95 protein-coding genes and 1 tRNA gene (2 of these 96 only partly in view) are annotated in these 114,218 nt (G+C 65.1%); 47 read left to right on the top strand and 49 right to left on the bottom strand.

Translation table 11 applies throughout. The features are described from left to right. The 3 genes from ACQR1F_RS14090 to ACQR1F_RS14080 form a co-directional block, all read left to right on the top strand. A protein-coding gene (locus ACQR1F_RS14090; RefSeq protein ID WP_434913309.1) for a YifB family Mg chelatase-like AAA ATPase crosses the window boundary here: on the top strand, window positions 1–916 show its 3' portion. 623 nt of this gene lie to the left of the window's left edge; the window shows 916 of its 1,539 coding nt (coding positions 624–1,539); its start codon lies off the left edge, out of view; it ends in the stop codon at window positions 914–916. Between the two features lie 99 nt (window positions 917–1,015). Further along, window positions 1,016–1,492, top strand: a complete 477-nt coding sequence (locus ACQR1F_RS14085) for a hypothetical protein (protein ID WP_434913308.1) — start codon at window positions 1,016–1,018, stop codon at window positions 1,490–1,492. A 135-nt stretch (window positions 1,493–1,627) separates the two neighbouring features. Further along, window positions 1,628–3,862, top strand: coding sequence for an ATP-binding protein (locus ACQR1F_RS14080; protein ID WP_434913307.1), 2,235 nt, complete (start codon window positions 1,628–1,630; stop codon window positions 3,860–3,862). 48 nt (window positions 3,863–3,910) lie between these two features. On the opposite strand, the gene coaA is transcribed toward ACQR1F_RS14080, so the two are convergent. From coaA to hisB, 7 genes are all read right to left on the bottom strand, one after another. Beyond that, on the bottom strand, window positions 3,911–4,867 hold the full coding sequence (gene coaA / locus ACQR1F_RS14075; protein ID WP_315800864.1) for a type I pantothenate kinase: 957 nt from the start codon (window positions 4,865–4,867) through the stop codon (window positions 3,911–3,913). 32 nt (window positions 4,868–4,899) lie between these two features. Beyond that, complete coding sequence (locus tag ACQR1F_RS14070; protein ID WP_316183042.1) at window positions 4,900–5,223, bottom strand: phosphoribosyl-ATP diphosphatase; 324 nt, start codon at window positions 5,221–5,223, stop codon at window positions 4,900–4,902. 77 nt (window positions 5,224–5,300) lie between these two features. Next, window positions 5,301–6,077, bottom strand: a complete 777-nt coding sequence (hisF, locus tag ACQR1F_RS14065) for an imidazole glycerol phosphate synthase subunit HisF (protein WP_316183041.1) — start codon at window positions 6,075–6,077, stop codon at window positions 5,301–5,303. 11 nt (window positions 6,078–6,088) lie between these two features. Further along, a complete protein-coding gene (hisA, locus tag ACQR1F_RS14060) occupies window positions 6,089–6,823 on the bottom strand; it encodes a 1-(5-phosphoribosyl)-5-[(5-phosphoribosylamino)methylideneamino]imidazole-4-carboxamide isomerase (protein WP_434913306.1) in 735 nt (244 codons plus the stop codon). 59 nt (window positions 6,824–6,882) lie between these two features. Further along, entirely contained in the window at window positions 6,883–7,533 is a 651-nt protein-coding gene (gene hisH, locus ACQR1F_RS14055) for an imidazole glycerol phosphate synthase subunit HisH (protein WP_316215433.1), read from the bottom strand. Further along, window positions 7,530–8,054, bottom strand: coding sequence for a DUF2628 domain-containing protein (locus ACQR1F_RS14050; protein WP_315800869.1), 525 nt, complete (start codon window positions 8,052–8,054; stop codon window positions 7,530–7,532). Before ACQR1F_RS14050 ends, hisH begins: the two co-directional genes overlap by 4 nt. A gap of 27 nt (window positions 8,055–8,081) precedes the next feature. After that, a complete protein-coding gene (gene hisB / locus ACQR1F_RS14045; RefSeq protein ID WP_434913305.1) occupies window positions 8,082–8,675 on the bottom strand; it encodes an imidazoleglycerol-phosphate dehydratase HisB in 594 nt (197 codons plus the stop codon). Window positions 8,676–8,870: 195 nt separating this feature from the next. Here hisB and hslV point away from each other — a divergent pair, with 195 nt between their 5' ends. The 4 genes from hslV to ACQR1F_RS14025 all read left to right on the top strand — a co-directional run bounded on the left by hslV (window position 8,871) and on the right by ACQR1F_RS14025 (window position 12,745). Next, window positions 8,871–9,431 (top strand): ATP-dependent protease subunit HslV, encoded by a 561-nt coding sequence (gene hslV / locus ACQR1F_RS14040; RefSeq protein ID WP_315750519.1) that lies wholly within the window; start codon window positions 8,871–8,873, stop codon window positions 9,429–9,431. Between the two features lie 3 nt (window positions 9,432–9,434). Continuing rightward, entirely contained in the window at window positions 9,435–10,034 is a 600-nt protein-coding gene (locus ACQR1F_RS14035) for a DUF2585 domain-containing protein (RefSeq protein ID WP_434874698.1), read from the top strand. Between the two features lie 50 nt (window positions 10,035–10,084). Then, window positions 10,085–11,389: an ATP-dependent protease ATPase subunit HslU gene (hslU, locus tag ACQR1F_RS14030; RefSeq protein ID WP_315800872.1), complete on the top strand. Its 1,305-nt coding sequence runs from the start codon at window positions 10,085–10,087 to the stop codon at window positions 11,387–11,389. Window positions 11,390–11,623: 234 nt separating this feature from the next. Beyond that, on the top strand, window positions 11,624–12,745 hold the full coding sequence (locus tag ACQR1F_RS14025) for a hypothetical protein (RefSeq protein WP_434913304.1): 1,122 nt from the start codon (window positions 11,624–11,626) through the stop codon (window positions 12,743–12,745). A gap of 3 nt (window positions 12,746–12,748) precedes the next feature. On the opposite strand, the gene ACQR1F_RS14020 is transcribed toward ACQR1F_RS14025, so the two are convergent. From ACQR1F_RS14020 to ACQR1F_RS14010, 3 genes are all read right to left on the bottom strand, one after another. Next, complete coding sequence (locus ACQR1F_RS14020; RefSeq protein WP_316183034.1) at window positions 12,749–13,324, bottom strand: Smr/MutS family protein; 576 nt, start codon at window positions 13,322–13,324, stop codon at window positions 12,749–12,751. A 12-nt stretch (window positions 13,325–13,336) separates the two neighbouring features. After that, window positions 13,337–14,959, bottom strand: coding sequence for a murein transglycosylase A (gene mltA, locus ACQR1F_RS14015; RefSeq protein ID WP_434874700.1), 1,623 nt, complete (start codon window positions 14,957–14,959; stop codon window positions 13,337–13,339). A 167-nt stretch (window positions 14,960–15,126) separates the two neighbouring features. Then, window positions 15,127–15,828: a Tim44/TimA family putative adaptor protein gene (locus ACQR1F_RS14010; protein ID WP_315716796.1), complete on the bottom strand. Its 702-nt coding sequence runs from the start codon at window positions 15,826–15,828 to the stop codon at window positions 15,127–15,129. A gap of 385 nt (window positions 15,829–16,213) precedes the next feature. Here ACQR1F_RS14010 and secB point away from each other — a divergent pair, with 385 nt between their 5' ends. Continuing rightward, on the top strand, window positions 16,214–16,702 hold the full coding sequence (secB, locus tag ACQR1F_RS14005; RefSeq protein WP_315800877.1) for a protein-export chaperone SecB: 489 nt from the start codon (window positions 16,214–16,216) through the stop codon (window positions 16,700–16,702). Window positions 16,703–16,762: 60 nt separating this feature from the next. On the opposite strand, the gene dnaQ is transcribed toward secB, so the two are convergent. The 4 genes from dnaQ to ACQR1F_RS13985 are packed head-to-tail and all read right to left on the bottom strand — an operon-like array spanning window position 16,763 to window position 19,614. After that, window positions 16,763–17,461: a DNA polymerase III subunit epsilon gene (dnaQ, locus tag ACQR1F_RS14000; RefSeq protein ID WP_315800878.1), complete on the bottom strand. Its 699-nt coding sequence runs from the start codon at window positions 17,459–17,461 to the stop codon at window positions 16,763–16,765. 56 nt (window positions 17,462–17,517) lie between these two features. Further along, a complete protein-coding gene (gene coaE, locus ACQR1F_RS13995; protein ID WP_434913303.1) occupies window positions 17,518–18,117 on the bottom strand; it encodes a dephospho-CoA kinase in 600 nt (199 codons plus the stop codon). A 37-nt stretch (window positions 18,118–18,154) separates the two neighbouring features. After that, window positions 18,155–18,763: a Maf family protein gene (locus ACQR1F_RS13990; RefSeq protein ID WP_315800880.1), complete on the bottom strand. Its 609-nt coding sequence runs from the start codon at window positions 18,761–18,763 to the stop codon at window positions 18,155–18,157. Between the two features lie 11 nt (window positions 18,764–18,774). Then, entirely contained in the window at window positions 18,775–19,614 is an 840-nt protein-coding gene (locus ACQR1F_RS13985) for a pyruvate, water dikinase regulatory protein (RefSeq protein WP_315740416.1), read from the bottom strand. A gap of 415 nt (window positions 19,615–20,029) precedes the next feature. Here ACQR1F_RS13985 and hemJ point away from each other — a divergent pair, with 415 nt between their 5' ends. The 7 genes from hemJ (at window position 20,030) to ACQR1F_RS13950 (ending at window position 28,181) form a co-directional block, all read left to right on the top strand. Further along, on the top strand, window positions 20,030–20,452 hold the full coding sequence (hemJ, locus tag ACQR1F_RS13980) for a protoporphyrinogen oxidase HemJ (RefSeq protein ID WP_315800882.1): 423 nt from the start codon (window positions 20,030–20,032) through the stop codon (window positions 20,450–20,452). Between the two features lie 240 nt (window positions 20,453–20,692). After that, window positions 20,693–21,958, top strand: a complete 1,266-nt coding sequence (rho, locus tag ACQR1F_RS13975; protein WP_315740414.1) for a transcription termination factor Rho — start codon at window positions 20,693–20,695, stop codon at window positions 21,956–21,958. 162 nt (window positions 21,959–22,120) lie between these two features. Continuing rightward, window positions 22,121–23,458, top strand: a complete 1,338-nt coding sequence (gene mnmE / locus ACQR1F_RS13970; RefSeq protein WP_434913347.1) for a tRNA uridine-5-carboxymethylaminomethyl(34) synthesis GTPase MnmE — start codon at window positions 22,121–22,123, stop codon at window positions 23,456–23,458. A gap of 242 nt (window positions 23,459–23,700) precedes the next feature. Continuing rightward, window positions 23,701–25,578 (top strand): tRNA uridine-5-carboxymethylaminomethyl(34) synthesis enzyme MnmG, encoded by a 1,878-nt coding sequence (gene mnmG / locus ACQR1F_RS13965; RefSeq protein ID WP_434913302.1) that lies wholly within the window; start codon window positions 23,701–23,703, stop codon window positions 25,576–25,578. 12 nt (window positions 25,579–25,590) lie between these two features. Next, entirely contained in the window at window positions 25,591–26,250 is a 660-nt protein-coding gene (gene rsmG, locus ACQR1F_RS13960; protein WP_316215423.1) for a 16S rRNA (guanine(527)-N(7))-methyltransferase RsmG, read from the top strand. Window positions 26,251–26,284: 34 nt separating this feature from the next. Next, a complete protein-coding gene (locus ACQR1F_RS13955; protein WP_315800885.1) occupies window positions 26,285–27,136 on the top strand; it encodes a ParA family protein in 852 nt (283 codons plus the stop codon). Window positions 27,137–27,287: 151 nt separating this feature from the next. Next, on the top strand, window positions 27,288–28,181 hold the full coding sequence (locus tag ACQR1F_RS13950) for a ParB/RepB/Spo0J family partition protein (RefSeq protein WP_315716956.1): 894 nt from the start codon (window positions 27,288–27,290) through the stop codon (window positions 28,179–28,181). A gap of 365 nt (window positions 28,182–28,546) precedes the next feature. Here ACQR1F_RS13950 and holA read toward each other — a convergent pair whose 3' ends face one another. Genes holA through leuS form a run of 3 tightly spaced genes read right to left on the bottom strand, consistent with a single transcriptional unit; the run spans window position 28,547 to window position 32,756 of the window. Next, complete coding sequence (gene holA / locus ACQR1F_RS13945; RefSeq protein WP_315800887.1) at window positions 28,547–29,575, bottom strand: DNA polymerase III subunit delta; 1,029 nt, start codon at window positions 29,573–29,575, stop codon at window positions 28,547–28,549. Window positions 29,576–29,593: 18 nt separating this feature from the next. Further along, entirely contained in the window at window positions 29,594–30,145 is a 552-nt protein-coding gene (gene lptE / locus ACQR1F_RS13940) for an LPS assembly lipoprotein LptE (protein ID WP_434891504.1), read from the bottom strand. Continuing rightward, window positions 30,132–32,756 carry a leucine--tRNA ligase gene (gene leuS / locus ACQR1F_RS13935; RefSeq protein ID WP_434891505.1) on the bottom strand — a complete coding sequence of 875 codons (2,625 nt, stop codon included), beginning with the start codon at window positions 32,754–32,756 and terminating at the stop codon, window positions 30,132–30,134. The genes lptE and leuS overlap by 14 nt, the downstream gene beginning before the upstream one ends. Before the next feature lie 324 nt (window positions 32,757–33,080). On the opposite strand from leuS, the gene ACQR1F_RS13930 reads away from it, so the two are divergent. Further along, complete coding sequence (locus ACQR1F_RS13930) at window positions 33,081–34,067, top strand: GGDEF domain-containing protein (RefSeq protein WP_315800933.1); 987 nt, start codon at window positions 33,081–33,083, stop codon at window positions 34,065–34,067. Between the two features lie 20 nt (window positions 34,068–34,087). Here the strand turns inward: ACQR1F_RS13930 and ACQR1F_RS13925 are convergent, their stop codons facing one another. Continuing rightward, a complete protein-coding gene (locus ACQR1F_RS13925; RefSeq protein WP_315800890.1) occupies window positions 34,088–35,785 on the bottom strand; it encodes a sensor domain-containing diguanylate cyclase in 1,698 nt (565 codons plus the stop codon). 109 nt (window positions 35,786–35,894) lie between these two features. On the opposite strand from ACQR1F_RS13925, the gene ACQR1F_RS13920 reads away from it, so the two are divergent. Next, on the top strand, window positions 35,895–36,581 hold the full coding sequence (locus tag ACQR1F_RS13920) for a YggS family pyridoxal phosphate-dependent enzyme (RefSeq protein WP_315800891.1): 687 nt from the start codon (window positions 35,895–35,897) through the stop codon (window positions 36,579–36,581). Window positions 36,582–36,605: 24 nt separating this feature from the next. On the opposite strand, the gene ACQR1F_RS13915 is transcribed toward ACQR1F_RS13920, so the two are convergent. Then, complete coding sequence (locus ACQR1F_RS13915; RefSeq protein ID WP_316183025.1) at window positions 36,606–37,391, bottom strand: 2-keto-4-pentenoate hydratase; 786 nt, start codon at window positions 37,389–37,391, stop codon at window positions 36,606–36,608. 19 nt (window positions 37,392–37,410) lie between these two features. After that, on the bottom strand, window positions 37,411–37,932 hold the full coding sequence (locus ACQR1F_RS13910; protein ID WP_316238613.1) for a L,D-transpeptidase family protein: 522 nt from the start codon (window positions 37,930–37,932) through the stop codon (window positions 37,411–37,413). Between the two features lie 274 nt (window positions 37,933–38,206). Here ACQR1F_RS13910 and ACQR1F_RS13905 point away from each other — a divergent pair, with 274 nt between their 5' ends. Both ACQR1F_RS13905 and ACQR1F_RS13900 read left to right on the top strand, forming a co-directional pair. Further along, a complete protein-coding gene (locus ACQR1F_RS13905; RefSeq protein ID WP_315716813.1) occupies window positions 38,207–38,893 on the top strand; it encodes a response regulator transcription factor in 687 nt (228 codons plus the stop codon). 66 nt (window positions 38,894–38,959) lie between these two features. Further along, window positions 38,960–39,403 (top strand): cyclic nucleotide-binding domain-containing protein, encoded by a 444-nt coding sequence (locus tag ACQR1F_RS13900; RefSeq protein ID WP_315716814.1) that lies wholly within the window; start codon window positions 38,960–38,962, stop codon window positions 39,401–39,403. A 226-nt stretch (window positions 39,404–39,629) separates the two neighbouring features. Here ACQR1F_RS13900 and ACQR1F_RS13895 read toward each other — a convergent pair whose 3' ends face one another. The 4 genes from ACQR1F_RS13895 to rsmI form a co-directional block, all read right to left on the bottom strand. After that, the gene (locus ACQR1F_RS13895; protein ID WP_434913301.1) at window positions 39,630–40,445 is read right to left on the bottom strand and encodes an exodeoxyribonuclease III; all 816 of its coding nucleotides are present in this window, start codon (window positions 40,443–40,445) and stop codon (window positions 39,630–39,632) included. A 115-nt stretch (window positions 40,446–40,560) separates the two neighbouring features. After that, a complete protein-coding gene (gshB, locus tag ACQR1F_RS13890) occupies window positions 40,561–41,502 on the bottom strand; it encodes a glutathione synthase (protein WP_434913300.1) in 942 nt (313 codons plus the stop codon). Window positions 41,503–41,535: 33 nt separating this feature from the next. Next, window positions 41,536–41,946, bottom strand: coding sequence for a YraN family protein (locus ACQR1F_RS13885; RefSeq protein WP_315805602.1), 411 nt, complete (start codon window positions 41,944–41,946; stop codon window positions 41,536–41,538). Continuing rightward, window positions 41,933–42,892, bottom strand: a complete 960-nt coding sequence (gene rsmI / locus ACQR1F_RS13880) for a 16S rRNA (cytidine(1402)-2'-O)-methyltransferase (protein WP_434891508.1) — start codon at window positions 42,890–42,892, stop codon at window positions 41,933–41,935. Before rsmI ends, ACQR1F_RS13885 begins: the two co-directional genes overlap by 14 nt. A 304-nt stretch (window positions 42,893–43,196) precedes the next feature. Between rsmI and ACQR1F_RS13875 the strand changes: the two genes are divergently transcribed. Then, window positions 43,197–44,405, top strand: coding sequence for a penicillin-binding protein activator (locus tag ACQR1F_RS13875; RefSeq protein WP_316183022.1), 1,209 nt, complete (start codon window positions 43,197–43,199; stop codon window positions 44,403–44,405). Window positions 44,406–44,626: 221 nt separating this feature from the next. Here the strand turns inward: ACQR1F_RS13875 and hemW are convergent, their stop codons facing one another. From hemW to rph, 3 genes are read right to left on the bottom strand one after another with little or no spacing between them, the layout of a single operon-like run. Further along, window positions 44,627–45,784, bottom strand: a complete 1,158-nt coding sequence (gene hemW / locus ACQR1F_RS13870) for a radical SAM family heme chaperone HemW (RefSeq protein WP_434913299.1) — start codon at window positions 45,782–45,784, stop codon at window positions 44,627–44,629. Next, on the bottom strand, window positions 45,771–46,415 hold the full coding sequence (rdgB, locus tag ACQR1F_RS13865) for an RdgB/HAM1 family non-canonical purine NTP pyrophosphatase (protein ID WP_315805606.1): 645 nt from the start codon (window positions 46,413–46,415) through the stop codon (window positions 45,771–45,773). The genes hemW and rdgB overlap by 14 nt, the downstream gene beginning before the upstream one ends. Continuing rightward, window positions 46,412–47,125 carry a ribonuclease PH gene (gene rph / locus ACQR1F_RS13860; RefSeq protein ID WP_315716822.1) on the bottom strand — a complete coding sequence of 238 codons (714 nt, stop codon included), beginning with the start codon at window positions 47,123–47,125 and terminating at the stop codon, window positions 46,412–46,414. The genes rdgB and rph overlap by 4 nt, the downstream gene beginning before the upstream one ends. A 174-nt stretch (window positions 47,126–47,299) precedes the next feature. Here rph and hrcA point away from each other — a divergent pair, with 174 nt between their 5' ends. Both hrcA and grpE read left to right on the top strand, forming a co-directional pair. Beyond that, entirely contained in the window at window positions 47,300–48,388 is a 1,089-nt protein-coding gene (gene hrcA / locus ACQR1F_RS13855; RefSeq protein WP_315805607.1) for a heat-inducible transcriptional repressor HrcA, read from the top strand. A 130-nt stretch (window positions 48,389–48,518) separates the two neighbouring features. Continuing rightward, on the top strand, window positions 48,519–49,139 hold the full coding sequence (grpE, locus tag ACQR1F_RS13850; protein WP_434884048.1) for a nucleotide exchange factor GrpE: 621 nt from the start codon (window positions 48,519–48,521) through the stop codon (window positions 49,137–49,139). 141 nt (window positions 49,140–49,280) lie between these two features. On the opposite strand, the gene ACQR1F_RS13845 is transcribed toward grpE, so the two are convergent. Further along, window positions 49,281–50,216 carry a hypothetical protein gene (locus tag ACQR1F_RS13845; protein WP_434838737.1) on the bottom strand — a complete coding sequence of 312 codons (936 nt, stop codon included), beginning with the start codon at window positions 50,214–50,216 and terminating at the stop codon, window positions 49,281–49,283. A 198-nt stretch (window positions 50,217–50,414) separates the two neighbouring features. Then, on the bottom strand, window positions 50,415–51,923 hold the full coding sequence (locus ACQR1F_RS13840; protein WP_434913298.1) for a hypothetical protein: 1,509 nt from the start codon (window positions 51,921–51,923) through the stop codon (window positions 50,415–50,417). 353 nt (window positions 51,924–52,276) lie between these two features. On the opposite strand from ACQR1F_RS13840, the gene dnaK reads away from it, so the two are divergent. From dnaK to ACQR1F_RS13800, 8 genes are all read left to right on the top strand, one after another. Then, window positions 52,277–54,172: a molecular chaperone DnaK gene (gene dnaK, locus ACQR1F_RS13835; protein ID WP_315805611.1), complete on the top strand. Its 1,896-nt coding sequence runs from the start codon at window positions 52,277–52,279 to the stop codon at window positions 54,170–54,172. 145 nt (window positions 54,173–54,317) lie between these two features. Continuing rightward, complete coding sequence (gene dnaJ, locus ACQR1F_RS13830) at window positions 54,318–55,448, top strand: molecular chaperone DnaJ (RefSeq protein ID WP_315805612.1); 1,131 nt, start codon at window positions 54,318–54,320, stop codon at window positions 55,446–55,448. Window positions 55,449–55,690: 242 nt separating this feature from the next. Next, the gene (locus ACQR1F_RS13825) at window positions 55,691–56,293 is read left to right on the top strand and encodes a class I SAM-dependent methyltransferase (RefSeq protein WP_315805613.1); all 603 of its coding nucleotides are present in this window, start codon (window positions 55,691–55,693) and stop codon (window positions 56,291–56,293) included. Between the two features lie 45 nt (window positions 56,294–56,338). Next, a complete protein-coding gene (locus ACQR1F_RS13820) occupies window positions 56,339–56,917 on the top strand; it encodes an NADPH-dependent FMN reductase (protein ID WP_434913297.1) in 579 nt (192 codons plus the stop codon). Window positions 56,918–56,923: 6 nt separating this feature from the next. Continuing rightward, window positions 56,924–57,655: an orotidine-5'-phosphate decarboxylase gene (pyrF, locus tag ACQR1F_RS13815; RefSeq protein WP_434913296.1), complete on the top strand. Its 732-nt coding sequence runs from the start codon at window positions 56,924–56,926 to the stop codon at window positions 57,653–57,655. Between the two features lie 33 nt (window positions 57,656–57,688). After that, window positions 57,689–57,991, top strand: coding sequence for a DUF1330 domain-containing protein (locus tag ACQR1F_RS13810; RefSeq protein ID WP_316166393.1), 303 nt, complete (start codon window positions 57,689–57,691; stop codon window positions 57,989–57,991). Window positions 57,992–58,086: 95 nt separating this feature from the next. Then, entirely contained in the window at window positions 58,087–58,905 is an 819-nt protein-coding gene (dapB, locus tag ACQR1F_RS13805) for a 4-hydroxy-tetrahydrodipicolinate reductase (protein ID WP_316215412.1), read from the top strand. Window positions 58,906–58,929: 24 nt separating this feature from the next. After that, window positions 58,930–59,553 (top strand): 2,3-bisphosphoglycerate-dependent phosphoglycerate mutase, encoded by a 624-nt coding sequence (locus ACQR1F_RS13800; RefSeq protein WP_316215411.1) that lies wholly within the window; start codon window positions 58,930–58,932, stop codon window positions 59,551–59,553. Between the two features lie 1,016 nt (window positions 59,554–60,569). Here the strand turns inward: ACQR1F_RS13800 and ACQR1F_RS13795 are convergent. Together ACQR1F_RS13795 and ACQR1F_RS13790 are read right to left on the bottom strand one after the other, a co-directional pair. After that, window positions 60,570–61,469: a methylated-DNA--[protein]-cysteine S-methyltransferase gene (locus ACQR1F_RS13795; protein ID WP_434913346.1), complete on the bottom strand. Its 900-nt coding sequence runs from the start codon at window positions 61,467–61,469 to the stop codon at window positions 60,570–60,572. Between the two features lie 316 nt (window positions 61,470–61,785). Continuing rightward, window positions 61,786–62,319, bottom strand: a complete 534-nt coding sequence (locus ACQR1F_RS13790; RefSeq protein WP_434913295.1) for a DUF2244 domain-containing protein — start codon at window positions 62,317–62,319, stop codon at window positions 61,786–61,788. Between the two features lie 22 nt (window positions 62,320–62,341). Between ACQR1F_RS13790 and nth the strand changes: the two genes are divergently transcribed. From nth to ACQR1F_RS13770, 4 genes are all read left to right on the top strand, one after another. After that, entirely contained in the window at window positions 62,342–63,184 is an 843-nt protein-coding gene (nth, locus tag ACQR1F_RS13785; RefSeq protein WP_434913294.1) for an endonuclease III, read from the top strand. A gap of 206 nt (window positions 63,185–63,390) precedes the next feature. Continuing rightward, window positions 63,391–64,443 (top strand): type III polyketide synthase, encoded by a 1,053-nt coding sequence (locus tag ACQR1F_RS13780; protein ID WP_434913293.1) that lies wholly within the window; start codon window positions 63,391–63,393, stop codon window positions 64,441–64,443. Then, window positions 64,440–64,946 (top strand): isoprenylcysteine carboxyl methyltransferase family protein, encoded by a 507-nt coding sequence (locus tag ACQR1F_RS13775; RefSeq protein WP_434846125.1) that lies wholly within the window; start codon window positions 64,440–64,442, stop codon window positions 64,944–64,946. Before ACQR1F_RS13780 ends, ACQR1F_RS13775 begins: the two co-directional genes overlap by 4 nt. Beyond that, the gene (locus tag ACQR1F_RS13770; protein ID WP_434913292.1) at window positions 64,943–66,562 is read left to right on the top strand and encodes a DHA2 family efflux MFS transporter permease subunit; all 1,620 of its coding nucleotides are present in this window, start codon (window positions 64,943–64,945) and stop codon (window positions 66,560–66,562) included. The genes ACQR1F_RS13775 and ACQR1F_RS13770 overlap by 4 nt, the downstream gene beginning before the upstream one ends. Here ACQR1F_RS13770 and ACQR1F_RS13765 read toward each other — a convergent pair. Together ACQR1F_RS13765 and ACQR1F_RS13760 are read right to left on the bottom strand one after the other, a co-directional pair. Continuing rightward, entirely contained in the window at window positions 66,500–67,252 is a 753-nt protein-coding gene (locus ACQR1F_RS13765; RefSeq protein WP_434874513.1) for a sulfate transporter family protein, read from the bottom strand. The two genes, ACQR1F_RS13770 and ACQR1F_RS13765, sit on opposite strands and share 63 nt — an antisense overlap. 76 nt (window positions 67,253–67,328) lie before the next feature. Then, entirely contained in the window at window positions 67,329–70,025 is a 2,697-nt protein-coding gene (locus ACQR1F_RS13760; protein ID WP_434913291.1) for a heavy metal translocating P-type ATPase, read from the bottom strand. 51 nt (window positions 70,026–70,076) lie between these two features. On the opposite strand from ACQR1F_RS13760, the gene ACQR1F_RS13755 reads away from it, so the two are divergent. Next, a complete protein-coding gene (locus ACQR1F_RS13755; protein ID WP_315805626.1) occupies window positions 70,077–70,352 on the top strand; it encodes a metal-sensitive transcriptional regulator in 276 nt (91 codons plus the stop codon). 12 nt (window positions 70,353–70,364) lie between these two features. On the opposite strand, the gene ACQR1F_RS13750 is transcribed toward ACQR1F_RS13755, so the two are convergent. Then, window positions 70,365–71,342, bottom strand: a complete 978-nt coding sequence (locus ACQR1F_RS13750) for a YiiX/YebB-like N1pC/P60 family cysteine hydrolase (RefSeq protein WP_316183007.1) — start codon at window positions 71,340–71,342, stop codon at window positions 70,365–70,367. A gap of 194 nt (window positions 71,343–71,536) precedes the next feature. Between ACQR1F_RS13750 and ACQR1F_RS13745 the strand changes: the two genes are divergently transcribed. Continuing rightward, complete coding sequence (locus ACQR1F_RS13745; RefSeq protein WP_434913290.1) at window positions 71,537–72,949, top strand: flavin monoamine oxidase family protein; 1,413 nt, start codon at window positions 71,537–71,539, stop codon at window positions 72,947–72,949. 139 nt (window positions 72,950–73,088) lie between these two features. Here the strand turns inward: ACQR1F_RS13745 and ACQR1F_RS13740 are convergent, their stop codons facing one another. From ACQR1F_RS13740 to rpmI, 7 genes are all read right to left on the bottom strand, one after another. Further along, entirely contained in the window at window positions 73,089–74,033 is a 945-nt protein-coding gene (locus ACQR1F_RS13740; protein ID WP_434913289.1) for an MBL fold metallo-hydrolase, read from the bottom strand. Between the two features lie 33 nt (window positions 74,034–74,066). After that, window positions 74,067–74,843, bottom strand: a complete 777-nt coding sequence (locus ACQR1F_RS13735; RefSeq protein WP_315805630.1) for a sulfite exporter TauE/SafE family protein — start codon at window positions 74,841–74,843, stop codon at window positions 74,067–74,069. Beyond that, window positions 74,840–77,248, bottom strand: coding sequence for a phenylalanine--tRNA ligase subunit beta (gene pheT, locus ACQR1F_RS13730; RefSeq protein ID WP_434887935.1), 2,409 nt, complete (start codon window positions 77,246–77,248; stop codon window positions 74,840–74,842). The genes ACQR1F_RS13735 and pheT overlap by 4 nt, the downstream gene beginning before the upstream one ends. Then, entirely contained in the window at window positions 77,245–77,742 is a 498-nt protein-coding gene (locus ACQR1F_RS13725) for an endonuclease domain-containing protein (protein ID WP_434891522.1), read from the bottom strand. Before ACQR1F_RS13725 ends, pheT begins: the two co-directional genes overlap by 4 nt. A 155-nt stretch (window positions 77,743–77,897) precedes the next feature. After that, window positions 77,898–78,980: a phenylalanine--tRNA ligase subunit alpha gene (gene pheS / locus ACQR1F_RS13720; protein ID WP_257167549.1), complete on the bottom strand. Its 1,083-nt coding sequence runs from the start codon at window positions 78,978–78,980 to the stop codon at window positions 77,898–77,900. 156 nt (window positions 78,981–79,136) lie between these two features. Continuing rightward, window positions 79,137–79,496 (bottom strand): 50S ribosomal protein L20, encoded by a 360-nt coding sequence (gene rplT, locus ACQR1F_RS13715; RefSeq protein ID WP_172113603.1) that lies wholly within the window; start codon window positions 79,494–79,496, stop codon window positions 79,137–79,139. 77 nt (window positions 79,497–79,573) lie between these two features. Next, window positions 79,574–79,774, bottom strand: a complete 201-nt coding sequence (gene rpmI, locus ACQR1F_RS13710) for a 50S ribosomal protein L35 (protein ID WP_008539890.1) — start codon at window positions 79,772–79,774, stop codon at window positions 79,574–79,576. A gap of 261 nt (window positions 79,775–80,035) precedes the next feature. On the opposite strand from rpmI, the gene ACQR1F_RS13705 reads away from it, so the two are divergent. Then, entirely contained in the window at window positions 80,036–80,416 is a 381-nt protein-coding gene (locus ACQR1F_RS13705; protein WP_315805634.1) for a hypothetical protein, read from the top strand. A gap of 95 nt (window positions 80,417–80,511) precedes the next feature. Here ACQR1F_RS13705 and infC read toward each other — a convergent pair whose 3' ends face one another. Next, on the bottom strand, window positions 80,512–81,051 hold the full coding sequence (infC, locus tag ACQR1F_RS13700; RefSeq protein WP_315805664.1) for a translation initiation factor IF-3: 540 nt from the start codon (window positions 81,049–81,051) through the stop codon (window positions 80,512–80,514). Window positions 81,052–81,378: 327 nt separating this feature from the next. Between infC and ACQR1F_RS13695 the strand changes: the two genes are divergently transcribed. Beyond that, window positions 81,379–82,164: an alpha/beta hydrolase gene (locus tag ACQR1F_RS13695; protein WP_315805635.1), complete on the top strand. Its 786-nt coding sequence runs from the start codon at window positions 81,379–81,381 to the stop codon at window positions 82,162–82,164. 11 nt (window positions 82,165–82,175) lie between these two features. Here ACQR1F_RS13695 and queG read toward each other — a convergent pair whose 3' ends face one another. Further along, window positions 82,176–83,360: a tRNA epoxyqueuosine(34) reductase QueG gene (queG, locus tag ACQR1F_RS13690; protein WP_434913345.1), complete on the bottom strand. Its 1,185-nt coding sequence runs from the start codon at window positions 83,358–83,360 to the stop codon at window positions 82,176–82,178. Continuing rightward, window positions 83,309–84,001 carry a glutathione S-transferase family protein gene (locus ACQR1F_RS13685; protein WP_316182999.1) on the bottom strand — a complete coding sequence of 231 codons (693 nt, stop codon included), beginning with the start codon at window positions 83,999–84,001 and terminating at the stop codon, window positions 83,309–83,311. Before ACQR1F_RS13685 ends, queG begins: the two co-directional genes overlap by 52 nt. Before the next feature lie 357 nt (window positions 84,002–84,358). Between ACQR1F_RS13685 and ACQR1F_RS13680 the strand changes: the two genes are divergently transcribed. Next, window positions 84,359–85,165, top strand: a complete 807-nt coding sequence (locus ACQR1F_RS13680) for an undecaprenyl-diphosphate phosphatase (protein WP_434908108.1) — start codon at window positions 84,359–84,361, stop codon at window positions 85,163–85,165. A gap of 126 nt (window positions 85,166–85,291) precedes the next feature. On the opposite strand, the gene ACQR1F_RS13675 is transcribed toward ACQR1F_RS13680, so the two are convergent. Beyond that, the gene (locus tag ACQR1F_RS13675; RefSeq protein WP_434913288.1) at window positions 85,292–86,260 is read right to left on the bottom strand and encodes a complex I NDUFA9 subunit family protein; all 969 of its coding nucleotides are present in this window, start codon (window positions 86,258–86,260) and stop codon (window positions 85,292–85,294) included. A gap of 224 nt (window positions 86,261–86,484) precedes the next feature. On the opposite strand from ACQR1F_RS13675, the gene ACQR1F_RS13670 reads away from it, so the two are divergent. The 8 genes from ACQR1F_RS13670 to ACQR1F_RS13635 all read left to right on the top strand — a co-directional run bounded on the left by ACQR1F_RS13670 (window position 86,485) and on the right by ACQR1F_RS13635 (window position 106,258). Next, window positions 86,485–86,571 (top strand) — tRNA-Leu (locus tag ACQR1F_RS13670). Window positions 86,572–86,656: 85 nt separating this feature from the next. Then, the gene (locus tag ACQR1F_RS13665) at window positions 86,657–88,258 is read left to right on the top strand and encodes a DUF6538 domain-containing protein (protein ID WP_434913287.1); all 1,602 of its coding nucleotides are present in this window, start codon (window positions 86,657–86,659) and stop codon (window positions 88,256–88,258) included. 192 nt (window positions 88,259–88,450) lie between these two features. After that, entirely contained in the window at window positions 88,451–92,608 is a 4,158-nt protein-coding gene (gene pglW / locus ACQR1F_RS13660; RefSeq protein WP_434913286.1) for a BREX system serine/threonine kinase PglW, read from the top strand. A gap of 115 nt (window positions 92,609–92,723) precedes the next feature. Beyond that, window positions 92,724–96,455 (top strand): BREX-2 system adenine-specific DNA-methyltransferase PglX, encoded by a 3,732-nt coding sequence (gene pglX / locus ACQR1F_RS13655; RefSeq protein WP_434913285.1) that lies wholly within the window; start codon window positions 92,724–92,726, stop codon window positions 96,453–96,455. Beyond that, a complete protein-coding gene (locus ACQR1F_RS13650) occupies window positions 96,452–100,171 on the top strand; it encodes a hypothetical protein (protein WP_434913284.1) in 3,720 nt (1,239 codons plus the stop codon). Before pglX ends, ACQR1F_RS13650 begins: the two co-directional genes overlap by 4 nt. Next, window positions 100,168–102,861: a BREX-2 system phosphatase PglZ gene (gene pglZ, locus ACQR1F_RS13645; RefSeq protein WP_434913283.1), complete on the top strand. Its 2,694-nt coding sequence runs from the start codon at window positions 100,168–100,170 to the stop codon at window positions 102,859–102,861. The genes ACQR1F_RS13650 and pglZ overlap by 4 nt, the downstream gene beginning before the upstream one ends. Continuing rightward, entirely contained in the window at window positions 102,858–104,168 is a 1,311-nt protein-coding gene (brxD, locus tag ACQR1F_RS13640; RefSeq protein WP_434913282.1) for a BREX system ATP-binding protein BrxD, read from the top strand. The genes pglZ and brxD overlap by 4 nt, the downstream gene beginning before the upstream one ends. Window positions 104,169–104,170: 2 nt before the next feature. After that, a complete protein-coding gene (locus ACQR1F_RS13635; RefSeq protein WP_434913281.1) occupies window positions 104,171–106,258 on the top strand; it encodes a DEAD/DEAH box helicase in 2,088 nt (695 codons plus the stop codon). A gap of 204 nt (window positions 106,259–106,462) precedes the next feature. Here the strand turns inward: ACQR1F_RS13635 and ACQR1F_RS13630 are convergent, their stop codons facing one another. The 4 genes in view from ACQR1F_RS13630 to ACQR1F_RS13615 are tightly spaced (at most 30 nt apart) and all read right to left on the bottom strand, a layout consistent with a single transcriptional unit that may run on beyond the window. Then, the gene (locus tag ACQR1F_RS13630) at window positions 106,463–109,603 is read right to left on the bottom strand and encodes a helicase-related protein (RefSeq protein ID WP_434913280.1); all 3,141 of its coding nucleotides are present in this window, start codon (window positions 109,601–109,603) and stop codon (window positions 106,463–106,465) included. Window positions 109,604–109,633: 30 nt separating this feature from the next. Continuing rightward, on the bottom strand, window positions 109,634–111,772 hold the full coding sequence (locus ACQR1F_RS13625) for a hypothetical protein (protein ID WP_434913279.1): 2,139 nt from the start codon (window positions 111,770–111,772) through the stop codon (window positions 109,634–109,636). Next, window positions 111,759–113,342, bottom strand: coding sequence for a hypothetical protein (locus ACQR1F_RS13620; RefSeq protein WP_434913278.1), 1,584 nt, complete (start codon window positions 113,340–113,342; stop codon window positions 111,759–111,761). Before ACQR1F_RS13620 ends, ACQR1F_RS13625 begins: the two co-directional genes overlap by 14 nt. 6 nt (window positions 113,343–113,348) lie before the next feature. Then, a protein-coding gene (locus ACQR1F_RS13615; protein ID WP_434913277.1) for a UvrD-helicase domain-containing protein crosses the window boundary here: on the bottom strand, window positions 113,349–114,218 show its end. The gene runs 2,481 nt beyond the window's last position; the window shows 870 of its 3,351 coding nt (coding positions 2,482–3,351); the start codon falls outside the window, past its right edge; it ends in the stop codon at window positions 113,349–113,351.

Here is a 114,218-nt window from a genome sequence, read left to right as displayed (position 1 = left end):
CGGCGGGCATCATCTCTTGATGATCGGCTCGCCCGGCGCCGGCAAGTCGATGCTGGCGGCGCGGCTGCCCTCGATCCTGCCGCCGCTGTCGCCGGCCGAGCTCTTGGAAGTGTCGATGATCGCCTCGGTCGCCGGCGAGATCGAGGGCGGCGCGCTGACCAACCGGCGGCCGTTCCGCAGCCCGCATCATTCCGCCAGCATGGCGGCGCTGACCGGCGGCGGCCTGCGCGCCCGCCCCGGCGAGATCTCGCTGGCGCATCAGGGCGTGCTGTTCCTCGACGAGTTGCCGGAGTTCGATCCGCGCGTGCTGGATTCGCTGCGCCAGCCGCTGGAGAACGGCGAGGTCTCGATCTCGCGCGCTAACCACCGCGTCACCTACCCTGCCCGCTTCATGCTGGTCGCGGCGATGAATCCATGCCGCTGCGGCAACGCCTTCGAGCCCGGCTATGCCTGCAAGCGCGGCCGCATCGACCGCTGCACGGCCGACTACCAGACGCGCATCTCCGGCCCGCTGATGGACCGCATCGATCTGCGCATCGAGGTCCCCGCCGTCACCGCCGCCGACCTGATCCTGCCGCCGTCCAAGGAAGGCTCGGCCGAGGTCGCTGCCCGCGTCGCCGCCGCGCGCGACCTGCAGCGCGAACGCTATGCCAAAGCGGGCCTGCCGCAGGTCAGGACCAATGCCGAAGCGCCCGCCGCCGTGCTCGACGAGATCGCCAAGCTCGACGCCCCCGGCCAGAAGCTGCTGCGCGAGGCCGCCGAGACGATGCGGCTGTCGGCGCGCGGCTATCACCGCGTGCTGCGCGTGGCGCGGACACTCGCCGATCTCGATCACGCCGAGGCGATCGGCCGGCTGCATCTGGCCGAAGCGCTGTCGTATCGCGCGCTGGCGGAGGACAATCGTCACGCGGCGTGACTGCCCGCCCCTTCAACACTCTGGTAACGACTTCTCTTTACGCTCCGACAACCATAAGGCCCGCGTTTCGTCCTCAGGCCTGCCGCGTCGGTGCGTATCATGTTGCGTTTCAAGGTCATCGTTTCGGCCGTGCCGCTGATCGCGGCCGTGGTCATTGCCAAGGTCGAATTGGCACCCTCCCCGCAGCCCTGCATTGCCGTCGGCGCCGACAGCGCCTCGCTTGGATCGGCGCCGTTCCACGCCGATCTGCATGTCGACTTCACCGACGATCCCGCGCTCGCCACGGTGCGCGTGGCCCTGGCGGACAGTCCGGAGGCGGCCGATGTCGTCGTGGTCGACGATGCGCCCGTGGAAGAGGATCGGGGTTGCGGCATCACGGCCGCCACCCAGGTCGTCGCGATCGCGGCTGATCGCCTTGCGGGTTCGCAGCGGATCTATCTCGCCCGCGATGATGCCGATGGCCGCGCCGACTATCGCATCTACGTCCGCTCCAGCCACACGACGGCCAGGGACGCCGCCGCACTGATCGTCGCGGCCCGCAATCATTCCTCATCGCCGGCCAATCCGGTTCTGTGACTCGGGCTAACCCCCGGTTCACCATCTCTGCACCGCCGGCTGGCGTGGGCATGACCTTTCAAAGTCTCAGCAATACCGACGCCGCATGGTGCGGGTCGGCGAGGACATTGGGATCGGAAGCTGGGGATGATCGAGATGGGACCGATTTTTCACGTCAGGCTGCGCCTGCGCCGGTTCATGCGCCGTCACCGCACCATCTTCGCGATCCTGCGCTCGCTGATGATCTTCTCCGCCGGCTTCGGCGGCGCCTACGGCTTCATCAAGGCCAGCGTCTCCCCGAACTCCGGCTACAATCCGCACGCCTTCGCGATCGGCGCCAGCTTCCTGTTCGCGCTCGCCTGCGTCGGCCTGGCCACGCTCAGCATGCGGCTGCGCTTCGTCGCCAGGAAGCTGCACAAGATCGCACTTCACAACGAGGTGCTGGCCGACCGGAACTGGGAGCTCCAGGAAGCCGAGCAGCGCGCCCGCAATCTGTTCGAGCAGCAGGGCGATCTCATCGTCATGCGCGCCCGCGACGGCACCATCGTCTTCGTCAACGACGCCTATTGCCGGATGGCGGGTCTCGACCGCGACAAGCTGCTCGGCAGCGCGTTCACCTTCCAGCTGATCGAGCAGGGCGACAGCGCGCTGGAGCCGAACGGCACGCGCGTCCACGACCAGCGCATCGAGAGCGCGATCGGACCGCGCTGGATCGCGTGGCGCGAGGCGCTCGTGCGTTCCGACGCCGGCCAGCCCGCCCTGCTGCAATGTGTCGGCCGCGACGTCACCGACCGCACCGAAACCGAGCGCGCGCTGGCGGAGGCGCGCGACCAGGCCAACGCCGCGAACCGCGCCAAGTCACGCTTCCTGGCGATGGCGAGCCACGAGATCCGCACGCCGCTGAACGGCATCCTCGGCATGAGCGGCCTGTTGCTCGACACGCAGCTCACGCCGGAGCAGACGACCTACGCCAAGGCGGTCCGCACCTCGGGTGAGGCCTTGATGTCGCTGATCAACGAGCTGCTCGACTATTCCAAGATCGAGGCCGGCAAGCTGGCGCTCGAGGCGCAGCCGTTCTCGCTGGCGGCGCTGATCGAGGAGATCACCGAATTGCTGGCGCCGCGCGCGCAGGCCAAGCAGTTGGAGATCGCGGCCTATCTCGACGAGCGGCTGCCGACCTGGGTGACGGGCGACGCGGCGCGGCTGCGGCAGGTGCTGCTCAACCTCGCCGGCAACGCCATCAAGTTCACCGCGACGGGCGGCGTTGCCCTGATCGCCGAGCCCGGCATCTGGCCGAACGAGATCAGCTTCCAGGTGCGCGACACCGGCATCGGCATCGCAGCCGACGCGCAGGAGCGCATCTTCCGCGAATTCGAGCAGGCCGACGACAGCGTGGCGCGCAGCTTCGGCGGCACCGGGCTCGGGCTCGCGATCTCCGACCGGATCGTCAAGCGCATGGGCGGGCGCATTTCGCTGCAAAGCCAGCTCGGCGCCGGCTCGACCTTCGAGGTGGCGGTGCCGCTGCCGCCGGCGCTGGAGCGCGGCGAGCAGAACAGCTTCCGCGGCCCCGACCTCGCCGGACAGTCGATCATGCTGGTCGCGCCGGCCGGGCTGCAGGCCGAGCTGATCGAACGGCGCCTGCAGAACTGGGGCGCGCAGACCTGCCTGGTCGCGGAGGCCGAGGTGGCGGAGGCCCTGCTGCCCGAACGCGCCTGGCATGCCGTGCTGGTCGACGACGCCATCGGCAGCGATGAATCGCTGCGTCTGGGCCGGGTCGCGCACCACCATACGACACGGCTGATCGTGCTGGTGACGCCGGCGAGCCGCCACGAGCTGGCACCGGCGGCGCCGTTTCACGGCTATCTGGTCAAGCCGCTGCGGGCCGCCTCGCTCGCCGCGCGCGTGAGCTTCGATACCGACGGCACGGTCCTCGCCGACGATCCGGTCCCGACGATCGCGCCGCCGATCGCGGCTCAGGCCGGCGCGGGCCTGTCGATCCTCGTCGCCGAGGACAACGACATCAACGCGCTCCTGATGCGCTCGCTGCTGACCAAGCTCGGCCATCACGCCGACATCGCCGTGCATGGCGAAGCGGCGCTCGACTCCTGGCTCGCGGCGCGCTCGGCCGGCGCACCGTACGATCTGATCCTGATGGATGTGCAGATGCCGAAGCTCGACGGCATTGCTGCCGCCAGGCGCATCCGCGCCATCGAGGCCAGCGAGCCCGGCGGGCGCACCCCGATCCTGGCGCTGACGGCCAACGCGCTGGTCGAGGACCGCTACGCCTGCTTCGAGGCGGGCATGGATGGGTTCCTGGTCAAGCCGATCGATCGCGACAAGCTCGACGAGGCACTGGCGAATCTGGCGGCGGCGCGACAGGTGCCAGCGTAAGGAATTAGTTGGGGCGGATCAGCCCGGCGCCGCGCCCGCCGGCCCCGTTTACAGCCGCCTCAGCGCCACCGTCTCGATCTCGTGATCCGCGCCCTTCTTCAGGATCAGGGTCGCGCGCGGCCGTGTCGGGAGGATATTGTCCTCGAGATTGGCCAGGTTGGTGCGCTCCCAGATCGCGATCGCGGTGGCGATGGCCTCCTCGTCCGACAGCAGCGCGTAGCGGTTGAAGTAGGACCTGGGATCATGGAACGCCGTGTCGCGCAGCGACAGGAAGCGCTTGACGTACCATTTGCGCAGGATCGCCTCGTCGGCATCGATATAGACCGAGAAGTCGAAGAAGTCGGAGACGACCGGCACGGCCTTGCCGTCGCGCGGCAGCGGACCGGTCTGCAGCACGTTGACGCCTTCGACGATGAGGATGTCCGGCTGGTCGATCTCGGTCCACTGATTGGGGACGATGTCGTAGCTCAGATGGGAATACACCGGCGCGCGCACCGGATGGCGGCCGGCCTTGATGTCGGACAGAAAGCCGAGCAGCCGCGGCAGGTCATAGCTTTCCGGAAAGCCCTTCTTCTGCATCAGGCCCTGCCGCTCCAGCACCGCGTTCGGATACAGGAAGCCGTCGGTGGTGATGAGATCGACCTTGGGCCGCGGCGACCAGCGGGTCAGCAACGCCTGCAGCACGCGCGCAGTGGTCGACTTGCCGACCGCCACCGAGCCGGCGACGCCGATGATGTAGGGCATCTTGCGGTCGCGGATGCCGAGGAACTGACGCTGCGCGTAGTACAGCCGCTGCGCCGCGTCGACATACATCGACAGCAGTCGCGACAGCGGGAGGTAGATGTCCTCGACCTCCTGAAGGTCGAGACGATCGTGCATCGACCGCAGCTTGGAGAACTCGCCGGGCTCCAAGGTCATCGGCGTGTCGTTGCGCAACTCGGCCCATTGTTCGCGGGTGAAGACGCGGTACGGATTATATTGTTGTTCGGTGGTGCGCATATCCATGACGCTGCCCTTCGTTTCCCCGCCGCCGCGCCCTACTCCGTCTTGCGCGACGCCTTTTCTTCCAGCCCCGATTGACCGGTGCGCTTGCCGAGCGCCGCCTCGACCTCCTCGAGCCGGACGTCGCGCGACTTCAACAACACCAACAGATGAAACAGCAGATCGGCGCTTTCGGAGATCAGATGCTCGCGGTCGGTGCCAACAGCGGCGATGACGGTCTCGACCGCCTCCTCGCCCATCTTCTTGGCGCATTGCGGCGGCCCCTTGTCGAGCAGCTTGCGCGTATAGGACGCCTCGCCGCCCGCCGCGGCGCGCGCGTCGATGATGGCAGCGAGATCGTGAAGCGTGAAGCGGGACATCAGCCGGTACTCGGAACGCCTGCCCGACCACGGCGGCCGGACCAGCGTTCATCTAACATTTTTGCGACGCAATGTCGTCAGGGATCGAGCCGCATCGGCAGGCCCTGGCGCACCATGTGCTCCTTGGCCTGCCGAATGGTAAATTCCCCGAAATGGAAGATCGACGCCGCCAGCACCGCGGTCGCGCGGCCCTCGCGGATGCCGTCGACCAGATGATCGAGGTTGCCGACACCGCCGGAGGCGATCACCGGCACCGGGACGCTGTCGGCGACCGCCCGGGTCAGCGGCAGGTCGAAGCCCTGGCGGGTGCCGTCGCGGTCCATCGAGGTCAGCAGGATCTCCCCTGCCCCCAGCGATACCACCTCCTGGGCATATTCCAGCGCATCGATGCCGGTCGATTTGCGGCCGCCATGGGTGAAGATCTCCCAGCGGCTTCCGCCGCCAGGCCGCGACACGGACTTGGCGTCGATCGCGACCACGATGCACTGCTCGCCGAACTTCTCGGCCGCCTCCTTGACGAATTCGCGCCTGCTCACCGCGGCCGAATTGATCGAGACCTTGTCGGCGCCGGAACGCAGCAGGGTCTTGATGTCGTCGATGGTGCGCACGCCGCCGCCGACCGTGACCGGCATGAAGCAGGCCTCCGCCGTGCGGCGGACGACATCCAGCATGATGCCGCGGTTCTCATGGGTGGCGGTGATGTCGAGGAAGCAGAGCTCGTCGGCACCGGCGGCGTCATAGGCGATCGCCGCTTCCACCGGGTCGCCGGCGTCGCGCAGATTGACGAAGTTGACGCCCTTGACGACCCGTCCGTCCTTGACGTCGAGGCAGGGAATGACGCGGACCTTGAACATCCTGTTTTCTCCTACGCACGCGCCGCGCGGATCAGCGCCAGTGCTTCCGCGGGATCGAGGCGGCCGTCATAGAGCGCGCGGCCAGCGATGGCGCCTTCGAGCTTTTTCGCCCGTGGTGCCAGCATCGCCTTGACGTCCTCGATCGAGGCCAGGCCGCCGGAGGCGATCACGGGGATCGAGATGGCATCACCGAGCGCGATCGTGGCCTCGAGGTTGAGGCCCTTGAGCAGGCCGTCGCGCGCGATGTCGGTGAAGATGATCGCGGCGACGCCGGCGTCCTCGAAACGCCTGGCGATGTCGAGCGCCGTGACCTCGGAGGTCTCGGCCCAGCCTTCGACCGCAACCTTGCCGTCGCGGGCATCGAGGCCGACGGCGACGCGGCCGGGGAAGGCTTTCGCCGCGGTCTTCACCAGCTCGGGATCGCGCACCGCCGCGGTGCCGATGATGACACGGGTGATGCCCTTGGTCAGCCAGGCCTCGACCGTCGCGAGATCGCGGATGCCGCCGCCGAGCTGCACCGGCATGTTGACGACTTTCAACATCGCCTCGACCGCATGCGCATTCATCGGCTTGCCGGCGAAGGCGCCGTCGAGATCGACGACGTGGAGATAGTCGAAGCCCTGGTCGGCGAAGCTCTTGGCTTGCGCAGCGGGATCGAGATTGAACACGGTGGCGCGGGCCATGTCGCCCTGCTCCAGGCGCACGCATTGGCCGTTCTTCAGATCGATGGCAGGAAACAAAATCATCTGAGCTGTCTTTCAGGCAAGCGCCCTGCCCGCCTCCTGGACGGACAGGCGCGCTGCGCTCACGGCTTCCACTTCAGGAAGTTGGAAATGAGGGCGAGACCGAAACGCTGGCTCTTCTCGGGATGGAATTGCGTGCCGATCGCGGTGTCCTTGCCGACGATCGCGGTGACCGGACCGCCGTAGTCGGCGCGCGCCAGCACGTCGTTCTCGTTGACGGCATTCAAGTGATAGGAGTGCACGAAGTAGGCGTGCAGGCCCTTCGGCCCGAGCGGCAGCCGCTCCAGCACCGGATGCTCTTGCAGCACATCGAGCGTGTTCCATCCCATGTGCGGGATCTTCAGGCTCTCGTCGCGCGGCGTGATCTTCTCGACGTCGCCGGAGACCCAGTCGAAGCCGTCGGTGGTGACGTGCTCCTTGCCGCGCGTCGCCATCAGCTGCATGCCGACGCAGATGCCGAAGAACGGCCGCGCCTTGTGGCGCACGGCCTCGGTCATCGCCTCCAGCATGCCATCGACGGAGTCGAGTCCGCGGCGGCAGTCGGCGAAGGCGCCGACGCCGGGCAGCACGATGCGGTCAGCGCGATACACCGTGTCCGGATCGCGCGTCACCACGACCTTCTGCGGATCCGCCATGCCGCGCGCGGCGCGCTCGAACGCCTTGGCGGCGGAATGCAGATTGCCGGAGCCGTAATCGATGATCGCGACACTCATCGTCCACCTCCGGGTTCTGGGAACAAGCCAATGATGCTGGCATGCGGCAGCGGCGGCGGGTGCTGCCCATTGCCATTGTCACGCGAGGGCGGCGGTGCGCCGCGATCGACGGTGTAGTTGCTGTAGCCGAGATCGCTGCGCCGGGCGGCCCAGCGCTCGAAGAAGCGGCGCTCGGCGGCATCGAGATCGTCGGCCACGACGACGTCGAGCTGGCGCCAATTGCCGCGCGAATAGCTCCAGCGCTTCAGGCTCGAGGCTTCGAGCCCGAGCAGGATCGCAAGCAACAGATCGATTCCGGCAATCGCGGCGCCGCTGACGCCGACGCGTACCAGGACGACGTCGAGCGCGATCATCAGCAGGGCCCAGACCAGCATCGCAAGCCAGAGGCGATGCCAGGCCAGCCAGACGGCGCCGAGCACGGCGGCCCAGAAATGGAAGCCGTCACGGATGAAGACGAAGCGATCGGTCGAGCGCAGATCGGCTCCGGCGGCGAGGGGAGCGTGAACCGTATAAACGGGCATGTCGAAATTCCCTTGGGAGGAGGGAGGTCAGCCGCCGAGCTGACCCTTGGTGGATGGCACTTCGCCCTTGTTGCGCGGGTCGATCGCGAGCGCGGTTCGCAGCGCCCGGGCCAGACCCTTGAAGCAGGATTCGGCAATATGATGGGCGTTCTCGCCGTACAGCGTCTCGACATGCAAGGTGATGCCGGCGTTCATGGCAAAGGCATTGAACCATTCGCGCACCAGCTCGGTGTCGAACTCGCCGATCTTGTCGCGCGCGAAGGTCGTGCGGAACACCAGCATCGGCCGGCCGGACACGTCGATCACGACGCGCGTCAGCGTCTCGTCCATCGGCATGTGGATCGAGGCGTAGCGGGTGATGCCGGCCATGTCGCCGAGCGACTGACGCACGGCCTGGCCGAGGGCGATGCCGACATCCTCAGTGGTGTGGTGGAAATCGATATGCAGGTCGCCGACCGCCTTGACGGTCATGTCGATGCGGGAATGCCGGGCAAGCAGATCCAGCATGTGATCGAAGAAGCCGATCCCGGTCGCGATATCAACCACGCCGGTGCCGTCGAGGTTCACGGACACCTCGATCTCGGTCTCTTTGGTCTTGCGCTTGATGGTCGCGCTACGCATGGGGTCAGCTTTCCCTTGAAAACGCGGCCCTTTTATCAGGCGGATGACACCTTAGCTACTGCGGGATGACGCCCCGGACGCCTGATCTCGGGCCATGGTGAGCGGATTTCAAGGCCTGGCAGGGCAGGGCAGGGACCCGGTAATTGTATCCCGACGCCTCAGCCCCTAAATCAGGGCATCAACCAGGGATCCCCCATGCACGCATCTTCGAACGAGCCCACCGTCTGGCACGGCACCACGATCCTGACCGTCCGCAAGGGGGGCAGGGTGGTGATCGGCGGCGACGGCCAGGTCTCGATCGGCCAGACCGTGATCAAGTCCAACGCCCGCAAGGTGCGCAAGCTCGGCAAGGGCGACGTCATCGGCGGCTTCGCCGGCGCCACGGCCGACGCGTTCACCCTGTTCGAGCGGCTGGAGAGCAAGCTGGAGCAGTATCCGGGGCAGCTGACCCGGGCCGCCGTCGAGCTCGCCAAGGACTGGCGGACCGACCGCTATCTGCGCCGGCTGGAGGCCATGATGATCGTGGCCGACAAGGAGGTCTCGCTGGTGCTGACCGGGACGGGCGACGTCCTGGAACCGGAGGCCGGCGTGATGGCGATCGGCTCCGGCGGCAACTATGCGCTGGCGGCCGCGCGGGCGCTGATCGACACCGACAAGGACGCCGAGAGCATCGTGCGCCGCTCGCTCGACATCGCCGCCGACATCTGCGTCTACACCAACCGCAACATCACCATCGAAGCGCTGTCGGCCGAGTAGACGATGACCGCGGACGAGATCGGCGCCCCGTCCCGGCCTTGGTCCGGACCCTGGCTCATCCTGGCGCTCGGTCTGCTGGCGCTGCAGGCCGCACTGTTGTTCGCGATGGGCCGGCTGCCGATCTGCGCCTGCGGCACCGTCAAGCTGTGGCACGGCGTGGTGCAGAGCTCGGAGAACTCCCAGCATCTCACCGACTGGTACACGTTCTCCCATGTCATTCACGGCTTCCTGTTCTATGCGCTGACCGCGCTGGTTCTGCCGTTTCTGCCGTGGCAGGGGCGACTGATCATCGCGATGCTGATCGAGGGCGCCTGGGAGCTGGTCGAGAACTCCAGCTTCATCATCGAGCGCTATCGCGCCGCCACGATCTCGCTGGACTATTTCGGCGACAGCATCGTGAACTCCGTCGGCGACACCTTGGCGATGATGACCGGCTTCCTGCTGGCGCGGGTGCTGCCGGTCTGGCTGACCGTCGTGATCGCAATCGCGTTCGAGATCGGGGTCGGCCTGCACATCCGTGACAACCTGACCCTGAACATCCTGATGCTGATCTATCCAACCGAGGCGATCCGGCAGTGGCAGGCCGGGCCGCCGCTCCTGTGACGGCGGAAATCCGGCTTGCCCTCATCCCCGTCCGACCCTAGCTAGAGCCCATGACCGACTTTTCCCCCCGCGAAATCGTCTCCGAACTCGACCGCTACATCGTCGGCCAGGCCGACGCCAAGCGCGCCGTCTCCATCGCCCTGCGCAACCGCTGGCGCCGGCTGCAGCTCGATGCCGGCCTGCGCGAGGAGGTGCTGCCGAAGAACATCCTGATGATCGGCCCGACCGGCGTCGGCAAGACCGAGATCGCGCGGCGGCTGGCCAAGCTCGCGGGCGCGCCGTTCCTCAAGGTCGAGGCGACCAAGTTCACCGAGGTCGGCTATGTCGGCCGCGACGTCGAGCAGATCATCCGCGACCTCGTCGAGGTCGCGATCGTCCAGGTGCGCGAGCGCAAGCGCAAGGACGTCGCCGCCCGCGCCCAGCTCGCCGCCGAGGAGCGCGTGCTGGATGCGCTGGTTGGCGCCAATGCGAGTGCTGCGACGCGCGACTCGTTCCGCCGCAAGCTGCGCGCCGGCGAACTGAACGACAAGGAAATCGAAATCGAGACGCAGTCCTCGGGCGGCGGCATGCCGATGTTCGAAATCCCAGGCATGCCGGGCGCGCAGATGGGTGCGATCTCGATCGGCGACATCTTCGGCAAGCTCGGCGGCCGCACCAAGACGCGGCGCGTGACGGTCGAGGCCTCGCACGACATCCTGATCGCGGAGGAATCCGACAAGCTGCTCGACAGCGACCAGCTGGTGCAGGAGGCGATCGGCGTGGTCGAGAACAACGGCATCGTGTTCCTCGACGAAATCGACAAGATCTGCGTGCGCGAGAACCGCGCCGGCGGCGACGTCTCTCGCGAGGGCGTGCAGCGCGACCTGCTGCCGCTGATCGAGGGCACGACGGTCTCGACCAAGCATGGCGCGGTCAAGACCGATCACGTCCTGTTCATTGCCTCGGGCGCGTTCCACATCGCCAAGCCCTCGGACCTCTTGCCGGAGCTGCAGGGACGATTGCCGATCCGGGTCGAGCTGCAGGCGCTGACGCGCGACGACATGCGCCGCATCCTGACCGAGCCGGAGGCATCGCTGATCAAGCAATATGTCGCGCTGATGCAGACCGAGGGCGTGACGCTCGACATCACCGACGATGCGATCGACGCGCTCGCCGACATCGCGGTTGCGGTGAATTCCACGGTCGAGAACATCGGCGCGCGCCGGCTGCAGACGGTGATGGAACGCGTGCTGGACGAGATCTCCTTCAACGCCTCCGACCGCGGCGGCGAGACGATGCGTGTCGACGCCGCCTATGTGCAGCAGCACATCGGCGACCTCGCCAAGAACACGGATCTCAGCCGGTTCATTTTGTAAGAGGCGTCGCCCTTCAGCCTCTGCGCTCTTTCGCACAGGCGTAGCGTCACCCTCCGCTGTCGTCCCCGCGAAGGCGGGGACCCATAACCACCGAAGCTGATTGTCACTCAAGATGGCGGCTCCAGCCCTGCCTCATCACGTACAGCGGTGGTTACGGGTCCCGGCTCAAGGCCGGGACGACAGCGGTGGGTGTGGCGGCGAGCTTGCCTCCATCTCTCACCGCTCGGACATCGCATGACGGCCGCCTACAGCCGGCACTGGCGCACGATGCTCGCCGCCAACGCCGCGGTCATGCTCGGCGTGTTCCTGCACAAGCTCACGCTGCCGCCCTACATTCCCTACATCCACCTGCTTGTCGACTATCACCACGGCTTCATCAAGCGCGCGCTGATCGGGGCCATCGTCGGGTTGTTCACGACGAAGGTGCCGGTGTGGCTGGTGTTCGCGTTGGCAGGCCTCGTCTGGCTGATCACGTTCGGATTGTTCGTCCAGCTATTCCGCCGAACATTCGGATTGAACAGCGCACAGCTCCCGCTGTTCGTCTTCACCGCTGGCTCGCCGTTCGTGTTCAAGAACTTCCTGTTCACGCTCGGGCACTTCGACGTCTATGGCTGTCTTGGTGCCATCATCCTGATGGTGGTGCCGGCGGGCTCGCTCGGCTACGTCCTGCTCGCTGCGCTGACCTCGGCGGTGCTGGTGCTGATCCATCACATCCATCTGCTGATGTACGTGCCCACCATCGCCGCCATCGTCGTGCTGCGCTACTACTTGCCGCGCAGGACGACGCGCCTCGACATGGCCGTCGGCGGAGCCGCACTGATCGGACTCGGCGCGCTGTTCCTAACGGCGCAGTTCCTCGGCACGATGCCGCTGCCGGAAGCGGACTTCACAGCATATCTGCGGACCCGCATGGCCGATCCGACACGCACCGAGCTCTTGCAGTTCGCTTACGTGTGGTACCAGCCACTGACGAAGGAGGTGCAGGACACCTGGGCAAGACTGCCGTCGAACCTGCTCGGCTTGCCCGTCTATGCGCTGCTGCTCTGGCTTCACGCGCCGCTCTGGCGCACTTTCAGGGACCTGATTGGCGCGCTGGAAGAGCAGCGCCATCGCCAGATCGTCATCGCCGCGCTGGTTGTCATCACTCTCGCTTACCTCGTGATGTTCGCGATGGTGTTCGACTATTCGCGCTGGATCTCGAGCTGGGTGGTCTGCATGGTGCTGATGCTGCACGCGGTGAAGACGCTGCCCACCACAAAGCCTGTGGCCCTCATCGACGCCGGCGACCGCACGACCACGATCCTGGGCTGGATCGTCACCGCCATCCCGCGCGTCGGCATCATCCGGCCGTTCTGACGCTCAGCCCCGGGCGCGCCTGATCCGGACATAGAGCGCGCCGGCACCGCCATGTCCCACATGAGCCTCCTCGAAGCCGACAATCAGCGAGCGGAATTCCGGCAGGCTCAGCCAATGCGGCACCTGGCGCCGGAGCACGCCGCGTTCGGGATCCGCACCGATCGTACCCTTGCCGGTGATGACGAGCACGAAGGTGAGCCCGTCATGCTGGGCGCGATGCAGGAAATGATGCAGCGCCTGGTGCGCCCGGCTCTGGGTCATGCCGTGTAGATCGAGCCGCGCATCGATCTCGCTGCGGCCGCGCGACAGTTTCGAGCGCTCCTTGCGGCCGAGCGAGACCAGAGGCGGGATGGCCGGCCGGGCCGGCTTCGGCACGACCACCGGAGCGACCGGCCGCGGCGTCATCATCGGCTTGTCCGGCTGCGGCTCGGCCGTCACCATCGGCGGATGCGGCCGCACCGGACGCGGTGTCTTGCGCAGCGGCTTGACCTGGCGCGCGACCGTCTCCCACAGCGTACGCTCGTCCTCGGAGAGGCCACGCTTGCGACGGCCGCGGGGCGGCTCGGGATCTTCAGACATGGAGACGGCTTGTCATCGGCGGTTGCGGTGGCGCCTGCCATAACGCAATCGGCGGATATTGCGATCACTTTCGATACGGGGGCGGGCCTCGGGCAGGGGCACGGGCTGTGGTGCCACGACGTTCTGCGCCACCGTGGTCGCCGGGCTTGCGCTCGCGGCGGGAGCAGAGGCTTTCGCATCGTTGACCGGAGAGGCGGCGGCTTTGTTGGCCTGGTTGGCCTGCCCCTGATCCTTGACCTGATCCTTGGCTGCCTCCTTCGGCAGCACCTGCGGAAACAGTTTTGCGATCTTCTCCGACGGCCGTGCATCCGGCAGCGGCATCTTGCGGCCACGCGCAACCGGATCGAGGCTCTTCGGCACCAGCATCACGAACTGGATGCTGTGCTTGAGACGGCCGGAAACCTTGCCGGCGTCCTGGCCGGCGCCGAAATAGAGATCGGCCCGCGCAGGTCCGACGATCGCCGAGCCCGTATCCTGCGCGATCATCAGCCGGTGGAACGCCGTCTTCGACTTCTCGGATTCGATCGGCAGCTCGCCGGTGATGAAGAACGGCGTGCCATAGACGTGCAGCGACTTGTCGACCGCGATCGAGCGGCCCGGGGTCAGCGGAATGCCCTGCGCGCCGACCGCCTCGTCCTTCTCCGACAGCTGCACCTCGCGGAAGAAGATGTAGGAGCGGTTCATCCGCCGCAGCTCGTTGGCACCTTCCGGATTCTGCTCCATCCAGTCGCGGATGCGCTGCATCGACATCTGCTCGCGTGGAATGATGCCGCGCTCGATCAGGATGCGGCCGACCGGTGTGTAGGGAAGGCCATTATAGGCATCGTAGTTGATGCGAATGGTCGAGCCGTCGTCGAGACTGATGCGCGCCGATCCCTGGATCTGGGCAAACAGCAGGTCGGTCTGGTTCCTGAGCCATGCGATCTCCAGGCCGCGCCCCTCGATGGCACCGTCCTCGATCTCGGCGCGGTCGTAGTAGGGGACCAGCTTGCGCCGTCCGATCTTGCGATAGACGGGGCCCTTGTTGGGCAGACTCGTCGCATCCTGCTTGAAACCACGGACAAACAAATTGGAGGGCCGGCGATAGACTGGAACGTTGTAGACCTCATTCTGGGTCCGCGAGCCCTCGATGACGGGTTCGTAGTAGCCGGTGACGAAACCGTCGGCATCGCCGAGCTTGGAGATCCTCAGCGGCTCGAAGTGCCGTTCGAAAAAAGCCCTTGCCGCAGCATTGTCGGCGAGATCGGTGGCCCGAGCATCGCGACAGGGGTCGCGCAGGGAATCACCCAGCGCCTTACCATCCACCCTGCCATCCGGCGCTGCATCCGTCTTCGCGGCGATCGGCTTGCAGCTGGCGCGGAACGTCCGATAGGCCGCGAGCTGATCGTCGTCGTTCCAGCCGGGCACGTCGGTCCAATCCATCGGCAGGTACTGGCTGTTACTGATCTCGAGCGGCCAGTCGAGCTGCGGGTAGGGCAGGTGGCGCATCGGCGGCGTCGCCGCCCGATGGCGCGCGCGAACCGCCTCGGCTGCATAGGGGGCGAGCGCCACGGCAGCGACGCTCAGGGCGAGCGCCGGCGTCCAGTAGGTCAGGCGGCGGGCGGTAAAACCCCGCTTCCAAATTTCGCGAACCATGCTTGCACCATCAAAGTACCACTCAACGCGAAATTCAGAGAAAACGGGATGCTGAAAAGATCCGTGTCAAAAATCGAGGATGCGCCTCTTCACGCGCCTCACGCAGCCGGTCGACAACGGGAGCAGGCGATCTCCCAATGTAACGCTAGCGGCGGCAGCCTATTCCATCAATGGCTGCCGGTTCCGACCAGCTTCCAGTTCGGATCGCGCGAGCCGGTGTCGCGGGCGAAAGTCCAGATGTCGGTGATGTCGGCGACCTTGTCCGGATTGCCGTCGACGATGTTGCCGCCCTTGTCGCGTGTCACCGAGATCATCTGCGAGACGAAGCGCACCGTGACCTGCGCGGTGCGGTCGCGCAGCTCGGCGCCGACCAGTTCGGCGGTATCGATGGAGACGAAGCGGGTTTCGGTCTTCTGCTCCTGCTTCTCACGCTCCTTGATGACGGCGTCGAAACTCTCATAGACCTCGGACGACAACAGGTCGCGCAACGCGCGGCGATCGCCATTGGCAAACGCCAGCACGATCATCTCGTAGGCGCTGCGCGCGCCGGTCAGGAAATGGCGCGGATCGAACGAGGAGTCGTCGGCGACGATCGCATCGAGGCCACGGGCGAGCGGCGTGCCCGGCTCGGCCAGACCACGCCAGCGATCACCCGGCGCCGGCATCTCGCCGCCGGGGACCGCAGCCGAGGGGTCGATGGGCTTGTTGGGAACCGGCATGACGTGGTTGTCCGGCGCGCCCTGGACCGCGTTTCGGGCGGCATGATCGAACGGCGTCCGCTCGCTCCCGGTGCGCTGCCCGAGCACGGCGCGCAGGCGGATGAAGATGAAGACCGCCAGCGCCAGGAAGATGATGGTATAAATGTCCACGTCGTGTTCGCTTTCTGACTTGTCGAGCCGAACGCGAAGCCCGGCCACCGGGCACCCGTTCTACAGGATCCAGGTAAAGACCCGTGAATCCCTGGTCGACCCGGATGTAGTCATCGAATTGGGCCCGGCCAATGGCGCATTGTGGCGCGCCGATCCTAACCCTTTTCCCCCTCAAGGGGAAATCCCGATCGGCCCCGGATTGGAACAGGGGAGGCCCGTCTCTGGTTCCCTCCGACGGCCGATGCGACAAATAGAGGCATGCCGGCCGGATCGAGCGGTTGCCTCGGCCCTTGACGGCGTCAGTGGCTCGTCCTTGTGGAACAAGCCGGCCCTATGGTAGCCACGCGCCGCAACGACCCGCCCTTTTTGCCTGGAGAACACTGCGATGACCAACGGTAACGGCGCCACTCCCGACGCGGCTCCTCCTCCTCAACTGAACGTGCTGGCGCAATACATCAAGGATCTCTCGTTCGAGAATCCGAACGCTCCGCAGTCCCTGGCGCCGCAGGGCCAGCCGCCGCAGATCAACATCCAGATCAATGTCGGTGCCAATGCGCTGAATGACACCGAATACGAGGTGACGCTGACGATCGAGGGCAAGGCCGAGAGCGGCAGCCAGGTGATGTTCAGCTTCGAGCTGGTCTATGGCGGCGTGTTCCGGCTGGTCAACATCCCGCGCGAGAACCTGTCGCCGATGCTGCTGATCGAATGCCCGCGCCTGCTGTTCCCGTTCGCCCGCGAGATCGTCGCCAACTCGGTGCGCGACGGCGGCTTCCCGCCCCTGATGCTGGACCCGGTCGATTTCGTCGGCCTGTACCGCCAGAACATGGAACGCCAAGCCGCGGCCCAGGGCGGCCAGGTGCTGTCGAGCTGATCGTTTCGCTCTTTAAAAGTTTGATGTTTGCAGGGCGTGATCCGCTGCCGATCAGGCGGATCACGTGCCGGCGAGAAACTCCATCCAGATCGGCTTGTCGCCGAGGGTAGCGATGAAGGCGCGATGTGCCTCTCGCTCCGCCTCCGTGACCCGCGGCGACAGCGGCTGCTCTCGCTGACGGCGCGGCGTCTCGCCGGCGGACCCGATGCGGATCTCCTGGCTGTCCTGGGTCAGGATCAGCTGCGACTGCCGCGCCCCGACCAGATCGACATAAACCTCCGCCAGCAGCTCGGCGTCGAGCAACGCGCCGTGCTTGGTCCGGCGTGAGTTGTCGATCGCATAGCGCGAGCAGAGGTCGTCGAGGCGGTTCGACACGCCAGGATGCTTGCGACGTGCGAGCAGCAGCGTATCGACCAGACGATCCCTGGGAATGGCCGCGCGCTTGACCCGGTCGAGCTCGGCATTGATGAAGCCGATATCGAACGAGGCGTTGTGGATCACCAGCGGGGCATCGCCGATGAACTCCAGGAACTCCTCGACGACCTCGTGAAACAGCGGCTTGTCGGCCAGGAACTCGCTCGACAGGCCGTGAACCGCGAACGCTTCCGCCGGCATGTCGCGTTCGGGATTGATGTAGCGATGGTAGACTTGACCGGTGGGCATGCGGTTGATGATTTCGACACAGCCGATCTCGACGAGGCGGTCGCCGCGCAGGGCGTCGAGGCCGGTGGTTTCGGTGTCGAGAACGATCTCACGCATCTGATTTGATCCGTCTGACTTGATCCGTCGAAATTCCGCGCGGCCGGATTTGCGAATCAGCCCCGGCGCTGCGGCATTCTAACGACCTCCGCCAGGATGTCGCGGATGCGTGCCCGCACCGGATCGAGCCCGTGCGAGGTATCCACGACGAAATCGGCGCGCTTGCGCTTCTCGGCATCCGGCATCTGCCGTGCGAGCAGCGCATCGAGCGCTTCGTCCGTCATCGTGCCGCGCGCCAGGATGCGCTGACGCTGGATCTCGGGCGAGGTCGACACCACCACCACGGCATCGACGCGCTTGTCGCCGCCGGTCTCGAACAGCAAGGGAATATCGACGACGGCAACCGGCACGCCGGACCGCTCGGCGTCGTCGAGAAATTTCTGGTGGTAGGAGCGCAGCATCGGATGCACGATCGCCTCGAGCCGGCGGATCGCAGCGGGATCGCCGACGACCTTCGCCGACAGCTTGGATCGATCCACCTTGCCGTCCACCGTGGTACCAGGGAATTCGGCTTCGATCGCCGGCGCGGCTTCGGCTTCATAGACCTTATGAACGGTCGCGTCGGCGTCGTAGACCGGGACGCCGGCTTCGGCGAACAGCTTCGCGGTCGTCGACTTGCCCATGCCCATCGAGCCGGTCAGACCCAGCACTCTCATCCGCGGTCACTCCCCTTACGCGTGGCTGCGGTCGGCATCAGATCCTGAGCAGCTTCGCTTCGCGAAAATAGGCGAGCAGCGGCAGCAACGGCAGGCCGAGGATGGTGAAGTGATCGCCGTCGATCCGGTCGAACAGGTGCACCCCGAGCCCCTCCAATTGATAGGCGCCGACGCTGGATGTGACGGCGTCACCGGCGGCATCGAGATAGGCCGCGATCTCGGCCTCAGAGAGGGCTCGCATCGTCATCCAGGCGACGGCGACGTGCGAGAACAGCACCTCGCCGTTGCGGACCACCGCGATGGCCGAGTGCAGCGCATGGGTGCGCCCGCCCAGCGCCAACAATTGCTGCATGGCATGCTGGCGGCCGGCCGGCTTGTTGAACATGCGCTCACCCAACGCGAGCGTCTGATCCGCGCCGACCACATAGGAATTGGGCCTGCTTGCCGAGACCGCAGCGGCCTTCGCATTGGCGAGGTGTAACGCAATCTCGTAGGGCGCGACCAGGCCGGCTTCGGCCTGGACCGCGCGCTCGTCGATATCGGCCGGAAGCGCCTCGCACGCGAGTCCTGCGTTCGCGAGCAGCATCCGCCGCGCGCGGCTCTGCGATGCCAGAATGAGAGGCTCGTCACTGCACCAGATGGACATTGATCCGCTCACTAGTCCGGAAGCCGCTGCCGCTGCCGGTCGGTATAGAGTTTCAGGATCGCGGCGGCCGTCTCCTCAATCGAGCGCCGCGTCACGTCGAGCATGACCCAGTTGAACTTCGCACTGAGCTTGCGCGCATAGGCGACCTCGTCCGTCACCGACTGCTTGTCGACATAGTTCTCATTGCCGGATTCCGCACCCATGCTGAGCAGGCGATTCTGCCGCACCTGGATCAGCCGCTCCGGGGTCGCATGCAGGCTGACGACCAGCGGTTTCTTCAATGTCTCGAGCTGGTGCGGGATCGGAATGCCCGGGACCAGCGGCACGTTGGCTGTGCGCACGCCGCGGTTGGCGAGATAGATCGAGGTCGGAGTCTTCGAGGTCCGGCTGACGCCCACCAGCACCACCTCGGCGTCTTCGAGGCCGTCGACCATTTGCCCGTCATCGTGGAGCATCGTGTAGTTCAGCGCATCGATGCGGGCGAAATATTCGGCATTGAGCACGTGCTGCGCACCGACGCGGCCGGCGGTCGACGCGCCGAGATAGGCCTCGAACAGCTGCATCACCGGACCGATGATCGACAGGCTCGGAATGTTGATCTGCTGGCACTTGCCTTCGAGCCGGCTGACCAGGTCCTTCTCGAGCAGGGTGAACAGCACGATGCCCGGCGCTTCCTCGATCTCGTCGAGCACGCGGTCGAGCTGCTTCTGGCTCCGCACCAGCGGGTAGACGTGCTCGACCGGGGTCACGTTGGTGTATTGCGCGGCGACTGCTCGCGCGACCGTGATCAGGGTTTCGCCCGTCGAGTCGGAAACCAGATGCAGGTGAAAGTAGTTGCCGGTGGTGGGCATCAAATCCTTAACGATCTGTGAATCCCTGTGAAGGATGGGACCAAAAAGCAGCCGCCGACCGCGCCCTTTGGATAACCCCGATTCTTCTGCACATGGTCGCCGTCCCGGGACAACGCCAAGCCGCAGGCTGATGATATCGGGACGACGCTCGTTTGTCTCTGGATAAGCTGTCGAAGGATTTCGGCAAGCGTTTGAATCGCATTGAACTCTGGGGCGATCCGGTGGGCGCAGCGCGCATGTTGAGGGATGTGAACAAGCTGCGGGCAGACTGCGGATGACATTGCATGAGTCCAATCCACCGCTACCTAGACTCAAACCTTAAGATTCTAAAATTATTTGGTTTGGAGGAGACTGAGCGAGCGGATATGTCTCAGCACGCAAGCTTATCGCTGCCTGAGAGGACCGCGCGTTTCCGATGTATGAGTGGATCAAGGCCCTTCACGTCATCGCTGTCATCGCGTGGATGGCCGGCATGCTGTATCTGCCGCGGCTGTTCGTCTATCATTGCGAGGCCGAGATCGGCTCGAAGCAGTCCGAGACGTTCAAGGTTATGGAGCGGCGCCTGCTGAAGGCGATCATCAATCCGGCGATCACCGTGACTTGGCTTGCCGGACTCTATCTGGTCTGGGCCGGCCACTGGTATACCAGCGGTTGGTTTCATGCAAAATTTCTCCTGGTGCTGATCATGTCGGGAGTCCACGGACTGTTCACCCGCTGGGTCAGGGAATTCGGCGCCGACAAGAACACCCGGAGCCAGAAATTCTACCGCTATGTCAATGAGGTACCGACGGTGCTGATGATCGGCATCGTGATTCTCGTGATCGTCAAGCCGTTCTGACCGTTTCCCAGGGAATACCGCTCCGCTGCAGATGCCTTGCAGACGACGGCGCGATTTTCTATATTATGGATATCCCACCCCACGCAGGCGGATGTGGTTGCGTTCCGGCTTGACCGGCCGCCGCATCAGGTCTGGTGCCTCATCGGCGCCAACCTTGCTCAGACCTGCGGACCTCATTTTCGTCCGCCTTCCCACAGCCACCTCGCATCCCTCCCAAGTCGCTTCCACAGGACCACCCCAATGCGGGAAATCAAACTACAGGACCTTAAGTCAAAGACGCCGGCCGAGCTCGTCTCCTTCGCGGAGGAAAACGGGGTCGAGAACGCCAGCACGATGCGCAAGCAGGAGCTGATGTTCGCCATCCTCAAGCAGCTCGCCATCCAGGAGATCGACATCATCGGCGAGGGCGTCGTCGAGGTTCTGTCCGACGGCTTCGGCTTCCTCCGCTCGCCCGACGCCAACTACCTGCCCGGCCCCGATGACATCTATGTCTCGCCGTCGCAGATCCGCCGCTTCGGCCTGCGGACCGGTGATACGATCGAGGGCCACATCCGCAGCCCGAAGGAGGGCGAGCGCTATTTCGCGCTCCTCAAGGTCAACACGCTGAACTTCGAGGATCCCGAGAAGTCCAAGCACAAGGTCAATTTCGACAACCTGACGCCGCTGTTTCCGGACGAGCGCTTCCGGCTCGAGCTCGAGGATCCGACCCGCAAGGATCTGTCGCCGCGCGTCATCGACATCGTCGCGCCGATCGGCAAGGGCCAACGCGCGCTGATCGTCGCGCCGCCGCGCACCGGCAAGACCGTGCTGATGCAGAACATCGCGCACTCGATCACGGCCAATCATCCCGAGTGCTACCTGATCGTGCTGCTGATCGACGAGCGCCCCGAGGAAGTCACGGACATGCAGCGCTCGGTGAAGGGCGAGGTCGTGTCCTCGACCTTCGACGAGCCGGCGGCCCGTCACGTCCAGGTCGCGGAAATGGTGATCGAGAAGGCCAAGCGCCTGGTCGAGCACGGCCGTGACGTCGTCATTCTCCTGGACTCGATCACCCGCCTCGGCCGCGCCTATAACACTGTCGTGCCGTCATCCGGCAAGGTGCTGACCGGCGGTGTCGACGCCAACGCGCTGCAGCGGCCGAAGCGCTTCTTCGGTGCCGCCCGCAACATCGAGGAAGGCGGCTCGCTGACGATCATCGCCACCGCGCTGGTCGACACCGGCAGCCGCATGGACGAGGTCATCTTCGAAGAGTTCAAGGGCACCGGCAACTCCGAACTCATCCTCGACCGCAAGGTCGCGGACAAGCGGACCTTCCCGGCGATCGACATCGCCCGGTCCGGTACCCGCAAGGAAGAGCTCATCACCGAGCCGCAGAACCTCAAGAAGATGTACGTCCTCCGCCGCATTCTCAATCCGATGGGTACCATGGACGCGATCGACTTCCTGCTCGACAAGCTCCGCAGCACCAAGAGCAATGCCGAGTTCTTCGAATCCATGAACACCTGATTGGACCACGGTCTCGATCTGGAAAGGGCGCTCTTCGGAGCGCCCTTTTTGTTTGCGAGACTGGATCAGGCGCGGGCACCACCGCTCGTCGGCGGCATCCGGCGTAAAGCATGCCGCTGCAAACCGATTGTGTTTCGCTGCCGGCAAGCCCAACTGAGGATCATGCATCCTCACGATCAGACCATCTTTGCAATGTCCTCGGGACGGCTGCCGAGCGCGATTGCGATTGTCAGACTCTCTGGCTCACATGCGGGATCTGCCCTTCGGCTGCTGGCGGGAAGATTGCCGGTGCCGAGGACTGCAACCCGCGCCTTGTTGCGCGATGGCGGTGGCGAAGCGATCGACGATGCCGTGGTGCTGTGGTTTCCCGGACCCGCAAGCGCCACCGGCGAGGATGTCGCCGAGCTGCACGTCCATGGCAGCCGGGCCGTCATCGCGGCGGTGTTCTCGCTCCTCTCGACGATGCCGCAGATGCGCCCTGCGGAGCCGGGCGAGTTCACGCGGCGCGCGTTCGAGAATGGCAAGATCGATCTGACCGAAGCCGAGGGGCTCGACGATCTCATTCACGCCGACACCGATCGCCAGCGGCGCCAGGCGTTGCAGCAGTTGAAGGGCCTGCTGGGCGACAAGGCGCGGAGCTGGCGTGAGCAGATCATCGAAGCTGCGGCGCTGATCGAAGCCGGGATCGACTTTGCCGATGAAGGCGATGTGCCGGCCGAACTGATGGCGCCGGCGCTGTCCCGGATCGAACGGCTCCTGGCGGAGATCGAGACCGTTCTGACGGCGCAGGGCCGGGCGGAGCGGCTGCGTGACGGCCTGACGGTCGTGATCGCCGGACCTCCGAACGCCGGCAAGTCGACATTGATGAACCAACTGGCCCGGCGTGAAGTGGCGATCGTCTCGCCCCATGCCGGCACGACGCGCGACGTCATCGAGGTTCAGCTCGATCTCCAGGGCTATCCCGTCACGGTGATCGATACTGCGGGGATCCGGGAGACGGACGATCCCGTGGAGCAGGAGGGCGTGCGGCGGGCCCGCGATCGGGCGGCGCAGGCCGATCTCGTGCTGTGGCTGTCCGAGGATGATCAGGCGGAGGCAGAGCGTCGAACCGGGGTGCCTGTCTGGCTGGTCCGCAACAAGATCGACCTGCCGACCCCCCAGGAGAGAGCTGCGGCGTCGGTGCAAAGCGCGGAGCGAGTTTTTGCGATCTCGGCGAGAACCGGAGCAGGCTTGTCCGAACTGATGGAGGCCTTGATCGGCTTCGCTGGTGACTTCTTTGGATCGGCCGAGAGTGGCCTGATCACGCGAGAACGGCAACGAACCCTGCTCGAGGAGACAGCGGCCGCACTTCGCCAGAGCATTGCGGCCGTAGATCTCGGGGAGGAGCTCGCCGCGGAGGAGCTGCGGATCGCCGCCCTCGCGCTCGGGCGCCTCTTGGGGCGGGTTGACATCGAGGATGTGCTGGACGTGATCTTTCGCGAGTTCTGTATCGGCAAGTAGCGACGGCAACGGTCTCGGCGCGACAGATATACTTAATGAAGCGTTGCTTGGTTAACGGACCATCAACTGTTTCACGTGAAACAGGGACGGAACTCTTGCGACGTTTCACGTGAAACAAGTTCCGATCTCAGGGTGCTGTTTCACGTGAAACGTCCTCGCCTCGCCTCGCCTCGCCTTGTCGTGGCGAATGTTTCACGTGAAACGTCTTCCGAGCGTTGTCTGCAAGCGTTAGATAAGCCCCCATGTTCCAGCATCTGACATCCTACGACGTCATCGTCATCGGTGGCGGCCACGCCGGCTGCGAAGCTGCGGCGGGTGCGGCGCGCATGGGCGCCCGGACCGCGCTGATCACCCATCAGTTCGCGACGATCGGGGCCATGTCCTGCAATCCGGCCATCGGAGGTTTAGGGAAAGGACATCTGGTTCGCGAAGTCGATGCTCTCGACGGCTTGATGGGCCGCATCGCCGATGCTGGCGGCATCCAGTTTCGGGTTCTGAACCGCCGGAAGGGACCCGCCGTTCGAGGTCCGCGCGCCCAGGCCGATCGCAAGCTTTATGCCGCAGCAATGCAGTCGGCGATCCGGGAGACCGCGAACCTTTCTGTGATCGAAGGCGAGGCGGACGAACTGATCGTCACGGACGGCCGGGTCACGGGCGTGCGGTTGGCCGACGGCCGGACCTTTGTCTGTGCTGCTGTGGTCATCACGACCGGCACGTTCCTCCGTGGTCTGATTCACCTCGGTGAGCGGACCTGGCCGGCGGGCCGGGTCGGCGAAGCCCCGGCGCTGGGACTCTCCCAGTCCCTCGAAGCCATCGGATTTCAGCTCGGCCGGCTCAAGACTGGGACCCCGCCGCGTCTGGATGGATCGACGATCGACTGGACAGCAGTCGAGATGCAGCCCGGCGACGATCCGCCGGAGCCGTTCTCCGTCCTGACCGGTAAGATCACCACCCCACAGATCCAATGCGGCATCACCCGGACGACGACCGCGACACATGAGGTGATCCGCGCCAATGTCCATCGCTCGCCGATGTACTCCGGGCAGATCAAGTCGACCGGGCCGCGCTATTGTCCCTCGGTCGAGGACAAGATCGTTCGCTTCGGTGATCGCGACGGCCACCAGATCTTCCTGGAGCCGGAAGGACTCGACGACACGACGGTCTACCCGAACGGCATCTCGACCTCGCTGCCGGAGGAGGTTCAGCTCGCGCTACTGCCGACCATCCCGGGTCTCGAGCGGGTCCGGATGATCCGGCCCGGCTATGCGATCGAGTATGACCACGTCGATCCGCGTGAGCTCGAGCCGACACTGCAGACCAGGCGGATGAAGGGTCTATTCCTGGCCGGTCAGATCAACGGCACGACCGGGTATGAGGAGGCCGCGGCTCAAGGTCTGGTCGCCGGCCTCAATGCGGCGCTGGCCGCAGGCGGCGGCGGGCCGGTCGTGTTTGATCGCGCTGACGGTTATCTCGGGGTGATGATCGATGACCTGGTCACGCGAGGGATCACCGAGCCGTATCGGATGTTCACCTCGCGCGCCGAGTATCGGCTGACGTTGCGGGCGGACAATGCGGACCAGCGGCTGACCGACAAGGGCATCGCACTCGGCTGTGTCGGCAATGAGCGTGCGTGTTTCCATCGAAGCAAGATGGATGCGTTGGAGGCTGCCCGTTCGCTGGCGAGGTCGCTGACGATCACGCCCAACGAGGCGGCTAAGCATGGCCTCACGCTCAACAAGGATGGCCAGCGCCGCTCGGCCTTCGAGCTGATGGCCTATCCGGAGATCGGCTTCTCCGAGGTGAGGGTGATCTGGCCGGAGCTCGGCGCGATCGATGCCGCCATCGCCGCCCATCTCGAGATCGATGCCAAATATGATGTCTATGTCCGCCGCCAAAGCGACGACGTCGATGCCTTCCGGCGCGACGAGGGATTGGTGCTCGGCGACATCGACTATGCGCTCGTTCCGGGTCTTTCCAATGAGGCGCGGGCGAAGCTGGCGGCTGCCAGGCCGTGGACGATCGGGCAGGCGGGCCGGATCGACGGCATGACGCCGGCGGCGCTCGGAATTCTCGCGGCCTATCTTCGCCGCGAAGCGCGTCGCAGCAAGGCCGCGGGCTGAAGGGCGTTTCACGTGAAACAAGCAGTGGCGTCCAAGGTGATCGAATCCGACAAGGCGGCTGCGCTCGCCTTGACGCCCGTTTCGCGTGAAACGGAGCAGCGCCTCGATCGCTATGTCTCCCTGCTGCTGGAGTGGCAGGCCAAGACGAATCTCGTCGCGCCCTCGACCTTGCCGCATCTCTGGACCCGGCACATTTCGGATTCGCTGCAGCTTCTCGATCTCGCGCCCGACGCCCGGATCTGGGTCGATCTCGGCAGCGGCGGCGGGTTCCCGGGCGTCGTCCTCGCCTGCGCGCTGGCCGAGCGGCCCGGCGCCCAGGTCCATCTGGTTGAGCGCATCGCCAAGAAGGCGGCGTTCCTGCGCGAAGCAATTCGCGTCACCGGTGCTCCGGGGATCGTGCATTTGTCAGAGATCGGGGATATCGTGGAGAAGTGGAGCGGGCGAGTCGATTGCGTGACCGCACGTGCGCTGGCTCCGCTACACCAACTCATCGGCTTTGCGGAGCCCCTGGTGAAAAAAGGCGCGAAAGCGCTGTTTCTCAAGGGTCAAGATGTAGAAGCGGAATTGACCGAATCTACTAAGTATTGGAAAATTGAGCCGAAACTTCATTCCAGCCGGACGGGCGGGCAGGGCTGGATCGTCGCAATCGATTGCATCGAGCGACAGAGCTGAATTCCGTCAAGACGACAACCAATGGCGATCGCGCATGGCCGTAATTGATCAGATTTATCAAGAAGATAGGGCTCCTCACCCGGAGGGGCATCCGCGCATCCTGGCGCTCGCCAACCAGAAGGGCGGGGTTGGCAAGACCACGACCGCGATCAATCTCGGCACGGCGCTGGCCGCGATCGGCGAGCGCGTGCTGATCGTCGACCTCGATCCGCAGGGCAATGCCTCGACCGGGCTCGGCATCGACCGTGGCAGCCGCAACTGCTCGACCTATGACGTGCTGATCGGCGAGGCCTCGCTGCGCGACGCCGTCGTTGCGACGGCCGTGCCACGGCTGCACATCGCCTCCTCGACGATGGACCTGTCGGGTCTGGAGCTTGAGCTCGGCTCCAGCGCCAACCGCGCCTTCCGTCTGCGCGACGCGATCGCCGGTCTCAACAACAACGTCTCGCCGGAGAACGACTACACCTACGTGCTGGTCGATTGCCCGCCGTCGCTGAACCTGCTGACGGTCAATGCGATGGCGGCGTCGGATGCGATCCTGGTGCCGCTGCAGTGCGAGTTCTTCGCGCTCGAAGGTCTGTCGCAATTGCTGCAGACCGTGGAGCAGGTGCGCTCGACCCTGAACCCGAACCTGTCGATCCACGGCATCGTGCTGACGATGTTCGACTCGCGCAACAACCTGTCGAACCAGGTGGTGGCCGACGTCCGTCAGTTCATGGGATCGAAGGTCTACAACACGATGATCCCGCGCAACGTGCGCATCTCGGAAGCACCGTCCTACGGCAAGCCGGTGCTGGTCTACGATTTGAAGTGCGTCGGCAGCGAGGCCTATCTGAAGCTCGCCACCGAGGTCATTCAGCGCGAGCGTGACCTGCGCACGAACTGACCTTGCCTCTGCTCCGGGCACCTCGTCGCCCGGATCTCATTTGAGGACGGCAGCGGATCCGGTCAGGATCCGCTCCCTCGTTCATTGTGCCGGCGGGACTGATCGGCAGCAGACGCAAGCGGAGCGTGACGTGAATCCAAAGGAGAAGGCGATGGCCGACGAGTCGCGATCGCGATTGGGCCGGGGTCTTGCAAGTCTGATCGGTGACGTCGGCCGCGAGGCCGGCGCGCCGCCGGAGCGGCCGCGCAATCAGCGCAAGGTGCCGATCGAGTTTCTCAAGCCCAATCCGCGCAACCCGCGCAAGACGTTTTCCGACGGCGAGCTCGCCGAGCTCTCGGCCTCGATCAAGCAGCACGGCGTGATCCAGCCGATCGTGGTGCGTCCGGTGAAGGGCCAGCACGACCGCTACGAGATCATCGCCGGCGAGCGGCGCTGGCGCGCCTCGCAGGCCGCCGGCCTGCACGAGGTGCCGATCGTTCCGGTCGATGTCAGCGACAGCGATGCGCTGGAGCTCGCGATCATCGAGAACGTGCAGCGCGAGGATCTCAATCCGATGGAGGAGGCGCAGGGCTATCACGCGCTCGCCAACGAGTTCAAACGCAACCAGGAAGACATCGCCAAGATCGTCGGCAAGAGCCGCAGCCACGTCGCCAACATGATGCGGCTGACCAAGCTGCCGGCCGAGGTGCAGGGCTTCATCGCGACCGGGCAGATCTCGGCCGGCCATGCGCGCGCGCTGATCAACCTGCCGGACCCGATGTCGGCGGCGAAGAAGATCATCGCGGAAGGATTGAACGTCCGGCAGACCGAGGCCCTGGCGCATGAGGAAGGCGTGCCGGAGCGCAAGCCGCAGAAGCCGCGCAGCAGCGGCAGCGCACCGGCGGAGAAGAAGGACGCCGACACCATCGCGCTGGAGAAGCGCGTCGGCGATGCGCTCGGCCTTTCCGTGTCGATCAGCCACCGCGATCCCGGCGGCACGGTGCAGATCACCTATCGCAGCCTGGAGCAGCTCGACGAGGTGATGCGTCGGTTGGAGCAGGGTTAGATGTGAGTTGGCGGCGCTTACTGCGCCGCGGTCTCTCATGAGATCGTTGCCCCGAACTCACATTCGTCATGGCCGGGTCAAGCACGGGCATGACGAGCTACTAATGAGCGACGAGAGTGGCCTGCATGTGTCCTCGTCGCGTCTGCCTCTGCTGATCTCGGCTCTCTCCTCCGTCATTCCGGGGCGCGCGAAGCGCGAACCCGGAATCCATTTTACGGCAGATGACGCAGCCCGATGGATTCCGGGTTCGCCGCGCTGCCGCGCGTCGCCCCGGAATGACGCCGGAAATTGGAGCGCGGTCGCTGGCCAATTTGGGGTGTGCGCTTCGTCACCGCCGCTGCCTCAGCCGACGTTACGTAGACGCGTCACCCCTTCCGCCGTGCCGCGACCGCGATCGACAACAATGTCCGCTGCGCGATCGCCGCTGCGAGCCCCGGCTGCTTGCGCATGTCGAGCGCGGCCGTCGCCAGCTGGTCGATGATCGGCAGCAGCCGGGCAGGGGAGAAATTGCGCAGCGCGACTTCCGCGCTCGGCTTGCGCGAGAAGTGCAGCCGGGGGAAGCCGCCTTCGAGGATGGACGAGACCGGCGTGCCGGAAGCGACGGCGAGCGCCGATTTGTGCAGCCATGCCGCATGTCGCTGCGCAGCGGAGATGATGACGCCGGGATAGGTGCCGGCGATCATCGCCTTGCCGAACTCGGTCTCGACAATTTCGGGCTTGCCGCCGAAGGCGCCGTCAACGATCGGGTCGAGCTTCATCTCCGAGGCGTCCGCGACCACGGCCATCACATGGTCGAGCGTCACCTCGCCTTCGCCATGGGCGAACAGGGTCAGCTTGCGCAGCTCGTTGCGCGAGGCCTGGCGGTCGCCCCCGAGCAGCGCCATCAGATAGGCGCGAGCGTCGGGCGCGATGCGCAGGGCCGCGATGCGCAATTCGTCGTCGATCAGCTTGGCGAGATCGCGCTCGGTGTCCGGGTAGCAGCCGATCGCGACCGCCGTTCTGGCCTTCTCGCAGATCTTGCGCAGTGGCGAATCGGGGCGGATGTCGCCGGCCTCGATCACGATGCGGCAATCCCGCACGTTCATCTCGCTGAGCGTCTCGACGCCGCTGGCGAAATTGCGCGACCCGGCGCGGACTCGGATGGCTCGCCGGCCGCCGAACAGCGGCACGGTCATGGCTTCGTCGACGAGGCGCGACGGCTCCGCGGCGAGTTCGTCACCATCGAGCCTGACCACGGAGAACGGATCATCGGGGTTGTCGACGGCCGACGCGATAAGCGCCTCGGCGCGTTCGCGAACCAGGCCCGTATCCGGTCCGTACAACAGGATCAGCGGACGCGCGGCGTCCGGTTTGGCCAGGAAGGCATCGATGTCTCGTCCGCGCAGCGCGACCACGGCGATGTCAGCCGTGCGTCAGGTGCCCGCGGTGAAATAGGCCGCGAGCCGGGTCTTGATCTTCTCGGCGACCTCCTCGGAGGCGCGATCCTCGGCGTCACGGAAGGCGCGTTGCCGGGCGAAACGCTGGTACGAGCCGGGGATGTCGTAGGAGGTGCGCGCGAAGGTCGTTCCGGTCATGACCGACTTGTTGGTCGCCAGCTCGACCAGATTATACTGCACGTCGAGGCCGACATTCTCGGTGGTCGGCAGGCCTGTGGTCTGCGAGACGATCAGCGAGGATCGGCTGGTCTGCAATCGCAGCACCAGCTTGTGGGTCGGCGCCGTGCCGGTCGCGGTGCCGTACAGCTTGAAGGCGAGCGCGTTGCGGATGCCGACGCCGATGCGCGCCTCGGGCGAGGCGTTCGGCTTGTCGACCGGCGGCAGCTCGACGCCGGCAAGCTTTTCACGCAGGCCGGGCGTGCCGTCGGTATGTTCCGCATACATCGGCTGGAAGCAGCCTGCCGTCAGCGCGGCCAAAGCGGCCACGGCAACAAGCCGAGCAGCGATCCGAAACCTAGCCGACGACATTCACGATCCTCTTGGGAACAATGATCACCTTGCGGACGGGTTTGCCATCCAGCGCCAGTTTTACTGCATCGAGGGCCAAAACGGCAGCCTCAATTTCCGGATTCTGCGCGTTGCTGGCGACTGTGACTTCTCCGCGCTTCTTGCCGTTGACCTGGACGACCAGGCTCATGCTGTCCTCAACCAGCAAATCTCGTTCGATTTGCGGCCAGGACGCCTCCGAGATCAGCCCAGTGTGGCCCAGCAACTGCCAGCATTCCTCGGCCAGATGCGGCATCATCGGCGAGAAAAGCTGCACCAGGATCCCCGCAGCCTCGCGAATCGCCCAGGCCAGGTCGGGGGCCGGCTTGGCCGGCCGCGCCAGGACGTCGGCCAGCGCGTTGGCGAATTCGCGGATATGCGCCAGGCAGACGTTGAAGTGCAGCCGCTCGATGCCGCCGGTCACCTTGTCGAGGGCGCCGTGGGCCGCCTTGCGTAGCGCCAGCGCGTCGGCGCCGAAGGCGGCAGGACGGGGGGAGGGGGTTTCGGCGGACGCCGCGACCGATTCGTTGACCAGCCGCCAGAGACGCTGGACGAAGCGCGCCGCGCCCTGAACCCGCTCGTCGCTCCAGATCACGTCGCGGTCCGGCGGCGAGTCCGACAGCATGAACCAGCGCGCGACGTCGGCGCCGTAGCTCTCGATGATGTCGTCGGGGTCGACCGTGTTCTTCTTCGACTTCGACATCTTCTCGATCGGGCCGATCGTGATGTCCTCGCCGGTCGCGCTCAGCACCGCGCGGCGGCCATTGCCGCCGACCTCGATCTTGACCTCGGCCGGATTGACGTAGGTGCCGTCGGCCTTCTGGTAGGTCTCGTGCACCACCATGCCCTGGGTGAACATGCCGGCGAACGGCTCGTCCATGGCGACGTGCCCGGTGGCCTTCATCGCGCGGGTGAAGAAGCGGCTGTAGAGCAGATGCAGGATCGCGTGCTCGACGCCGCCGATATACTGGTCGACCGGCATCATCCGGTTGGCCACCGCCGGCGTGGTCGGCGAGGTCTCGTTCCACGGATCGGTGAAGCGCGCGAAGTACCAGGACGAGTCCACGAAGGTGTCCATGGTATCGGTTTCGCGCGTTGCCTTGCCCCCGCATGTCGGGCAGGTGACGTGCTTCCAGGTCGGATGGTGATCGAGCGCATTGCCCGGCTTGTCGAAGCTGACGTCGTCCGGCAGCACCACCGGCAGGTCCTTCGCCGGTACCGGCACGACGTCGCACTTGGCGCAGTGGATCACCGGGATCGGACAGCCCCAGTAGCGCTGCCGGGAGATGCCCCAGTCGCGCAGGCGGAAATTGACCTGGCGCTCGCCGACGGCAGCGCCGCCACGCTGCTCGGTCTCCAGCCGCTTGGCGACCTCGTCCTTGGCCTGCGCGATCGTCATGCCGTCGAGGAAGCGCGAATTGATCAGCCGGCCGTCGCCGTCGAAGGCGGTGTCGGTGATGACGAAGCTCGCCGGGTCCTGGCCCTCGGGGCAGACCACCGGGACATTGCCGAGGCCGTATTTGTTGACGAAGTCGAGGTCGCGCTGGTCGTGCGCCGGACAGCCGAAGATGGCGCCGGTGCCGTATTCCATCAGCACGAAGTTCGCGACATAGACCGGCAAGGTCCAGCTGGGGTCGAAAGGGTGCACGGCGCGGATGCCGGTGTCGAAGCCCTGCTTCTCCGCGGTGTCGATCGCTTCCTGCGCGGTTCCGATCCGCTTGATCTCGGCGATGAACGCGGCGAGCTCCGGGTTCTTGGCGGCCGCGGCTTGCGCCAGCGGATGGTCCGCCGAGATCGCCATGAACTTGGCGCCGAACAGCGTGTCGGGCCGCGTCGTGAAGATCTTCAATTCGGTCTCGCCCGCCGGCGTCGTCTTGGGATCCAGCGCAAAGCGGATCAGCAGGCCTTCGGAGCGGCCGATCCAGTTCCGCTGCATCAGCCGGACCTTGTCGGGCCAGCGGTCGAGACCATCGAGCGCGTCCAGCAGCTCCTGCGAGTACTTCGTGATCTTGAACACCCACTGGTTCATCTCACGCTGTTCGACCACCGCACCGGACCGCCAGCCGCGACCGTCGATGACCTGCTCGTTGGCGAGCACGGTCATGTCGACCGGATCCCAGTTCACCTTGCGCTGCTCGCGCTCCACCAGCCCGGCTTGCATGAAATCGAGGAACATCTTCTGCTGGTGCTTGTAGTAGGACGGATCGCAGGTCGCGAATTCGCGCGCCCAGTCGAGCGACAGGCCGATCGAGCGCAGCTGCTTCTTCATCGCGGCGATGTTGTCGTAGGTCCATGCCTTCGGCGCGACCTTGCGCTCGATCGCGGCGTTCTCCGCCGGCAGGCCGAACGCGTCCCAGCCCATCGGATGCAGCACGTTGAAGCCCTTGGCGCGCATGAAGCGCGCCAGCACGTCGCCGAGCGTATAATTACGGACATGGCCGATATGGATGCGTCCCGACGGATAGGGAAACATCTCGAGTACGTAGTATTTCGGACGCGGATCGTCGTTCCTGGTGGCGAAGATCGCCTTCTCGTCCCACTGGCGCTGCCAGCGCGGCTCGGCTTCACGGGCGTTGTAGCGTTCGGATGTCATGGAATCGCTTATAATTTTCGAGGATTCGCGTCGTTTGAAGACGGCGGACTAGGCCACAAAAGCGGCAGCCCGGTCAATGGGGCGACAGATGATGATACCATTTTGGGCATCCGCTAAGCGACGGTAATCGCGAGTTTTTTTGCAGCCTCCGCCGGCTGTGTCGAAGGTCCGATTGAGGCACGGTTAAGACTTGAATGGGAGACTGAGTGCATACATCCAGGCATCAGCCCGCATCTGGGATCACTCCACATCGTGTCCGGCGCTACGTTCGACGAGCTTGACTTCGAGTACGCGACGACGGTCGCGGAAAAGGCCATGAAATCCATGGCTCAACAGCGCGTGCCACCGACGCCTAACAACTTCCATCTGTGGTTCAAGTACTCACTGGGCTCGGCGTCGGATCTCAAGCGCGCCGTCGACATCCTGGTCAGCAACAAGCGCAAGTTCGACAAGACCACCAACCAGGCGCTGTTCGACACCTATATCGGCCAGCAGGGTACGGAAGCGGCTGTCGTCCACAAAGTCTCGCAGCAGTTGCATGGCGTGATGGACTCCGCCAAGCAGTATCTGACGGCCGCGATCGCCGACAACCGCACGCACATGGCGGCGATCGATGGCGTCGCCGAACGCAGCGAGCAGGGTGTCGATCCGAAGATCCTGATCGAGAACCTGGTCAGTGAGCTCGCCCAGGCGACCGCGCGTGCGGCGAAACTCGAAGCGAGCTTTGCCGAGAAGTCACGCGAGCTCGACACCATCCGGGACTCGCTCAACAAGTCGGAGCAGCGCGCCCGCACCGACACGCTGACCGGATTGCCGAACCGGCGCGCGCTCGAAGAGTTCTTCCGCCATGCACAGGTCGAGGCGATGGAGCGCGACGAACCGCTCAGCATTCTCCTGATCGACGTCGACCACTTCAAGAAGTTCAACGACAATTACGGCCATGGCGTCGGCGATCAGGTGCTGCGCCTCGTCGCCAAGGCATTGCGCGAGCGCGTCCGCGACAAGGATCTTCCGGCGCGCTACGGCGGCGAGGAACTGATCGCGGTGCTGCCGCAGACCGACCTCGAAGGTTGCACCGTCATCGCTGAGCGCATCCGGCGCACCATCGCCGACTGTCAGTTCACGCGGCGCTCGACCGGCGAGGTGCTGCCGCAGATCACGGTGTCGATCGGCGTCGGCCAGTTCCAGTTCGGCGAATCGATGGCTGATCTGATCGACCGTTGCGACCGCTCGCTGTATCTCGCCAAGAAGCTCGGCCGAAACCGCGTGGTCACCGAGCTCGAGCTCGACCGGAAGCTCGCGGTCGGCTGATCGCTGGCCGCGGCGCAGCCCTATCCGGCGCGTGCCACGCCGCTCCTGTCATCCGCGACATCCGCGAAGCCATGCGCGATGACCGTGTTGCGGCCGCGATGCTTGGCCGCATAGAGCGCGGCATCGGCGGCTTCGATCAGGTCGGAGGGCATCAGCGACTCGTTCGGCCGGGTCGAAGCGACACCGACGCTCACGGTGACGCATCGATGCGCCGACGTCGCGTGCGGCAGCTCGAGCTCCAGCACCGTGGCGCGCACCTGCTCGCCGACCGCGAGCGCCTCTCTCGCACCCATGCCCGGCAGCAACAGGCAGAACTCCTCACCACCATAGCGGCCGGCGAAAGCCGTCATTGCACCGGCGATCTGCGACAGCGTCTCGCCGAGACGTGACAGGCAGGCGTCGCCCTCAGGGTGCCCATAGGTGTCGTTGTAGAGCTTGAAGTGGTCGACGTCGATCATCAGCAGCGACAGCTCGGTGCCGGCCTGCTGCGCGCGGCTCCATTCGACGTCGATGCGGTTCTGGAAGCCGCGGCGGTTGGCGAGGCCCGAGAGCATGTCGATCGACGCCATCACCGTCAGCCGGTCATTGGCGGCGACCAGCTCGCGCTCGCGCTGGCCGAGTTTGGCGGCCATCGCATTGAAGGACTTTGCCAGCGGAACGAACTCCGACGGCAGATGCTTGGTGGTGACGCGCGCCGACCAGTGGCCGTGGCCGAAGCGCTTGGCGGTCGCGGCGAGCATGCTGACGGGCTTCACGATCAGCTTCTCGGCGGCGATCAGCGCGCCGAGCAGCACGATCAGGCAGACGAGGCCAGCCTGCAGATAGGCATTGCGGATCTCGCGGTCGATGGCGGCGGTGACGCGCGTCTCATCGATGCTGACGATCAGCCGCGAGCCGGTGTCGGCGATCCGGGTGAAGGTGATCGCGCGCTTGGAGCCATCCGCCGCCGTGAAACTCATCGTCTCGGACGGCTTGCCCGAGCTCAGCGCGGTCTCGGCAACGGCCGACAACAACGGCACGCTGTCGAGCGGCCGGCCGATCAGCTCGGTGCGGTCGGCGGGCGCCGCCAGCACGGTTCCCTCGCTGTCGATCAGCACCGCCGTGATGCCGGGACGGCCGCCAAGATTGCTCATGATCTTGGACATCCATTCCAGGTTCACGCTCGCCAGCATCACCGCGTCCGGCTCGCCGGTGATGGCGCCGACCGGATAGGCGGCCATGACGATCGGCACGTGCGACGGTTTCGACAGCAGGTAGTCGCTGAACACGAAATCACGTGATTCCTGGGCGCCACGGAAATATGGCCGGTCGCTGAAATCGAGCCCGACATATTGGTTGTTGGTCGAACACTGGATGCGGCCGTCGCGGCCGGCGATCATCAGGGTGCGGATCCACGGCAGGGTCGCCGGCAGGCTGGCGCGCATCATGTCGCAGCTGCGGCTCACGCCGGTGCTCGACGCCCGGACATAGGCCGTCGATTTCAGCACCGTCTCCACCGACATGATGACCTCGCGCTGCATGTCGGCGCTCTGCCGGGCGAGGCTGGAGAATTCCTCCGATGCGAGCGCGATCTGCCTTGTCCTGGCGCCTTCCAGCGAGCGCGCACGTTCCAGCATCAGCGGCGCCACCAGGATCAGGGCGAGCAACGCCAGCCGGGCGCGGATCCCCATCAGCCGGTTCAGCTTCACTCTATTGCGATTGAACCGGATGCTTGGCATTTCTTCCCCCTACCCCCGGCCGTGGAGGGTAAGGAGAAGGGCTCAAGAACCTTTTCTCGAACTGCGTAAAATTGCAGCCAAACCCCTAAATCTACCGACGGACGCCATCGTGCCTGATGAATCGAACGCCTCAACCTCGTCCTCGCCGTCCGCGCTCGCCGCCGTCGAGCAGGAGATTCTGCGGGCCTGCCGCGACGCCAAACGTGATCGCGGCTCGGTCACGCTGATCGCTGTGTCGAAGACCTTCGATGCCGACGCGATCGAGCCGGTGATCGCGGCCGGACAGCGCGTGTTCGGTGAAAATCGCGTTCAGGAAGCCAAAGCCAAGTGGCCGCCGCTGATGGCCGCGCATCCGGGACTCGCGCTGCACCTGATCGGGCCGCTGCAATCCAACAAGGCCAAGGAGGCGGTGGCGCTGTTCGACGCCATCCATTCGGTGGACCGGCCGAGCCTGTGCGTGGCGCTTGCCAAGGAGATTTCCGCCCAGGGCCGGCATCCGCAACTGTTCATCCAGATCAACACCGGCGAGGAGCCGCAGAAGGCGGGCATCGCGCCCGGCGACGCCGACGCCTTCATCGCCGCCTGCCGCACGGATTACGGGCTCACGATTTCAGGGCTGATGTGCATTCCGCCGGTCGACGAAGCACCCGGGCCGCATTTCGCGCTGACCGCCAAGATCGCCGCCCGCAACGGCCTCGCGCATCTGTCGATGGGCATGAGCGCCGATTTCGCCATCGCCATCCAGTTTGGCGCCACGCATGTCCGTGTCGGCTCGGCGATCTTCGGGCATCGCTGAAGAGGGCGCGGTCGCGGCAGGTCCCTACTCGAACCGCACCGATACCTGCCCCAGATCGCCGAAATCGGCCTCCATGTGGTCGTCGCTGTCGATCGGCAGCGGCGGATGACAGGTGCCGGTCGTGATCACCTGCCCTGCTCGCGCGGGCACGCCGAGCGCGCTGAGCTCGTTGACCAGCCAGGCCAGCGCGATCAGGGGATCACCGAGCACGTTGCGGCCGTGGCCGATGAAGGTCTCGCCACGCAGCGTGATCCGCGGCCGCTCCGCGATCAGGTCGCGGCTGCGCCAGTCGGCGGTGCTGGCCTCGCCCAGCACGAACAGATGCGCGCAGGCATTGTCGGCGATCAGTTGCGCCTCGCCGGCACTGACGAAGTCGGCGAACCGCGAATCGGGAATTTCGATCGCGGGGTGCAGCGTGTCGACCGCGGCCAGCACCTCCGCGACATTATAGGGTGTCGGCCGGGGCGGCAGATCGCGTCCGAGGCGGAAGGCGAATTCCGGCTCGGCGACCCGCATCGCGTTGCCGGCCATCGACGCGGTGCCGCCGACCGGCAGCACCGTTTCGGCCAGGATTCGCCCGGCCATTGGACCGGCGACATTGATATGGCGCTGGCCGGCCTCGCTGGTCGCCGCAATCTTCCAGCCAAATAGCGGCTTGGGCGAGTGGCGCTCGAGCTCGGCCTGGACCGCATAGCCCTCTGCGCGGTCGCGTGGACGCAGCTCCGGCGGCAGCGCCGCCAGCTTCCGGCCTTCGCTCCAATGCTGGCGCAGGATGCCCGAGGCGCTGGCTGGCTGATCCGGTGCGCGCATGACGTCGTCCTCCCTTACATTATTGGATGACGATCCTGGTGCGCGGGCCGATCCTTTGCAACAGACGCAGCATCGCCGGTCGGGTCATGGCCACGCAGCCTGCGGTCGGGCCGAAATTCGGCCGCGCCAGATGCAGGAACACGGCGCTGCCGCGGCCCGCGATTCGCGGCCGCGTGTTGTGGTCGATTTCGATGATGAAGTCGTAGAGATGGTCCTGGCGCGCCAGCCGGTCCCCGGGCCGGTCGCCGCGCAGCCGGATCGCCCGATTGTAGTGCCGGTCGGCCGGGTCCTCGCACCAGGCGTCCTCCGGACCGATCCCTCGGATCGGAAGAAAGGTCCGCGGACGCGGATGACGATCGGCCCGCCACCACAGCTGCCGGGGCCGGAAGGTCCCCCGGGGGGTGCCACCATCGCCCTCGCGCTTGTTGGCCAGGACGCCGCCGCGGCCGAGCGCCACCGGGATGACATGGCCCCAGACATGGAGCCAGCCGCGCTGCCGCGACCCGGCTTTGGTGCGAATCGAGATTCGCGATGCTGGCATGCCAGGCTTCACCTTCGATAACGACATGAAACAACGTGCCTTTTCATTGCCACGGATTGCCCGGTAATTGCCTTAATGTCGGCAAATGGTCCGCCGCGAGGGTCGAACAGGACAATCATCTCAATCCCTGCTCAATTCTGGAGTAGAGTCCCGGGCGCTTGTGAATCGGTAACAGCCCCCTACTTCAAGACGGAACAGGGCTGATGAGCCTGTTTGCCCACCGTTGACGGCGCCACCCATCCGATCCCGCCGGCGCCACCTAGAGGATTGTACAATGGCCAATGCCCGCAAGATCCTGATCGTGGATGACGACACCGATCTGCGCGATGCCCTGATGGAGCAGCTCTCGCTGCATGACGAGTTCGAAGCCCAGGCCGTCGATACCGGCGCCAAAGGCGCCACCGCCGCAAAGGCCAATTCACCCGACCTGGTTCTGATGGACGTCGGCCTGCCCGACACCGATGGCCGCGAAGTGGTGCGGTCCCTGCGCAAGGGCGGCTTCAAGGCGCCCATCATCATGCTGACCGGGCACGATACCGATTCCGATACGATTCTCGGGCTCGAATCCGGCGCCAACGACTATGTCGCCAAGCCCTTCCGCTTCGCCGTGCTGCTGGCCCGCATCCGGGCCCAGCTTCGCCAGCACGAGGCCAGCGAGGACGCGGTGTTCTCGGTCGGCCCCTACAGCTTCCGGCCGGGCTCGAAGATGCTGACCGGCGCCAACGCCCGCAAGGTCCGCCTGACGGAGAAGGAAACGGCGATCCTGCGCTTCCTGTATCGCGCCGGCCAGCAGCCGGTGTCGCGCGAGACCCTGCTCCAGGAGGTGTGGGGCTACAATTCCGGCGTCACCACCCACACCTTGGAAACGCACATTTACCGTCTGCGGCAGAAGATCGAGAAAGATGCCGCGAATCCGGAGATTCTGGTGACGGAGGCCGGTGGCTACAAGTTGGTACCGTGATAGGTTCGGGGATGGCGGTTTCGCCATTTATGATATTGGTTCCATTCAGCCTTCCCCGGGCCCTTGATGTCGATCGAAGACGATATTGCGCTATTGGAGCGCGTCCCAACATTGCGCCTGCTGGGAAGCGACTCACTTCGCATGATCGCCATCGGCTCCGAGCAGCGTAACATCCAGAGCGGCGAGACCCTGTTCCGCGAGGGCGACACGGCCGATTGCGGCTATGTCGTCCAGCGCGGGTCATTGCGCATCAGCGACGAGGTCGGTGCCGAGATCGTCGCGACGCCGACCATGCTGATCGGCGAGCTGGCGCTGCTGGTCGAGATGCGGCGTCCGGCGACCGCGACGGCCCTGGAATATTCGACCGTGGTGCGGATCTCGCGCAGCCTGTTTCAGCGTGTGCTGGAGAGCGACGCCAAGGCTGCGCGCCGGCTGCGCGACGAGTTCGCCCACCGCGCCAGCCGAATCGCCAACGACATCATGGCGGCCGGGGCCAAGCTGACGTCGTGACGGGGCTGGCGGCCGCCCGAGGTCTACGCGGACCTCTTGCCGATGCAGCACGATCGTCTCGCTTGAGTTTGGCTCCTTCCCCGCCGTCATGGCCGGGCTCGTCCCGGCCATCCACGTCGTCCGGCGTGCTAAGAACGGCGTGGATGCCCGGGACAAGCCCGGGCATGACGATGTGGGGACAGGCGAATGACAAACTCGGCACTGACGGGTCTGTCTGGTCGCGCCGTCAAACGTCCAGCGTCACCGTGACCGGCACGTGATCCGACGGCCGCTCCCAGCTGCGGGCGTCGCGCAGGATCCTGAAGTCGCTGACCCGGTCCTTCAAGGCGCGTGACACCCAGATGTGGTCGAGCCTTCGGCCGCGATCACCCACGGTCCAGTCGGCGGCGCGGTAGCTCCACCACGTGTAGACCTTCTCCGACATCGGGATGCGTTCGCGGGCGACGTCGACCCATTCGCCATGGGTCTGCGCCGCCAGCAGCTTCTCGCATTCGATCGGCGTGTGCGACACCACCTTCTGGAGCTGCTTGTGCGACCAGACGTCGTGCTCATGCGGCGCGACGTTGAGGTCGCCGACCAGGATATGCCGGTCGTCGCCGCGCGGATGCAGCGGCTCGCACGCCTTCAGTTCGTCGAGGAATTGCAGCTTGTGCTCGAATTTGGGATTGAGCGCGGGATCGGGAATGTCGCCGCCGGCCGGCACATAGAAATTATGCAGCACCAGCGGCTGCGCGAGCTGCGCCTTTTCGCCGAATGCCACGGTGATGTGGCGCGAATCCACCTTGTCGCAGAAGGTGCGGACGTTGGTCTCCTCGAACGGCCATTTCGAGATCACGGCGACCCCGTGATAGCCCTTCTGCCCGTTCAGTGCGACGTGCTCATAGCCGAGCCGCTTGAAGCGCTTCAGCGGGAAAGCGTCGTCGATGCACTTGGTCTCCTGCAGGCACAGGACATCGGGCCTGACCTGCTTGATGAGCTTGGCGACGAGGTCGATGCGCAGGCGCACCGAGTTGATGTTCCAGGTGGTCAGGACGAGACGCATGAGAATGGCGTCATAGCATGAATTGCGCCGATGTCAGCGATTCCGCCTCGCCTCTGACGCATCGGACTGATCGCGTTGGTTGGCCTTATCCCCAGCGAAGTGGGACGGCGCTTGATCAGCGCCGTTTGCTCTCGATGACGTCCCATACGCGGGCCGCGATGTCGGGTCCGCCGAGCCGCGAGATCGCCCGGATGCCGGTCGGCGAGGTCACGTTGATCTCGGTGAGGTTGCCGTCGATGACGTCGATGCCGACCAGCAATAGCCCGCGCGCGCGCAACTCCGGACCCAGCGTGTCGCAGATCTCGCGCTCGCGGGCGCTGAGATCGGTGGCCTGCGCGGCGCCGCCGCGCACCATGTTGGAGCGCAGATCGTCCGCCGCCGGCACGCGGTTGACGGCGCCGGCGAACTCGCCGTCGACCAGGATGATGCGCTTGTCGCCATGCTTCACCTCGGGGAGGAAGCGCTGGATCACCCAGGGCTCCTTGAACGTCACCGAGAACATGTCGAACAGCGAGCCGAAATTCATGTCCTGCGGCATGACGCGGAACACCGCCGCGCCGCCATGGCCATGCAGCGGCTTCATCACCACGGCGCCGTGCTGATCGCGGAAGGCGTTGATCTCGTCGAGGTCGCGCGAAATCAAAGTCGGCGGCATCAGTTGCGGGAAGTTCATCACGAACAGCTTTTCCGGCGCGTTGCGCACGCTCCCGGGATCATTGACCACCAGCGTCTTCGGATGGATGCGCTCGAGGAAATGCGTCGAGGTGATGTAGGCGAGATCGAACGGCGGATCCTGGCGCAGGAGCACGACGTCGAACGAGGTCAGCGCGGTCGGCTTCGGTTCGCCGAGCGTGAAGTGGTCGCCGACCTGGTCGCGCACCGTCAGCGCCTGCACCGGCGCATACAGCTCCTCGCCGCGCAGCGACAGCTTGTCCGGCGTGTAATAGCACAGGCCATGGCCGCGCCTCTGCGCTTCGAGGAGCATCGCGAAGGTGGAGTCGCCGCGGATGTTGATGCGCGCGATGGGGTCCATCTGGACGGCGACGTTCAGTTTCATGGGCAGGTCCCTGCTCTCTGCAATCAGTTCATGTCAGGTGCTGGCGTCGAACGCCGCTACCAGATGGCGCGGCAGGCTGCGCGGCGCAACCAGAATCGCGTCGAAGCGCAGCTCCAATTCGGCATGGTCGGGATGCGCCATCAGCCACGCCTGCGTGGCATTGATGATGCGCTGCTGCTGGCGCGGCGTCACCGCATAGGCGGCATCGTCGAGCGAGGCGCGCGCCTTGACCTCGACGAACGCCACGAGGCCGCGCTTGCGCGCGATGATGTCGATCTCGCCATGCGGCGTGCGGAAGCGCTTGGCGAGGATGCGATAGCCCTTGGCGATCAGCAGCGCTGCCGCGCGGGCCTCCGCCGATAGTCCGGTGCGAAAGGCGGCGACGCGCTCCGGCGCAGCCGTCTTGGCCGGCTTGTCGGCGGACGCGCGCTCAGTCTTCGCCATCGGCCGACCCTGACCGCGCGTCCTTCGCCAGCTCGAGCGCGCGCGCATAGACTTCGCGGCGCGGCCGGCCGGAGAGCTCGACCGCATGCATGACGGCATCCTTGACGCTCGATCGCTGCAGCAGATCCTTCAGCACGGCGTCGAGCGCATCCGGCGTCAGCACCCCGGCGCCGCGCGGCGGCGGACCGATCACCAGCACGAATTCGCCGCGGGTTTCGAGATCGCCAGCCGCTGCAGCGAGATCGCCGATGGCGCCGCGCAGCACCTCCTCGTGCAGCTTGGTGAGCTCGCGGCAGATCGCGGCCTGGCGTCCCGCCATGGCCTCGGCGAGATCGGCCAGCGTCTCCTGAACCCGGCTGCCGGCCTCGAACAGCACCAGCGTCGCGTCGATGCGCGCGAGCTCGGCCAGCCGCGCGCGCCGCGCCTGCTGCCTGGCCGGCAGGAAACCCTCGAAGAAGAAGCGGTCGGTCGGCAGCGCCGCGACGCTGAGCGCCGCGAGCACGGCGGACGGGCCCGGCAGCGCTGTGACGTCATGCCCGGCCTCGCACGCCTCGCGCACCAGCTTGTAGCCGGGATCGGAGATCAGCGGCGTGCCGGCGTCGGACACCAGCGCGATGGCCGTGCCTTCGGCGAGGCGCTGCAGAATCCTGGGCCTGACGGCTTCGGCATTGTGCTCATGATAGGCTGCGAGTTCCGCGCTGAGGCCGTAGCGCTCGGTCAGGCGCCGCGTGATTCGCGTGTCCTCGCACAAGATGAGATCGGCGCCGGCCAGGGTTTCCAGCGCGCGCAGTGTGATGTCGCCGAGATTGCCGATCGGCGTCGCCACCAAGTGCAATCCAGGCCGCGCCTTGGGCGCGGCAACGATCTGCCCCGCCACCAGATAGGTCGGCGTGGTGGAAGATTTGCCGTCGTCCGGCGACGTCTTGGGGATTGCCTTCGCGCCCATCGAGGTAATTTAAAGGGCCTGCCGCGGGATTGCCACAGGGGAACAGCCGCGCGGCGATTTGAAGTTCCGGGATCGGCATCGCCGCGTCGCCATTCATCGCCGATTCAAGTCCGAAACGGCACATCGATGGGGGTGTGGACGAGCAGGGGATAGGCCGTGCAAAACGTCGAATTGATCGGCGGTGTGGCGCTGACAGCCTTTTGTTTTGCTTAACTATTCGTCGACAATATGAGTGAATCGGCACGGCCTTGCGGACGTGCGTTTGGGGAACTTCTGGCCGGTCTCGGCCGAACGAAGAGATGCCATGGTGGGCCCGCGTCATCCCAACTCTCTCGGTCCGGGACCCCATGGGGTCGCCCGGCGAACGGCGCTGGGCCTGATCGTCGGCGCGCCGCTGCTGTCGGCGTGCTCCAACGTGCAGCAGGGCTTCAATCCGTTCGAGCAGCCGACGGCGCCGGCCGGACCGCCGCAGCAGCCGGCGGTGGCCGGCAACGGCCAGGTCAAGGTCGGGCTGATTCTGCCGCTGTCGGCGTCGGGCAATGCCGGCGTCGCCGCGCAATCGATGAAGAACGCGGCCGAGATGGCGCTGGCCGAGTTTCAGAACCCCAACATCCAGCTCCTGATCAAGGATGACGCCGGCAGCCCGCAAGGCGCGCAGCAGGGCGCGCAACAGGCCTGCGACGAAGGCGCCGAGATCATCCTCGGCCCGCTGTTCGCCGGCTCGGTGCCGGCGACGGCCCAGGTGGCGCGCACGCGCAACATCTCGGTCATCGCCTTCTCGACGGATTCGAGCGTGGCGGGGCGCGGCGTCTATCTGCTCAGCTTCCTGCCGGAGTCCGATGCGAGCCGCATCGTCGAATATTCCGCCAGCGTCGGCAAACGCTCGTTCGCGGCGCTGCTGCCCGACAATGCCTATGGCACCGTCGTCGAGGGGGCGTTCAAGACTGCGGTCAGCCGCCGCGGCGGACGCATCGTGGCATTCGAGAAATATTCCGGCGACCGCACCGGGCCGGCGCGCACGGTGGCGCAGGCGCTCGGCGGCGCCGATGCGCTGCTGCTGGCCGACGACGGCGAATCGGTCGCGGCGACGGCCGATGCGCTGACCGCTGCCGGCGCCAATCTGCGCAACATCCAGCTGCTCGGCACCGGGCTGTGGGACAATCCGCGCGTCTATGCCAGCGCCAGCCTGCAGGGCGGCCTCTATGCCGCGCCGGATCCGTCCGGCTTCCGCGCTTTCGCCGGACGCTACCGGACGCGATTCGGCGGCGATCCCGTACGCACCGCGACCCTCGCCTATGATGCGGTGGCGCTCGTGGCCGCGCTGGCGCGCACCCAGGGCAACCAGCGTTTCGCGCCCGATGTCCTGACCAATGCCTCCGGCTTCGCCGGCATCGACGGCCTGTTCCGGTTCCGCAGCGACGGCACCAATGAGCGCGGGCTTGCCGTGATGCGTGTCGGTTCGGGGGGCGGACAGGCTGTCGCCGGCGCACCGAAGAGTTTCAGCGCGACTTAGATCGTCCAGCGCGGCTTGTTCGGCGGGTCAGAGCGGTCGCCGCGATGTCGCGCCTTATAGAAGGCTGCTTCCCCTCACCCTGAGGAGCCCGCCGAAGGCGCGCGTCTCGAAGGGCGAGGCCCCGGCACGGGCCTCATGGTTCGAGCGCCTGCGGCGCTCCTCACCACGAGGGTTAGCGCCGAAACCGCCGCTGCATCACGCGCAGCATCCTCATGCAAAGCTCAGGCGGCGAGGTCGGCGACGACCGCGTCGAGCACCGGAAAGCCGTCCTGGGTCACGCGCAGCCGCCCGTCCGGATCGACCGCGATGGCGCCCTCCTCGCGCAGCAGCGCGATGCGGCGCGGATCGAGCGCGCGGCCGGAGATCCTCGCGTAGCGCTGCGGGTCGATGCCCTCGGCCAGTCGCAGCCCCATCAGCAGGAATTCGTCGGCGCGCTCCTCGCGATTGAGCTCGTCGTCGGTCATCACACCGTGACCGTTGGACTCGACCCGCATCAGCCAAGCCTCGGGCCGCTTGTCGGTTGCGGTCGCGTGTCTGATGCCGGCGATGTCGAGACGGCCATGGGCGCCGGGACCGATGCCGGCATATTCCTGGCCACGCCAATAGAGCAGGTTGTGCCGGCACTCCGCGCCCGGGCGGGCATGATTGGAGATCTCGTAGGCCGGCAGTCCGTGACGGCCACAGATCTCCTGCGTGACGTCGTACAAGGTGCGCGCCAAGCCTTCATCCGGCGTCTTCAGCTTGCCCGCGGCATGCAGGCCGAAGAATGGCGTGCCTTCCTCGATGGTCAGTTGATACAGCGACAAATGCTCGGCTGCCTCGCCGATCGCGCGCGTCAGCTCCTCGGTCCACATCGCCGGCGTCTGGTCGGGCCGGGCGTAGATCAGATCGAATGAATAACGGTCGAACGCATGGCGCGCGATCGCGACTGCCTTCATCGCCTCTTCGGCGGTGTGCAGGCGTCCCAGCATTTTCAGCGAGGCATCGTCCATCGCCTGGACGCCGAGCGAGACGCGGTTGACGCCGGCAGTGCGGTAGCCGGCAAAGCGCGTCGCCTCGACGCTGGTCGGATTGGCTTCCAGCGACACCTCGACGTCAGCGGCGACATGCCAGTGCCGGCCGATCGCGTCGAGAATCGCGCCGACTGTCTGCGGCTGCATCAGCGACGGCGTGCCGCCGCCGAGAAAGATCGAGCTGACGGTGCGCGGCCCAATGCGGGCGGCGGTGGTCGCGATCTCCTGGGCGAAGGCGCGGGCGTAGCGCTCCTGGTCGATGGCCGCATGCCGGACATGGCTGTTGAAGTCGCAATACGGACATTTCGACAGGCAGAACGGCCAGTGCACATAGACGCCGAACGCTTCGCTGTCAGCGCTGGTCAAGGCAGATCTCCGCGAGCTTCACGAAGGCGCGCGCCCGGTGCGACAGGCCGAGGCCGAGCGGCGGCAGGCCGTGCTTCTCGATGCTGGTCATCTCGCCGAACGTGCGATCGTGCCCTTCTGGCAGGAACATCGGGTCGTAGCCGAAGCCGGCCGTGCCGCGCGGCGGCCAGACCAGCGTGCCGTCGACCCGCGCCTCGACCTCCTCGACATGGCCGTCCGGCCATGCCACGCACAGCGCCGAAACGAAATGAGCGCCGCGCTGGTCGGCACCCGCGGCGCCGCGCTCCTGCAGCAGGCGCTCGATCCGCGTCATCGCGCCGGTGAAATCCTTGTCCGGTCCGGCCCAGCGCGCCGAATAGATCCCCGGCGCACCGTCGAGGGCGTGAACCACGATGCCGGAATCGTCGGCAAAGGCCGGAAGCTGCGCGGCCTTGGCCGCGGCGACCGCCTTGATGCGGGCGTTGGCCTGGAAGGTCTCGCCGGTCTCGTCCGGCTCGCCCAGGCCGAGATCGCCGGCCGACACCGCCTCGACGCCATGGGGGGCGAGCAGCTCGCGCATCTCGGCAAGCTTGCCGGGATTGTGGGTCGCGATGACGATGCGACCGGTGAGCCTGCGGTGCGGACCGTTCACGCGACCGCCATCTTCTGCAGGTCGACCAGCCGCGCGACGCCCTTGCGGGCGAGCGCCATCAGCGCCAGGAACTCGGCCTCGGTGAACGGCGTCTTCTCCGCCGTGCCCTGCACCTCGATGATGCGGCCGTCGCCGGTCATGACGAAATTGGCATCGGTCTCCGCCTCGGAATCCTCAGCGTAGTCGAGATCGAGCACCGGCGTGCCGTTGTAGATACCGCAGGAGATCGCGGCGACGTTGGCGCGCAGCACCTCGGTCTTGATCATGTTGCGCGACTTCATCCACTTGATGCAGTCGGCCAGCGCGACCCAGGCGCCGGTGATCGACGCCGTGCGCGTGCCGCCATCGGCCTGCAGCACGTCGCAGTCCACCGTGATCTGGCGCTCGCCGAGCGCTTCCAGGTCGATCGCGGTGCGCAGCGAGCGGCCGATCAGGCGCTGGATCTCGACCGTGCGGCCGGTCTGCTTGCCGGCGGAGGCCTCGCGCCGGGTTCGCTCCAACGTGGCGCGTGGCAGCATGCCGTATTCGGCGGTGATCCAGCCGCGTCCCTGGCCCTTGAGCCAGGGCGGCAGCCGGTCCTCGAGCGTGGCGGTGACCAGCACATGGGTGTCGCCGAACTTCACCAGGCAGGAGCCCTCGGCGTATTTGACGACGCCGCGTTCCAGGCTCACGGCCCGCAGTTCATCCGGTGCACGGCGGCTCGGCCGCATGATTCTCTCCGTGAAAGAGGCGAAAGAGGGTGTTTGACGGCCTTGTAGGAGCCGCGACCGGCAGCGGCAAGGGTTTATCAAGGGCCCGTCGCTCCCGGAGCCCCCTCCTCATGACCGGCTTGCCACCGAGCCGCCGCATGGACACATTATAGGCAGCTGGGAGGAGTGCATCTGGTGGCCCACCACGATCCGATCAACCTGATGACACCGCCGGCCGGTCTGGCGCAGCTGAACGAGCGCTCGCGCGAGATCTTCCGGCAGATCGTCGAAAGCTATCTGGCGACCGGCGAGCCGGTCGGCTCGCGCAACATTTCGCGGCTGATCGCGGTTCCGCTGTCGCCGGCCTCTGTACGCAACGTCATGGCCGATCTCGAGCAGCTCGGCCTGATCTACGCGCCGCACACCTCGGCCGGCCGGCTGCCCACCGAAGCCGGCCTGCGCTTCTTCGTCGACGCCCTGATGCAGGTTGGCGACATGACGGAGGCCGAGCGGCAGTCGATCCAGAGCCAGCTCGCGGCCGTCGGCCGGGCGCAATCGGTCGAGGCGGCGCTGGATGAAGCGCTGACCCGGCTGTCGGGTCTGACCCGTGCCGCCGCCGTGGTTCTGACCGCCAAATCCAACACCCGGCTGAAGCACATCGAGTTCGTCAGGCTCGAGCCCGAGCGCGCGCTCGTCGTTCTGGTCGGCGAGGAAGGACAGGTCGAGAACCGGGTCCTGACCCTGCCGCCGGGCGTGCCGTCCTCGGCATTGACCGAGGCGTCCAATTTCCTCAACGCCCGGATCAGAGGGCGGACGCTGGCGGAAGCGCGGCTCGAACTCGAGACCGCGCTGGCGCACGACCGTGCCGAGCTCGACCAGCTGACGCAGAAGGTGATCGCCGCCGGCGTCGCGAGCTGGTCCGGCGGCGACAGCGACGAGCGGCAGCTCATCGTGCGCGGCCACGCCAACCTGCTCGAGGACCTGCATGCGCTCGAAGATCTCGAGCGTGTCCGGCGGCTGTTCGACGATCTCGAAACCAAGCGCGGCGTCGTCGATCTGCTCGGGCGCGCGGAGAGCGCGGAAGGTGTCCGCATCTTCATCGGCTCGGAGAACAAGCTGTTCTCGCTGTCGGGCTCGTCGACGATCGTGTCGCCCTATTCCGACGCCACGGGTCGCATCGTCGGCGTGCTCGGCGTCATCGGTCCGACCCGGCTCAACTATGCCCGGGTGATTCCGACGGTCGATTATGCCGCGCGCCTGGTCAGCCGGCTGCTGGGTGGCTGATGCGTGAGATGGTTAATCCGCGGACGGCGTCTCCGGCGGGCCGGTCAGGCTGCGCTTGATTTTCGACGCCCAAAGCACGATATCCCGCCCCATATCCCCAAACCCGTCAGCCGAACTTGCGAGTCTGTCCATGACCGATCCCGACCTGCATAAGAATGATCCGGAAAACCCGGCGCAGGCCAGCGAACCCGTCGTCTCCAAGCCCTACATCATGCCCGATGATCCCGAGGCCGGCTCGGCAGAGGCCCTTGCCAAGGAGGCGGCCGACGCGCGCGACAAGATGCTGCGCACGCTGGCGGAGATGGAGAATCTGCGCAAGCGGACCGCCCGCGAGGTCGCCGATGCGCGGATGTACGGCATCACCGGCTTCGCACGCGACGTGCTCGACATCGCCGACAATCTGCAGCGCGCGCTCGATGCAGTGCCGGCCGAGACGCGCGACAATGCCGATGCGGGCCTGAAGTCGCTGATCGAGGGCGTCGAGCTCACCGAGCGCTCGCTGCTCAACACGCTGGAGAAGAACGGCGTCAAGAAGTTCGATCCGACGGGACAGAAGTTCGACCCCAACTTCCAGCAGGCGATGTACGAAGTCCCGGATCCGTCGGTGCCGTCCGGCACGGTGGTGCAGGTCGTGCAGGCCGGCTACATGATCGGCGAGCGCGTGCTGCGCCCCGCCCTGGTCGGCGTGTCCAAGGGCGGCGCGAAGGCGGCGCCCGCGGCGAGCAACGATCAGTCGAACAGCGCCGCCTGACGGCGAGCACCGGCACGCGTTCTGCGGCCTGTTGTCGAACGAAGAAGAAGCCACGGGCCGCAAGCCCGTGGCTTCTTGTTTCCCGCAGCGAATTTGCAGCTCGTATTGCGGCAAGCAGTCGGCGTCCGGATGCCGAGCTGCTCAGCCTCTTGGCTGGATGCCGTCGCGCACGGCGCGGAAGCGCGGGAAGGCTGCCGACCACTGGTCGCGCGGCGCGCTGCCGATGATCCGCAACGTGTTCGGCCCGCCGAAGCGCAGCCACTGCACCACCGTCACCGGCGTATTGTCCTTGCCGCTGGTGGCGTCGATCCGGGTCTCATAGGCCGGCTGGCCGTCGATGCGGATCGGCTCGGACATCGTGATGCGCGCTTCGCGGACGCCCGGAATGGTGGTGGCCGCCTGTTGCGCCACACGCGCGCGGTCGCCCGCCTCCGGGGCCACGCCGGCCACCAGCCCGATCACCACGAAGGGCGCGGCCTCGAAGCCCTTGTCCTCCTCGCCATCCGCCAGGATCAGGGCGCCCGGCCCGAGCGTGCGGATGGTCTTGAACCCGGAGAGGTCGGTGACCTTGAACGGCATCATCGCGAGCTGCTCGTCGACCGGAACGTCCTTGCGGACGACGGCGGAGGCGAACATCTGGCGCACGGCATCGTCGGTGTAGATCCGGCTCGCGGTCTCCGGGATCTGCACGGCCACGTAGCCGGAGAAGCCGTTGCCGGGCAGGATCATCGAGTAGCGCCGCACCGGCGTGTTGCCATCGCGGCCGTTCTCGACGGTATAGTAGGCGGTGCCGGCGGCGGTCTCGATGCTCTCCGGCTTGACGCTGCCGGTCCCGGCGGGATTGGCGGTAAACGCGTTCTTCACCTCGCCATAGGCGGCGGCGGGCAGTTCGGTCAGCAGCACCTTCACGCTCTGGTCCTCGGTTTCGAAGCCGGAGAACGTCTTGGCCTTGGCGAGCCCGACCAGCGGCGCGAGCCCGATGCGGACGCCGGGCGGAAATACGGCGTCAGTGGCCAATGCGGGGTGCAGCAGCGAGATCAGCAGGGTGGCCGCGGTGAAGAGTCGAACGATCATCATCAAACATTGCCTCGTTGACCGGGGCCGCGCGCCGAGGCGGTCGGGGGTCCTCGCCAGCGTGGTCTTCGGCGGGCACGCTTTTAGCGGCTTTGCGCCCCCCGCAACAGGCCGGGCGCGCGGTTTTGATCGCCTGCGGCGGTCGGCGCGCTCCGGCGGGGCACATTTTGCCTCAAAAGGCGGATTCAGGATGGTGCAGCGCTAGCCGCGCTTCAGGATTTCGACGCCGTCGACGGTCTGTACCAGCACATAGGGCGCGAGCAGGGCCCTGAGCTCGGGGTCGGAACGCGCCCAATCGCCCCAGTCGCTGTTCTGATTGTCGATCAGGACGACGTCGGGCGGCTGCTTCCGGAAGTCGGCGATGATCCCGGCGCGTTCGCGTTCCACATAGGGCGCGAGCCGCTGCGCCGTCTGTGAATCGATGGTTCCGTCCTGTTGCGATCGGCGGACGATTTCCCGGACCCAGAACGCCTCCTGGCGCGAGATCCAGGTGCCACCGAGGGTCCGCACCATCGGGTGGCCGATGACCGCGGCCGCGCTGAGCACCAGCATGCTCGGTCGCGGCCCGAGTCGCGCCACCTGGGCTTCAATCTGCCGGACGTCGACGCTGCCATTGAACCAGAAGCAGGTCTGCACGAACAGCACGGCGCCGGCGAGAGCGGTGGCGACCTGCGGCCAGCGCCGCATGTCGCGGCGGGTGTCGATCGCCGACGCGGCGAGGCCGGCGGCGAGCAACGCCAGCGCGACCATGGGATAGGCGTGATAGCCCCAGCCCTTCTGCTGCACGACGAACGACACCAGGAATCCGAGCGATCCGGCCAGCGTGGTGAAAGACGCCGCGTCGCGCGCGTGCTGCCGGCGTTGGAGGAGGAGAATGGTGATCGCTGCGGCAAGCCACAGGCCCATCGGCAGGGTCACGAGGATGGTCGGCACCGGCGCCTTCAGGAGCAGATAGACGTCGCGGACCAGCGGGTAGATGAGCGTGAAATATTCGGGAAAGAACAGGTAGATACAGGCCGCGTTGAGCAGCACCAGCGCCGCGGCGATCCAGTTCTCCAGCGCGAACAGCACGCGCCAGTCGCGCGCCTGAGCGGCGGCGGCGAGAATGCAGAAGCCGGCGCTGAAGGCGAAATAGGGCTTGAAGCTCATCGTGAGGCCGGCGCTGAGCCCGGCGATGAGCACGGCGGCCGGGCCCACCCGCTCGCCCCTGGCGCGCAGGATGTACACCGCGATCGCCGGCAGGATCGTGATCAGGGCCAGGTGTTCCCGCTGGCCGAAATCATACATCGGCGCGATCAGGAGCAGGGCGGCCGTCCACGCCGCCAGCCAACCGTCGGCGAGGCGATGGCGCAGCGCCGATGTCCGCAGCACCAGCCACACCAGCATCAGGGATGCCGCGGCCAGCGCGAAGATCAGGATGTTCGTCGCCAATTCGGGCCTGAGATGGATCGCACGCGCCAGCGCGACGGCCAGCAGATAGACCGATCCGGCCATCGGCGGATTGGTCTCGAGGATGTCGACGTAGAGCCGCTGGCCATCGAGCATGCGCTCGCTGACGAGGAGCCACCAGCTGACATCGACATTGAGGGGAAGGGTGTATCGCAGCCACGCCGCTGCAACCACGATGGCGCAGATCAGCAGTCCGGGGAACGTGGCCTGGCCGGCTTCGCGCGCACGCTGCGGAAAGCCCCAATCGGTGTCGATGACCATGCCTCATTCCCGTCCCAGGAGTGCGGCAGGCTAGGGCCCGTGGGTTAACAACGCATTTCGGTCATCGGGGCAGATCCGGGGTACCGGATTCGTTGCACCTGCCCGCGATCGCACCCTCCCGTTTAGGGCGCTGCCAAGGTCGATTGGCCCTTCTTGATGACTCCGCGAGGTCGTTCGGCGAGGGCCGTGATTTTCGTGGGGTCGAACCCCTGGTCCGGTCCTTGCGGGCCACTCCCCCCCTCCTATATGACGCTCATCGTCGCAATATCGCGAGCATTTGATCTGAGGGGGTTTTGGATGGGGGCGCCGTCAGGGCCCCACCCAACCTGCCGCAAAAAGAAGGATATGAGACCATGGGAAAGGTCATCGGGATCGATCTCGGCACCACGAATTCGTGCGTGGCCGTTATGGACGGCAAAACGTCGAAGGTCATCGAGAACGCCGAGGGCATGCGCACCACGCCGTCGATCGTCGCCTTCAGTGACGACGGCGAACGTCTGGTCGGCCAGCCGGCCAAGCGCCAGGCCGTGACCAACCCCGAGCGCACCTTCTTTGCGGTCAAGCGCCTCATCGGCCGCCGCTATGATGACCCGATGGTCGAGAAGGACAAGAAGCTCGTCCCCTACAAGATCGTCAAGGCCGGCAACGGCGACGCCTGGGTCGAGGCCGACGGCAAGACCTATTCGCCCTCGCAGGTCTCCGCCTTCATCCTGCAGAAGATGAAGGAGACCGCGGAAGCCCATCTCGGCCAGAAGGTCGACCAGGCCGTCATCACCGTCCCCGCTTATTTCAACGACGCCCAGCGTCAGGCCACCAAGGACGCCGGCAAGATCGCGGGCCTCGAGGTTCTGCGCATCATCAACGAGCCGACCGCTGCCGCGCTCGCCTACGGCCTCGACAAGACCAAGGCCGGCACGATCGCCGTGTACGACCTCGGCGGCGGCACCTTCGACGTCTCCATTCTTGAAATCGGCGACGGCGTGTTCGAGGTGAAGTCGACCAATGGCGACACCTTCCTCGGCGGTGAAGACTTCGACATGCGTCTGGTCAGCTACCTCGCCGACGAATTCCAGAAGGAGCAGGGCATCAACCTGCGCAACGACAAGCTCGCTCTGCAGCGCCTGAAGGAAGCTGCCGAGAAGGCCAAGATCGAGCTGTCGTCGACCACGCAGACCGAGATCAACCTGCCCTTCATCACCGCGGACCAGTCCGGTCCGAAGCATCTGACGATGAAGCTGACCCGCGCCAAGTTCGAGGCGCTGGTGGCCGACCTCGTCGAGAAGACCATCGAGCCGTGCCGCAAGGCGCTGAAGGATGCCGGCCTCACCGCCGGCGAGATCGGCGAAGTGGTGCTGGTCGGCGGCATGACCCGCATGCCGAAGATCCAGGAGATGGTGAAGCAGTTCTTCGGCAAGGAGCCGCACAAGGGCGTCAACCCCGACGAGGTGGTGGCGATCGGTGCCGCGATTCAGGCCGGCGTGCTGCAGGGCGACGTCAAGGACGTCCTGCTGCTCGACGTGACCCCGCTGTCCCTCGGCATCGAGACGCTGGGCGGCGTGTTCACCCGCATCATCGACCGCAACACCACGATCCCGACCAAGAAGAGCCAGGTGTTCTCGACCGCCGAGGACAATCAGAACGCGGTCACCATCCGGGTCTTCCAGGGTGAGCGCGAGATGGCGGCCGACAACAAGATGCTCGGTCAGTTCGACCTGATGGGCATTCCGCCGGCCCCGCGCGGCATGCCGCAGATCGAGGTGACGTTCGACATCGACGCCAACGGCATCGTCAACGTGTCGGCCAAGGACAAGGCCACCGGCAAGGAGCAGCAGATCCGCATCCAGGCCTCGGGTGGTCTGTCGGAAGCCGACATCGACAAGATGGTCAAGGACGCCGAGGCGAATGCCGCGGCGGACAAGAAGCGCCGCGAGGCGGTCGACGCCAAGAACCATGCCGACGCGCTGGTGCATTCCACCGAGAAGGCGCTGGCTGAGCATGGCTCGAAGGTCGCCGACACCGAGCGTCGCGCCATCGAGGATGCCGTCAGCGACCTCAAGGAAGCGCTGAAGGGCGACGATGCCGAGGCGATCAAGGCCAAGACCAACACCCTGGCCCAGGCGTCGATGAAGCTCGGCGAGGCCATGTACAAGCAGCAGGCCGAGAGCGACGCGGCCCGCGACGCCGCCAAGGATGACGTGGTCGACGCGGAGTTCACCGAGGTCGACGACGACAAGAAGAAATCTGCTTAGCTGAGGCAGAGGTAGTGACCATGACCCCCATGCCAAAGAGCGCTTTCAGCGGCTCGTTGGATGGGGGTCATTTTCATTGACCCGGAACGCGCGCGGCGATCGCGCCGGCCGTTCCTGTTGGGCGAAGTTCGGGCGGGTTTGATTGATGTCCACCAAGCGCTGCTACTACGAGACCCTGGAAGTCGAACGCGACGCCGACGAGGGCAAGCTCAAGGCCGCCTTCCGCAAGCTGGCCATGAAGTGGCATCCGGACAAGAATCCGGGCGATGCCTCAAGCGAAGTGAAATTCAAGGAGATCAACGAGGCCTATGAGGTGCTGCGCGACGCCGACAAGCGCGCCGCCTACGACCGCTATGGCCACGCCGCCTTCGAACAGGGCGGCATGGGCGGCGCGCACGGCTTCGGCGCCGGCTTTGCCTCCTCGTTCTCCGACATCTTCGAAGACCTGTTCGGCATGGCCGGCCAGCGGCGCGGCGGCACGGGGCGCGAGCGCGGCGCCGACCTGCGCTACAACATGGAAATCACCCTGGAAGAGGCGTTCCAGGGCAAGACCGCCCAGATCGAGATTCCGGTCTCGGTGACCTGCGAATCCTGCTCCGGCACCGGCGCCAAGGCCGGCACGAAGCCGAAGACCTGCGCGATGTGCGGCGGCGCCGGCCGCGTCCGGCAGGCGCAGGGCTTTTTCACCCTGGAGCGCACCTGTCCCGGCTGTCACGGCCGCGGCCAGATGATCGAGGATCCGTGTCCGTCATGCTCCGGCTCCGGCCGCGTCACCCGTGACCGCACGCTGTCCGTCAACATTCCCCAGGGCGTCGAGGACGGCACCCGCATCCGTCTCGCGGGCGAGGGCGAAGCCGGCCTGCGCGGCGGACCGCCCGGCGATCTCTACATCTTCCTGTCGCTGACGGCCCATGAGTTCTTCCAGCGCGACGGCGCCGACCTGCACTGCCGCGTGCCAATCTCGATGGTGACGGCGGCGCTCGGCGGCGAGTTCGAGGTGCCGACGATCGACAAGGGCAAGACCAAGGTCAAGATTCCCGCCGGAGCGCAGTCCGGGCGCCGATTCCGGATCGCGGCCAAGGGCATGCCGGTGCTGCGCTCGCGCCAGACCGGCGACATGTATGTCCAGATCGTGGTCGAGACGCCGCAGAACCTGACCAAGAAGCAGCAGGAGCTGCTGGCCGAGTTCGAGAAGTTGTCGTCTGGAGCGACCCAGCCCGAGGCGGCCGGCTTCTTCACCAAGGTGAAGGACTTCTTCGGCAAGGCGGCGAGCTGAGCCGTGAGTTCAAGCAAGCACGGCCTCGTGGTTTCGCCGAATGATTTCGGGATTCAGATTCAGAGGTCGAGCGAATTTGCTGCTCTGCACATGCAAAAAATTATCGAATGCAACTGTAAGAGCGCGGACCCGCCAGCCTTAATCGTACGTTACGGTTCGGCTTGACCGTCCCGCCTGCGCCCTATACGTCTTTGTGACTCTTTTCTGACATCGCCGTGAAAGCGGTCCCGTCTGGTACCGAGATGCCCCTGCAAACGTCCGTGCGTGCGTCGAAAAAGCCTCTCCGTCTGGACGACGAAGTGCGCTTCCTCCGCTCATGGATCGAAAAGCCGCTGCATATGGGCGCCGTCATGCCGTCGGGCCGGCTGCTGGCCCGCACCATGGCGCAGTACGTCGATCCGCACGGCACAGGCCCCGTCATCGAGCTTGGACCGGGCACCGGCGCGATTACCAATGCGCTGGTCGAGCGCGGCGTCGATCAGAAGCGGCTGGTGCTGGTCGAGTACAATCCGGGCTTCTGCGCGTTGCTGCGCGACCGCTACCCGCAGGCCAAGGTGGTCCAGGGCGACGCCTATCGCCTCCGCGACACACTCTGGAACGTGCTCAGCGCCCCTGCCGCCGCCGTCGTCTCCGGCCTGCCGCTCGTGACCAAGCCGATGCTGACGCGCATGAAGCTGATCCGCGATGCGTTCGCGGCGATGTCGCCGAATGCGCCGTTCGTGCAGTTCACCTATTCCGTCGTGCCGCCGATTCCGAAGTCGCTGCCAGGCGTCACCACGCAGGCCTCCGAGCGCATCTGGATGAACCTTCCGCCGGCGCGCGTCTGGGTGTATCGCAAGCCCTGACCGGCGGCCGCGATCCTTCGTGGCGGGTCGCTGACCGACCTCACGATGTCCGCGCTGAAGATCCTCATCATTCCCGGCTCGACCCGGGCCGGCTCGCACAACGCGAAGCTCGCCGCGGCCGCCGCCTATCAGTTCGTGCAGGCCGGCGCCGAAATCACCCGCATCTCGCTCGCCGACTTCCCGCTGCCGATCTACGACGCCGATCTCGAGGCGCAATCGGGCATTCCGCATCACGCCGTGAATCTGACGCGCATGATCGGCGTTCATCATGCCGTGCTGCTGGTGACGCCGGAATACAACGCCTCGGTGCCGCCGCTGCTGACCAACGCCATCACCTGGATCTCGCGGGTCGACGAGCCGCCCGGCAGCCGCGGCGCGGTGTTTCGCAGCCGGCCGTTCGCGATCGCCGCCGCCTCCGAGAACCGCTTCGGCGGCATCCGCGCGCTCGCCGCGTTGCGGCTGACGCTGACCGCCTGCAACGCGACGGTGATCCCGAGCCAGCTCGCGCTGGCCTTCGCCGACAAGGCCTACAACGACATGGACCGGCTCAAGCTGCCCGCCGACATCACGGCGCTCGACGCGCTGGTGCGGGAGCTGATCGCAACAGCGCAACATACGATGTGAGGTGACATGCCGACCGAGATTGCTCCGCGCGACCGTCTGATCGTGGCGCTCGACCTGCCCGGCGTGGCCGAGGCCGAGGCCATGATTGCCAGGCTGGGCGATGCCGTAACGTTCTACAAGATCGGCATGGAGCTGACCTATGCCGGCGGCCTCGGCCTCGCCGAGCGCCTCGCGGCCGAGGGTAAGCACGTCTTCATGGACCTCAAGCTGCACGACATCCCGACCACGGTCGAGCGCGCCACGAGGCAGATCGCCCGGCTCGGCGCCCGTTTCCTTACCGTGCATGGCTTCTCGCAGAGCATGCGAGCGGCGCTCGCCGGCGCCGCCGGCTCCAGCCTCGAGCTGCTCGCCGTCACCGTGATGACGTCCTACGATGATGCCGACCTCGCCGCCGCCGGCTATGCCATGGGCGTCAAGGAGCTCGTCGCCCGCCGCGCCGTGCAGGCCCGGGAGATCGGCATCCACGGCCTGATCCTGTCGCCCGAGGAGACCCAGCTGGTCCGCCCGCTGGTCGGGCCTGACATGCAGCTCGTGACCCCCGGGATCCGTCCGGCGGGATCCGACGTTGGCGACCAGAAGCGCATCATGACCCCGGCCCTGGCGATCGCCGGCGGCGCCGACCGCCTGGTCGTCGGCCGTCCCGTCACCGGCGCGGCCGATCCGGCGGCGGCCGCCGAGAGCATCGTCGCCGACATCGCCGGCGCGGTCGCGCTGGTCGGCAAGACCAACCGAGCTTAAGCAAGAGCACCTGAGAGCAAGGAGACCACAGGGATGCCCAAGGCCTATTGGATCGCGCGGATCGACGTGCACAACATGGACGGCTACAAGGACTACGTCGCGCAGAACGGCGCGGTGTTCCACCAGTACGGCGCCAAGTTCCTGGTCCGCGGCGGCCAGTACGAGACCAGGGAGGGCACCTCGCGCTCGCGCAACGTCGTGATCGAGTTCAAGGACTACGCGACCGCGCTGGCGTGTTACAATTCTCCTGAATACCAGCGCCTGGTCGCGATGCGCGCGCCGCATTCGCAGGGCGATCTGGTGATCATCGAGGGCTATGACGGCCCGCAGCCCTGATCGCCGCCCGCCCCACACCACGCGCGACCTGGCCTCGCTCGGTTGCCGCCGCCATCGGCCCCGGCTATAGCCCTTGAAGGAGCGGAGGAGCTGAGATGTCCAAGATGCGCTTGATCGTTGCCGGAGCCGGCGGCCGCATGGGCCGTGCCCTGGTGCGTGCAATCGCCGAGACCGACGGCGCCGTGCTGGCGGGTGCGCTCGAAGCCCCCGGCTCGGAGCTGATCGGCAAGGACTCCGGCGCCCTCGCCGGCCTGCCTGCCAACGGCATCAAGCTGTCGGGCGACCTCTGGACCATGTCCGCCGAGGCCGACGGCATCCTCGATTTCACCGTCCCGGCCGCGACCATCGCCAACGTCGCCATCGCCGCCGAGCGCGGCATCGTCCACGTCGTCGGCACCACCGGCCTGTCGTCGTCGGACGACGCCGTCATCAAGAGCGTCACCAAGCGCGCCATCGTCGTGCAGTCCGGCAATATGAGCCTCGGCGTCAACCTGCTGGCGGCGCTGGTCAGGCAGGTGGCGAAGTCGCTCGACGCCGGCTTCGACATCGAGATCCTCGAGATGCATCACAAGCACAAGGTCGACGCGCCCTCCGGCACCGCGCTGATGCTGGGACGTGCGGCTGCCGACGGCCGCGGCATCCCGCTCGACCAGCACTCCGCGCGCGGCCGCGACGGCATCACCGGCGAGCGCCGCTCTGGCGACATCGGCTTCGCCTCGCTGCGTGGCGGCACCGCCGCCGGCGATCACAGCGTCATCTTCGCCGGCCCTTCGGAGCGCCTGGTGCTGTCGCACCAGGCCGAGGACCGCATGATCTTCGCCCATGGCGCGCTGAAGGCGGCGCTGTGGGCGCATGGCAAGCCGCCGGGCTACTACACGATGGACGACGTGCTCGGCCTCAAGGATCTGTTCTAGTTCAACGTCGATGGAAGCGAACTGATGAGCGAACGTCTCCTGGTGCTGGTGCGCCACGGCCAGAGCGAGTGGAATCTGAAGAACCTGTTCACCGGCTGGAAGGATCCGGACCTGACCGAGCAGGGCGTGGCCGAGGCCAAGGAGGCCGGGCGCAAGCTGAAGGCGCAGGGGCTCGTCTTCGACGTCGCCTTCACCTCGGTGCTGACGCGTGCCCAGCACACGCTCGACCTGATCCTGACCGAACTCGGCCAGACCGGCCTGCCGACACAGAAGAACCTCGCGCTCAACGAGCGCGACTATGGCGACCTCTCGGGCCTCAACAAGGACGACGCCCGCGCCAAATGGGGCGAGGAGCAGGTCCACGTCTGGCGCCGCTCCTACGACGTGCCCCCGCCCGGCGGCGAAAGCCTCAAGGACACGCTCGCCCGCGCGCTGCCCTACTACGTCCAGGAGATCCTCCCCGGCGTGCTCCGCGGCCAGCGCACCCTCGTCGCCGCCCACGGCAACTCGCTCCGCGCTTTGATCATGGTGCTGGAGAAGCTCTCCCCGGAAGGCATCCTGAAGCGCGAGCTCGCCACCGGCGTGCCGATCATCTACCGGCTCAACGCGGATTCGACCGTGGAGTCGAAGCTGGACCTGGCGGGCTGATCGAGCACGCAGGCTAAGCGAGCTAATCAGCTCGTCATGCCCGGGCTTGACCCGCCTGCGCGGCCGAAGCCGCTTCGGCGCGGCGAAGGCCCAGGCATCCATCCCCTTCGATCGACTGTTTTCCAAGAAGCTGGATGGCCGGGTCAAGCCCGGCCATGACGCTTCAGTGCACCGGCCGCGGGAGTGATCCGGCGTCGAAATTCGGAAAACAAAAAATCATATTGCGTAATTTCAGAATCTGTGTTTATCTCCCGCTTATCCCGTCTCATCGAGTGGGGCGTAGCGCGCGATCGTCACGACACGCGAGGCGGGGATGCGATGGCCGCGGTGTTGCCGCAGCGTAGCTTGCTACGCCGACGAACGGCTTGCTGCGGACGTGAAATCGCAGGGTCCTGACACCCCGACGCTGGTGTCACGTTTGCGACCGCGCTGACGCGCCGCGTGAACAATGGTGGCCAACAAGCCGGCGCACCAGGGAGACTGCGTATAAGCGTGAAGACCATCGCGCAGGGAATGCCGGTTGTTCTCGGCTGAACCTGTGGTACCTGCCGCCTGCATTTTGTTAGCAGGCGGGCCATGGGTGCGGCCAGCATCCGGCATTCCCTGCGCCCTCTCGGTTTTCGGAGGGGCAACTTCGATCAGAGCTCGGGCGTCTCTTCGCCGCGAGGCTGCGGAGTCGTGTCTATCGCTGTTTGAACCGTGAATGATGGGCCGGTCTTCTTCTGGGTTGTGGCGCCTATCGCGGCTGCTCATGACTCCGGAAGTAGTTGGATCTTTGTGCTCGCCGCCCGAAAGACGCTGGGTGCGTAGCGAGCGGATCTACCGTCGTATCAATGAGAAGCCTCACCAACTAGCGAGGCCCTCATATGCGACTCACCCCCTGGTTTACCGTCCTGCCCGCCGTTCAGAACGGTTGGACACTCGCCGCCTTCTTGCGTTGTTGGGGGTGGCTGTCTGGCTCAGCCGGCGCTGAAGCTTCTGCGTAAGGGACCCGGATGGCAGCAGGTGGGAAGATCCTACCCCATCCCCACCTGCCCAGCCTCCCACCCGATCATCGCCTGCTTGCGCGTGAGGCCCCAATGATACCCCGTCAACGCCCCCGTCTTCCCCAGCGCGCGGTGGCACGGCACCACGAACGAGATCGGGTTCTTCCCGACCGCCGCGCCCACCGCGCGCGAGGCCTTTGGCGACTCCAGCCGCGTCGCGATGTCTGAGTAGCAGACGGCGCGGCCCATCGGGATCTTGAGCAGGGTTTCCCAGACGCGGACCTCGAAGTCGGTGCCGATCAGCACGACGCGCAGCGGCTGGTCGGGGCGCCACAGGGTCTTGTCGAAGATGCGCTGGGCGAGGCCGGCGGTGCCGGGGACGTCCTCGACGTAGGCGGCGCGCGGCCAGCGGCTCTTCATGTCGGCGAGTGCGGAGGCCTCCTCGCCGGGGTCGGCGAAGGCGAGGCCGGCGAGGCCGCGCGGGGTCGCCATCACCAGCGCCAGGCCGAACGGGCAGGGGTGGAAGCCGTAGCGCAGCGTGGTGCCGGCGCCGCCGGTCTTCCATTCGCCGGGAGACATCGCCTCGTGGGTGACGAACAGATCGTGCAGGCGGCCGGGACCCGACAGGCCGGAATCGAGCGCGGCGTCGAGCACGCTGGCCGAGCCCTTCAGCAAGCCCTTGGCGTGGTCGAGGGTCAGCGCCTGCATGAACGCCTTCGGCGTCAGCCCGGCCCAGCGCCGGAACAGATGGTGCAGCTCGTCTGGCGTCAGGCTGGCGGCGTCGGCCATGTCCTCGATGGTCGGCTGCCGGCGCCAATGCTCCGAGATGAACGCGATCGCGCGGCGCACGGCGTCGTAGTCGCGCAGGTCAGCGGATTGTTGCGGGCCCGGCTTGGCCAGGGCGGAATCGTGAATGGCGAGGGTCATCATGATCCGGATGTAGGGCGGCCGGGGCGGGGACTCCACCCGATTTCTGATCGGGGGGCTAGGGGGGCGGCCGGTTTTGGTCTGATCCGGGACGGTGCTGGCTTGCTCCGTCATTCCGGGGCATCGCGCAGCGATGAGCCCGGAATCCATAACCACGAGAAGACGTGTGAGGCGAGATGCCCACTCCTCGCGTGCCCCACATGATGTCCTGTGGGTATGGGTTCCGGGCTCGCGCTGCGCGCGCCCCGGAACGACGGCGGAGGTGATGGTGGGTACTTCCGTCTGGGTACCAGACCCGCCGCGCAGTCCCGCCGGCCCGCTACAGCGGATTATACACCGGCCCGCGTTTCGCGGCCTGCAGCCCGGCCGTCAGGGCTTTCGCAAAGCTCGCCTTTTCCTCCGGCCCGAGAAAGCTCGCGATGGCGACGCGCTGGCCGCGTGCCACCAGATACAGGCGCTCGATGCCGAACTCCTCGTGGGTCTCCTGGTCGAGCCGCACCCACAGCGGGTTGAAGCGCCATTCCATGACGTGGCCCTTGTGGCTGACGCGGCGCAGGCGCAGCTCGGTCAGGGTGATCGTCACGTCCTCATAGGCGTTGGCGCGGCGGAAGTTGATCTTGAAGGCCCAGTAGATCGCCAGCGCATCCAGGCCGAAGAAGCCGAGCACCGGCCAGGCGCCCATCAGCAGCGAGGCGAGGCCGCCGATGAAGCTGATGGCGCAGACCACGACCATCAGCACCAGGAAGCCGGTGCGGTTGAGCGAGCGATGCGGCGTCAGCCGGGCCGAGAACAGCTCGGGATCAGCGGCGTCGGTGCCGGTCTCCTGATACGCAAAAGCATTGCCTGGCGTCATGGGGCCTCAGTATACCCGGATCATGGCCAAAATCACCCGCCCCCAACGCGCCAAGCCGGTGCCGGTTCGCAAGGTCGCCAAAACTGCCAAGGCTGCGCCCGGCTCGGCGTCAAAGACGACCGCGAAACAGGCTGCCAAAGCGCCGAAAAAGCCCGCGGGCAAGCCGGCAAAGGTTGCGGCGAAGGCAACTGCGGCCAAGCCGGCCAAGACAGCGTTGAAGGCGACCAGGCCCTGGACTCCGGCCGAGATCCGCGAGGCCTTCAGCCGGTTCGCACAGGCCAACCCGGAGCCGAAGGGCGAGCTCGAGCATCTCAACCCCTATACGCTGCTCGTCGCCGTGGTGCTGTCGGCGCAGGCGACCGACGCCGGCGTCAACAAGGCGACGCGGCCGCTGTTCGCGGTCGCCGACACGCCGCAGAAGATGATCGCGCTCGGCGAGGACACCGTGCGCGACTATATCAAAACCGTCGGCCTCTTCCGCACCAAGGCCAAGAACGTGATCGCGCTGTCGCAGAAGCTGATCAACGAGTTCGGCGGCGAGGTGCCGCGCACACGCGCGGAATTGGAGTCGCTGCCCGGCGCCGGGCGCAAGACCGCGAACGTCGTGCTCAACATGGCGTTCGGCGAGCACACGATGGCGGTCGACACCCACGTGTTCCGCGTCGGCAACCGCACGGGGCTGGCCCCCGGCAAGACCCCGCTCGAGGTCGAGCTCGGGCTGGAGAAGGTCATTCCCGCCGAGTTCATGCTGCATGCGCATCATTGGCTGATCCTGCACGGCCGCTACACCTGCCTCGCGCGCAAGCCGCGCTGCGAGCTGTGCCTGATCAAGGACCTCTGCCGCTGGCCGGAGAAGACGGCCTGATACGTTGAGGACGACGAACGGTTGCACGCGCGCGTGCGATTGACAGTCACCTTTACGTCACGCGCCGACGCGCTCTCACCATCGCCGGGCCACATCGCCGCCCGCATTGGTCATAAGATGGAACAGCAATCCGGGCGATGTGAGTGGCGCGTGAGAATTCCCGCGTTCTCGGACTTTCTGCGCCGGGACGTGGAAGGATCGATCGCATGGACCATACCGCCGCCCTCGTGTCGCTCGCGACCGCTGTGCCGCCGCATCAATTCCGTCAGAACGAAGTGATGGAAGCGGCGCGCGTGGTGCTGTCGCCGCGCTTTCCGCAGTTCGACACGATGGCGAGCCTGTTCGCCAACACCGGCATCCGCCAGCGCTACGGCGTCAAGCCGATCGAATGGTACATGGAGCGGCGCGGCTGGCCGGAGCGCACGCAAGCCTATCTCGAAGGCGCCGAGGCACTGTTCGTCGATGCGACGAACAAGGCGCTGGCGCAGGCCGATCTCACGGCTGCCGAGATCGACACCATCGTCAGCGTGAGCTCGACCGGCATCGCGACGCCGACCTTGGAAGCGCGCGTCGCCGGCCGCATGGGCTTCCGCTCCGACGTCTCGCGCGTGCCGGTGTTCGGGCTCGGCTGCGCCGGCGGCGTCTCCGGCCTGTCGATCGCCGCGCGGCTGGCGCAGGCGCGGCCCGGCACCAATGTGCTGTTCGTGACCTTCGAATTGTGCACGCTTGCGGTGCGCCACGACGAGCTGAGCAAGGCCAACATCGTCGCGCTCAGCCTGTTCGGCGACGGCGCGGCGGCCGCGATCCTGCGCGCCGGCGATGGCGGGCAGACGCGCGTCGAGGCGACCGGCGAGAAGCTGTGGCCGGATACGCTCGATATCATGGGCTGGAGCGTCGATCCCGAAGGTTTTGGCGTGATCTTCCAGCGCACGATTCCGGACTTCGTCACCGAAAACATGGGCCCCGCGGTCAACGAGATCCTCGGCAACATGAAGCTGTCGGCCGGCGACGTCGACCGCTTCGTCTGCCATCCCGGCGGCGCCAAGGTGATCACGGCGCTGGAGCGCGCGCTGTCGATCGGCCAGGGCACGCTCGACCATGAGCGTGAGATCATCGCCGACTACGGCAACATGTCGGCGCCGACAGTGTTGTTCGTGCTGGAGCGCGCGCGCGCCCGCGGACTGCCGCCGCGCTCGGTGCTGACCGCGCTCGGACCGGGTTTCACCGCAAGCTGCGTTTCACTGAGGCACGCCGCATGACCTTCGCCGCCTTCGTCCTCGCCCTCGTCACCATGCAACGGCTCGGGGAGCTCGTGCTCGCCCGCCACAACACCCGTCGCCTGCGCGCCATGGGCGCGGTCGAGGTCGGCGCGGATCATTATCCGCTGATGATCTCGATGCACGCGGCCTGGCTGGTCTCGCTGTGGCTGCTCGGCGCCGACCAGGAGGTCGATCCGTGGCTGCTGTCGGGCTTCGTGGCTCTGCAGGGGCTGCGCTGGTGGGTGCTCGCGACGCTCGGTCCGCGCTGGACGACGCGCATCATCATCCTGCCCGGTGCGCCGCTGGTGACCGATGGTCCCTATCGCTACATCTCGCATCCGAACTATCTGGTGGTCGCGGCCGAGATCGCGCTGCTGCCGCTGGCGCTGCATCTGCCGCTGATCGCGCTGATCTTTTCCGGGCTGAATGCGGCGGTGCTGTTCATTCGTATCCGCGCCGAATCCGAGGCGCTCTCGGGCATCGGCGGCGGCCAGACGGCATGAGCGGGTCGGCCGCGCCGCAGGATCGTCCGAGCCTCGCCACCTGGCTCGGCTTCATCCTGATGTGCGTCGGCATGTTCATGGCGATCCTGGACATCCAGGTGGTGGCGACGTCGCTGCCGACCATCCAGGAGGCGCTCGGCATCACGCCCGAGGCGATGAGCTGGATCCAGACGGCGTATCTGATCGCCGAGATCATCGCTATTCCGCTCACCGGCCTGCTCACGCGCGTGTTCACCTTGCGCTGGCTGTTCACAGGCGCCGTCGGCATCTTCACCGCCGCCTCGCTCGGCTGCGCGTTCAGCGGCGATTTTCACACGCTGCTGGCGTTCCGCGTGCTGCAGGGCTTCTTCGGCGGTCTGTTGATCCCCGTGGTGTTCTCCGCCGTCTTCCTGCTGTTTCCGCCGCGCCTGCATGCGGTCGCGACCACCATCGGCGGCGTCGTCGCGGTGCTCGCGCCGACCATCGGGCCGGTGGTCGGCGGCTTCATCACCAACACCTGGTCGTGGCCCTGGCTGTTCCTCATCAACATCGTGCCGGGTGTCATTGCCGCGCTGGTGACGCCTGGCCTGCTGCCGAAGCAGCGCATGGATCTCGCGGAGCTCGACAAGCTCGATTTGTTCGCGCTGCTGCTGCTCGCGGTGTCCCTGGCCAGCCTCGAGCTCGGGCTGAAGGAGGCGCCGAAGGGCGGCTGGCTGTCGTCGAACTGCATTGCGTTCCTGGTGCTGAGCGCGTCATGCCTCACCTTGCTGATCCAGCGCCTGCTGGCCGCGCCATATCCGATCCTGCGGCTCGGCAGCTTCCAGCGGCGGTCGTTCACGCTCGGCTGCCTGTCGAGCTTCTGCCTCGGCATCGGGCTGTTCGGCTCGGTCTATCTGATGCCGGTGTTCCTCGCCTTCGTGCGCGGCCACGATGCGTTCGAGATCGGCAAGATCATGCTGGTGACCGGCGTGGCGCAACTGATTGCGGCCCCGCTGGTGACGGCGCTGGACGGCAAGGTCGACGCGCGTCTGCTGACGGCGTTCGGCTTCGTGCTGTTCGGCGCGGGGCTTGCCGCGAGCGCGTTCCAGCCGCCGACGGCGGACTATCAGGAGATGTTCTGGCCGCAGGTGGTGCGCGGCGTCGGCATCATGTTCTGCCTGCTGCCGCCGACGCGGATCGCGCTCGGCGACCTGCCGCAGGTCGAGGTCGCCGATGCCAGCGGGCTGTTCAATTTGATGCGCAATCTCGGCGGCGCCATCGGCATCGCGCTGATCGACACCATCATCTACGGCCGCGTCGCGCTCCATGCGCAGGCGTTCCGCGACCGCCTGATGGCCGGCGATACCGTGGCGGCCAAGGCGATCGGGCTGGCGCCGGAGCTGCTGCGCAACCGGCCGCGCGGCGTCTCCGAGGAGCAGGCGATCGCCTATGTCCGGCCGCTGGTGGAGAAGGCCTCGCTCGCGTTGTGCGTCAACGAGGCCTGGTCGCTGCTCGCAGGCATAGCCCTGATCGGCTTCCTGCTGATCCCGTTCGCGCGCAACAAGGCCGTGAGCCTGTCGCCGCGGATGATGGCGCTAGAGGCTGCGCAGCCGGCGCTCCGGCGACGGCTCGATCAGCTCGGGCCGCGGTCCGGATAGGCGCTTGTGCAGGTGGACCATGAAGGCCATGCCGAACAGCGGCGTCGCCAGGTTCACGATCGGGATGGTGACGAAGGCCGCGATGATCAGGCCCGCGGTGAACACGGTCACCGCATTGTCGCGCCGCATCGCCTTCGCTTCCGCCGGCGGCCGGAAGCGCATCGCGGCGAGCTCGAAATATTCGCGGCCGAGCAGCCAAGCGGTGGCGAGGAAGAAGATCACGAAGCCGGCGCCGGCCAGGAATACGAAGGGCAGGGCGATCAGATAGACCAGGATGGTGAGGCCGGCGGCCTTGAGGCCTTCCGCGATCGCGACGCCGAACGGTAGCGCGACGCCGGGGCGCTCGGCCGGATAGTGCTCGCGCTCGACGAGGTCGGCGACGTCGTCGACGAACAGGCTCGCGATCAGCGACGTGATCGCCGGCATCAGCATGATGCCGCCGAACACCACGCCGAACCCGGCGGCGATCGAGATGATCCAGGTCAGCACCTCGAGCGTGCCGTGCGAGTTCGGCCCGAGCATGGCTTCCGCCCAGCCCTCGCCGGCGGTCGCGAGCCAGGTCAAGAGCCGCTGCAGCCCGATCGCGAGCACCGTGACCAGCACCAGCGCCAGCCCGATCGAGCGCCACAGGATCGAGCGCATCGGTGGCGACAGAATTTGCGAAAGCGCCTTGATGGCGGCGTCGATCATGGCGGGGTCCCTCGCTGCAAAGCCCGCGGCAGAGGTAGACATGCCGGCGGGCTTCGGCAAGTCCGCCGGCATCGTCTCAAAGATCGGTCGCCCGCAGCCGCAGCGCGTTGCCGACCACGCTGACCGACGACAGCGACATCGCGGCAGCGGCGATGATCGGCGACAGCAGGATGCCGAACACGGGGTAGAGGATGCCGGCCGCGATCGGGATGCCCGCGGCGTTGTAGATGAACGCGAAGAACAGGTTCTGGCGGATGTTGCGCATCGTCGCCGCCGACAGTTTTCGCGCCCGCGCGATGCCGCCGAGATCGCCCTGCAGCAGCGTGACGCCGGCGCTCTCCATCGCCACGTCGGTGCCGGTGCCCATGGCGATGCCGACATCGGCCGCGGCGAGCGCCGGTGCGTCGTTGACGCCGTCGCCGGCCATCGCGACCACCTTGCCGCTGGCGCGCAGCCGGGCGACCACGGCGCTCTTCTGGTCCGGCAGCACCTCGGCCTCGACCTCGGTGATGCCGATTTTTCGCGCGACCGCGGTGGCCGTGGTGCGGTTGTCGCCGGTCAGCATGATCACCTTGATGCCGTCGGCCGCGAGCGCCTTCAGCGCCTCCGGCGTCGAGGCCTTGACCGGATCGGCAATCGCGAACAACGCGGCCGGTTTGCCGTCGACGGCCATCGTGATCACGGTCGCGCCCTCTTCGCGCAGCCGCTTGCTCTCGACCCCCAGCGTATCGGTGATGATGCCGAGCGAGGCGAGATAGGTGGCATTGCCGAGCACGACCGACTTGCCGTCGATCTCGCCGCGCGCGCCCTTGCCGGTCGGTGCGTCGAAGTTCCTGACGTCGGCGAGCTTGAGGTTGCGCTCGCTGGCGTGCCGGACGATGGCCTCGGCGAGCGGATGCTCGCTGGCGCGCTCGACGCTGGCGGCCAGCCGCAGCGCCTCAGACTCGTCGAAGCCTTGAGCCGTGACGATGCTGGTCACCTTCGGCTTGCCCTCGGTCAAGGTGCCGGTCTTGTCGACGACCAGCGTGTCGACCTTCTCCATCCGCTCGAGAGATTCGGCGCTCTTGATCAGCACGCCGGCCTGGGCGCCGCGGCCGACCCCGACCATGATCGACATCGGCGTTGCCAGGCCGAGCGCGCAGGGACAGGCGATGATCAGCACGCTCACGGCGGCGACGAGGCCGAAGGCGAAGCGCGGCTCGGGACCGAACGCGTACCACGCGACGAAGGCGGCAATGGCAGCCGCGATCACCGTCGGCACGAACCAGCCCGCGACCTGGTCGGCGAGGCGCTGGATCGGCGCGCGCGAGCGCTGCGCATCGGCGACCATCTGCACGATCTGCGACAGCAGCGTCTCGCGGCCGACCTTGTCGGCGCGCATCACGAAGCTGCCGGTCTGGTTCAACGTGCCGGCGATGACGCGCTCGCCCTCGTCCTTGGTGACAGGCATCGATTCGCCGGTGACCAGCGATTCGTCGAGCGACGAGCGGCCTTCGAGAATGACACCGTCGACCGGCACCTTCTCACCGGGACGCACGCGCAGCCGGTCGCCGACGACGAGCTCGGCGATCTCCACCTCATGATCGTTGCCATCGGCATCGAGCCGGCGCGCCGTCTTCGGCGCCAGTTGCAGCAGCGCCTTGATCGCGCCCGACGTTGCTTCGCGTGCGCGCAGCTCGAGCACTTGGCCGAGCAGGACGAGGACGGTGATGACCGAGGCCGCCTCGAAATACACCGCCACCGCGCCGCCATGGCCGCGGAACGCCGGCGGAAACGCCTGCGGCGCCAGGGTCGCGATCACGCTGTAGACATAGGCGACGCCCGTGCCCATCGCGATCAGGGTGAACATGTTGAGATTACGGGTCTGCACCGATTGCCAGCCGCGCACGAAGAACGGCCAGCCGGCCCACAGCACCACCGGCGTCGCCAGCGCGAACTGGATCCAGTTCGACAGCACGGGATCGATCAGTCCGTGGCCGCCGACGAGATGCCCGCCCATCTCCAGCACCACAACGGGTGCCGACAGCACAGCGCCGATCCAGAATCGTCGCGTCATGTCGGCGACCTCGGGATTGGGCGCATCGTCGAGGCTGATGAGGTCGGGCTCCAGCGCCATGCCGCAGATCGGGCAGGTGCCTGGGCCTTCCTGCCGGATCTCGGGATGCATCGGGCAGGTGTAGATCGTGCCCGCCGGCATCTCCGGCGGCGGCTCGCGCTCGCCGAGATATTTGTCGGGCTCAGCCGCGAATTTGGTGCGGCAGCCGGCCGAGCAGAAATGGAACGTGTGACCCGCGTGCTCGAAGCGATGCTTCGAGGTCGCGGGATCGACGCTCATGCCGCAGACGGGATCGATCACCTTCGCATCGTCATGCTGATGCGCGTGATGGTCATGACCGCCACAGCACCGCGCGGCGACTGCAGGCGCGGCCGTCACGAGATACTTGGCGGGATCGGCGGCGAACTTGGTGCGGCAGCTTGCGGAGCAGAAATGGTACGTCTGCCCCTGATGTTCGAAGCGGTGCTTGGAGGTCGCGGGATCGACGGACATGCCGCAGACGGGATCCTTCACCTTCGCGATCGGCGGCGGCGCCTCGTCGCGGCCGCCGCAGCAGCCGCCATGGTTGTGGGCTGGTGTTGCATCGGCACGATCACTGCAACATCCCTCTGCAGCCGCGGTCTCTTGTCCGGTTTCCACCGCGCTCGCCTGTGGTCCACAGCCGCATCCGCTGGCCTTGACCGCTGCGGCGCCATGTCCGTGTTCGGTTCCCGACATTGTCCAGCCTCGCCTCTTGAAACCTATACCGTGTAGGGGTATATAGGCCGCATGCGCGAGGACATCAAGACATCCTGTCAGAAACGTTTGAGCCGGATCGAAGGGCAGGTCAGGGGCCTGTCGAAAATGGTCGAGGACAACCGCTACTGCATCGACATCGTGACCCAGATCTCCGCTGTCAGGGCGGCGCTGCGACGAGTCGAGGAGGAGATTCTACGCGACCACGTCGCCCATTGCGTCGAGCACGCCATCGCATCGGGCGACAAGGCCGATCAACGGCAGAAGATCGCGGAGTTGATGGATGTGATCAGCCGGTCGGATCGCTGAGGCCAGCCCGGGTCAGACTGCCACTTTTTTGCGGCGTCGTGCGGTCGGACGTGGCGCGACGTTTCGTACCGGCTCGGCGACGAGAAAATGCTCGCTGACCACGAGCCGCTCGCCGAGCTTCGCAACTACTTCCTCAGCCGCAGCCTGCTGCGTCGCTTCTTCGTCAGCCGTCTCAGGAACGAGCGGCGGCGCTGTGATGGCTCCTGGAAACACGGCGAACTCGCCCGCTACCTCCGCGAGCGGCTTCTGCTTGTCGGCCCAATGCAGCGTCGTGTAGTCGAATCCATTGACGATGGTCGGCTTGACGATCTCGAAATAGGGCGAGATGTCGAAGTCGCGCGGCATGTAGAGCGACGAATCGCGGATGTGCAGGATCTCGCGCTTGGCGCGCCGCGATGGCGCCCGCGTGATCTTCGGCAGGATCGGATAGCGCACCGCATCGAACGCCTGCGCGATCAGCGCCGAGCAGATCATCTTGGTCGGATCGCCCGAGCCCAGCGCGATCATGCGCCGCCGCCAGCGTTGCGGAATCGGCATCGGGATCAGATAGCGCATCAGGTCGATGATGTTCTTGGTGTCGTAGCCGAAGCCGATGCGATTGATGGCGTAGCGGCACACCGTGTGCCGGTCCTCATACGTTAGTCCGACCGGACGGCAGACACGGGTGTGGTAGGCGAAATATTTCGACAGCGGCGCCGAGATCACGCCATCGCCGACATAGGCCTCGACCAGCACGTGCGGCTCGCCGTCGGGCTCGACGGCGCCGTCGATCGGTCCGACATAGAGCGCGGCATGCGACCAGGTTGACTGCGTGAGGTATTTGATGATGCCGGAAATACGGCTGTTGCCCTCGACGAGCAGCACGTCGCCGGGCTGGACATCCTTGCGCAGATAGTCCGGATCGCTCGGCGTGAACGGCTCATAGCCGGGGATCTCCTTCTGGAGATAGGCGGCAATCAGCTTGCCGATGTGATCAAGCACGATACCCATAACGCTCCCCGGGCGACCTTGGCCGGTCGCCGGCTTTTTCCCTTCTTCCATGATGGTCGATTGCGGTTGCAATTTGGTTCATAGTCGACGCGTTCTGCACGGTATCACGTTTACCATCCCGGTTGCCGCAGCGCGGCAGATGCGGCAAATTCGGCGGGTATTCGTTTGATTCAAAAGCTTTCGGAAACCATGTCATGAATGTCACGCGCCGCGGCTTCCTCTCCGCTTCCGCGGCGCTGGCCGCGCTGCCTATTGCCGGCCGCGCCGCGCAGGCGGCTGTTCCACGCGAGGCTGACATTGTCGTGATCGGGGCGGGAGCGGCAGGAATCGCCGCGGCCCGTCGGATCGTCGCGGCCAACCGCAAGGTCGTGGTGCTGGAGGCCGCGCCGCAGCCCGGCGGCCGTTGCAGCACGGATACTGCCACCTTCGGCGTGCCGTTCGATCGCGGCGCCCGCTGGCTGCTCAATGCCGACGGCAATCCCATCAGCAGGCTCGCGCGGGGTCTCGGGCTCGATCTCGTCGCGGCCCCCGTCGGGCAGAAGATCCGGGTCGGTCGGCGCAATGCGCGGCCCGGTGAGACCGAGCAGTTCCTGGCGGGGCTGGTGCGCGCCAATCGTGCCATCGACGAGGCGGCGCGCGGCAAGCTCGACACCTCCTGCGCCGCGGCGCTGCCGAAGGATCTGGGCGACTGGACCAGCACCACCGCGTTCGTGCTCGGCGCCAGCGCGACCGGGAAGGATCTCGCCGATCTCTCCGCGATGGACAAGGCGCGTGCGCAGGATCGCAGCGCGCCGCTGGCCTGCCGCCAGGGCCTGGGCACCTTCATCGCCAGGCTCGGTGAATCCGTGCCGTTGTCGCTGTCGACTCCAGCAACGCGCGTCGTGTGGGCCAACCGCGACGTCGCGGTGGAAACGCCGGCGGGGCGGATCGCGGCGCGCGCCGTCATCCTCACGGTGTCGACCAACGTGCTGACATCAGGCGCCATCAAGTTCGCCCCCGAGCTGCCCAAGCGGCAGCTCGACGCCGCCGCCAAGCTCAGCCTCGGCAGCTATGATCACATTGCGCTGATGCTGGCGGGCAATCCGCTCGGCCTGTCGCGGGACGAGGTCATCATCGAGCAGAGTAATTCCAACCGCACCGGTCTGTTGCTTGCCAATATTGGTGGATCGTCGCTCTGCACCGTCGATGTTGCCGGCGCCTTCGGCCGTGAACTCTCAGCGCAGGGCGAGGCGGCGATGGTCGACTTCGCGAGGGAGTGGATCGGCAAGCTGTTTGGAAGCGAGGCCGCCGCGGCGGTGAAAGCGTCCGCAGCCACGCGCTGGAACCAGGCGCCGGGCGTGCTCGGCGCGATGTCGGCGGCCACGCCCGGCAGCCAGGGGGCGCGCAAGATCCTCGGCGAATCCCTCGGTCCGCTGTTCCTGGCGGGCGAGGCGACGCACGAAACGCTGTGGGGCACAGTCGACGGCGCCTGGGACTCGGGCGAACGCGCCGCCGAAGCCGCGCTGCGCCGGATCGGCGCGTTGAAGGATCCCGAGCCGGAGCCGAGCAGTGAGCGGCAACGACCACGCCGTCGCGGCAAGGTGCGGTCGGCCTCGCCTGAGGATTGACATTCGATCGTCGCGCTAAGATCGCAACATGGATGCGGTGCCCGTGACTGCGCCCTCTCCCCTTGTGGGACCCACAAGGGGAGAGGGCCTTGAAATGTACAGTCGTTGTGCTCGCTATTTGCAGCTTTGCTGATCTAGCTTACACCGGCAGCTTCAGCTCCATCAAATCCTTCGCCACGATGATCCGGCCCGAGTAGTTCTTCTTCACGTCCCGGGTCCAATCCTCGTCGGTCACTTCGGGATCATCACCGGGCACGAAGTGGCTGAGCACCAGCACCTTCACGCCTGCCGCCGCGGCGATGCGCCCGACGTCCTCGGTCGTCGTGTGGCTGTCGAGCAGGTGCTTCTTCAGCGTCGAGCCGTTCTTCGTTTTCGCGACCAAGCGATCGACCGCCGGCACATACAGGCATTCGTGCACCAGCACGTCGGCGCCCCTGGCGAACTCGGCGAGCTTCGGATTGTAGGCGGTGTCGCTCGAGAACACGATCGTGCCGTCCGGGGTCTCGAACTTGTAGGCGAAGTTGTCGGTGATCGGCGGATGCGGCGTCCGGAACGCGGTCACCGTCACATCCGCCGTCTTCAGCACGACGCCGTCCGCGTCGATGTCCTTCGCGACCAGGAGCGGCCGAGGATCGGGCCTGCCTTCATCTGCGATGCGGGTGTCGACGTCGAACTTGTTGGTTTCCCAGAAACTCCTGGTCATCGCCTCCAGGCCCTTCGGTCCGAACGACTGGATTGGCGTCGACAATCCTGCGGCCCAGGCGTTGTAGAACAGGTTGCCGTATTCGAGATTGTGATCGGAATGGTGATGGCTGATCAGGATGTACTTGACCGACGGGATCGGAACGCCCGCATTGACGAGCTGACGGCTGACGCCCATGCCGCAATCGATCACGAACGGCGTGCCGTTGACGACGACGAGATTGGCCGGATTCGAAGCGCCCACGCCGACGCGTGGGCCGCCCTTGGTGCCGAGGAAGACGATCCGCGTGCCGGTCTTGGCGCCTTGCGCGAACACCGAGCGCGCTGCGACAGCTCCGGCTGTGCCCAGCGCGAGCGACAACATCGTGCGGCGATTGATCATGGTGTCCTCCCGGTTGGTCTCGTTGCGGGGAGGCTAGCCTCGCCCGAGCACGCCGTCGAGGGCCGGCAGGCCGGCGATGACGGCAATTGCGATCAGCACATAGCAGATGGCGCGGAACACCTGCTCGCTGGCGCGGCCGAACAGCGACGCGCCGAACGCAACGCCAAGCGCGTAGACCGGCCCGATCAGCAGCGAGAGCTTCAGCGAATCCCAGGAGATCAGCCCGCTCATTGCGTAGCTCACCATCGCGAAGAAGTCCGATGCGCCGAAGAACAGCACGATGTTCGCTCGCGCGATCTTCGGCGGGATCGGGCGTCCCAGCCAGTAGCCGACGATCGGCGGGCCCCCGGTCTGCGCCAGTCCGCTGCAAAATCCGGAGATACAGCCGACAGCGACCGACAGTGCGGTGTACTCCCTGCCGCGATAGCGCCAGCCGGACAGCAGCAGCGCAAGCAGCGCGAGCACGAAACCGGTGATGATCCAGCGGACGGTGACCGGGTCCAGCCGGCTGAGGAAATAGGTGCCCACGGGCACGCCGACCAACGCGCCCGCAACGATCACCGCGGTGGCCCTGCGGTCGGCCTCGCGCCAGGCTGGCGCCACCATCGGGGCCATCGAGACGAAATCGATCACCAGCAGCAGCGGCGCGACCAGACGGGGCGTCGCAAAGCTGCTCGCGAGCGGCATGAAGATCAGCGCCGAGCCGAAGCCGGAGAACCCGCGCGCGGTCGCAGCAATAAAAGCTGTGATCGCCAGTGCGACCGTCGCGAACAGGCTGAGGTCGGCAGGGATGAGCCCGGACAGGCTCATCCGCGCAACGTGCCGCCGGTCTTCTTGGCGACGTCAGCGGTGATCTTCGCCGCGACGGCGTCGATCTCCTCGTCGGTCATGGTCTTGTCGCGTGGCTGCAGGGTCACGGCGATCGCGACCGACTTCTTGCCGTCCTCGATGCCCTTGCCCTCGTAGACGTCGAACACGGTAACATCGGTGATCAGCTTCTTGTCGACGCCCTGCGCGGCGCGCACGATGTCGCCGGCCTTGACCTTGCGATCGACGATGAAGGCGAAGTCGCGCGACACCGGCTGGAATGCCGAGAGCTCGAGCACCGGCTTGGCGCGGGTCGGCTTCGCCTTGGCGGCCGGAATGCGATCGAGGATGACCTCGAAAGCGACGAGCGGGCCGTCGACCTTCAGGGCCTCCAGCGTGCGCGGATGCAGCTCGCCGAAATGTCCGAGCACGTTCTGCGGTCCCATCTGGATGGTGCCGGAGCGACCCGGATGCATCCAGGCCGGACCGCCGGCAACGATCTGCAGCGACGCCATCGGCGCGCCGGCCGCCGCCAGCACGGCCAGCGCATCGGCCTTGGCGTCGTAGGCACTGGCCGGCTGCGATCCCGTCCAATGCCGGCCGAGTCCCTTCGCCGAGGCGATGCCACGGCGGATGCCGCTCGCGGCCACGAACTGATCCGTGGGGCCGTCGCCCTTGAAGACCTGCCCGACCTCGAAGATCGCCGCATCGCCGAAGCCGCGATCGGCGTTGGCCTGCACAGTCGCGATCAGGCCCGGCAACAGGCTCGGGCGCATGTCCGAGAGATCGGCCGCGATCGGATTGGCGAGTGCGAGTTCGGCCTTGCCGCCGCCGAACAATTCGGCGGCCGGCTTCGAGATGAATGACCACGTCACGGCTTCGACCATGCCGCGTGCCGCCAACGCGCGCTTGGCGCGCCGCGTGCGCAATTGCAGCGGCGTCAGAACCGGCTTGCGCGGCGCATCGCCGCGCTCGAACGGCGTCATCGGCACCTTGTCGACGCCGACGATGCGCACGATTTCCTCGACGATGTCAGCCTTGCCGTGGACGTCGCTGCGCCAGGAGGGCACCGCGACCTTCACGACCGGGCCATTGCCTGCGACCACGAAGCCGAGATGCGTCAGGATCCGCCGCATCTCGGTCAGTGGCACCTCGATGCCCGCCAGCCGCTTCACCTCGGTGAGCGGGAAGTCGACGATGCGGTCATCGCCGAAGGGATTGCCGACGACGAGGGTTTCCGATGGCGTGCCGCCGCACAGGTCGAGCACCAGCCTGGTCGCCATCTCCAGGCCCGGCACCATGAAGGCCGGATCGACGCCGCGCTCGAAGCGGTAGCGCGCATCGGAGTTGATGCCGAGCTTGCGGCCGGTCTGGGCGATGTTGATCTCGTTCCACAGCGCCGATTCGATCAGCACGTCGGTGGTGTCTTCATCGCAGCCCGACGCCTCGCCGCCCATGATGCCGGCGAGCGATTCGACAGCGGCGTCATCGGCGATGACGCACATCGAATCGTCGAGCGTGTAGGTGCGGCCGTCCAGCGCCAGCAGCGTCTCACCGTCGCGGGCGCGGCGGACGACCAGGTTGCCCTTGACCTTCTTGGCATCGAACACGTGCAGCGGACGCGCGCGGTCGAATGTCATGTAGTTGGTGATGTCGACGAGCGCGTTGATCGGGCGCAGGCCGATCGAGGTCAGGCGCTGCTGCAGCCATTTCGGCGACGGGCCGTTCTTGACGCCGCGCACCAGCCGCAGCGCGAAGCCGGGACACAGCTTCTCGTCTTCGAGCACGACTTTCACGGGACAGGGGAATTCGCCCTTCATCGGCTTGATGCCGGGGTCTTTCAGCTTACCCATGTCGGCGGCAGCGAGGTCGCGTGCGATGCCGTGCACGCCGGTGCAGTCCTGGCGGTTCGGCGTCAGATTGATCTCGAACTGGGGATCGCCGAGCCCGGCCCATTCGGCATAGGGGGTGCCGATCGGCGCATCCGCCGGCAGCTCCATGATGCCGTCGTGATCGTCGGAGATCTCGAGCTCGGCCGCCGAGCACAGCATGCCGCGGCTCTCGACACCTCTGATCGTGCCGACCGAGAGCGTGATGTTCTTACCGGGGATGTAGGTGCCGGGCGGCGAGAACACCGACACCAGCCCCGCGCGCGCATTCGGCGCGCCGCAGACCACCTGCACCGGCGCGCCACCGTCACCGGTGTCGACCATGCAGACGCGCAGCCGGTCGGCGTTCGGGTGCTGCTCGGCGGAGACGACGCGCGCAATCCTATACGGCGCGAGCAGCTTCGCCTTGTCCTCGAGATGCTCGACCTCGAGGCCGATCATCGTGAGCTTGTCGGCGATTGTCTCGACCGACTCATCGGTGTCGAGATGGTCCTTCAGCCAGGACAGCGTGAATTTCATGGCTGCATGCCTCGGATCTTGCTGGTGTTTGTATCGTGAGTGTGGTCGTGTTCGCTGTCTTGGTCGCTTGCGACGCTCTCTCCGCTCCCTCCCCCCTTGTGGGGGAGGGGTGGGGAGGGGGGTAAGCCGCGGGCGCGGTCGGCAATGGCTTGGCGGATTGCCGCAACAACACCTTCCAGATTCGAGGTCACCTGCTCATTAGTGAAGCGGAGGACCTCGAAGCCTTCGGCTGCGAAGAAGGCGTCACGCTCGGCGTCTCTTGCCTGCCGTTCGGTGAAATCGTGCGACTCGCCATCGAGCTCGATCACGGGCTTGGCCGAGAAGCAGGCGAAGTCTGCGATGTAGTTGCGAAATGGCACCTGGCGGCGAAAGCTGGCGCCGTCAATTCGGTCGGCCTTGATGTAGCGCCACAGCAGCGTCTCGGCGCGCGTCATCGCCTGGCGAAGTTGCTTCGCTCGGTTGCGCTGGCGGTTGCTGACAACGGCGTGCGGCATCCTGGGCTACCCCCCTCCCTGACCCTCCCCCACAAGGGGGGAGGGAACGGAGAGACCGATGGTTGTCGAAGTAAGAGCGCGCAGATCCCAGCCCTCCCCCGCAAGCGGGAGAGGGAGTCCTAGCGTTTGCTGGGAAACATTGGGGCCGACAATCGTCACGTGCTCAATCCCCCGGCCAGCGTCGGCACCTCCAGCGGCTTGAAGCCGTAGTGCGACAGCCAGCGGACGTCGCCTTCGAACAGCTGGCGCAAATCGCTCATGCCGTATTTCAGCATCGCGATGCGGTCGATGCCCATGCCCCAGGCGAAACCCTGGTACTCGTCGGGATCAATGCCGCAGGCGCGCAGCACGTTCGGATGCACCATGCCGCAGCCGAGAATCTCCAGCCAGTCCTCGCCCTCGCCGAAGCGGATCTCGCCCTTGTCGCGGCGGCACTGGATGTCGACCTCGAGCGACGGCTCGGTGAACGGGAAGAACGACGGCCGGAACTTCATGTTGATGTGGTCGACCTCGAAGAACGCCTTGCAGAATTCGTGCAGGATCCATTTGAGGTGGCCGAGATGCGAGCCCTTGTCGATGACGAGGCCCTCGACCTGGTGGAATTGCGGCGTGTGCGTCGCGTCCGAATCGATGCGGTAGGTGCGGCCCGGACAGATCACGCGGATCGGCGGTTTCTGGCTCAGCATCGTGCGCACCTGCACCGGCGAGGTGTGGGTCCGCAGCAGCATGCGCGAGCCGTCAGGCTTAGGGTTGAAGAAGAAGGTGTCGTGCATCTCCCGCGCCGGATGGCCTTCCGGGAAATTCAGCTTGGTGAAGTTGTAGTCGTCGGTCTCGACGTCGGGACCTTCGGCGATCGAGAAGCCCATGTCGGCGAAGATCGTGGTCAGCTCGTCCATTACCTGGCTGAGCGGATGGATGCGACCGGTGTCGGCCGGCGTGTCCTGCAAGGGCAGGGTGACGTCGATGGTCTCGGCGGCGAGGCGAGCATCGAGCGCCGCGGCCTTGAGCACGTCGCGGCGCGCGGTCAGCGCCTGCGTGACCTTGTCCTTGGCGAGGTTGATCGCCGCGCCTTGCGTCTTGCGCTCGTCCGGCGACATCTTGCCGAGCGTGGCCAGCAACGCCGAGATCGAGCCCTTCTTGCCGAGGGCGGCGACGCGCACCGCTTCCAGCGCGGCTTCATCGCCGGCGGCGGCGATCTGGTCGAGGATCGAGGTTTCGAGCGAGGCGAGGTCGGACACGGGCAAAATCTCCGCGGGACAAAAGGCGGCTGGGTTGTCGCCGCGCCGGCGACAGCGGTCAAGCGAAAGCAGGCAAGCAAACCGGCATGTCGCCGGATAGCAAAAAGCGGCCGAGAGCATCGGCCGCTTTTGAAATCCTCACGATGCGCTGCGCGATCAGGCGGCGAGCGCCGCCTTGGCCTTCACAACGATCGCCTCGAACGCGGCGGGCTCGTTGATCGCGAGATCCGACAGCACCTTGCGGTCGACGGTGATGCCGGACTTGGACAGGCCGTCGATAAATCGGCTGTAGGTGAGCTCGAACGGACGCACGGCGGCGTTCAGGCGCTGGATCCAGAGCGCGCGGAAGGTGCGCTTCTTGCGCTTGCGATCGCGGAACGCATACTGGCCGGCCTTCTCGACGGCCTGCTTGGCGGTGCGGATCGTGTTCTTGCGGCGGCCGTAATAGCCCTTGGCGGCCTTGAAGACTTTCTTGTGCTTGGCGTGGGCGGTCACACCGCGTTTGACGCGAGACATGCCGGAAATCCTTGGATTCAGAGATGACGATCAGCCGCGGCTTTGAGGCGGCCAGGGGTTCGGAAGCGAGAGGCCGGTCAGGCGTTCGGCAAGAAGTACTTCTTGACGTTGTCGCCGTCGGTCTTGAACAGCACGCGGGTGCCGCGCAGCTGCCGGATCTGCTTCTTCGTCCGCTTGATCATGCCGTGGCGCTTGCCGCGCTGGGCGTGCATCACTTTGCCGGTGGCAGTCACCTTGAAGCGCTTTTTGGCGCCGGATTTGGTCTTCAGCTTGGGCATTTGGCTCTCCTTGATGCCAACGGCAAGCCGCCCGCAAAAGCGGCGCCATCCGGCGAAAATGCTCGTTAGAGCGTTGGTTGTGCTCAGGTTTCGGGTCCAAACGAGGATCCACCCGCACAGAAACATCGCCACGGCAGCCCTTGATCAGCCGGGCGACGAAGGCCGCGCTTATGCCAGAGACAAAGCCAGTTGGCAACGTCGAACCACGGAATCGGCTATTCCGACCCATGATCAGCCGACCATGACAGTCGAGGATCGACCATGACCCGCCTCATTCGCCGCGCCATCTCCGCCGCCCTTACGACCGCGCTGCTGACGGGCCTCGCAGGCCTGCCGGCGAGGCCTGCGCACGCTGCCGGCTTCGATGGCGCCTGGACCGTGCTGATCATTACCGAGGCCGGCAGTTGCGACCAGGGCTACAGCTTCCCGATCCGGATCAGCAGGGGCCGGGTCCTCTCGAACAGCACCGCCAACATCACCGGCTCGGTTGGCCGCGGCGGCGCCGTCACCGTGCGGGTATCCCAGGGTGGCGCCTCGGCCAGTGGCACCGGCCGGCTCGGCGCCACCTCAGGTTTCGGTCGCTGGAGCGGCAAAGGCTCGTCCGGAACCTGCCGCGGGCGGTGGCAGGCGACGCGGTCCTGACCCCGGCCCGCAAGAGCGGTCCTGGCGGGCGCCCTTCAAGAGAAAAGCCCGCCAAACGCGTGGCGGGCCCGGCTTCGGGTGTCGGTGTGCTGGACCTAGCGCGGCGCCAGAACCATGACCACCTGACGGCCCTCGAACCTGGCGTCCTGCTCGACCTTGGCGAACGCTGCGACGTCGGATTTCACCTTGTCGAGCAGCTTGGTGCCGATCTCCTGGTGCGCCATTTCGCGGCCGCGATAGCGCAGCGTGATCTTGACCTTGTCGCCCTCTTCGAAGAACCGCTGCATCGCGCGCATCTTCACGTCGTAGTCGTGGTCGTCGATCATCGGGCGGAGCTTGATCTCCTTGATCTCAACGACCTTCTGCTTCTTGCGGGCCTCGGCGGCCTTCTTCTGCGCCGAATATTTGTACTTCCCGTAGTCCATGATCTTACAGACGGGAGGCGTGTTGTTCGGCGAAATCTCGACCAGATCCATGCCGGCGTCAGCGGCCATCTTGATCGCGACAACGGTCTCGACGACACCACGGTTGGTGCCTTCGGCATCGATCAGCTGGATCTGCGCATTGCGAATCTCATCATTGGTGCGCGGCCCGTCTTTGACGGCAGCGGGCGGGGCTCGATTGGGGCGGCGAATGGGTAGTTCTCCAAGGTTGTGGAAGAAGGCGGCTAGTTTGAAGGAAGATGCTTTCGCGGGCAAGGTCGCAACTGTCCGGTGCGTCGAAATTCCGCCCGGCCGTCGCGGCTCCTGCGACGCATGCGCGAGACTCGTGCGTCGATGCATTCCCCCAAGGAAGCCACACGGCCGAGAATTGCGATCAAACTCGCGCTTTTTCGGGCCCTCGTGGTTCCGCCGGGGGACATAGAGTGCGCCGCGCGCTTTCGCAAGCGGCAGCGCCAAGCTTGGCCGATTGACGGAAACGGCCGGTTCGCCCACACAACACCCGACAGCGAGTAACGATCCATGAACCCTGCTGCAGAGAATGCCGATCCGCCTGTCTTCATCACCGTCGGCGCGGGCGAATCGTCGCGCCGGATCGCGGTGCGGGCGCGGCCAGGCCATCCGCCCGGGCTGTTCTGGCTCGGTGGCTTCAATTCCGACATGAAAGGCACCAAGGCACTGGCCCTCGACGCCTGGGCCGCCGGGCGCGGGCGCGCCTGCGTCCGCTTCGACTATTCCGGGCACGGCGAATCCGGCGGACGCTTCGTCGACGGCACGATCAGCCGCTGGCTCGAGGAGAGCGTTGCCGTGTTCCGGCAATTCTGCCGCGGACCGCAGGTCGTGGTCGGCTCCTCGATGGGCGGCTGGATGGCGCTGCTGCTGGCGCGCGCGCTGCTCGAGGAACCGGCCGAAGCGACGCTGGCGGGCCTGGTCCTGATCGCCCCGGCGCCCGATTTCACCGAGGAGCTGATGTGGAAGGGCTTCTCGCCGGCGGTCCGGACCGAGATCGAGACCAACGGCGTCTGGATGCGTCCGTCGGAGTACGGCGAGCCCTATCCCATCACCAGGGCGCTGATCGAGGACGGGCGTCATCATCTCCTGCTCGGCGGTGCCATCAAGATCGGCTGCCCGGTGCGCATCCTGCAAGGCGCGCAGGACCCGGACGTCCCCTGGCAGCATGCGTTCGCGCTGACCCACCGCCTGCCCGCCGAAGACGTGGTGCTGACCATGATCCAGGACGGCGACCACCGGCTGTCGCGTCCGCAGGACATCGCGCGCATGCTGGCCGCCGTTGGCGAGATGGGCTGAGGCGGCCTGCTTCAGCATCGGACTTGCCATTCCGCGCGGACGCTCTCGGCGGCCTCGGTCGCCAGCGCAATCGTCGCACGTTGGGCAAAAGCCCCCGGGTCGAGCAGTTGCGCCAAGGCCCAGGCGGCGGCACCGCGCACCAGCGGACTCGGATCGGTGGCCAGCCGCTCGGCGGACGGCGTCAGCGCCACATCGCCGGAGTTGCCGATCGCGATCAGCACGTTGCGCAGGAAGCGGTCGCGGCCGATGCGCTTGATCGGCGATTTCGCGAACAGCGCGCGGAACGCGGCATCGTCGAGCGCGGCCAGCTCCGCCAGTGAAGGCGCGCGCAACGCGTCGCGCGCCGCCAGCTTCGCCTCGCGTCCAGCCTGCGCGAACTTGTTCCACGGACAGGCGGCGAGGCAGTCATCGCAGCCGTAGATGCGATTGCCCATGGCCTTGCGGAACTCGCGCGGGATCGGCCCCTTGTTCTCGATCGTCAGATAGGAGATGCAGCGCCGTGCATCGAGGCTGTAGGGGGCCGGGAAGGCCGCGGTCGGGCAACTGTCGAGGCAAGCCCGGCAGGAGCCGCAATGATCGAGCTCCGGCGCATCCGGCGGCAGGTCCAGCGTGGTGTAGATGGCGCCGAGGAACAGCCAGGAGCCGAAGCCTGATGACACCAGGTTGGTGTGCTTGCCCTGCCAGCCGAGCCCGGCCGCTTCGGCCAGCGGCTTCTCCATGACGGCCGCGGTGTCGACGAACACCTTCACGTCACAGCCGGCCTGCGCGACCAGCCAGCGCGCGAGCGTCTTGAGGTTCTTCTTGATGACGTCGTGATAGTCGTCGCCTCGGGCATAGACCGAAATCGCAGCATTGCTGCGCTGGGACAGCACCGCGCGCGGGTCCTCGTCGGGGCCATAATTGACTCCGAGCATGATGATGCTGCGGACCTCGCTCCACAGCGTTGTGGGATCGGTGCGGCGGGACGGCTCGCGCGCCAGCCAGTCCATGTCGCCGTGCTGGCCGGCGGCGAGGAAGCGTTCGAACGCGGCGGCCCGCTCGGCGCTCACGACCGGGGCGGTGAGACCGATGACATCGAAGCCCAGCCGCTGCGCCTCGGCGGCCAGCGCCGCCTTCAACGTCTCCGGCGTGGGCCTATCGGCGCTCAGAAGTCCAGATCCACATAGGTGCGCGACGCCGGCACGCCGGCCAGCCAGTCGCTCAGCAGCGGCCGGAACGACGGCCGCGACTTGACCCGCGCGTACCACGCCTTCGCGGCGTCGTCCTCGATCCATGGCACGTCGCCCAGATAGTCGATCGCCGACAGATGCGCGGCGGCGGCCAAATCAGCATAGGTCAGGCGGTCGCCGGCCAGGAAATTGCGCCGCTGCGCGAGCCAGCCGATATAGGCGAGATGATAGCGCACATTGGTCTTGGCGGCGCGAATCACGTCGGTCGACGGCGGCCCGCCGCCATCCTCCTCGCTCATGAAGCGCTTGTAGATGCGCTCGGTGACCAAGAGATTCGAGGCCTCCTCGAAGAACTTGGTGTTGAACCAGTCCATCAGCCGGCGCACCTCGATGCGCTCGGCCGCCGTGCCCGGCATCAGCCGGCGATCGCCCATCTCAAGCCCGCAGGTCTCATCGATGAATTCGGCGATCACGCCGACACCTGGCACCGGCGGCAGGCCTTCGACCGACAGCACCGGCGTGGTGGCCGCGGGATTGAGCACGAGAAACGCCTCGCGGCGCTCCCAGGCGCGTTCCTCCACCAGGCGCAGATCGAGCCCGTATTCGCCGAGCACCAGCCGGACGAAGCGTGAATGCGGGCAGAAGGGATGGTGGAAGAGCGTGTACATGGAGCCTTTCGACGATTCCGCGGCTGCGGCGCTTAACGAACAATCAACCATCGGTTCGCACCGATGCCTCGTCCCGATACCGGCGCGCGGTTGCGCTCGCGAATCGGACCATTAGCGCATGGTCGGCGAAAGTGTAAGCAGTAGGGCGACGGGTCAGCATGCGGGAAACGACGTTCGGGGAACACGCGTCGGTGAGCTGGATCGGCCCTCCGGACCCGTCGCGTTCTGATTCGTAAGCTGCGCTCACGCGCCGGTTCATTCATCCGATAGGACCGCCCATGCCGCTTTTTGCAATTGCGGGCGGGGGCCGAATAGGCGAGAAGGGCGGCGTTTTGCCGGCAATCCAGGATCCGATCAATGATGTCAGATACGCTGCGGGCGGTGCTTCTCGGCATCATCGAGGGCGTCACCGAGTTTCTTCCGGTATCCTCGACCGGCCATCTGCTGCTGGCGGAGCGCTTCTTCGGGCTCGGTGACGAGGGGTTCTGGAAGAGTTTCGCGATCCTGATCCAGCTCGGCGCCATCCTCGCCATCGTCGCGCTGTACTTCTTCAAGCTCACCCGCGTCGCGATCGGCGCGCTGACGAACCCTGACGACCGCCGCTTCATCATCGGCGTGCTGGTCGCCTTCCTGCCCGCGGTCGTTGTCGGCCTCATCGCCGGCAAGTACATCAAGGCGCTCCTGTTCGATCCCTGGGTGGTGTGCTTCTCGCTGATCGTCGGCGGCGCCATCCTGCTGTGGGTCGATCAGATCGATCTCAAGCCGCGGGAGCACGACGCCACGCGCTATCCGCTGATGATGTATCTGTGGATCGGCGTCGCGCAGTGCCTGGCGATGATCCCCGGCGTGTCGCGCTCCGGCGCCACCATCGTGGCGGCGATGCTGCTCGGCGGCGACAAGCGCTCGGCGGCGGAATTCTCCTTCTTCCTGGCGATCCCGACCATGGTCGGCGCCTTCGTCTACGACTTCTACAAGAGCCGCGCCGAGATGACGTCCGATCACCTCGGCCTGATCGCGATCGGCTTCGTCGTGTCCTTCATCACCGCGATGATCGTGGTGAAGGCGTTCCTCGGCTACGTCACCCGCCATGGCTTCGTGCTGTTCGCCTGGTGGCGCGTCATCGTCGGCACGATCGGCCTGATCGCGCTGGCCCTCGGCAAGTAAGTCGGCCCGTCTCTCTCCGCTCGTCATTGCGAGCGCAAGCGCAGCAATCCAGTGTGGTGGGCGGGACTCTGGATTGCTTCGTCGCTTCGCTCCTCGCAATGACGGCGTTTAGCAGGGGGGCCCTTCTTACGCGTTCTTGCGCTGGAACTGCCCGGCGGGACGGAAGCGCCAGAGATATTGCGGGGCGACCGCCTCGAGTGAATCCGGCGTGATGCCCAGGCCCTGAAAAGTCAGGCCGGCCGCCTTCGCCGCCTCCGACACGACGTTGTCGTGGCGCAGCAGCTCGACCTGATCGGGCGTCAGCTTCAGCGGCCCCGGCGCGAACTGCAGGAAGGTTGCCTTCATCTTCGCCAGTCCGAACGGCACCGGCAGCAGCGCGCGGTCGCGGTCGGTGATCTCGAGGATGATTTTCAGGATCTCCCGGAAGCTCAGCACCTCCGGCCCGCCGAGCTCGTAGGTGGCGCCCGGCTGCGCCTTGCCGTCGACCGCATCGGCCACCGCAGTGGCGACGTCGCCGACATAGACCGGCTGCATCTTGGTCTCGCCGCCGCCGATCAGCGGCAGGAACGGCGAGATCCGGGCGAGCCCGGCAAAGCGGTTGGTGAACTGGTCCTCGGGGCCGAACACGACCGACGGGCGCATGATCACGGCCTCGGGCACCGCGGCCAGCACGGCGGCCTCGCCGGCCGCCTTGGCGCGGGCGTAAGCAGACGCCGACTCCGGATCGGCGCCGATGGCCGAGACATGCACCATGCGGGCGCCAGCAGCGGCGGCCGCCTTCGCGACGGTGGCGGCGCCCTCGGCCTGCACGGCGTCGAAGGTCTGCGCGCCGCTCTCGGTCAGGATGCCGACGAGGTTGATCGCGACATGGCTGTCGCGCATCGCTGACGCGACGGAGTCGGGATAGCGCAGATTGGCCTGGACGGCGTGGATCTGGCCGACCCGGCCGAGCGGCTGCAGGTGGCCGGCGAGCTCCGGCCGGCGCACCGCGACGCGGATGCGGTAGTCGCGCTTGGCCAGCGCCCGGACCACGTTGCGCCCGACGAAGCCGGAGCCGCCGAAGACGGTAACCAATGTGTCCAGATTCGATGCCATGGAATGCTTCCTGGGATTGCATCGGGCGGTCGGGCCGCCCCGACGAGAGGGCTCTGAGCGGCGATTCGCATCCCGCGGGCCGCCATCCTGGCCCGCTGTATAGCCCATCGTCCGCACCGCGGAAAAGTGGCCGTGTTTTTGCGCATGGCGTGAGAAAAATTGTCATCTTGGGCCTTCGGCGGTTTGACAAGCCGCCGTTCGATCCGTACACACCGCCTCCACATGCCCAGGTGGCGGAATTGGTAGACGCGCTGGCTTCAGGTGCCAGTGGCTTAACGGCCGTGAAGGTTCGAGTCCTTTCCTGGGCACCACCGCTCTTCTAAGAGCGTGAAATCCAAAGCAAATTAGCAAATTCAACGGCTTACCCGCTCCTCAGTGGTACAGAAGGGTGGTACAATGCCGTTGGCTATGTCGCGTCCGTGGAAGCATCCCAAAACTGGAATCTATCAGCTCCGAAAGGCTGTCCCGGACGATTTGCGCAAGATCGTCGGCAAGCGCGAGGAGAAGGTAAGCCTTCAAACCCGCGATCCGGGCGAGGCCAAACAGCGCTTCGCGAAGGCACTTGCCGAGCTTGAGGCCCGGTGGGCCAACTTGCGCAAAGGGCCAAAACTATTGACTGAACGTGAGGCGCATCAACTTGCCGTCGTCGCCTACGATCAGTGGCTGCAGATGTACCGGGATAATCCAAGCCAACAGACCGGTTGGGATGTCGAGGCCGGAGATCGGCTGTTTGGCGCCCCACGGACGAGGGAGCAGATACTTGCTGCGTCTCAGCGAACGTTGGATGGCGCCCCGGAATTGCCAGAGGACAAGATTTTCCGGATGGAACAGGCGTGTTTGGATGCTGCTGACGGCTATCTGACGGCCAACGGGATCTTTATCGATCTTGAGAACCGCCGAACCATGGCCCGCGCACTCGGCGCGGCCATGCAACGTGCCAGTGTACTTCTGGCCAAATTGGCAAGAGGTGAAGGCGACTACTCGCCCGATTCGCAAGCAATTCCATTCCCGCGAGGAAACGCTACGGCAGAACGAGGAAAGGCAGCCTTAGAGCCTGGCGCCTCGAACGGGTCGCTATCGGCATTGGTCGAGGATTGGTGGAAGGAGGCGAAGGCCGCCGGTCGCAAGCAGAGTACCTATGAGAGCTATCAGAAAACGATGATGAAGCTCGTGGCCTTCCTGAAGCATGACGAGGCGGGCCGCGTAACGCCGGAGGACATAGTCCGCTTCAAGGATCACCGGCTGCGGGGCGGCGCGAGTGCGAAGACCGTGAAGGATAGTGACTTAGCCGGCCTAAAGACCGTGTTTGGTTGGGCAGTCATGAACCGCCGTATGCACTTCAACCCTGCCGAAGGACTTACCATCAAGGTCGGCAAATCGCGCAAACTCAGGTCAAAGGGATTTTACGACCGAGAAGCATCCGCCATTCTCAAACACGCCCGGACTTCTGTTGCTGGGAGGGTTGCTCCGAAGCTGGCGTTGGCCAAACGGTGGGTGCCGTGGTTGTGTGCCTTCACGGGAGCGCGGGTAGGCGAGATGCTTCAGCTTCGCAAAGAGGACATTCGCCGCGAAGGTAAAGATTGGGTCGTGCACGTGACGCCCGAGGCGGGCCCCGTGAAGACTGACGAAGCTAGAGACGTAGTGCTGCATCGCCAAATCGTCGAAGAAGGTTTTCCAGAATTTTATGAGAGGTCCTCAAGAGGCTATTTATTCATTGACCCCAAAGCTGGAGATCTTGGCGTTCGCAAGGCGGTGAAGACAGCGCGGAATAAGGTCAATGCCTTCGTGCGTGAAGTTGTGAAGGACCCGAACGTTGATCCGAGCCATGGGTGGCGCCATCGTTTTAAGACTATCGGCATTGAGCAAGAGGTGGCCATGCGCGTGCTCGATGCCATACAGGGGCACGCACCGCGCAATGCTTCTGAGGATTACGGGGACGTAACCATTGCTGCGAAGGCGAAGGCCGTCGACCGGTTCCCAAACATAGACGTTAGTTGAAGGCTGGGGGCATTCCTCCAAAGGCCTGAGCACGGTCCGTCGGCGTCGTGACATGCCTCGAAGGACACCCTGCGGTGGTTACCCTGGGTTTGCGCCTATATACACCACGGTCTCCAACTGATTTCTCCCTCCCGTCACGCCAACCGATCGAATATAGTGGGAGCAACGTCGGCAGGGCACTCAGATATTTCAATGAAATCAGGACGTTGGACGGCGGTGAGCCGATCCACATTCGAGTGGGAGCGGGAAGCGCTGGACTTCCTGCGCGACCACCTGCCTGATCACGAGCCGTGGCGTGCGTGGTCGAATTTCGAGTTCATCGACGACGAGGGGCGGGTGAACGAGGTCGATGCCCTCGTCCTCACCCCCGTCGGCCTCGTTCTGATCGAGGTGAAATCGCGGCCGGGCAACCTGCGGGGCGATGCCTACAGCTGGACATGGACTACCGAGGGGCGTCCAGTCACGACCGACAACCCGTTGCCGCTCGCCAACCGAAAAGCGAAGCGTCTCGCCTCGGTCCTTCGCCGACAACAGGCAATCTTCGACCGAGGCGGCCCGCGCGCTGCGCCCTGGATCGAGCCGCTCATTTTCCTGTCCGCAGTTCGTCAGCGTCCCGTGCTCGATCCTGGTACCGAAAAGCGGGTCGTGCTCCGTGGGTCCCCTGGTTCATCCGACGACTCCGGAGTCATCGGAACGCTTCTTCGCGCCGAGGAACTGGGACTGTCACGAGGTAATCCCGCCGCCCCGGCGGCAATCCGAGCCTGGGTACAGGCGATCGAGCAGGCTGGAATTCGGCCACCTGGTCGCGGCCGTCGCGTCGGCGACTACGAACTGGGTCAGCTGCTAGGTGAGGGCGACAACTGGCAGGACTTTGCCGCGCGCCACACGGCGACAGGCGTCAACAGACGCGTTCGCATCTATCCTTATGCGCGTGCCGCCACCCCCGAGGCACGGGATCGCTTGGCGCGTACTGCGCAGCGCGAGTTCCGCATTCTGGAGGGCGTGGAGCACGCTGGCATCCAACGTGTTCTCGACTACCGTGAGGCGGAGCTCGGCCCCGCCCTTGTTTTCGAACACGATCCCAACGCCGTTCGCCTGGATCGATATCTCGGCCAAAAGCTCGCCGGCCTCGCTCTCGGGCAGCGCTTGGGCCTTATTCGCCAACTCGGCGAGGCGATGGCTTACGCGCATGGCAAACGGCTCTTCCATCGAGGTCTAGCACCGCAAAGCATTCTTGTGCGCGACATCGAGAGCGACGTGCCGCGCCTCCAGATCATGAACTGGCAAGTGGCCAGTCGAGGCGAAGGAACGAGCGTGGGCGCGGCCATGACGATTGGGACCCTGCACGTCGAGGATCATCTCGCTGATCGCGCTAAGATTTACTTTGCCCCTGAGGCTGCTTCGACCGGAGATGAAGGTGCGGCGCGCGCCGATGTTTTTTCGCTTGGAGCCATCGCCTACCATATTCTTACCGGCCGCGCTCCCGTAGCCAATCCGCTCGACCTGCCTGGTCGGCTGCGCGAAGGCAACGGGCTGCTGCTTTCCGGCGCAATTAACGGTGCGGGTCGTTGGCTCGAGGAGATGGTGCGCGTCTCCACGGCGCCAGTGGTTCGCGATCGGCCGCGGGATGCGCGGGAATTTCTTGATTATCTCGCGGAAGCCGAGGAGGAGGCGCTGCCACCCCAGCCGACGCCCGCGGCCACCGTCGACCCCGCAACTGCCAATCCTGGAGAACGACTGGAAGGCGAGTTGACCGTTAAGCGCCGACTCCCGCGCGGTGGCAGCGCGGATGTCCTCGTCGTCGTGCGCGACGGTTCCGACGAAGAGCTGGTCCTCAAGGTCGCGCTCGACCACGCCCACGCCGATCGGATTCGTGCAGAGGCGGACGTTCTCCGTCGCCTCCACCATCAGAACATCGTTCGGTTCATCGCCGAGATCACGATTGCGGGTCGCCCGGCCATTCTGATGGAACGCGCCGGAGACAAGACGCTCGCTCAGTGGATTCGTGGAGGCGATCCGCTGTCGCTGGACCTCATGCGTCGCTTTGGCGAGCATCTCCTCTCGGCCATCGAGTACCTCGAACAGGAGGGGATTGCTCATCGCGACGTGAAACCGGACAATATCGGGATCGCAAAGGTGGCCGGAAGCGGTGCCTACCGACTAGTCCTCTTTGATTTCTCTCTTTCGCGCGCTCCTCTCGAAACAATCACGGCCGGGACCCGCCCCTATCTCGAACCGTTCTTGCCGGATCGCCGACCTCCCCGTTGGGATCTGCATGCCGAGCGATACGCGGCCGCAGTGACCTTGCACGAGATGTTGACGACAACGCCTCCGAGCTTCGGTGACGGACTCACGGATCCTCGTCTTATAGAGGACGAGGCGACGATCGCGGTGGATCGCTTCGATCCTGCGCTTCGGGACGGTCTTACGACCTTTTTCTTGCGCGCGCTTCGCCGCGATCCCGCCCAGCGCTATGGCAACGCCGAAGAGATGCTCCGCGCATGGCGCGAAGCGTTCTCGCCCCTCGATCGCGCCGCGATATCAACCGATAGCATCGAAGTGATCGCTCGTCGGCTCGATCGCACCAGCAGCATCGTCGAAGTAGGGTACGGAGTCGAGGCGCGCGCCGTCCTCGACCAGATGGGTATCCATACCGTCCATCAACTCCTCGGCGTTCCGCGGCTCCAGTTTCGCTATCTCAAAGGGGTGGGTGACCGCATCCGGCGCGAAATCCGCGAGCGAGCCAAGCGGCTTGCGCAGCTCCGAGCCGACCTCGTCCCCGGGGGCATTACCGAGGATGATCGCGGACGCGCGAGCGTGGACCGCCTTGCAGAGCAGCTTCTGCCGCGCCGCCCTGCCGGAGACGAGCGCCAGGAAGACAGGATTCTTGCCTACTATCTCGGTATCGATGACGATGCACCGCCGTGGCCCAACGCTGGAGAGGTGGCCGTCGCGGTCGGTACGGCGCGCAGCGCCGTCGCTGACGCCATCGAGGTCGCCCGTGAGCGTTGGCGGAGAAATCCTGAGTTGAATGCCGTTCGCGACGAGATCGCGATGCTCTTGTCTGCCGTGGGCGGCGTTGCATCAGTTGATGAATTGGCGGCTCAGCTGCTCGCCTCTCGCGGATCTGTCGAAGACGACGAACGGCAACGATATCGCTGTGCGCGCGGGACGATCCGTGCGGTCGTCGAACTGGAAGCCAACGTGTCATCCATTCGGTTTTCGGCCTACACGGAGGCCGATGACTGCCCAACGCTGATAGCTCAGTCCGCGGAAGCTGCCGAATACGGCCGTCGCCTCGCGCGCCGCGCGGATGCGCTCGCGGTCGAGGATCCACTCCCGAGTCCCGGCCGTGTGGACGACGAGCTTGGCATCGTGCCTATTCCGGATGGGGCGGAGTCACTTGCCGCGGACCGTCGTCTCCGTTTGGCCGTTGCGGCATCCAAAAGTGCAGCTCTTTCGGCTCGGGGTGAGCTCTATCCTCGCGGCATGCCGGCCGCGACAGCACTACGCCTCGCGCTCGGCACGCTCGCCGTGGCAGACGTCTTGGGGGAAGAAGACATCAGGACCCGCGTCCGCGGCCGCTTTCCCGAGGCATCCCCGCTTCCGGGGCGGCCGGAACTCGATGCGCTATTGCAAGAGGCCGATGCAGACCGCATCTGGCGAGAGCCACCCGGCGCTCCTGCGGGTTACTACAGTCCGACTGTGTCCGACACCAGCACAGGCACGATCGCCGTCAATCGCCATCCGACCTTCGCCCCGGCACCTGACGCGACGCCGGACGTCCTCGACGCGAGGGCCATCGAACAGAAGATCGCGTATGCCGCTGATCGAGGTCTCTTCCTCGCGCTGACGGTCGATCCGCGTCATGCGCGCGAAGCCGAAGTCGAGCTTCTTCGCCGCTTTCCGCGCGAGCAGGTCAGCCTGGAGAGATTGATGCTTCGTGCTATGCGAGCGGAGGCGGAGGCAAGGCGCGTCCAGTGGCCGAAGGCGCTCGCCGCCGATGCGGGCTTGCGAGATAGCGCTGATTTCAAGAATCTCCTTCGCCTCGCGTCGCGTTCCGCGCCGCGCGTTAAAGAGGAGGTGCTTGGTCTGCGCACGCCAACACTTTTGACACGCCCTGGCCTCATAGCGCGCTACGAACTCATCGATATGCTTGTCGACTTCTCACAGGCTTCGGGTGCGGCCGGCGGTCCCCCAAGCATTTGGCTCTTGATTCCTCAGGCTGAGCATGGGCCACCGCAGATCGATGGATCCATGCTGCCGGTCATATCTGCGGCGAACTGGACTCGATTGACGGACTCTTGGCTCAAGAATGCGCACCGAGCTGGCGGCCGCAGTGCCGCTTAGCAGGGGCCGAAAGTACGAAGAGCTGTCCCGACCTGTTCAAGTACACGGTGGGAAATTCGGGCCTTCGTCATTCTCTTGGAAGAGCGAAGTGCAGTCGCGAGAAATGGGCTAGACAATGGTGGATGCAAAGCGGCTGCTGGAAGACCTAAAGAAGCTTCGGAAAAAACTCGAATCGGACCTGCGCGGCTATCATGGTGCCTCCGCCGGGCGCGCTGCGCTCGAGGCCGAGTGGCGCGAGGCGCGAGAGACGAAGCGCACCGCTGATACCTTCGATACGTTCTTCAGCGCGGCGCTGGACCAGGCGGCTGTGCACTGGATCCTCGCCATCATCTTTCTGCGCTTCCTCGAAGATAACGGCCTGCTCGACCGCCCCGCCATTGCCGGTCCCGGCGAACGATTGGAGATCGCCCAGCTCCGCCAGCGCGATTGGTTCCGTACTCGGCCGGAGGATAGCGATGCTGAGTACCTGTTGGCCGTGTTCGCCGAAGTCGCGCGCCTGCCCGGTTTGGCCGGTCTGTTCGACCCGGCGCACAATCCGCTGTTCCGGCTTCCCGTGTCAGGCGACGGGGCTATCGCGCTGTTCAATTTTTTCCGGAGTCGCTCGGCGGAAACGAGCGAACTCGTCCACGATTTCACCGATTCCGACTGGACCACGCGCTTCCTCGGCGACCTCTATCAGGATCTGTCTGAGGAGGCGCGCAAGCGCTTCGCCCTGCTGCAGACGCCGGAGTTTGTGGAGGCCTGGATCCTTTCCCGAACGCTCGACCCCGCGATACGGGAATTCGGGTACGCGCAGGTGCAGATGATCGACCCGACATGCGGTTCGGGGCACTTCCTGCTCGGCGGATTCTTCCGCCTGCTTGAGGAATGGCGACGACATGCGCCGGATATGCCCCCAGCGGCGCAGGCGCAGAAGGCGCTAGATGGTGTAGCAGGCGTTGACTTGAACCCCTTCGCTGTGGAGATCGCGCGCTTTCGGCTGCTTCTGGCCGCTCTTCGAGTGGCCGGTGTAACACGGCTTGCAGCCGCGCCAGATTTTCGTCTCCATCTTGCCACGGGTGATAGCTTGCTGCATGGGCGGCACTTCGCGCAACGTGAACTGGGTGGGACGGAAGAGGGTTTCCGACGCGTACTGCGTCACCACTACGCCGTGGAGGATACGGGAGCGCTTAACGCGATCCTCGGCCGCCAGTACCACGCTGTGGTGGGCAACCCACCTTATATTACGCCGAAAGATGCAGCGATGCGGGACGCTTACCGAGAGATTTACGAGAGCGCTCATGGAAAGTATGGACTCGGTGCGCCGTTTATCGAACGTTTCTTCGATTTGGCACAGCAGGGAACCGAGGCGGAGCCGGCCGGTTTCGTCGGGCTGATCGTTGCCAATAGCTTCATGAAGAGGGAATTCGGAAAGAAGTTAATTGAGAGAGTGCTGCCACGGCTGGATCTAACCCACGTTATCGATACATCTAGTGCCTACATACCTGGTCACACGACCCCAACAACCATTCTGCTCGGCCGCAATCGTTCTCCGGTCGCCGGGACTGTTCGCACTGTCCGCGTCGTTTCAGGTGCTCCAGAAATTCCGAATGACCCGAGTAATGGGCCTGTGTGGTTAGCTATCCTGCGTCAGACCGACCTCGCTTCTTCCAGTGGCCCGCTTATCAGCACTGAAGATACACCTCGCGCTTTGCTCAGTCGGCACCCTTGGAATATGGGAGGCGGCGGTGCGGTTGAGGTGCAATCGATAATAGAAGCAGACCGACAGCCCCTGGTGAATTTTACTTCTGCTATCGGGGTATTCGGGATGACAAACGCCGACGAAATTATGCTCGCGGATCACGCTACGTTTCGAAGAGCGAAGTGTGAGCCACAAGCGCTTCGAGAACTCGTCGTGGGTGACGCAGTACGGGATTGGGGTCTAGTTTCGACGGACTGCGCCATATTTCCATACAAAAAGCAGAAGTTGCTGGACATAGGTGAGCTTCCGGCAATTCGGCGCTGGCTTTGGCCCGCTCGCACGAGCTTGGGCAATCGTGCCACCTTCAATCAGAGAACTTATTTTGAGGAGGGGCGCCCTTGGTGGGAGTGGCATCAGGTCGCTATAGATCGTCTTGAAGGCCCCACAATAACCCTAGGTGAAATAACAACGCATAATCATTTTACTCTATTGAACGAAGGGTACGTATACGATCGCACCGCGCCAATCATTAAGTTGAATCGTTCGATTTCAAATGATGATCAGTTTGGGATATTGGGTGTGCTCAATTCGTCAATAGGCGGATTTTGGCAAAAACAAGTGATGGCGAACAAAGGCGGTGGCGGGATTGGAGGAGGCCTAAAAACCGAGTACTGGGATCGAATTTTCGTTTTCAATGGGACCAAGCTAGAGCGCTTTCCAATTTCCGTCGAGCTCCCGGTCGCACTCGCACGTGCGTTGCACCACGAGGCAGATCGTATAGCCTCCTGTTACCCTCAGCAGCTTTTCAACTCGTCTCTTCCGACGAGGAAGAACTTGGCCGCAGCTCGCACCGAGGCTGAAGAGCGCCGTAATCGCATGCTCTCGTTGCAAGAAGAACTAGATTGGGCTTGCTACCGCCTTTACGGTCTTCTTGAGAGCGCGTCTCAGTATAACGATCCGCCGCCTCTCCGTCTGGGCGAAAGGGCCTTTGAGATCGTCATGGCCCGCCGCATGGCAGCGGGCGAGTTGCAAACCGCATGGTTCGAACGCCATCGGTCGACGCCTATCACTGAGTTGCCCACCAATTGGCCGCCGGAGTATCGCGATGTCGTCGAACGTCGCATCGCGTTCATTGAGTCCGACCCCGCCATCGGCCTTATCGAACAGCCGGAGTATAAACGCCGCTGGTCAGCCCCGAGTTGGGAGGATATTGAGCGTGACGCAATACGCGTCTGGTTGCTCGACCGATTAGAGAATGCACGCTTCTGGCCGGCCGGGGACCCGCACATCCTGTCCACCCGCGCGCTGGCCGATGCCACAAGGCGTGACGCCGATTTCCTGTCTGTCGCCGAGCTTTACGTGGGCCACACGGGGTTCGATCTAGAGGCGCTGGTCGCGGAACTGGCAACGACCGAATCCGTACCGTTCCTCGCGGCGCTCCGTTATGCGGATAGCGGTTTGCGCAAGCACGCGGACTGGGAGGCGACCTGGGACAAGCAGCGAGTCGAGGACGCGATCGACGCCGACGTAGTCGCGCGCCGTGGCGAATTTGCCCGCGCCGCATGGGCGCGCATGAATGCCCGCGAAGAAGGTGAGACTGGGGAGGCCTGCGCAGCGCGAATGGCCGCGGGACTCGCCGACGATGACGTGCAGAAGGCTGCCGATACTCTCATCGCTTCCGAGGCAAAGCGGCGCAAGCAATCTGAGGTCGGCGACATCCCAGTGCCGCCCAAGTACAAAAAGGACGACTTTCAGTCCCAGAATTTTTGGCGCCTGCGCGGCGGACTCGATGTCCCGAAGGAGCGCTTCGTCTCGTTCCCGCACTGTGCCCGCGATGCCGACCCGAGCCTGCCCGTCCTGTGGGCTGGCCACGACCATCTTGCCCGCGCCCGCGCCGTCGCCGCCTGGTACGTGGAACGCCGAGAGACGGACGGCTGGCCAGCGGAGCGGTTGAGGCCGCTGCTCGCCGGGCTTCTCGAACTCGTTCCCTGGCTTCGCCAGTGGCACAACGACATTGACCCCGAAACGGGCCTGCGCATGGGCGACTTCTTCTTCGGTTACGTTGAGGAGCAGGCACGCGAACTCGGTCTGACCCTCGATGATCTCCATACCTGGACGCCTCCAGCTTCAGTCCGACGCGCCCGCCGACGGAGGACCGCCCCATGAACGACACCAGCACTCGCCCGTTGTTTCGCGACCTGATTCACATCCCGGACCGGGTCCAGACCAACGATTTTGTGCTCAAGCTGTCGGAGGGCGTGACCGAAGCCGCCGCCGCAGAAACGATCAAGAATTACATCGTCACGCCGCAGCTCGCCCAAGCGTTCGACGAGGCTCTCGGCTTCATCCGCGGCAGTGTCGACAGCGGCCGCAGCGCAGCGTGCTACCTCGATGGCTCCTTCGGCTCGGGCAAGTCGCATTTCATGGCCGTGCTGGACCTGCTGCTTGCAGGGAATGTGAAGGCGCGCGCAGTGCCGGAGTTGGCTGGTACCGTCGACCGGCACCAAACAATTCTGAGCGGCAAGCGCTTCCTGATGGTGCCCTATCACATGATCGGGGCGCGCGACGTCGAAACAGCCATTCTCGGCGGCTATGCCGACCATGTCCGTCGAGTTCATCCCGACGCTCCGGTCCCCGGATTCTATCTCGGTGAGGCGCTATTCGATGACGCACGACGTCTGCGGACGAAAATAGGTGACGAGGCATTTTTCAAGCAGTTAAACCTGGGCAAAGAAAACGACGGCGACGGCTGGGGCGATCTCGGATCAGAATGGGATGCTGCATCCTTCGAGTCAGCTGCGGCCGAGCCGCCCGAAGGCGAGGAACGTCAGCGCCTGGTCGGCGACCTCATCGCCACGTTCTTCCAAAGTTACGCGGATGTCGCCGCCGCTCGCGGCGAGGCTTTCTTGGATATTGACCATGGACTCGTTGTAATGAGCCAGCACGCCCGGCGGCTCGGCTATGACGCTGTGGTGCTGTTCCTCGACGAGTTGATCCTGTGGCTGGCGACGCGCGCCGGTGACGTGGATTTCGTTTCTAATCAAGGGTCGAAACTTTCAAAGCTCGTGGAAGCACAGAGGCTCGATCGGCCGATCCCGATCATCTCATTCGTTGCCCGCCAGCGTGATCTGCGCGAGCTGATCGGTGAGCATCATGCCGGCGCGATGGAGGTTCGCTTCCTTGACACATTGAAATACTGGGAAGCGCGCTTCGGCAGTGTGAAACTGGCTGACCGAAATCTTCCCATGATCGCGCAGAAGAGGATCTTGGCCCCGAAAGATGTGACGGCGGAACAGCAGATAGATGCCGAATTTGATCGCGTTATGCGGCAACGGCAGGACGTGGTGGACACGCTGCTGGGGTCGGACGGCGAACGCGACCTGTTCCGGAAGATTTATCCTTTCAGCCCGGCACTGGTGCAGGCGCTGATCGCGGCGTCTTCCGTGCTCCAGCGCGAGCGCACCGCTCTGAAGCTGATGCTCACCCTGCTCGTGAAAAAGCGCCAAGAACTGCGACTCGGCGACTTGATTCCAGTCGGCGATCTCTGGGACGAACTAGCTACAGGCGATCAGCCGTTCTCGGAAGGCATGCGCATCCAGTTCGACAACGCCAGAAAGCTCTGGAATCAGAAGCTGCAGCCGCTGCTGGAGCAGGAGCAGGGGGTGACGTGGCAGGAGCTGCAGGAGGGCCGAGCCGACCCGCAGATAAGGCGGCGCTTTGAGAACGATGCGCGGCTCTTGAAGACACTTCTGCTCGCGGCGCTGGTTCCCGAGGTGCCTGCGCTACGGGCACTTACGGCCCAGCGGTTAGCGGCATTGAACCATGGGTCTGTCGTGTCCCCCGTCCGGGGTGGCGAGACCGGCATTGTGCTGCAAAAACTGCGCAACTGGGCCACACGGGTTGGCGAGATCCGCGTCAGCGAAGACCAGGTCCCAATTGTTTCGCTGCAGATCAGCGGAGTGGACATTGAGCCCATTCTCGCCAATGCGGCTCAAGCCGATAACGACGGAACGCGCCGAAGCAAGCTGCAGCGGATCCTGTTCGATGCGTTGGGGATCGCGGCCGACAATACAATGCTTGGTGGGCAGCCATTCCAGGCGTACGAGCATCTCTGGCGAGGGACACGGCGTAACGTCGATCTCTACTTCGAAGTGGTCCGGGAACTCAGCTATGATCGCCTCCGCGGACGGGGGGCGCCTGTGCTGGTTCTCGGAATGCCGTTCGACCCGAGGGGACGGCCGCCAGCGGATCATCTGGCGCATGCACGCAATTTCAACGAAGATAATGCCTCTGGCGGCGTCGTCTGGCAGCCCTCGCATTTCAGCGACCGCGCCATGAAGGATCTCGGAACACTCGTCCGCATTGATTACCTTCTTGCGGGCGCCGGCGATCGTTTGGTCGAAGCGGCGCGGCATCTCTCCGCCGGTGACCGGGAGCAGGCACGAGCCATTTTGCGCAGCCAGCAGAGCGCTTTGCACCAGCGGATTCGCGCCTGCCTGGAAACTGCTTACGGCATCCGCCCCGACAATGATGGCTGCATTGGAACAGCAGTGGAGGCCGACGAGCGGCTCGTTTCTTTGGAGGGCACTTTCCGCCCACAAATGCCAGTCGGCGCTGACATGAAATCGGCAGTGTCCGCCTTGCTTGACCGGCTATTTGAGCATCGCTATCCGGCCCATCCCCAATTCGAGGGCGAAGTCCGTGACACCGTTCTCCGACGCGTGCTGGAGCAGGTACAGCGGGCTGCCGGAGAACCCACTCAGCGGGCTCTGATCGAGGATCACGCTGATCGCAGACACTTGGGCGCTGTCGCAGTGCCATTGCAGCTCGGCGTCATGAGCCAGACGCACCTCACTCTGTCGTCATACTGGGCGGAGCATTTTGCTCGACAACATGCGCGAGCGGGCGGCGGGCCGTTCACTGTCGACAAACTCCGGGAATGGATGGACGAGCCGAAGCCCATGGGGCTCCAGCCGAAGGTGCAGAACCTCGTGATCCTTGCCTTCGCAGCCCAGGCCGATCGGACCTTCGTGCGAAATGGGACGCCGGCTCAGGTTTCCCTCGACCGCATCGAAGATGCTCTTGAATTACGCGAAGAAGCACTTCCCGACGAAACCACATGGACGAAAGCGCGCGAGCGAGCGTCCGCACTGTTTGGGCTGGTGGCCGGCGAAGTGCGCAAAGGCTCGAACATGGCCAAACTGGCAGCGGAGCTGAAGGAGAAGGCAGCTGCGAAGCGCGGTCAGCTTGCCGACTTGCTCCGGGACCTCCGGCCTCGGGCAGAAGCTCTTGGCGTTCCTGAGACGGCACCGCGGCTGACGACGATCCGCGCTGCTCAGGCCCTAGTGAGTGATCTCACAGGCGCCGCAAATCCCCTCAAGACCGTGGAAGCGCTTGCGACCGCAGGACTGGAGACCAGCGAGGCTGCGGTGTCTCGGCTGATGGCCGCAATCGACGATTTGCGCGGCGCCGTATCTGTTGCCTCCTGGGGCATCATCGAGACCGCGATTGGGCTTGGCGACCATCGTCGAGCGGCAGCCGAGGGATTGCGCGAGAAGCTCGCCGAGGCGCTGGAAGCCGACGAGCACGTATTGGCCTTGAAACCAGTGATCCGGGACGTTCAAGACCGAGCAACGCGGCTGCTGGCGGATACGGGGCGAGGGGAAGTTCAGCCACCGCCGGCCCCATCATCCCCGCAACCGACTTCCCTGTCCTCCGCCCGAGATGAAGAACTCCTCGCCGAGCAGCCGAACATTGTGCTGAGCGCGGCAGAAGCGTTGACGGAGCTGGATGCCCTCCGGGAGCGCATGGCGATGGAGCCTGCGAGCAAGTTGACGATTTCATGGCGGCTGACACGTCCCCGACAAGGAGATCGCGGGTGAGCGCGCTGCTGGCCCCTGATGTCGCCGAAATTGAACGCGCGATCGACGGTCTCCTGCAAAAGGACGCCGAGGCGAGAACTCTCGCGATGCGTTCACCCGTTCAACGCGGGTGGCCTGAAACCATCGAGCGGCACGGGCGACGATTCCGCATCGCATGGTGTCCATCCGAACTGGAGGTGCGGGAACGGCTCGATCAGGCCGAGAGTGATGGCGCTGCCGTGGTCGTGGTGACACCGCTCGATACGGCAACGTTGGCCGATGATGTTATAGCCCGCTTTCCTCGCGCGCGCGTCGAGCAGACCGACCGATGGACCGCACTTCGTGGCGCCTTCCGGGCCCGTGATGTTGACCCAAGGCTGCGTGTCCATCGATGGCTCGCCGACCTGCTTCTCGATCGGGCTCCGATTGGAGGTTATCCACCGGCCGCAGGCGGCGTGCTCGATCTCGAAAGTGCGTGGCAAGCGGCGCTCAACGGCGTTCTGCGTCTGCCAGACGGCCGGGCGGATCCTGCTGCATTGCTCGACTGGAGCTTGGACGCGGCCGGCGTCGACCGTTTCACACGGCTGCCCGACGAAGCCCGCGATGCAGTGGCGGCCCGCATTGCCGCCGAGGGAGGCAATGCGGCGGGCCTGGTGCTCTCGGCGACCGCCGCGGGGCGCGGTTCCGACGCGCTTCCGGTCGCGCTGGCATGCGGCGTTGTATTCGGCGAGCGTGACCCGCAGCAAGCGCTGCGCGAGGCCGCTGTCCGACTCGAACCGCTGTTTGGCGGCGTGCGGGTGGAGCCTGGCGCAGGGCGCACCTTGGCTGAGGCCGGCCGGCGGGTGCTCGACCGCATGGCCCGAGACGATGCTGACGCCGCCCGGGCAATCGACGCACGCGCCGCGGCGATTTTGACAGAAATACGCGCCGATGCGGCCGCTGCGCTAAGTCCGGCACTGCAGGTGGGACTGGATGGGCGCATGCAGGAGGCTGCCGCGGCAATTCTTCGGTCCGCCGAAACGGGGCGGGTCGACGATGCTGCCGCGGCATGGAATCTTGCGCGCCGTGCGAACACTCACGACCGAGCTGGAGAGAATCGTAGTCGTGTTGATCGGCTGATGATGGCAGCCCGCTTGGTTCGATGGCTCGCGGGCCGGCCAGCCACGACCTGGCGCAATATGTCGGAAGCCTCCGTGGCGTATGCTGTTGACGGAGGTTTCGTTGACCGCGCGCGTCACGCGATCCGTTCGGGCGATGTACTCCCTGACGTCGCTGCCGCTTATGCCCGGCTCGCCGAGACTGCTATGGCAAGGCGGGAGGAGCAGAACCGCGCCTTCGCGGCGATGCTTGGCGAGTGGAACGCTACGGGCGCCCAAGGCGAAGTGCCGTTGCCCGTCGAGCGCCTGCTAAACACGGTGGTCGCTCCTTTGGCCAGTGAAGCCCCGGTTCTTCTCCTGGTCCTGGATGGATTGAGCTTCGCCGTTTGGCGCGGTCTCGCCGATACGGTCGGGTTCGGCTGGTCAGAATTGGTGCAGACGTCGCGACGTGGCCCTCTTATTGCTGCATCTGCGCTGCCATCTGTGACCGAAGTCTCGCGAGCAAGCCTGCTGTGCGGGATGCTGACGATCGGCGATCAAGCCAGGGAGCGGACCGGTTTTGCCTCCCATGCGGCCCTGGTCGCGGAATCCCGGGCGGGTCGCCCGCCCCGGCTGTTTCACAAGGCCGATATTGGAAATGGCCCGGATCTAGGTGACGAGGTAAGAAGCGCGGTCGCCGACCCGCAACAACGCATCGTCGGTGTCGTGCACAACGCCGTCGACGCGCAGCTGTCTGGGAGCGATCAGCTAGACCTCACATGGACGGCGGAAGGACTCAGGCAAGTGAATGCCCTTCTCCATGCAGCTCGCGGTGCCGGGCGTATCGTTGTGATTACCGGCGATCACGGCCACATGCTGGATGAGGGGACAACCCAGTTCGATGGGGATTCTAGCGCTCGTTGGCGCTCTGCAGGCACGCCCCCGCGAGAAAATGAGATCGCATTGTCGGGTGGCCGAGTTCGCTCGCCCAGTGGCGGGCATTCGATCGTTGCTCCCTGGAGCGAGCGGGTCCGTTTCGCGGCACGGCGGAATGGCTATCATGGCGGGGTGAGCCCGCAGGAGGTACTGGTTCCGGTCGCTGTGCTCTCTCCGGGGATTTTACCCGCGGGTTGGACCGAAGCTCCGCCGCCAGAACCAGCATGGTGGCGTGGAGAGGATGCGCTTCAGTTAATGGCAGCCGCCGTCGAGACTCCACCTGCAGCGCCGCGTCGTCGGCCGGCGGAATCCCGCCAAGCCGACTTGTTCACCGATCAAAGCAGGGCGGAACCCATTCAGGGACCGCGCGTCCAGGCCGTGCCCGCACCGCCTTGGCTGGATGCCCTGTTTGCCTCGGAAACTTACGGAGCACAGCGCCGGCTCGCTGGCCGCGGGGCGCCAGCCGACGAACTCGTGCGCCGCCTTCTGACGAGTCTCGCGCTGCGTGGCGGACGCATGACGCGCGCCGGCTTGTCCCAGGCAGTGGAAATACCGATCTTCCGGCTCGGCGGACTCGTCAGCGCAGCGCGACGGGTCCTGAACGTCGATCAGGCTCAAGTCCTCAAGGACGATGGCGAGGACGTCGTCCTCGACGAGGCTCTCCTGAGGGCGCAGTTCACGCTCGGAGGTGACCGGTGATCGGTGCGCAGAGGCGGGCGGCGATTCTCGACGCCTTGCGGCGCGGAACGGTGCCGCACGAGGGTCTTGCCGCCTTTGCGGTCGGAATGGAGCGCTTCGAAACGGCCGTTGACGCCGACCTAACCGCTGCCGCCGGCGGGCGTGGCGCTTTCAAGGCCGTGCGCGGCGAATACGGGTCAGGCAAGACTTTCATGGCTCGCTGGCTTCAGGAGCGGGCGCGCGCGGCGGGCTTCGCGACTACCGAAGTTCAGGTCAACGAAACCGAAACCCCGTTGCATCGGTGGGAGACGGTCTACCGGCGCCTTGTCGAGCGCCTCGCCACGTCCGACACGTCGGAAGGGGCTCTCCGTCCGACCGTCGATGCCTGGTTCTACACCCTCGAGGAGGACATCCTCGCCGAGGGCCGCGTCGATCCAAAGGACGCCGATGCGCTGGCAGGGGCCACCGAAGTATTGATGGAGCGCCGTCTCGCCGCCATTGCGCGTACTGCGCCAGCGTTTTCGGCGGTCCTCCGTGCCTATCGCCGCGCCCTGTTTGCGGGCGACTCTGCGCTCGCGGAAGGACTTATCGCGTGGCTCGGCGGCCAGCCTAATGTCGCGGCCCCGGTGAAGCGGAGTGCAGGCGTTAAGGGCGACCTCGACGCATTCGGAGCAATGCATTTCCTTGCCGGTTTGCTGACCATCCTCCGCGACAGCGGAAGGGCTGGACTTGTCCTTGTCCTCGACGAGGCCGAAACGCTCCAACGCATGCGCGCCGACACACGCGAGAAGGGCCTCAACGCACTCCGCCAGCTCCTCGACGAGCTCGACGCCGGCCGCTATCCGGGGCTGTACCTCGTCGTGACTGGAACCACCGCGTTTTTCGAGGGACCTCAAGGCGTGCAGCGGCTTCCGCCGCTCGCACAGCGGCTCCACACCGACTTTGCTACCGAGGCGCGCTTCGACAACCCGCGGGCCGTCCAGGTTCGTCTGCCGGGCTTCGATCTCGATGCCCTGGCCGCAGTCGGTCGTCGCGTCCGCGATTTGTTTGCAGAGCAGGCTCGGGATCCCGCCAGGATCACAACAATCGTGGACGACCAGTACCTCGTTGACTTGGCTCGTGGTATCGCCGGACGCCTCGGCGGGCGCGCGGGCGTTGCGCCACGCCTCTACCTTCGCAAGCTCGTGGCCGAAGTGCTCGACCGCGTCGATCAATTCGTAGAATTCGACCCTCGTCGCCATTACGCGCCCACGGTTGACGAACGGGAGATGACCGGGGCCGAGCGCGCGGCCGCAGGCGCCGCTGACGTCGACGATGTTGAGCTCTAGCCGTGACCGCGGCGTTCGACCACCTTCACCCGGCTCTGCGCTATCACATCGTCAGCACGCTTGGGTGGACGGAACTGCGATCGACCCAAGCCGAGGCCGTCGCGCCCTTATTGGCTGGTGAGAACGTCTTGCTTCTTGCTCCGACCGCGGGCGGCAAGACTGAAGCGGCAATGTTTCCACTCCTTTCTCGCGTCTCCGCGCAAGAATGGCATGGTCTTTCGGTGCTCTATGTCTGCCCTCTCAAGGCGCTCCTGAACAATCTCGCACCGCGGCTCGAGCGCTACGCAGGCTTCCTCGGGATGCGCGTCGGACTCTGGCACGGCGATATTGGTGAGCCGGCGCGCCGGCGCATGCTTCAGGATCCACCCCAGATACTCCTCACGACGCCGGAGTCGATCGAGGCGATGATGATCTCGCTGCGGGTCGATCACGTGCAGTTGCTTCAGAACGTCCATGCCATCGTGGTCGATGAGCTACATGCTTTCGCCGGCGATGACCGCGGCTGGCATTTGATGTTTTTGCTCGCGCGGCTCGAACGTCTGACAGGGCGCCGCCTCCAACGCATAGGGCTGACGGCCACGGTCGGCAACCCCGACGAACTCCTGCAGTGGTTCTCCAGGCAACGCGAGGGTCGCCTTGTAGGCGCATCAAGCCCGACGACCAGTGGCAATGTGACTGCCGACTATGTGGGTTCGATCAGCAATGCGGTGACCGTCATAGCGCGCCTTCATCGTGGCGAACGTCGCCTTGTGTTTGCGGATAGCCGGACGCGCGTCGAAGAAGTCGCAGCAGGCCTCCGGGCGGCTGGAGTGAGAACATTCGTCTCGCATGCGTCGCTATCGCGGGACGAACGACGGCAAGCCGAGACGGCCTTCGCTGAGGAGCCGGACTGCGTGATCGTAGCTACGTCCACGCTCGAGCTCGGGCTCGACGTGGGCGACCTCGACCGCGTGATCCAAGTTGGCGCACCACCGAGCGTCGCGTCGTTCCTGCAGCGCATGGGCCGGACAGGCCGCAGAAGCGGTACGACGAGGAACTGTCTCTTCCTTGCGACCGACGATGAGGAGCTTCTCGTCTGTCTCGCGCTGGCGACCTTGTGGCGCGAGGGCAAGATCGACTCTATTGTGCCGCCCCCGCGCCCGGCTCACATCTTTGCCCAGCAGGTCATGGCGCTTGCGCTGCAGCTTCACGGCGTTCCATGGCCGGACATTGAGGTCTGGCTCGGGGACGTTGTTCACGCCGTCCCGGAAGCTGATCGCGCTGCAATCGTGACCCATATGTTCGAAACAGGAATCCTGGCAGAGGACAACGGGGTTCTTGGACTGGGAGCCAAAGGCGAAGCGGAATTTGGAAGGCGGCATTTCAGCGATCTTGTCGCTGCATTCAGTGAACCTCTGCTGCTCCTGGTCCGTCATGGATCGGTAGACCTCGGCACCGTGCATCCTGCCAGCCTCGTGCGTGCCAGCACCGGCGAGCCTACTGTGCTGTTACTAGCAGGAAGGAGCTGGAAGGTCATTGACGTCAACTGGAGAACTCGGTTGGTGGTGGTTGTGCCGTATGACAGCGGCGGGCGTTCGCGCTGGCTCGGGTCGAGCCGTGCGATGTCTGAATCCATCTGCAGAACGATAGAGCGCATTGTGGTGGGGGCCAAGCCTGCGTGCCGATTGTCGCGGCGCGCCGAAGCCGCACTAGCGCTGATCCGGGATCAGCTCGCCTTTGTTGAGACGGATACGCTTCCTGTTGTGGCATCTGCCAACGGTCGTATCGTGATCTGGACTTTTGCGGGTGGTGCAGCGACAGCGTCGATTGCGGCAGGGTTGACCGCACAGCGCCTGCCTGTGACCGGTTCCGACGATCTAACTATAACCCTCCGGAGCAAGGATCTGGACGGTGTCGCGAAGGCATTGCGTAACATCGATCCTAGCTCAATACATCCAAGATTACCCGACGACCTAGCAACGGCGCTTAAATTTGGGCTCTGCCTGCCCCCTGAGACTATCGGGAGCGTTCTGAAGGCAAGGACTTCCGATACGGCAGCGGTCGCGGCCACGTTGCGTCGAGATTTGAGGCTGATCTCTGCACCTGAATAGGTAGGTGGGGATAAGCGCCTTTAGCTCTTTGAGCTTGCGACGATTTAGGTTGAAGGCTCCCTCGACTAGAAAATGCGGATCAGAGCAGTAAGCGCCGATCAGCGTAGATATGCCTCAGGAGTCGGCACGGTCGTGTTTTCTAGCGACGAGCGCAAGCTACCAGGTACCGTCGGCAGCAAATTGTTCTTCGTCGGCGCTGGTCTTTTAGATCGCTGCAACGTGTTCGTTGCTGGCAGTGGCTCTCGCGCCAGTCGAAAAATGATAGACCCCGGGCTCGTGCCGGCGGAGGTCAAAGACCAACTTGCGCGCTAGCTCATCTGGCAAAGGAATGCGGTTCGCAAATGCTTCCGACGTTGCCTCGTCCAATTGGAAGTTCTGACCCATTACGATTTGAAACCAACGTTCGCGATCCTGGACCACGCGAAACATTTTCTCATCGGCGCTTCCGGCGAGGAAAGGCTCATAGATCACGATTGGCCGCCGGGTGAGCTCCGCCTTGCACCTTATCCTATCGACGCGGCCTGTACGTTGCTCGAGTGTGCTTGGGTTCCAGCAGAGATCGTGATGAATGATGTAACGGCAGAATCTATGCAGGTCGACGCCTTCACTTAAAACCGCGCTGCTGATCAGGATTTCTGGGAACATTGGACTGTTGAATGCGAGCATCAGACGTTCGCGGGTCTCACGTTTGGTCTCGCCGTACACCATGCGCACGGGCTGTTGCACGCGGAAGGTCGAGCTGTCCCCGGCTGCTTCATCGTCCTCCCCACGGGTTTGGACGGCGATCGCTCTCAAATAATCGGCAAGTTGATCCGAAGGAGCATCGTCCTCACAGGCGACCTGTTGTTGCCTCCGGGTATGTAGCTCCTTGACGAACAGGAGGAATTCGTGAACGCGGTTCTGCATCGTCATGGCTGAGGCATCCGCGTTTCCTGTTAAGGCGCCGGCGAGCGCTTTGGCGCCTTCTCGTACGATCGAGGCTCGGGCGGCGCCTTCCGATAGGGCTACGCGAACTTCCGGTATCTCTAGTGGCAGGTAGCGCGCAATGAACGAAGGAGAGCGGATATACGCCGCTAGGAGCTGCACCAGTTCGTCTGCCCGCGAGCTCAATACCTCAAACTGCTTCGTGTCCAGCGGCTCGCGTAAAGTTGCGATTATCGCCTTGTAGATCGGGCTGTCTTCGTCGCTGAGGCGCCGTGCTATACGTTCAAACCAGCTGCTCAGCTGTGCAGTCTGCCGGCTAGGATCGAGGCCAAGTCTTTTGGCGGCAAGTGCAAGCGTAGCATTCTCAACCTCGCGTCCGATGTGTTCGCGCAATGCTTTCGCGGTCTCACGATAGAAGCAGAAAATGAGTACCTTTTCCCCGGAGAGCCATAGTTTCATCGCGCGATCTACAACGGCCTTGATCTTTGGATGACGGTACCGCGCTTCCCCCTGTTGATTTTTGGATGGAATAAGATGCTCGATCTGGTCTTCGTACCATCCGATAGGCACGACGGATCCGCTCCAATCTGCCTTAGCAATCGTTCCCGCTCGTTCGGCGCCATCATCATCGACGTCGCGAGAGTCACCATGACTTTCGCGCGTGTGATGAAAGGCCTCGTAACTGGAGCAGAGCCCCTCGGCGAAGAAAGCTCGTCCCTTAGCAGAGCCGTGCGCTAGTTCGCCTTGGGCGCGCGCTGCTAACAGGAACGGCAGCGTTACTTCTCCCGCAAGAGGGAGCCCCGCAACCGCCTTCGTTGGTGGCTGCTCGCCGTCGGCGTCATCTTCTAAGATCCGGTGCCCAGGATATATGGCACGCCTTGGTACAACCGGACCCCCTGCCGCACGTGGAAGCCATCGGGACTTATTATGTCGAATGACCCAAGCGCGAAGCGAGCGCCAGGGGTCGTCCGCGTCGCTCTCGGCTCGTGCTTTGGTTCGCCGACATTCGTTGACGGCAAGAAGAAGTTCGCGGTCGATTGGCTGATTGCATTCCCCGCGCTCAGCGGCATGCCACCATGCGGAAGCGGCCTGTTCATCGTCATCATTGGATCGGTACGCCCCCACAGCCTCGCGCGCCATGGCTCCCCAAAGACGATCCAGCCTGCGACCGGACAGACGGTTCTCGCTCAGTCGCTTTTCCAATTCGTTCATCCCTTCCAGGAACATATCGCGCGTCCGTTCCGGGGCACTCGGGCCGCTCCATTTGGCTGCCGAGAAGGACCGCAACACCCGGATCAACTCGTGATGACCAAGCTGGAACGGCGTGGCTGTTAAGAACAGCATCCGATCGAATTTTTCCCACAGCAGCGGATGCTTGGATGGGTTGGGAGAGGCTTCGACGAGACGAATTGACTCCTCCGAGCGAAATAGATTTGCCAGCTTAGTCTTGTCGTTCTTTGCGTGGTGGGCTTCGTCCATCAGGAGAAGAGGTGATCGCCAACTTGATCGCTCTATCCACTGCCAGTACGCTGCTTGGCAGGCCTGGTTGATTAGGCTGCGTGCTTCGTTTTCCGTGACCGACGAAACGGCGCCGGTCTTACCCGGTATCGTCCCATCCCGAAGCAGCGTGGCAAGCCCCGGATATAGCTCGCCTGATTTTGGATCGCGCTGGTCCCCAAAGTCGAGTTCCCCGGCGTGTCTCATCAGGTCAGCAGGTATGGGATCCTCGCTGCCCGCCGAGAGAATACCAGTTCGTAAGAGGTAGTTGTGCCACTTCGAAAGCGGGTGTGACAGCAGCCACGCAATATCACCTTCGCGAAGACCTGTGGATTTCAATCGCACGAGGCTCGTGGCCCATTTGAACAAGCGACCTTTCATCGAATCCGACAGCTTCGTTTGAGCGCGCGCCAGTCGGATAAGCGCAAGTTTGATCCAGGGATCGCTGAGTCCTGCCCAAAAGCATCGCGTGGTCATCCAGAGGATGTGCGGCCGCCGCGCGCGGGGCGCATTCAGGCGCCTGAAGAACTCCGTGGGCGTCCTAACGTAGGCATGTCTAATCCAGGAGAGCGCCTCTGGACGCGTGCAACATAATGTCTTGAACTGCTCCCACTCGCGCGCCCATTTTTGTGCGAGGCCTGGCGGGACCATCACGATGATTGGCCGGCCTGATGTTCGCGTCGCGCACGCAACTGAAGCAACCACCGCGAGCCCGACGTAGGTCTTCCCCAGCCCAACCTCGTCGGCAAGGATGACGCCCGGCCTAGTAGAGAGATCTGACAAGATGGATCGGGCAGTATGCTGCTGCCTCTCGCCGTCGTCAGCTTCGATCTGCTGCCGCTCGCCGTCGTCAGCTTCGGTCGTGCCCCTGATTACGCCCCCTAATTGGATTATATGATCGGCAAACGGCCATTCGACTGCCATAAGTTTTGCCCTCCCTCCCGCCTGTGCAGTCTAAAGCAACCGACTCGATTCCGCGCTCACTGATTCAAGATATCGTGCCAGGTTGGGCGGTGGCGTAAAACCCGTACTGACTTGCGCGCAGTGACCATCAATTTCTTCAACCGTCTTTCGAAACAGCGGTGCCAATTGTCTGTCCCCAATTCTGCGGGCTACGTGCGCGAGCACGAGCTTGATTTCAGAAAGATTGAATAAGAGAGTTGCGGCGTCGCCAGTATTTTCTTTCCATTCCCGAACAAGCGCTTCTGCGAGCATTCGCGGGCCAATCGGATCCTGCCGCAAGCGGTATCCGAACGCCTCTCGCGTTTGCACTGTACGCAGAAGACGCTCTCCCATTGAACTGAGAGCGGCGCCAAATCGTCTGGTACGGTATATTAGATAGCTGCTCGTATCGACCGCACGCAACGAATCTAGCTCCCGCATGATCCCCTTCTGCAGATTTGAGGTGTCAACGCGGTCCAACTTGTCGACCAATTCGGCTGGCTCACGGCCCGAGAGAAGGCATTCTAGAATGCCATCCGCTGAGAGCAGCCTGAATTCTTCGGGGGAACGCAGGTGCTCGCCACTTTCGATGTAAACAGGAAGCACGGCACTTTTCACGCTCCCATCGTCATCGCGCCACTCAAGGCGCAGGCCGGCTATGTTCGCCCCGCGCAGTGAAGCCGGTAGTTCAAGGATGATCCGGCCGGATGAAGGTGGAGATGGAAACTGAGTGTGCTGTGCGAGTGGCGCCGCATCGATCTGACGTTCACCCGGCCAGTGCAGGGACCACTCGCGTGGAAAGCTGGAACTCGGATCGACAACTACCGCTAGCACTGCCGTGATCTGATCGTAGATGCCCCACAAGAACGCCGCCGGCAGCGGCCGATCGGTGCCGTGGCGTTCGTCCTCTATCTGATCAGCGGTCTCGGGCCAGATCGGGCTTTCGCAAAGATCCTTCTCCCAATCCACCGGAAGTCGTTCGTGGAGTCGCAACCTGTCCCGTTTGACGTCCGGATCGTCCAAAAAACAGAGGTTGGCCTCGACGTTAGCGACATCGACACCCATTCCATGTTGGCTGAAGTTGCTCGACCCGCACAGGAGCATCGCGGCACCGTCGCCTTCGAGAAGAATTCCCTTCGCGTGCAAATCACGGTTGGCGAGCGGCTCGCCGTCTCGACAGAGTGGGACCACGTAGGTGCATACCTGGTCCGCCGTGCAGCCCCAGCAGGAGCACCACGACTCGAGATACGTGCGCGGGATGCCAACGACCATTCGCTCCCGAATCTCGCTCGCATGACCTGGCACCACAAGGCACCCGATCGCATCTCGCGCGATCGGGATTTCGAGCAGTTTCTCGACAACAGGCTTGATGGAATGAGAGAGCTCGGCAACGAAGGGAGTCATTACGGTTACTTCGGAGGCCCTCCGTGTCCCCCAGAGTTCGACAAGGCGGCCAAGGGGTGACTGCGAAACTCTTCCACGTTGGTCTGGGAGGCCTCCAACAAAAGTGACCCTGGGGCGAGCCAGCGGCCTGAAATCGGCAGGCATCCGGCGCCATGAGCGGACCCGGGTACGGACGTCGCGTAAAGCGCTCTGCAAACGGTTCTTTGCTGCGTCCGAGGCGCGCACGAACCCCTTTGCGGCATCCATGAAACCGATCGCATCCAGGAGCAGCTTGCGCGGTGGAGAATTGTCGTGGTCATAAAAATCGATAATGCCGGCAATCTCCCGGTTTTTGCGGTAGCCGGGCCGCGTGATGTTGGCAGATGCAACGATAAGGCGAGCGCAATGCTCCCATAGCAATATGACTACTTTCGAGTGCTGCGCTCCTCCCGGCACGCGAACTGACAATTGGTCCCAGCGCAAAGTGGTTTGAGCGGGATCGAAGTGATCTGCATCGACGAGCACACATACTGAAGTGGAAGCAAGAGCTTGCTCTCGTTCAACCACGAACGGACGAACGCCTTCGGTCTCATCAAACTTGAGCCCGAGAAATCGTGGTAGAAGTTCCGATTCGAAGAACGGCGCGTGGAAAGTGTAGGTCGAAGCCACACAAATTAGAGGATGCCCGATCTCGCCAATTTCTGCGATGACTGGTGGCGACCAGTTGTCGGCAAGCGTGCGACGTTGATCGGATTTACTCTTCGGCATCCGGTACCTCGACGGCAACCTGTCGCAGATCAGCGAGCATAGCGTAAGCGTTGGGTATCTTGAATGGATGCAGGTACGCGTCTTGTCGTACAGGCGGGGCATCGGCAGCAACGCGGTTCTCTCCCGGCAGGAGAGTCCAGTGTGATTCACGTTCGATCCATGGAGCCTTGCGTTTTTCCCTCTGGACGCGTTCATGGCGACGCAAGACGCATGTAGTCAAGTCGACGGCAGAACCACTCGCCACGACCATGTCGTCCCGAATGCGGATCATCGGGTTAACGAGATGAAGTGGGTCAATTGACGGCTGATTGCGTAATTGCTCCATGCTGCGATCAATGCGTGGGATCATGCGGGTGACGCTTGCGATGGTTCTCTCGAATTGTGGGCGCAGCCGATCATCGCCGATGACAGCCTCAGGCCGGGCGCGTCCGCCGCGCGACTTAAGACCCCAAATCATTCCTTCGAACGTCTGCTGGAAGAGGCCGGCTATTTCCTCATAGCAATCGATCGCCTCAATGACGGCCGCAATCAAACGATCGGTTGGCTCGTTTCGCAGTGCGGGTTTGAGTCCGCGCAGTAGAACGAAACGCTCCTGTTTCCCGCGAAGACCGCTTTTGCTAGAGGCTTGCCGATATATAGCGACACGATCTTTTAGCAGCCCTATGACGCGCCGCCGAACGGTCGTTCCGTCTAGGAGTTGCAGAAGGGTACGCTGCTCCTTAGGTCCGATTTGATCCGTTCTCAAGTGCTGTGCGATCAGCTTCCATATCGTGTGGGTCGCATGCGGCCATTGGCGATGTCCCATGTAGGCAGAGGTACGCTTGACAACTTCGGCCATCCAGAGTGCGCCGGCGCGTTCTGCGCGGGATTCCTCATCGAACAGGCCGGGAAGTCCCTCGTCTTCAGCCCAGGCCATGACGAGCCCTATGGCATTGCGGCCCATGCGACCTTCGTCGTCCACCAACCCCATCTGACGCGCGAGACGCGCGATGACCCCGAAGGGGCCGTTCACCGCTTGGCCCTTCAGGAAGTTCGACGTGCTGAGCGGCTCCGCTTCTTGCAGCGCCTTCCTCGCCCGATTGCGCCCGGGGAGTGAACGAGGTGCGGTTGCATAATCTTCCGGATCGCGCTCGGCCATCTGCACGATAGCTGAGACAAACAGTCGCTCGAATGCCAAACGAGCCTCAAGCCGGAGATCTTCGCGACCGCCCATAAGGGTAACGGTGCGATCGGCCACAACTGCGGCGACTGTCGCGAACGTAAGTAGCCTGCATCGCCACATGCGAGCCGTGAAACCCTCCAGCAGCGCATCGGACAGACGTTCGGCGTGCGCTAGAGTGCCAAGTGGATCGAGACTCCCCGGCGGCTCCTCGGCCGTATCAAGCGGAGTCGGTATCGGAAGCCAATTAAATTGTGTGTGCACGGGATTGTGCGCCGGGGCTGTTGCGACGAAGTGTGAGTGAGGGATTGAAGGTTTGCCTATTGAATAGCTCGTGCTTCGGGTCCCAGCTTGCTCCTCGATGAGAATTTCCTGATAATGAGATCGGCAATGCCCCTCCAGTCTTGCCATGCGTCCCTAGTCGGAGAAGACCGTACCCGTAGTCATCGCAACGAGCAGTGAACGATTTGCGCCCGTGTACCTGCGATAGGCCCTAAGTTGCTCTTGGTAGGCCGCAGGTGCGGAAGCGCTCAAACTGACATCGCTTTTCCAGTCCACAACTGCCTCAATGTTTCCGTTAGCGTCACGGGACAGCGCATCCGCTATCCCGGAGACAAGAATTTCCTTTCCGTCCTCATACTGGCGACCTAGCACCGTCTGTTCCGGTACCAGATGTGGACGCAAGGTTGCAATCTCTGGGATCCGCAGCGTTCGAAGAATAGTTGATGCGAGTTCTGCTGGCGAAATGCCAACGCTTGGATCTTCCGATGCACTCACGCCCAACTGAGCCAACAGTTCAATCGCACGTCGCTCAAGCTCCTGCGGGCTCTCTGATGTTTCTCCCGTCAACACCTCTTCCATGAGCTTGTGCAGTATGGTGCCGCGAGTAGGGCTACCGAGCACCTCGATTGGTTCTAGCGTGCCATCGACCTGCTCCGGATCAAGAAAAATCCGTTCCTCTTCAACCTGATGCAAAGCCTCGACCTCATGACGGCTCGGCTGACTCCAAATGATTGTGTGGTAGGCCTCTGAAATCTTGCCGGCTTGCTCTCTGAACACCTCAGCGTTCTGCTTGTTTTCTTCAGGGGTATCTATTGCCGCTATTTCGGTGCCGAGATCGCTTGGTTCAATCGCCGGCAAAGCCGTAAGACCAAGGTCGACGAGCCGCGCCCACGACTTATCGGATAGCCGTGCAGAATGCCGCGGCAGGACGAGCAAATCTCGAGCTCGGGTCGTGGCAACGTACCAGAGCCGAACGCGTTCGCGAGCCAACTCAACCTCATTCCA

The organism is Bradyrhizobium sp. HKCCYLS3013 (genome assembly GCF_051167615.1).
Taxonomy (GTDB): domain Bacteria; phylum Pseudomonadota; class Alphaproteobacteria; order Rhizobiales; family Xanthobacteraceae; genus Bradyrhizobium.
The sequence above is the reverse complement of the archived record's forward strand: the minus strand, read 5'-3'. Positions and strand labels throughout refer to the sequence as shown.

What these genes read in the sequence shown, in the direction of transcription:
- coaE (WP_434913303.1), bottom strand. Translation starts at nt 18,117, where the DNA reads ATGAGAGTGCTGGGTCTGACCGGCTCGATGGGCATGGGCAAGTCGACG.
- dnaJ (WP_315805612.1), top strand. Translation starts at nt 54,318, where the DNA reads ATGTCCACCAAGCGCTGCTACTACGAGACCCTGGAAGTCGAACGCGAC.
- ACQR1F_RS13810 (WP_316166393.1), top strand. Translation starts at nt 57,689, where the DNA reads ATGCCCAAGGCCTATTGGATCGCGCGGATCGACGTGCACAACATGGAC.
- secB (WP_315800877.1), top strand. Translation starts at nt 16,214, where the DNA reads ATGACCAACGGTAACGGCGCCACTCCCGACGCGGCTCCTCCTCCTCAA.
- ACQR1F_RS13740 (WP_434913289.1), bottom strand. Translation starts at nt 74,033, where the DNA reads ATGATCAATCGCCGCACGATGTTGTCGCTCGCGCTGGGCACAGCCGGA.
- hemJ (WP_315800882.1), top strand. Translation starts at nt 20,030, where the DNA reads ATGTATGAGTGGATCAAGGCCCTTCACGTCATCGCTGTCATCGCGTGG.
- ACQR1F_RS13775 (WP_434846125.1), top strand. Translation starts at nt 64,440, where the DNA reads ATGACCTTCGCCGCCTTCGTCCTCGCCCTCGTCACCATGCAACGGCTC.
- ACQR1F_RS14085 (WP_434913308.1), top strand. Translation starts at nt 1,016, where the DNA reads ATGTTGCGTTTCAAGGTCATCGTTTCGGCCGTGCCGCTGATCGCGGCC.
- ACQR1F_RS13735 (WP_315805630.1), bottom strand. Translation starts at nt 74,843, where the DNA reads ATGAGCCTGTCCGGGCTCATCCCTGCCGACCTCAGCCTGTTCGCGACG.
- hslU (WP_315800872.1), top strand. Translation starts at nt 10,085, where the DNA reads ATGACCGACTTTTCCCCCCGCGAAATCGTCTCCGAACTCGACCGCTAC.
- ACQR1F_RS13705 (WP_315805634.1), top strand. Translation starts at nt 80,036, where the DNA reads ATGACCCGCCTCATTCGCCGCGCCATCTCCGCCGCCCTTACGACCGCG.
- rho (WP_315740414.1), top strand. Translation starts at nt 20,693, where the DNA reads ATGCGGGAAATCAAACTACAGGACCTTAAGTCAAAGACGCCGGCCGAG.
- ACQR1F_RS13695 (WP_315805635.1), top strand. Translation starts at nt 81,379, where the DNA reads ATGAACCCTGCTGCAGAGAATGCCGATCCGCCTGTCTTCATCACCGTC.
- ACQR1F_RS13625 (WP_434913279.1), bottom strand. Translation starts at nt 111,772, where the DNA reads ATGCCGAAGAGTAAATCCGATCAACGTCGCACGCTTGCCGACAACTGG.
- dapB (WP_316215412.1), top strand. Translation starts at nt 58,087, where the DNA reads ATGTCCAAGATGCGCTTGATCGTTGCCGGAGCCGGCGGCCGCATGGGC.
- ACQR1F_RS13630 (WP_434913280.1), bottom strand. Translation starts at nt 109,603, where the DNA reads ATGGCAGTCGAATGGCCGTTTGCCGATCATATAATCCAATTAGGGGGC.
- ACQR1F_RS13905 (WP_315716813.1), top strand. Translation starts at nt 38,207, where the DNA reads ATGGCCAATGCCCGCAAGATCCTGATCGTGGATGACGACACCGATCTG.
- ACQR1F_RS13685 (WP_316182999.1), bottom strand. Translation starts at nt 84,001, where the DNA reads ATGTACACGCTCTTCCACCATCCCTTCTGCCCGCATTCACGCTTCGTC.
- pheT (WP_434887935.1), bottom strand. Translation starts at nt 77,248, where the DNA reads ATGAAATTCACGCTGTCCTGGCTGAAGGACCATCTCGACACCGATGAG.
- coaA (WP_315800864.1), bottom strand. Translation starts at nt 4,867, where the DNA reads ATGGATATGCGCACCACCGAACAACAATATAATCCGTACCGCGTCTTC.
- ACQR1F_RS14025 (WP_434913304.1), top strand. Translation starts at nt 11,624, where the DNA reads ATGACGGCCGCCTACAGCCGGCACTGGCGCACGATGCTCGCCGCCAAC.
- ACQR1F_RS13725 (WP_434891522.1), bottom strand. Translation starts at nt 77,742, where the DNA reads ATGCCGCACGCCGTTGTCAGCAACCGCCAGCGCAACCGAGCGAAGCAA.
- pglW (WP_434913286.1), top strand. Translation starts at nt 88,451, where the DNA reads ATGAAATCAGGACGTTGGACGGCGGTGAGCCGATCCACATTCGAGTGG.
- ACQR1F_RS13900 (WP_315716814.1), top strand. Translation starts at nt 38,960, where the DNA reads ATGTCGATCGAAGACGATATTGCGCTATTGGAGCGCGTCCCAACATTG.
- ACQR1F_RS13675 (WP_434913288.1), bottom strand. Translation starts at nt 86,260, where the DNA reads ATGGCATCGAATCTGGACACATTGGTTACCGTCTTCGGCGGCTCCGGC.
- ACQR1F_RS13745 (WP_434913290.1), top strand. Translation starts at nt 71,537, where the DNA reads ATGAATGTCACGCGCCGCGGCTTCCTCTCCGCTTCCGCGGCGCTGGCC.
- ACQR1F_RS13770 (WP_434913292.1), top strand. Translation starts at nt 64,943, where the DNA reads ATGAGCGGGTCGGCCGCGCCGCAGGATCGTCCGAGCCTCGCCACCTGG.
- grpE (WP_434884048.1), top strand. Translation starts at nt 48,519, where the DNA reads ATGACCGATCCCGACCTGCATAAGAATGATCCGGAAAACCCGGCGCAG.
- dnaQ (WP_315800878.1), bottom strand. Translation starts at nt 17,461, where the DNA reads ATGCGTGAGATCGTTCTCGACACCGAAACCACCGGCCTCGACGCCCTG.
- hisH (WP_316215433.1), bottom strand. Translation starts at nt 7,533, where the DNA reads ATGAGTGTCGCGATCATCGATTACGGCTCCGGCAATCTGCATTCCGCC.
- ACQR1F_RS13985 (WP_315740416.1), bottom strand. Translation starts at nt 19,614, where the DNA reads ATGCCCACCACCGGCAACTACTTTCACCTGCATCTGGTTTCCGACTCG.
- ACQR1F_RS13650 (WP_434913284.1), top strand. Translation starts at nt 96,452, where the DNA reads ATGAACGACACCAGCACTCGCCCGTTGTTTCGCGACCTGATTCACATC.
- rpmI (WP_008539890.1), bottom strand. Translation starts at nt 79,774, where the DNA reads ATGCCCAAGCTGAAGACCAAATCCGGCGCCAAAAAGCGCTTCAAGGTG.
- mltA (WP_434874700.1), bottom strand. Translation starts at nt 14,959, where the DNA reads ATGGTTCGCGAAATTTGGAAGCGGGGTTTTACCGCCCGCCGCCTGACC.
- ACQR1F_RS13680 (WP_434908108.1), top strand. Translation starts at nt 84,359, where the DNA reads ATGATGTCAGATACGCTGCGGGCGGTGCTTCTCGGCATCATCGAGGGC.
- ACQR1F_RS13750 (WP_316183007.1), bottom strand. Translation starts at nt 71,342, where the DNA reads ATGGGTATCGTGCTTGATCACATCGGCAAGCTGATTGCCGCCTATCTC.
- ACQR1F_RS13840 (WP_434913298.1), bottom strand. Translation starts at nt 51,923, where the DNA reads ATGGTCATCGACACCGATTGGGGCTTTCCGCAGCGTGCGCGCGAAGCC.
- ACQR1F_RS13990 (WP_315800880.1), bottom strand. Translation starts at nt 18,763, where the DNA reads ATGTCCATCTGGTGCAGTGACGAGCCTCTCATTCTGGCATCGCAGAGC.
- hisA (WP_434913306.1), bottom strand. Translation starts at nt 6,823, where the DNA reads ATGATTTTGTTTCCTGCCATCGATCTGAAGAACGGCCAATGCGTGCGC.
- ACQR1F_RS13955 (WP_315800885.1), top strand. Translation starts at nt 26,285, where the DNA reads ATGGCCGTAATTGATCAGATTTATCAAGAAGATAGGGCTCCTCACCCG.
- ACQR1F_RS13875 (WP_316183022.1), top strand. Translation starts at nt 43,197, where the DNA reads ATGGTGGGCCCGCGTCATCCCAACTCTCTCGGTCCGGGACCCCATGGG.
- hslV (WP_315750519.1), top strand. Translation starts at nt 8,871, where the DNA reads ATGCACGCATCTTCGAACGAGCCCACCGTCTGGCACGGCACCACGATC.
- ACQR1F_RS13765 (WP_434874513.1), bottom strand. Translation starts at nt 67,252, where the DNA reads ATGATCGACGCCGCCATCAAGGCGCTTTCGCAAATTCTGTCGCCACCG.
- mnmE (WP_434913347.1), top strand. Translation starts at nt 22,121, where the DNA reads ATGCATCCTCACGATCAGACCATCTTTGCAATGTCCTCGGGACGGCTG.
- ACQR1F_RS13910 (WP_316238613.1), bottom strand. Translation starts at nt 37,932, where the DNA reads ATGCCAGCATCGCGAATCTCGATTCGCACCAAAGCCGGGTCGCGGCAG.
- ACQR1F_RS13780 (WP_434913293.1), top strand. Translation starts at nt 63,391, where the DNA reads ATGGACCATACCGCCGCCCTCGTGTCGCTCGCGACCGCTGTGCCGCCG.
- lptE (WP_434891504.1), bottom strand. Translation starts at nt 30,145, where the DNA reads ATGTCGTCGGCTAGGTTTCGGATCGCTGCTCGGCTTGTTGCCGTGGCC.
- rplT (WP_172113603.1), bottom strand. Translation starts at nt 79,496, where the DNA reads ATGTCTCGCGTCAAACGCGGTGTGACCGCCCACGCCAAGCACAAGAAA.
- ACQR1F_RS13930 (WP_315800933.1), top strand. Translation starts at nt 33,081, where the DNA reads ATGGCTCAACAGCGCGTGCCACCGACGCCTAACAACTTCCATCTGTGG.
- ACQR1F_RS13950 (WP_315716956.1), top strand. Translation starts at nt 27,288, where the DNA reads ATGGCCGACGAGTCGCGATCGCGATTGGGCCGGGGTCTTGCAAGTCTG.
- ACQR1F_RS13895 (WP_434913301.1), bottom strand. Translation starts at nt 40,445, where the DNA reads ATGCGTCTCGTCCTGACCACCTGGAACATCAACTCGGTGCGCCTGCGC.
- pglX (WP_434913285.1), top strand. Translation starts at nt 92,724, where the DNA reads ATGGTGGATGCAAAGCGGCTGCTGGAAGACCTAAAGAAGCTTCGGAAA.
- ACQR1F_RS13885 (WP_315805602.1), bottom strand. Translation starts at nt 41,946, where the DNA reads ATGGCGAAGACTGAGCGCGCGTCCGCCGACAAGCCGGCCAAGACGGCT.
- ACQR1F_RS13795 (WP_434913346.1), bottom strand. Translation starts at nt 61,469, where the DNA reads ATGATGACCCTCGCCATTCACGATTCCGCCCTGGCCAAGCCGGGCCCG.
- ACQR1F_RS13665 (WP_434913287.1), top strand. Translation starts at nt 86,657, where the DNA reads ATGCCGTTGGCTATGTCGCGTCCGTGGAAGCATCCCAAAACTGGAATC.
- mnmG (WP_434913302.1), top strand. Translation starts at nt 23,701, where the DNA reads ATGTTCCAGCATCTGACATCCTACGACGTCATCGTCATCGGTGGCGGC.
- ACQR1F_RS13915 (WP_316183025.1), bottom strand. Translation starts at nt 37,391, where the DNA reads ATGCGCGCACCGGATCAGCCAGCCAGCGCCTCGGGCATCCTGCGCCAG.
- ACQR1F_RS13845 (WP_434838737.1), bottom strand. Translation starts at nt 50,216, where the DNA reads ATGATGATCGTTCGACTCTTCACCGCGGCCACCCTGCTGATCTCGCTG.
- hisB (WP_434913305.1), bottom strand. Translation starts at nt 8,675, where the DNA reads ATGCGTAGCGCGACCATCAAGCGCAAGACCAAAGAGACCGAGATCGAG.
- ACQR1F_RS14070 (WP_316183042.1), bottom strand. Translation starts at nt 5,223, where the DNA reads ATGTCCCGCTTCACGCTTCACGATCTCGCTGCCATCATCGACGCGCGC.
- rph (WP_315716822.1), bottom strand. Translation starts at nt 47,125, where the DNA reads ATGCGGCCGAGCCGCCGTGCACCGGATGAACTGCGGGCCGTGAGCCTG.
- ACQR1F_RS14020 (WP_316183034.1), bottom strand. Translation starts at nt 13,324, where the DNA reads ATGTCTGAAGATCCCGAGCCGCCCCGCGGCCGTCGCAAGCGTGGCCTC.
- leuS (WP_434891505.1), bottom strand. Translation starts at nt 32,756, where the DNA reads ATGACATCCGAACGCTACAACGCCCGTGAAGCCGAGCCGCGCTGGCAG.
- ACQR1F_RS14050 (WP_315800869.1), bottom strand. Translation starts at nt 8,054, where the DNA reads ATGCCCGTTTATACGGTTCACGCTCCCCTCGCCGCCGGAGCCGATCTG.
- ACQR1F_RS13760 (WP_434913291.1), bottom strand. Translation starts at nt 70,025, where the DNA reads ATGTCGGGAACCGAACACGGACATGGCGCCGCAGCGGTCAAGGCCAGC.
- ACQR1F_RS13790 (WP_434913295.1), bottom strand. Translation starts at nt 62,319, where the DNA reads ATGACGCCAGGCAATGCTTTTGCGTATCAGGAGACCGGCACCGACGCC.
- gshB (WP_434913300.1), bottom strand. Translation starts at nt 41,502, where the DNA reads ATGAAACTGAACGTCGCCGTCCAGATGGACCCCATCGCGCGCATCAAC.
- ACQR1F_RS14035 (WP_434874698.1), top strand. Translation starts at nt 9,435, where the DNA reads ATGACCGCGGACGAGATCGGCGCCCCGTCCCGGCCTTGGTCCGGACCC.
- dnaK (WP_315805611.1), top strand. Translation starts at nt 52,277, where the DNA reads ATGGGAAAGGTCATCGGGATCGATCTCGGCACCACGAATTCGTGCGTG.
- ACQR1F_RS14080 (WP_434913307.1), top strand. Translation starts at nt 1,628, where the DNA reads ATGGGACCGATTTTTCACGTCAGGCTGCGCCTGCGCCGGTTCATGCGC.
- rsmI (WP_434891508.1), bottom strand. Translation starts at nt 42,892, where the DNA reads ATGGGCGCGAAGGCAATCCCCAAGACGTCGCCGGACGACGGCAAATCT.
- ACQR1F_RS13820 (WP_434913297.1), top strand. Translation starts at nt 56,339, where the DNA reads ATGTCCGCGCTGAAGATCCTCATCATTCCCGGCTCGACCCGGGCCGGC.
- ACQR1F_RS13825 (WP_315805613.1), top strand. Translation starts at nt 55,691, where the DNA reads ATGCCCCTGCAAACGTCCGTGCGTGCGTCGAAAAAGCCTCTCCGTCTG.
- hisF (WP_316183041.1), bottom strand. Translation starts at nt 6,077, where the DNA reads ATGTTCAAGGTCCGCGTCATTCCCTGCCTCGACGTCAAGGACGGACGG.
- ACQR1F_RS13800 (WP_316215411.1), top strand. Translation starts at nt 58,930, where the DNA reads ATGAGCGAACGTCTCCTGGTGCTGGTGCGCCACGGCCAGAGCGAGTGG.
- ACQR1F_RS13925 (WP_315800890.1), bottom strand. Translation starts at nt 35,785, where the DNA reads ATGCCAAGCATCCGGTTCAATCGCAATAGAGTGAAGCTGAACCGGCTG.
- ACQR1F_RS13755 (WP_315805626.1), top strand. Translation starts at nt 70,077, where the DNA reads ATGCGCGAGGACATCAAGACATCCTGTCAGAAACGTTTGAGCCGGATC.
- ACQR1F_RS13620 (WP_434913278.1), bottom strand. Translation starts at nt 113,342, where the DNA reads ATGGCAAGACTGGAGGGGCATTGCCGATCTCATTATCAGGAAATTCTC.
- pyrF (WP_434913296.1), top strand. Translation starts at nt 56,924, where the DNA reads ATGCCGACCGAGATTGCTCCGCGCGACCGTCTGATCGTGGCGCTCGAC.
- nth (WP_434913294.1), top strand. Translation starts at nt 62,342, where the DNA reads ATGGCCAAAATCACCCGCCCCCAACGCGCCAAGCCGGTGCCGGTTCGC.